Origin of the sequence: Chryseobacterium sp. C-71 (genome assembly GCF_020911865.1) — a bacterium.
Classification (GTDB): Bacteria; Bacteroidota; Bacteroidia; order Flavobacteriales; family Weeksellaceae; genus Chryseobacterium.
This window is the reverse complement of the sequence record NZ_CP087131.1, coordinates 3,460,286-3,575,628: the sequence shown is the minus strand read 5'-3', so window position 1 is coordinate 3,575,628 and position 115,343 is coordinate 3,460,286. Positions and strand designations below refer to the sequence as shown.

Sequence of the window (115,343 nt, the reverse complement as noted above, 5' to 3'; positions counted from 1 at the left end):
CTCTTCATTTGTTTGATAAATTTATCTTCAAACTCCTCCGATAATTTCTTTTCATTAAAATCATCATCCGTAAGTTTTAGGTCATTTATTACATCAAGAGCTTTGAAGTTCATCTCACCAGACTTTATTTCTGTCACTTTTATCCCATCTTTGTCTCTTATTAGACAATCTCCTAATTGTATGTTATTAGTAATGTCAGCAATAAGACAAAATGTATCTGGATCTGCATTAACCTCGTTGGTAAAATCAATTACATGTGAAAAGGCTTTGTCAGACAAATCTTTAGTACCCGTTTCTCCAGTATAGAATCTACGATATAGATAATGTTTACCATTTAACATCTGCCAAGCAATTGTATCAGCGAGATTTCTAAATATACTATCTTGGTATTCAATAGTTTTTGCCTCTAAAACAAGTTCATCAGATAAATTTTTATTACCTTCTCTGCGGGAGGTCTTTAATAAAACTAGATTCTCTCTTGCCCGGATTTGAAGTGCTTTCAGTTCCGTTAAAATTTTCTCTTGACCAGACTTAAAACCAGATAAAATCTTACGATGAATTTCCTTTTGTTGATCGCTTGTTATTTCTTGTTCATTCTCTTCAAATTCAATAGCATACCTAACATCATGATAAATATCCCTAACTTTTTTTTCAAAATCTTTATTTTCTCCGTCGAATTCCATATTTGCTTAATTTTTAATTGACATACAATTTACTGAATATTAAAAGATAAATATATTGGCAATTTAGAATCAGCTCGTAAATCATACTACCTGGATTTAAATCTGTATTAGCAATGTATTTAACTTTAGAACGATCAGGTCATGAAAATTTTTCAGTAAGTAAAAGAACTAATTATTATGACAATTTGCTTTAAATCAATGGTTTATTGTAAAAGATATTTATATTTAATTTTAGCTAAGTCAGCATCATATTTTTGCAATAAAGAGATATCAACAGATTTAATCATCGCTTCTGTACCTGCAAATCTTTTTAAAATAACAGGAGAATCCTTCACTTCAAGCAGCCATCTAGTATTAAATTGACTGTAATCAAATTGTTGAGGATTTAGGAGCCAAGTTTCAAATGAGTTTAAATTGGTGAAAACTTCAAATTCTTTCCTTCCAAAATCTATGTTCAGGTGATATATTAGTAGAATAAAATTGATGTATATAAGATCTGTTAATTGAAGATCTCCAAACTTATAAGCAATCTGCTTATTTTTAAGATCATTAATTACAGCTGTATACTTACAAAAATAATTGCGATCCTCAATATTCAAAATCTTGTAACGTAGTAAAAGACTATAAAAATTCTCTTCAAAATTCTCTGCGAGATAATCATTAAATGCATCTAGTAGGATTTTTGTACAGCTTTCATCAGCAATCAAAGCTAGATAGATTATTTTTCTGTAATCTGTATGTGAATTGTTTTCCGATTGACAATTAAATATAGCTCGTCGGATTAGCATCGTATTTGAAAATTTGTAATCTCGTTTCGAATTTCATCTCGATCATCTAAGCTATAAATATTGAAGTGATTATAAAGAAAAGTAGTATTTAATGACGCTAAAAAATAAGTTATACCGTTTTTTGATTGTTGTTTTGTTTCATCCCTGATATTTTTCAAAATATTATAAGATGTTTTATAATCATTCCTAGAAACTAAGAAATTCCCTAAAGCATAATTTAGATTATTGTAGTCATTATTTCCTTCAGCGACCTTAAGTTTCTTTATTAATTTCTCAAATTCAAAATTTCTGTAATTACATACAATACAATCACAGATTTCTGCCTCATTTCTCAAATCAATATTAGCTTTAGTAGCAATACTATCGTCAGTCCAAAAAACATGTTTGTGCGAAAATCCAATCGTATTGCTATTTTTTCTTTTATCTATTTCTAGTTGATAATCTTTTACCGCTTCGATTTCCGTAATCATAGAATTATTAAGAAATTTAAACGACCACATTAATTTTTCTTTGGCCTCAATAATATGATACTCTCTAATTTCTGCCTTCAATTTTTCAGATAAAAATATATCACTATCCTTAAATTCAATTTCTTGAAGAAGATAATATATTTCGGGATTTAAGGTAAAAAGTTTATAATTATGATAATGCCAAACATATTCATCCAGAATATTAAACGGTTTAATTGAAGCTAAATAATCAGGATTTATAAAACCCAGCTCTTCAAACCTTTTAAGCGAATCATAAATTTTATCTATTATGTGAACTGTTGAATTAGGCATCGCCAGAACTTTAAGAGAATGGTCAAAAAGTTTATCTGTATTTGATTTGTCTTTTAAATCAAATTTTATAAATCTGTCTTTATTTACGATAAACTTACCTATAGATACAATATCTCCAGGATGTGGTCTAATCTCAGCTGTAGCAGTATATTTATCAGTGGCGCAATATAAATATGAGACACCTACCCGATTTATTCTTCCATCACCAGCAAGATGAGGAGGAGGCGCTCCTATATCAGAACCAGAATATGGTTCATAAACGGTCTCAACTTCGACATTTAAACTTTGAAAATCTATTTTTTTATGTGCATACCCTACCCTTGCTCTGAAAAACTCACTTTTTTTCTTAATAATAATTTTACAATTCTCCGCATACTCTGAAAGCATGTTTGTTATATCATTTTCGTATTTAAAATAATTTTCTGTTTTTAATTTTTCCTGTATTTTTAAAATCGAACTATCAAGAATTGATTTCAAAGATTCAAGCAAAGGATTTTGTTGGCCATCCCATTTGATGAATAATATGTTCTTATCCTCTCCTGTTGATTTCTTTTTAACTTCGGAGAATAATTCTTTCCACTCAGGTCTATTGAAGTTTTTTGCAGAGTAATCCTCCCGATAAATTCCTTTGACTTCAATATTGTTGTATTTACAATACTTTAATAATCTATCCTCCTGTTCTGGCAGGGAGTAACCTTTTCTTTTTTGTTCGTCTGTACTTACACGAACATATAAGTAAGCTGAATTCATATAATTAATGTATTTATTTGATTTACAAATTAATAATTTAAAAAACATTAAATAAAAATCACCAAACTCTTTTGTTCAAATAAAGAATTTGGAAAAAAAATATTTTAGAAATTACTGTTATCATTTACATTAAACGTAAAATTTTTATCCATAAAAATATTTCTATCTCAAAAAATAATTATAATTTTAGATAATAACCATTGAAGAGTCATCATGTTAATTATTAGGAATTTAGAATGCGAAAGCTTATTGGATGCAGAAACAAATTGCGTTAATATTAGATCTACAATAAATCAGGGAATACCAAACGATTTGGTAATTGAGTGTTTCATGGAATATAGCTATATAACAAAATTTCCCTTAGGAAAAAAATTTATTACTAATGTCCCTTTTTCAACATTTTATCAATAAAATACAATAGTTAAATGTATTATCAAACTACAAACTATTGAAATCAGATTATTTACTAAGAAAGAGAAATATCCATTTCATTAAACACTACCCTATTAAATGTATATCAAGCACCTATCAATCAAAAGATTTCGTTCTATCAAGGAACTAAATATATCTTTCAACAAAGAAGTAAATGTCATTATTGGTCCTAACAACGCTGGAAAAACCGCAATTATTGATGCTTTGAGAATTTGTTTAGGATTAGGAAGTCAAATCAGAGAAATTGGGATAAAAAATGATGAGGATTTCTATTTAGATACATCTAACCCAGATTACATATTGGAGCCAATTGAATTTCAGTTAATCTTTGAAATTGAATGTGCAGAAGACCGTCAGTACTTTACTAGTTTGTTATGGCAAAATCCTGATATTCCAGAAGAAGTCGACTTAAGATTAAATTTAACCTATTGGCTAGAGCCTAACGCAAATGGAAAACGTTTAAAATGGTCACATTGGGGAGGTGAATCAAGTACTCTAGATTCAAATGAGCTACAGTTGTTGTATTATACTTATTTGGCCCCATTGAGAAATGCTGAATATGAGCTTCGTCCTTATTCAAAAGACAATAAAGTATCTTCTTTATTCAGAGAAATGTCGAAATATTCAAAGACCCAAATCGTAGAAGGTAATCCATCAACAATTGACCAAATCCTAGACGATGACCATAAAGTTGCTTTAGCTACAAAACTTGAAAATGTAGTGAATGATGATGAGTGGTCTGGTTTAATTAAATCAGGAGAAAATTTAGTAAACAAGCATTTGGAGAAATCTGATATAGCAAACAAGAATCCAAAAGTTAAAATTGGACTGACTAACTTCAGGTATAATAATATCGTCAAAGGGGTTGTAACTAGTAAACAGATTTACTCAGATTCCATTGTTGCTACAGACTTGACTAAACAAAGATATTTTGATATATCTCAAAATGGATTGGGAGAAAACAACATAATTTTTTCTGCAACAGTTTTTGGCGATATCGAAAATAGAAGGATAGAAAAGAAAGAGCATTATTATGCAATGCTTATTGAGGAACCTGAAGCACATCTTCATCCTCAAAGACAAAATACATTCTTTACTTATCTCAATGAATTAAAGGATTTTGGAGTCCAAATCTTTATGACATGTCATTCACCTACAATAACTGCCAAAACATCTATCCAAAATCTTCATGTTCTACAAAATCTAAATCATGAAGTAAAAGTGGTTAGTGTAAAAAATATAAATTTAGAACCTAAGAACACTAGTTATCTGGGAAAGTTTCTCGATGTCACTAAATCACAATTATTCTTTTCAAATGGAACCATATTAGTCGAAGGAATTTCTGAAGCACTCTTACTTCCTATTCTTTCAAAGAGAATGACACCGCCTGGAAAATATAGTATCGAAAAAAATGGCATTGAATTAGTCAATATTGACGGGGTTGCGTTCGAACCTTTTGCCAAACTATATAATCCAGATGATGAGGATAAGCGGCTTGCTACAAGATGTCTAATTATTACAGACGACGACAGAGGAATTATATCAGCAATTGATTTCCAATCTGTCGAAGAGGGAATAGATAAAATTACTTCTAAAGCAATTATTAAGCATCTTCAAACTCTCGATTTATTAGATTCAACTAATAGAATTATACTTGGTACTAACCTTTCTGAAATGGAGGTGCCAGGGCTGGAGACAAAAATGACTTTTATTAGAGCTCAAATAGAAGCTAAAATAAACAATCCGTCAGCAAGAGCAATCAAAGCCACCGGGTTTGAAAAAAACAATCTCAAAACAGTAACTGCTGAGATTACTTTTGAATACGAATTAATGATTTCTGGAAACAATATTAATCTCATATCGAATCTCTATGCCTCTATGCATACTGGTAAGACATTCTTGAATCCAACTCATTCGAAAGAAGAACGTGCAAGAGAGATTCTTATTCTCTTAAATAATTTTAAGGATAAATCTGAATTGGCTCAGCAAATTGCATACAATATTGAGTTTGAACCCGATTGGAATGGGTTTGTAGCTCCTCAATATATTATTGATGGAATAACCTGGTTGATAGATGGATAAGGAAGCTGAGATTTTATCTAACTTATCTGAGGAGCAAAAGCAAATTGCTCAATTTGATAAAGGACTTTGTGTTGTTCGAGCATGCCCGGGTAGTGGTAAAACATATTCTGTAGCGTCGAGAATTGCATTATTATTTGCTAAAAATCACTTTAGCAAAAAAGGAATCGCTGCATTATCATTTACGAACGTTGCTGTTGACGAAATCAGAGAAAAACTATCCGATAATTTCTCACTTAATGGAATTAGCCATCCTCATTTTATAGGAACCTTAGATAGCTTCATCAATCAATTCATATTCCTGCCTTTTGGACATTTAATTATGGCATGTCCCAATCGACCGGAACTGGTTGGTGAGCCACATTCTACATGGAGTATCAAAAAATATCCTCAAGATTATGCTCAATATTTTGATAAAACAACTTTCGATATAAATGATAAATTAATTCAACGTGCACCTGCCCAGTCCTTTCCTTTTCCGTGGAAATATTATAACATCTCAGGTGCTATCAATGGTAATATTCAAAACATTATTAACTCAAAATTGGAGTTTTTCAAAAAGGGCTATGCAACTCAAGCGGATGCTAATTACCTGTCCTTAAAAATATTAATGAAGTATCCGAAAATAGCAGAGTCAATAGCAAAGAAATTTGAATATTTTATAATTGACGAGGCTCAGGATACTGATGAAATTTTAATGGCAATAATCAATATTTTTAATTCAAAAGGAGCTGAAAACATTATGTTGATTGGTGATAGAGATCAAGCTATTTTTGAATGGAACAATGCTAAACCCCACCTTTTTGATGAAAAGTATGTTGCATGGAACAAAATTGAATTGATCGAGAACAGAAGAAGTTCTCAATTAATATGTGATTTTACTAAATATCTATCTTCGTTCAATTCTACAGTCGCAATTACACCCGGAATTCTTGATTTTAGATTTAAGCCTTTAGTTAATGGTTACTTAAAAGAGAAGAAAGCATCCCAAAAAGATCCTTCTGTAGTTACCATTGAAGAAAGCATAGCCTCTTTTAATAGTGTTTTAGAAACTTTCTTAAAACAATGCACGGAGAACGGCATTGAAATTTCGCAAAAAAATGTTGCAGTGTTATATCGTGGCAAAGCCAAAGTAAATTTTCTCGGATTAACTCCTGTTCATTACGAAAATAGTATGGATTGCTGGGAACCCAGAAATCTCTTTGTAAAAACAATTATTAGAGGTAAGTTCTTATATGATTCAGGTCTTTTTGTAAAAGGCTACAGACTCATGGAAAGGGGTTTGATAGAGTACAAAAGACAAAATGATACAAACAGTCTTATTGCAAGTAATGAGTATGTGCAAACGTTAATTAATGAAAAAGGATTCATGACATATCGGAAAGGAATTCATCAAGTTATGGATAAACTACCAACAACAAAAGACAAAACGATTTCAGCGTGGATAGAGGAAGCAAATCGTAATTTGAGAAAACCGCTTGTCATCAAGACTGGAACTGGGCAAGATTTAATTTCAGAGTATTTCGGTGGAACAGATACGAGTATTCAACCATTTGAATTTTATCATGGTACAATTCACTCGGTTAAAGGACGATCTTTTGATGCAGTTCTAGTTCTACTATCCAAAAAATCAGGCTTTAATTACGATACTATGCTCAAAAAAGATAAAACTGCTCTCAGCGAAAAGGAACAGGAAGAATTGAGAATTATCTATGTTGGGATGACAAGACCAAGAAAGATGCTACAATTAGCTGTCCCCGAAGATGATGTTAGCCTTTGGAACTCTAAATTCAATACTTCACAATCTGAAATTCAAATAACTACTCATGAGTGATAGAAATCTAGAAGGTAAAAGTATATTTTAATTTATCAAATTTAATTACAATAGATAATTATGAGAAGAAAATGATTATATATTCATTTAACCGAATATTACTTTGAAAATAGATTTTTTTTGTTTTATTTTCTTACATCAAAATATAGCCTAAATGGCAGTTAACACCTTTAAAATATTATCTATATCTTCTAATAAATGGTTTGAATAAAGTCCTGTCAAGTTCACAAGACAGGACTAAAATATATGATGCTTAAAGCTCCTTCAATCACCAATATTATCATCCGGCAGCTTAGTTCCAATAGGCAACACATCATAAATTTTCTACCTAAAATCCTCGCATAAGGTTATTATGTACGAGCAGAATATTTGTGATCTTCAGGTTTTATTTTTGCGTAAAGAAAATTCTAAGGCTTCTTGTTGAATTTCATCATTTGATTTATGACTGTTTTTTAACAACCACTCGTCAATTTTTTTACGTTCAAAAAAGAGAACTTTCCCATTAGGCTTAGAAAAAGGAATACTGTTGGAATGAACTAATTTGTAGATGTAGGATTTTTTAAATCCGGTGTAATCTGAAAGTTCTTCAACATTAAGAATAGCTTTGAGCCCGAAGATGTGTTTTTCAATTCGATTGAGTTTGTTTAGAATGATTTCGTTTTCCATTGCTTTCGTTTGATTATTTTAATCCTACAAAAGTCAGAATGAAAAACTACAAACACAACACAACCAAATACTTAAAGGCTAAACACAATCAAATAAGACTAAAAACGAATACTAAAAAGATTAAAAATTAATAATCTGGATTAAAATAGATTCGGCACTATGTAGTAACTAAATATTAATCTACCTAAAAAAGCATTTTTTTACAGTTCGATATTTAGTTCCGGAATAATCTCAGCAGCTTCTTTCATTTTGCTATCCACAATTTTTGCATAAATCTGCGTAGTTCTCAATTCTCGATGCCCTAATCTTTTGGAAACTGTGTAAATATCTGCGCCATTTTCCAAGAGTAAAACAGCATTCGTATGTCGAGCTGAATGAAAAGTTATATGTTTGGGAACCGCAGCACGATTGCACCAGCGGATAATTTCAGTATTGTAGGTCATTCCATATTTTAACCCTTTGAAAACTCTTTCTTGGGGATCTTGTCTTTCGCCCAACAATTCTCTGGCTTGTTTTGAAATATAAAGATATTCTACACCCTCTGTTTTTTCTTGTCGGAAATTGACTCTAGAAATATCACCTTCATCACGAACTTCTTTCCAAATCAAAGTATTAATATCTGACCAACGTAATCCTGATAAACACGAAAAAAGAAAAGCTTTTTTCAAAACCGGATATTTACAGTCCGCTTTTGCTAATCGTTGTAGTTCATCAAAAATCAGATATTCTCTTTGGCTTTCAGCCTGTTCAAATGATTTTATTTTCGAAGCATAATTTATCGTCAGATATCCATTATCGAAAGCATTTCGAAGTGCAGCTTTAAACTTGTTGAAATAAGAATACTTTGAGTTTTGAGAAAGTGGAATTTCACTTCTGGTGAGAGCGTCTTTTTCGAAATAACGGTGAACTTTTTTGACAAACTTTTCATCAATTTCATCGAAAGTCATATTCTTTGAAACGATCTTTTTTAGATGTTGTAAAGTAGAATACCAGTTGCCGTAATTATTAGAAGAATCTTGCAGTCGTTTTTCATCTGTTAGCTCCTCAAAATATTTCAAAAAAGTTCTTTTACTTTTCACCGTATCTTTTAGGTCGTAACGTCCTTGGACATATTCAGCTTTTTTGATTGCCAAAATACTTTCAGCAAGAGCCATAGTTTCTTTATTCTCTTTTTTTTCTTTCGGCGTTTTAGGATCGGGGTGCAAATACAGTTTCAAATACTCGAAATCTCGTAAATGAATTCTTTTTCCTTGTACATTGGTGGAAGAACCTTTGTAATACTCAATGAAAAGACTAATGCTTCCATCAGCTAAATTTTTCTGTTTTAAAGTGATATTCATACATTCTATTTGAGGTGTACATTTGTACACCTCGTGGCTGTTTTTAATAGCTCAAGGTGTACAACAGGTGTACAAATATATAAATAAACTCTAATAAGAGAAAATAAAATTTTTATAAATAACTGATAATCAAACAAAAGAAAGAAAAAGAAACCAAAGAAAAGCTAAATTATTTCCCGATACAAAACTTAGAAAAAATATTCCCCAACACCTCATCATTGGTCACCTCACCCGAAATTTCGCCAAGATGTTCTAAAGCATTTCTCAGTTCATAAGCCAAAAGCTCAGTAGAGATTTGAGTTGTGATCGCATCCTTTACTTTATCGACAGCTTCCAAAGATTTTCCTAAAGCCTCATAGTGACGTTGATTGGTAATCACAACATTGCCTTCTTCAGATTGCAACTGTTCTACGTAGGAAGATAATTCGTCTTTTAAATCCTGGATATTTTGATTCTCTACTGCCGAGATTGTGATAAAATCAAAGTCTTGTGAAATTTCAGCTCTGAAAGTATTTTCAGCCAACTCATATTGATGAGTTAAAACTTCATCAATTTTTGTGGCACAGATAATCAATTTCAAATCATCTCTTTGCAAAGATTTAATCATTTCAATATCTTCAGAAAAATTTTCTGTCGCTGCATCAGCCAGATAAACAAGAATATTTGCATTGGCTACTTTTTCCTTCGCTTTTTTCACGCCAATTGCTTCAATTTCGTCTACGGTTTCACGTAAACCTGCAGTATCAATCAATCGGAATGCATGACCTTTAATATGAAGAATTTCTTCAATCGTATCTCGCGTTGTACCCGCAATATTGCTTACAATCGCTCTTTCCTCTTTCAACAAAGCATTTAGTAAAGTAGATTTTCCGGCATTTGGCTTACCGATAATTGCAACCGCAGTTCCGTTTTTGATGGCATTTCCGTATTGGAAACTTTCAATAAGAGAGCTTAATTTAGTCTCAATTTTATCAAGCAATTGATTCAAGGCACTTCTATCCGCAAACTCCACATCTTCTTCCGCAAAATCTAATTCAAGCTCAATTAATGAAACAAAATTTAATAAATCTGTTCTCAAGAATGAAATTTCATTGGTAATCCCTCCTTTCAGTTGGTTCAAAGCTACTTTTCTCGAAGCTTCATTTTCAGAAGCAATCAAATCTGCAATAGATTCTGCCTGGCTCAGGTCAATTCTGCCATTCATGAAAGCACGCATCGTAAATTCCCCGGCTTTTGCCATTCTTGCTCCGTTTTTAATCAAAACTTCAAGAATTTTCTTTGCAATATGGGGTGATCCGTGAAAAGAAATTTCTACAGAATCTTCTGCTGTAAAAGTTTTCGGAGCTTTAAAAACAGAAACCATTACCTCATCTATTACCTCATCACCATCTTTGATAAAGCCGTAATGCACAGTGTGCGACTGAGCTTTTTCCAGATGTTTACCTTCAAAAATTTTTGCTGAAACAGAAATAGCATCATCCCCGGAAATTCTGATAATTCCGATAGCTCCAATTCCGTTGGCAGTGGCAAGTGCGCAGATAGTGTCGTGATTCATTTTGCAAAATTACGGTTTTTTAAGCATTTTTCAGAAGTTCAAAATTTCCTTATACTTCATTTATTTGCTTCTTTTCAGGAGTTTCAGAATCTACTTCAAAATGAGTTGAAGATATTCCGCAAGAGTAATTTTAAAACCTATCCTTTATTTAAAAATGAATTGAATAAGTCAAATTAAATTTAACAAAACCTCTGAAATCTTCAGAGGTCTGTAATTTTATAAATTATCAAGAAAATCAAGATACATCGGAACACTTCTTTCAATCCATTCCGGAGAGGTATTATGCTCCATTCCATAATAAACAAAAGGTTTTTGATAATCTGCTTTTATATACTCAAAGCTGAGCTCAAAGGGTCTTGTGAATTCAATCACGGTATATCTGTATTTTCCATCAGCCTTAAAATCTTCATCATCAACACCAGCAGATATGGCCAAAGCAACTTTTTTTCCGGCGACTTTATATCCGCTTTTGCTTCCATAAGCCCACCCGTGCAACAAAACTTCATCAAACCATTTTTTTAACAAAGACGGACTGCTAAACCAATAAAATGGAAACTGAAAAATAATTTTATCATAAGCTTCTATTAATTCCTGTTCTTTTTTAATATCTAATATTTCGTCCGGATAGGCTTTATACAGTTCGTGAACGACATACTTTTCCGGAAACTTATTCAACTCTTCTACCCATCTTTTGTTGATTAAAGATTCTTCCATTTTTGGATGAGTTACTATTACTAATGTTTTCATATTTCAAAAATTTCTTTTACAAAAATAGTAGGTGTAACTTACATTTCCGATATTAGCCACCAATTGTACGGTACTATAAAAAATGTAAGTAATGACTAAAATTAAAGAAACCTCAACCAATTTTGCCAATAAAAAAGCCCTTGTCGAAGAATGTCCGGAGCTTTATGCTTCGAAACTGATTGGCGGACAATGGTCACTGGCGATCTGCAGTTATCTGATTAACGGCAAACTGAGATTCGGAGAATTAAGAAAAAGTTTGGGAAATATTACAGAAAGAATGCTCACCCTTCAACTTCGAAGACTGGAAGAAGACAAAATTATCACAAGAACCGTCTTTGCTGAAGTTCCGCCAAGAGTGGAATATGAGTTGACAGAGATTGGTTATAAATTAAAACCTGTCATCGAGGAATTAGATAAATGGGGAACGATGCATAAGGCAAGTATTGAGGATTAATGATTTTAAAATGTTAGATTAGTGAGAATCTGTTTGGAGGGAAGCTTTCCCAAGTTGGGAAGGTAAGAATCCATTTCGGGGGAAACAAAACAAACGTGATGTTGGGCTCCCCTTGTTTCGTGGGAAACTTTCCCAAGTTGGGAAAGTTCAAACCAATATTGGTTAAGCAAAAACACACGTGGGACGGAGTGATTTTTTATCAAATAAACAAAAACCTCTGAAAATTTCAAAGGTTTATATTTTTTAGTGCATAGCTTCACTTAAATCAATCTTTTCTTTGCTTTTCCGTTCTCGAATGAACAAGATAAACGGAATACAAACCAGAAAGGCTATTCCCAAATATAGAAACACATCCATATAAGAAAGTACGGTGGCTTGTTTGGTGACGGTCATATCTAAGACTTTATATGCAGCATTCATCGCATTATCAGGCGTCATTCCTTTCGCAATGAAATTAGCTTTTAAACCTGCTAATCTTTGCTGAACATCTAAGCTGTCACCATCCAGATGGGAAATTAAATTCACCCTGTATTTCTGACTTGCGTTGGCAATAAATGTCGTAATCGCTGCAATCCCGAAAGAACCACCCAACTGTCGCATCATTCCTGTAAACGCTGCTCCCTGCCCGATCTCTTGTCCTTTTAAAGTACTTAATGACAGTGACGTAATTGGAATAAATAATAAGCCTAAGCCCATTCCTCTTACAATCAGCATCCAGAAAAATGCTTCTTTGCTCGTGTCAGGAGTCAGAATTTTATAACCCCAAAAACTGTAAACGAAGAAAATAAATAATCCTAACGAAACCAAAATCTGCTGTTTTGCACCTTTAGAAAGCAACCTTCCGATAATCGGCATCATAAACGCTGTCGTCAAAGCTGCCGGAATCATCAATGCTCCGGACTGAAGCGCCGTCCAGCCCAAAATACTCTGAGTATATAAAGGAACAATAAACGTCGATCCATATAAACCAAATCCTAATACAAATGACATGACAGTTCCTATTCTTAAATTTCCATTTTTTAAAACCCGAAGTTCTACGATTGGGTATTTAAATGTCAGTTCACGCCAAAGAAAACAGATAAAACCTAAAACAGCAGTTGTAGTAAAGGTAACAATCATTCCGCTTTCAAACCAGTCTTCTTCGTGACCTCTTTCTAGGATAAACTGTAAAGAACCTACTGTTAATGCCAACAACATAATCCCCAACCAGTCGACATCTGAAGCTTTACGTTTTTCAGAGAATTTCGGACTTTTTACAAACTGTAAAGTCATTAAAGTCGCCGCAATCCCGATTGGAATATTAATATAAAAAATATACGGCCAACTATAATTATCAACAATATAACCTCCCAATGGCGGGCCCAATGTCGGACCAATAATTACTCCCAAACCGTAGATCGCCTGAGCCATACTTCGTTTTTCAACAGGATATGATTCGGTAATAATCGTTTGTGAGGTTACCAGCAATGCACCACCCCCAATTCCTTGACAGAGTCTGAAAAACACCAGTTCCCAGATATTATCGGCATTTCCGCATAAGAATGAGAACACGGTAAATATAATAATAGAGGCCGCAAAGTAGTTTCTTCTCCCGAACTGCTGAGAAAGCCAACTCGTCATCGGCACTACAATTACGTTACCGATTGCATATGCTGTAATCACCCACCCCACTTCAGAAAGCGTAGCTCCCATGTTCCCCTTCATCTCGTTGAGGGCAACGTTTACAATCGTGGAATCCACAATTTCAAGCAAAGCACAAAGAATCGCTGTGATCGTAATGATCACTCTTCGGGCTCCATATTCTACTAATGAATCTTGCATTAATTTATTTGTGTATTTAAAGAAGGTTGAGGTAAAAGCTGAGGTTAAGTAAAAAAATTCTCTCAAACTCCAACATCAATATTCCTCATCTTTAAGAATTTTTTATAATAAAAGTGAATTGCCAATCATCAATCAACATCGTTGTCGATTATATCCCATTATTTTCAATCTAACATTAATCTCCAGCATTTCCAGTCTGTCATTAATCTCCTCCAAATTCCTCAGCAATCTTTCTGCATCTAATTCCTCAGCATTGAAAATCAACTTGCCTCTACAAAACTGACAATTCACTTATTTAAATATTATGTAAGAAAAAATAATTCATAAACAGTCTTAAAACTTTTTACCTTTTACTTTTTACTTGGCTCTTAAGTTTGGCTCTTATTTCAAAGAAACTTCTGCTTTCACATTCATTCCTGTTCTCAATCTTTTGGCAATATTCGGATCCAATTTCACAAAATCAATTTTGATCGGAAGTCTTTGCACGACTTTCACAAAGTTTCCACTTGCGTTATCAGGAGGTAAAATTGAGAATGTAGAACCTGTTGCAGGAGAGAATGAACTTACCACGCCTTCAAAATCGGTATCAGGAAAAGCATCAATCTCGATTTTCACTTTTTGTCCTTCAACCATTTTAGCAACCTGAGTTTCTTTAAAGTTGGCAATTACCCATTTCTGATCGTTTTTAACCAAGCTGAATAACTGAGAACCTGCCTGCAAAAACTGTCCTGCCTGAATAGGAACTTTCCCTACGAAACCATCTTCAGGAGCTGTGATTACGGTGTAAGAAAGATTTAATCTTGCACTTTCCACATCAACTTCTCTCTGTTTCGCTACCGAACCGGCAACTGAAATTTGCTGCGAACTTGCTTCAGTTTGTGAAGATGCAATTCCGGTTTGTTGTGCAATTTGATTTCTAGTATCTACCAAAACCTGCAACTGCTTGTCTGCAGATTGCTTTGCTGCTAAAGCCTGCTCATACTGCTGCTCTGTAATCGAGTGATCTTTTACTAAAACTGAATATCTTTTTAAATCCTGAGAAGTTTTCCAAACGTTCACTTTTGCTGCTTCAATTTGTGCGTTAGCTGTTGCTACAGCGGCTTGCGAACTGTTGATATTTTTTGAAGTAGCGTTGGTAGAAGACTGCGCAGATGATATATTACTTTTCGCTGTTGACAAAGCTGCCTGAGCTTGTTCCAAAGCCATTCTCTGATCTTTATTATCTAAAATCACCAAAGTATCACCTTTTTTCACAAACTGGTTATCTTTTACTTTCACTTCTGCCACATAGCCCGAAATTTTAGAAATTACAGGATTCATGTTAGAAGCAATTTGAGCATCATCCGTTTCTTCGTGAACTTGCCCGTAAGAATATGTTCTGTAACCGTAGATTCCACCTACGACGATGATGACCGCTAATATAATCGGGAAAACTAAACTTTTTTTCTTTTTAGGTTCAGTTATTTGAGTATTGTTATTTTCCATTTTGGATATCGTTCTGTTTTTATTTGATTGTTAAAGTTCCTGTAGTTTGTAATAGTTTTCTATACGCTAAAGCTGCATCTGCTTTTGCATTAATCACTCCGACGTTAGCTGCAATTTGTGCCGCATCAGCATCTAAAAGTTCGGTCATCGTTGCCAAACCGTTATCGTATTTATTTTTTGTAATTCTATAGTTTTCATTCGCCTGAACCGCAGCTTTTTCGAAAACAGCGATTCTCTTTTTAGAATAATCTGAATTCTGATATTCTCTGTTGACTTCTAATTTAATATTGTCATTCATCAATTCGTTCGTTGCAGACAATTGCATTTCTCTCGCTTTAGATTGTTTCAGAGCTGAGTTTTCTTTCCAGAGATTTGATAAATTGTAAGAAACCCCTACTCCAACATTCACTGCATTATAAATCGTTAAAAACTTTGGAATATCTGCTGCAACATAACCACTCGTAAAAGCTATTGAAGGAAGATTTTCTGCCTTTGCAGATTTCGTTCCCAGCGCAGCCGCTTTTCTCTGTTGGTCTAAAGCCTGAAGATCTTTACGGTTTTCTCTTGCTTCATTTAAATAAAAATCAACAGGTTTTACATCATCAGATTCATCGATATAATTTTGATCAACTTCGATTTCTGTGTTATCCGGAAGTCCAATCAACAAATCCATATTGATATTGGCGATGTTGTAGTTGTTTTTTGCTTCCAATAATTGCAATTCAATGTTTGAAGTCTGAAGGTTTGCCTTTAAACGGTCGTTTCTTGCGATAACTCCATTATTTTCAAGCTTAAGAAAAGTCTCGTCTCTTTTTTGAGAAGCAGAAAGATTTTCTTCTAATACTTTAATGGATTGATTGGCTTTAAATAAATTATTATAAGCCTGAGCCACGTTGTAAGCAATTGCAACCTTATCGTTTTCACTGCTTAATTTTGATGCCTCCACCAAATATTTTGCAGACTGAATTCCGTATTTTATTCTTCCACCGCTATAAATGGGAACGCTTAAATTTGCCGAACCGTACGCAACCTGATGAACTTCCGGACCTGCTGCAGAGGAAACCCCAGGAATTTTTAAGTCAATAGTAGGTTTGATCGGAAGGTAAAGATAACTTGCCGAAACACTCAGTTCCGGAAGCTGTCTGTTTTTTGCAGCCAAAAGATCAGCCGTTGCTTCTTCTATTTTGGCAGCATCTATTTTTAAACTTTTACTGTTCTGGATTCCCAACTGTACAGCTTCATCGAGGCTGAGCTGTTTTTTCTCCTGAGCATTAGTGTACATCATTCCTGCAAAAAGGGAGAGTACAAGAACTGAGTTATTTATTCTCTTCATAACCTAAAAGGTCTTTTAAAATATGTTTTATATGTTGTGTAAGCTCATTGAAATAAGTTTCTTCAAAAACTTTTTCGTCATCATCGTTTTTAAGAAAATCTTTGTACATCTGTTTGGCGTTGGAAGCGTAAAATAATGTTCCGCTCACGGTAGAATGCAGCAAATAAATCGGTGGATTTTTGGTGAAAATTCCTTTTTCCAAACCACTTTCCAGAATTTTTGAGTACATCGAGATAAAACTCAATTTGGTCTCCTTCAGAAATTCAAGAATTTGCGGATTGTCGCTGTACAACTGCTCTCTCTGCATGATTCTGAAGAACATTTTGTGATTGCGAACTCTTCCTGCAAACTGATCAACGATTCTCTCTACCTTTTCCCATTCGTTGATATCTGTACGTTCTAAAATTTCATTAGAAAAATACTGGCCTTCTTTCATTCTGTACTCAACTAATTTCTCGTATAATTTTTCTTTTGAACCGAAATAATAAGAAATCATAGAAATATTAACGTTCGCTGCTTTAGAAATCTCCCTCGTTGATGTTCCCGGAAAACCCTTTTCTGCAAAGAGTTTCTCGGCAGCAAACAATATATTTTCTTCTTTTGAAATCATAATGTGATGTTTTTTCGGGTGCAAATGTACATCGAATTTCAATAAAAATCAAACGTTTGATTGAATTTTAATTTAGATTTTGAGTATCAGATAAATAGATTTTGATTATCTAAATAATAAATTGATGTTTTTAAGCAAATTTAAGTGCTATGAAATCTGCTTAATCAGTAAAATCTGCGCGAATAGAATATCACAGAAACTCTAATAGATTAAAAAAGAAAAATTCAGACCTAAGCATGAATTTCTGTGCATATCTATGAATTTTTATGAATGTATCGTGAGAGTTTTATTCCTAAATCCGTCCAGACAATTTTAGGATTCCCATTTCGGGTTAAATGTAAATCAGCAGTGTTGATTTCATCCAAAATACTGATGATATTTGCACCACTGATAAATTTAGAAAAACCAGCCCAGTTAAATCCGTTGGCATCGATTTTTTTGTAAACCAACTCTTCAGACTGATAATTCTGTAATAAAGCCAATCTGAAAATTTCTGAAGCGTAATTGAGAAAGTTTTTTTGCTTTTCTCTGTTCCATCCGGCAATTTCTCTTGCCCAAATGATGATGTTTTTTAGAAATTCAGGTTTCTTTTTAACCATAAAAGCATCACGAACCCATTGTACGAAAAGTTTTTCGAACTCAGGATTTTTAATTTCTGAATTTAAAAGTTTTATGGCTTCATTTAAATTCCCCTGCGCTTCATGAGTAATAGCTTTAGCCTGATCTTCTGAAGCGTTCAGTTTATTTTTTAGATAATTATTTAAATCTTCATCTGCAATTCTGGGAACTTCCACAATCTGCGTTCTCGAAAGAATCGTGGGCAAAATATCGTCGCCGTTTTCGGCTGTCAATAGAATAATGGTTTTTGCAGGTGGTTCTTCGAGAAATTTCAAAAACTTGTTGGAAGCTGCAATATTCATTTTATCAGCACGCCAAACAATGAGGATTTTTGTACCACCTTCGAAGCTTTTTAAAGCAAACTTCTGGTTTTGGTCATCAATTTCGTCTGCGGAAATAAAAAGTTGTTTGTTTTCAGAATCTAAAAAAGCCGTCCAATCATCATAACTTGCGTATGGCGATTCGAGAATCATCTCTCTGAACTGATCAAATTTATTTTTACTTAAAGAATTTTTGTTGTCGGTAAATACAGGAAAACAGAAATGAAGATCTAAGTGATTGAGATGTTCCACTTTAGAAGCAGCATGTTCATTTTCACCTTTTAGGATTTCTCTTGCATAGGCCAAAACCAGCGGCATGGTGCCATACCCTTCTTTTCCGACGAAAAGCTGGGCGTGGCTCACTCTGTTTTCGCTGATGCTGTCCTGAAGAAGTTTTTTAAGATTTTCCTGTCCGGCGATGTTTTCCCAATTCATGTTTCAAAGATAAAAGATTTTTATGGAAAAGGAAATTGATGAAATGTGAATTTTGCTGCACTAATGAATTGTGAATTTATTACTAATGATAAAAAATTAATGGCAAAGCCAATTCACGATTGACAATTCACCATAAAAACTACTTAACAAACTTTAACCTCAGTAAATTTTTACAATTCATTAATATTTAAGATATTTGCGCATTATTTTAAAAATCTAGAATGAAAAAAATTTTTGTACTATCATTCATTTCGGTTGGGTATTTCCTTAACGCGCAGAGTTTGAGCAATTCACCCTATGCAACTTATGGAATTGGTGATGTAAAATATGATAATACGATTGAAACTACCTCAATGGGAGGTATTTCGACTGCTTTTATAAGTGACTTCAGCAGTAACTTCAACTTCGGAAACCCTGCTAATAACAGTAATTTCGATTTAACAAGCATTAAGCTTGAAGCTACCAACGAAAATAATTACTTCAAAACTGATTATAATAATACAAAGTCTACAAAACATTCTACGTATTTATCTAATATCTCATTGGCTTTTCCTATTTCTTCAAAAATAAAAATGGGACTTTTGTATCAGCCATACAGTTCAAAAAGTTATGACATCGTTCACACAGAAACAATGGAAGACGGAACGGTTTACGGAAATCGTTTCACAGGTAGCGGAACTTTGAACACTGCGCAACTGGCGCTTTCCTACAAAATAAATTCTGAATTTGCAGTGGGTGCCCGTGCCAACTTGTATTTTGGAAGTTTATATGACACCAATGAGTTCACAACTTCTACCGCTGAGCTAATCAACGGATACGAGACTAAAAACAAAATCAAAAACCTAAATTTCACTTTAGGAACAAGCTATCAAAAGCTAAATACAAGTACAGACCGTAAGTTGACTTTAGGTGCTACAGCTACTTTTGGTAATACCAGTGACATGGCTACAGAATATCTGAACAGCACATATTACTATACTGACGGAAATGTAAAAGCAGGTCAAACTACAATCGAATCTAAAAGTACAAGTTCTAAAAATCTTTTACCACTACAAGCATCCTTGGGTGCAGGTTATGGAAGCGAGAATCAATGGTTTGTATCTGCGCAGTTAGATTATAAAAAAGGAGAAACAGTAAGTTATTTCGGAAATACTTTTGATTTTAATGATTCTTACAGAGTTTCTGCGGGTGGTTGGTATCTTCCTAACTACAATAACTTCAGAAGTTATTTTTCAAGAATAGTTTACCGTTACGGTGCTTTCTATGAAAAAGGAAATCTTGAAATTGCCGGAAATAGCATCAATAAATTTGGGGTTTCTGCCGGAGTAATGCTTCCATTCAAAACCAGCAGCATCACAAGAATGAGCGGTCTTGAAATTGGGGTTGAACTTGGAAAAAGAGGAACTGTAAAAGACAATCTGATCAATCAGAATTTTATCAACCTAAGAGTAGGATTCAATTTTGCAGACAGATGGTTTAGAAAAAAACTTTACAACTAAAATGAAATTGAATTTCAATAAATATAAAAATATAGCATACCTTTTTAGTTGTGCTATATTTTTTATATTCACATCCTGCGAAGAGGACATGACAAAGCAAAATGAAAATCTGAGCAAGAATTTCCCTTCTCAGATCATTAATAATGCCAAAATCGTTCAGAGAGATTCAGGGTTTGTGACATTGAAAGCCACAGCTCCTATCATCGAGCAGTATCAATTAATTGATAGTCCTTACACCATTGCAAGACGGGGAATGAAAATAGAGTTCTTTGATAAGAAAAACCCTAAAAAACCAGGAAATATCACTGCAAAGTATGCTAAAATATACGAATACAAGCAGTTTTATGAAGCAAGAGGCGATGTAAAAATCCTTACTAGTGACGGACAGAGGTTTGCTACACAAAGCGTTTTTTGGGACAAAAAAAAGAACAGAATCTACACGAAAGATACTGTTTATACAACCACTGCAGACGGTTCTGTTTTGGTAGGTGCAAATGGGATGACCGCAAAAGATGATTTCTCAGAGTACACATTCTACAACAATTCCGGTGATCTTGATATCAGCAAGAGTAAAATTGCCGAGTCTAAAAAATAAATTTCTAAAATCATGATTTTTCAAGCAATTGGGTTGATGTCCGGAACAAGCTTAGACGGTTTGGATATCTGTCTGGCAAAGTTTAAAAAACAAAATTCTGTTTGGGAATTTGAAATCCTACAAGCCGAAACCCTTCCCTACTCTGAAGAATGGGAAAATAAGCTTAGAAACTCAATCCATTTATCTGCAGAAGAGCTTCTTGAACTTCATTCTGAATACGGATTCTTTTTAGGAAAAGCTGTAAAAAGTTTTATAGAAAAATATAATCTTGAAAACATTGATGTCATTGCATCACATGGTCATACCGTATTTCATCAGCCTAAGAAGAAATTCACTTTGCAGATTGGTGACGGACGGGCAATTAAAATTGAAACTGGTTTACCGGTAGTTTACGATTTTCGCTCTAAGGATGTTTTAATGGGTGGAAATGGAGCACCTTTAGTTCCGATTGGCGACGAGTTCCTATTTTCAGAATATGATGCGTGCTTGAATCTGGGAGGATTTTCTAACATTTCATTAAAATTAAATGACAAAAGAATCGCTTTCGATATCGCTCCCGTTAATATTGTTTTAAATAAATTAGCTCAAAACCTCAATCAGAATTTCGATGTAAACGGAGATTTAGCGAAGCAAGGAAAAATAGATGCCGAATTACTGAACAAACTTCATTCATTGGAATTTTACCACCAATCTCATCCCAAATCCCTAGGAATTGAATGGTGTTACGAAAATGTATTTCCATTATTTGAAGGTTTAGATTCAAAAGATATTTTAGCAACATTTACAGAACATGCGGCAGAACAAATCTCAATAGTTCTCAATCAATATCAATTAAAGAAAGTTCTATTTACTGGCGGCGGAACTTATAATACTTATTTAATTGAAAAAATTAGAGCAAAAACAAAGTCAAAAATCATTATTCCTGGAAAAGAAATTATCGATTTTAAAGAAGCTTTGATTTTTGCCTTTATGGGAGTTTTAAGAATCAATAATGAAATTAATATTCTCTCTTCTGCAACAGGAAGCAGCAATGATCATAGTTCAGGTGTTGTTGCATAAAAAAACCTTCATTTCTGAAGGTTTTGATCTTATTTATAAGCCTCAATCTTATCCGTTAAGGTATTGATAAAATTCTGAAGCGGTTTCTCAACCATCATTTTGATGAAAGGATTGAATTTTCCTTCAAAAAGCATCTGAACCTCTGTCTGATTTTCATTCAGCGCTTTTAAAGTTGCCAGCAATGTAAAATCTAAACTTGAACTTGCAGATTTCAAAACTGCCTTTTCTTCGGTCACTTCGTCAATCTTTAAAGCGATTTCGGGCATGCCCTGAAGTCCGAATTTGAACCCATCTTCTCTGCTTTCAAACTTCTGAAGACCGTCTGGCATAAAATCTTTGTAATTTTCCGGTGTTTTTAGCAACTCAGATAACTCTTTAGATGATTTATTGACAACAATTTTTCGTCCTTCTAAATTCATTTTTTTATTTTTGTATTTAAATTCCTACAAATGTATAAAGTTTTTGTGAACGAAAAAAAATTATTACTCTCTAAGCAGTCTGAAGCCTTAGAAAAAACTCTGAAATATGAAAGTTTCACAACTTTAGAGATTGCACTTGACCTTCTTCAAAATACTTCGGTGAAAGAACTGAATGTTTACGGAGAACAGATTGACGAAATTTGGAAAGAATTTAAAAAACTTTTCAGAATCATTGAAGCTGCGGGCGGCATTGTCAACAGACCAAATGGAGATATCCTTTTCATCAAAAGATTAGGAAAGTGGGATTTGCCAAAAGGTAAAATGGAAAAAGGTGAATCTCGTGAAGAATCGGCCGTGCGTGAAATTGAGGAAGAAACCAGTTTACAAAACGTGGAACTTTTAGATTTCATTAACACCACTTACCATATTTATATTGAAAGAAATGGTGACAGAGTTCTAAAATACACGCATTGGTTTGAAATGAACTTCGATGGTGAAGATACATCAAAACCACAATTGGAAGAAGGTATCACAGAAGTTGCCTGGAAAAACACCTCGCAGATTGAAGCGGAAGTCTTTCCAAGCACATTCAAAAATATTAAATTGATTATTAAAGAATTCTGGGAAACGAAAACTAAATAAAGTCAATCGCTTTTTCTAAAGAAATTCCTCGTGAAGCCTTTAACAAAACATTTTCTGACTGAATTTTGTTTGAACTGAGGTATTCTATCAACTCAGCAGTATTTTCAAAAGATTTTGATGAATCATTAACTGCTTTAAAATGTTTCCCCACGGTAATAATTTCGTTAAAACCTAAATCGTGGGCCGTTTTGAGAATATTGATATGCTCTACAACACTTTCTTCACCCAACTCAAGCATATCACCGATAACAATCGTTTTAGTCCCTTCAAAAGTGATGAAATTATAAAGAGAAGCTGTCATCGAACTCGGATTGGCATTGTAAGTATCTAAAACTAAAGTTTTATCATTCTTTTTCACCACCTGAGAACGCATATTGGTTGGCGTATAAGCTTGTATAGCATCTTTTATCTGATTGATTTCTATTCCGAAATGAAGTCCGAAACTTGCAGCAGCACAAAGATTGGTAAAATTATAATCGCCGGTAAGTTGTGACAAAGCCTTTGTATCCTGATAATCTAACCCAACGAAGTGATCATTTGAAAATATTTCAAAGAAATAATCTGAAGTTCGCTTCCCAAAAGTTATTTTAGATTGATAATCTGAAGTCTTTTCAACCTGAATCTGATCATTTTCGTTAACCAAAATAGTTTGCTGATTATTCTTAAGGTAATCATAAAGCTCAGATTTTCCTTTTATAACTCCTTCAAAACCTCCAAAACCTTCTAAATGAGCTTTCCCAAAATTGGTAATGTATCCGAAGTTTGGCTGTGCTAAGGTACAAAGCATCTCAATTTCTTTCTGATGATTGGCACCCATTTCAATAACTGCCATTTCATGCTCAGGCTTTATCGATAAAATGGTAAGTGGAACGCCAATGTGATTATTTAAATTTCCGAAAGTATATTGAACGTTGTATTTTTGAGAAAGCACCGCATGAATAAGCTCTTTCGTTGTCGTTTTACCATTACTTCCCGTAAGCCCAATAATAGGAATTTGTAATTGATTTCTGTGATGTACCGCCAAGTTTTGAAGAAATTCCAAAGTTGATGGTACAAAGAATATATTCTTTTCTGTATTTTCAAAATTTTCATCTTCAACAATTGCTGCTAAAGCTCCATCATTCATTGCTTTTTCGGCTAAGCTTGCAGCATTGAAATTTTCTCCGGAGAAAGCGAAGAAAATATCATTGGTACTGATTTTTCTGCTGTCAATTGTTACTTTTTCAGCTTTTAAATATAATGGATAAAACTGTTCTATGTTCATGTGTCAAAAATAAAAAAACCTCCCGAAAATTCGAGAGGTTTTTTATAAGTATTTTGAAATATTATCTTCTTGTTCTAGCTTTATCGCTAACTCTAGCATCTTGAGCTACACGGAAACCAATCCAACCATAACCAGAATTCTGGGTTTTGTATCTTCTCTGTCCCGGATCCAACCAATATGCTGAATCTTGCCAAGAACCACCTTTTACTACTCTAATATCATTAGTCATAGCAGATGTTCTTTCTTTAGTATCTTTTTGTAAAATTACTTTACCGTTTCCGTCAACTACAAATCTTGATGTAGGAGCATTGTACATGTTGAAAGAAGAAGCAGAATCACTGGCATTTCTATATTCTAATGAAGACATTCTGTCACCATCTCTATAGTTTCTGTAATCAGCGATTGTTTCTCTTTCAAATTGACCCGGTAGGTTTTTGTAAACCAGTCTACCGTCAGCTAAAGTATCATATTTAATTGTACCCTCGTCTACCATTTTGTAAGTTCCGTCTCCGTTTCTTACGATAGCCTGAGGCACGTTACCTCTGTAATAATTGAAGTCGCTTGCATCTTCATCAATGATTGGTCTGTAAACGTCAGCTGTCCATTCAGACACGTTTCCAACCATACCATAGATACCGATATTATTTGAAGGAAATTGTCTTACATCAGAAGTTTGAGCAGCACCATCATTTTTCCAGCCTGCAGGTCCAGAATAATCACCTCTACCTTGCTTGAAGTTAGCTAAAATCATCCCTCTATCTTTACCCTTAGTACCTCTAAGCATATCGATTTCTGGTTTCTTTTCTGTATAGCTATTGTATTCTCTGTTTTTCTCCATTCCAAGAGCAGCGTACTCCCATTCTACTTCTGTTGGAAGTCTGAACTTGGTAACCATTGCTGAGCTAGGAGATCTGTTAGCAGCCAATAATCTTTGGTTGGTAGTTTTCATACCAGATTTTTGCGCTAATCTTTGCTCGTTGATGTACCCTTGCATTTCAGGATCATTCGATTTGAATTTATCCATATTGAATGCAGTTCCACCTTGGTTATTAGATTCGTTGATGTACAAATCTTTTGCAATAATACCAGCTTGCATTAAAGCCTTTTCGTTTGCTCTATCTGTCAACCATTCACAGTATCTGTTTGCTTGTGTCCAAGAAACACCTACTACCGGATAGTAATCATAGTTCTGATCTCTGAAATACGTTTCATTAAGATCATTTCTAGATAATTTGTTATCCCATAATAAAGTATCAGGCAACGCACCGTTGTAGATTTCCTTAAAACTTGGATCACTAGGTGGGAATACATACTTCAACCATGTAAGGTATTCGCGGTATTCGTAGTTAGTAATTTCTGTTTCACCGATAAAGAAAGAACTTACCTGCATTCTGCGAGGCGAGTTATTCCAATCGTGCATTACATCATCTTTCACTAATCCCATGGTAAAAGTTCCACCTTCAACATATACCATTCCTGGCCAACCCTTCTGCTTTTGTTGCTTTCCTGCAAAAAACCAACCTTGTTTTTCGTTTGGTTTCCAACCTGTCTTGCTGACAAATTTTTTAGTACCGCCTCCTTTGCTAGTACCGGACCCTCCACAGCTGGTTAATGCAAGTGTAGAACTTAATGCTATTAATGAAAACAACTTTAGTTTTTTCATAGTCGATATAAATATTATTCAAAGTACAAAGAAAAAATAAATTATTCAATAAATCAAGTAAAGATTTGATTTTTTTTGAAAACGTTAACAAATTAATTTTATTGTATCACTGTTTAATTCTAAAATTTTCATTTATTTTGTAATTTAGAAATTTCAAAAACTAACATGAGACTAAAAACGACTCTATTCTTTCTATTCGCTTTTATATCAACGACTTGGGCTCAACGAATCTCCATAGAATGGGATGGAGCAAAAATCGAAGATTTCGGCGATGTAAAAAAGAATCTTCCAAATTTTAAAAATGAAGGTTTTTCTTTCAGCCAAAATAATATTTTTATCCAAAACAAGCAAAAAATTGGTGAAAATCAACTGAAAGTTTCTAATCTAGTTTGGGAAGCAGTTTCAAATAGAGATTTATTCGATATCAACAAAGATCTTCTACCTGATTACGACATTGCTGATATCAATTACACGTATATCGAGGGGGAAAGATATGCTAATATCAACGTCGGATTATTTAAAAATGTAAAAGGAAGAGTACAAAGACTTTCATCTTTTGAACTCTCACCTTCCGCAACGCCTGTCAACTTTAGTGCTTTAAAAGTAGGAACCACTGTAAACCCTTTATCAGCAGGCAGTTTTTATAAAATCAAAGTCGATAAATCAGGAATTTTTAAAATCACTGCTCAGTTTTTAAGAGATATAGGAATTAATCCTGCGAATGTAAATCCTAAGAACTTCAGAATCTACGGTAACGGAGGAATTATGCTTCCGGAATATAATCAGGATGTAAAATACAGCGCACTTCAGGAAAACTCAATTCAGGTTGTAGGTGAAGATGATGGTGTCTGGAATGATGGTGACTATGCTTTATTTTATGCACAAGGGCCAAACGGTTATAATTTATACAATACCGCAAATGGTAATGGTATCAAAAGAAATGACACAAGAAATGACCGTAGCGAAAATGTAAAAAATATTTATGAAGATTTTTCTTATTATTATATTAACCATGATAAAGGCGCAGGAAAAAGAGTTCAGAATGTTGACTTGAATTTACCAACGACACCGCTAATTACCAGATACGATGATTATCAGGTTATCAATACAGATCAGAGAAACTTATTAAAAGTAGGAAGAATTTGGGTAGAAGATCAACCTTTTTCTACTGAAAAAACAATTACTTTCAATTTAAACTCACCCATTCAGGGAGGTGATATTATTCGCTACAGAACGCAAGTTATTGGTTTCAAATCTCAGCAAAACAATGTGGGTTTCACTATCAATAATCAAAATCCTTCGACGATAAGTGTGCCACCCAACGGATCAAATTATGTTTATGATTTTTTCCCTCTGAGATATACCGGTACAATTTCTAATTTAAGTGGAAACCAAATCAGCTTTAAATACACTCCAAATATTGCAACTAATCCTAACGGAACCTTTTATTTAGACTATGTAGAAGTACAATATAAAGAAGATTTAAAATTTAACGGAACTCAAATGAGCTTCCGTGATTATTCTTTACTGAGTGGCTCTAATACAAACTATGGTTTCAGCATCTCTACAGCAAATAATGTAGAACAAGTTTGGGACGTTACAGATATCACCAATGCAAACAGAAGAGTAAACAAAGCTGCAGGAACGGGAGCTTTTAACTTTGCTTACAACAGTTCAAACACTTCTTTTAATAATGAATTTGTTGCTTTCCGAGCTGATGCTGCCTTTTCGCCACAATTTGTTGAAAGAATAAATAATCAGAATCTTTCTGCTTTACAAAATGTAGACTATTTGATTATCACAACCCCTGAGATGATGTCTCAAGCTCAGAGATTAGCAAATTATCATCAGACAAAAAACAACTATTCTGTACAAATTATAGATGCTGCTAAAATTTATAACGAATTTGGAAGCGGAAGCAGAGATCTTACCGCAATAAGAGATTTTGTAACCAAACTAAACACGCCACTCGGAAGTTTAAAATATGTTTTCATTTTAGGTGATGGATCTTATGATTACAAAAACAGAATTGCAAATAACTCTAATGTAGTTTCTAGTTATGAGAGTGAAGAATCAGCAGATTTTATCAGCTCTTTTGTTACTGACGATTATATTGTAATGACCAAGCCACAAACTTCGTCATTTCTCTCAAATAATCTACCAGATCTTCCCGTGGGGAGAATTCCTGCAGCAAATCCTTCGGAAGCAGCTAGTATGATGGATAAAACATTGGCGTATTATAATTCATTATCTGGCCAGTCAACTCCTTTTGGAGAATGGAGGATGAAACTAGACTTCGTTGTAGATGATGACAATGATGGTGGACCACCCTTCCATAACGTAATGAATAATACTTTGGCAAGTACATTTGAGTTACCATTAAGTAATTTGCTTAAGGAATACAACGTTAGAAAATTATATTTAGATGCATTCCAAGCACAGAGTTCTGCTGGTGGACAAAGATATCCGCAAGTAAACCAAGCGATTTCAAACGACTTAGGAAACAGCCTGTACCTTTTCTATTTCGGACATGGTGGTATCAATGGTTGGACTCAGGAAAGAGTTTTTACCTTAAATGAAATTCAAAATGCAAATAATTTCTCAAATGTGTACAGCAGATTTCCATTTGTCTCTACAATTACTTGTGAATTTACACTTTGGGATGAACCAGCAACAGCATCTGCAGGAGAACAATTATTAAAATTAAAGCAAGGAGGTGCTGCTGCAATGATTACTTCTAGCCGTGCAGTGGGTGTAGGATATGGAGTTGATTTCACCAATCTTTATACGAAAGACATCTTCAAATTAGTGAATGATGATTTCATACCACTTGGTGATGCCCATCTAAATGCTAAAAAACTAAGAGGTTCAGATCCCAACCACTTAAAAGTAAATCTATTGGGAGATCCTGCAATGAAATTAAGCAGACCTCAAAGATTATTAGTGATTGATAATATTGAAACGCCAGTTCCAGGGTTAATCAGAGGATTAGATTTTGTAAAAATTACAGGGCACATTAATAATTCCAATGGTTCTACAAACACGACATTCAACGGAAGAGTGGTGATCAATATCTTTGATAAAAGATTAAATAAAACAACATTAAATAATGATGGAGGTTTAACTCCTGTTTTACAATATACAGAAGAAGGAAGTGCTATTGTAAAAGCTTCCGGAACTGCTGTAAACGGAGTATTCACCGTAGAATTTTATGTTCCGAAAGATATCAATTATGCAGTTGGTGAAGGAAGATTATTAGGATATGCTGATAATAAATCTATTGACGTGTTCAACAATCAATCGGTTCAGGTAGGTGATATCAACCCTAATGGAATCAACGATAACGAACCGCCAAGAGTAAAGTTGTATATGAACAATACAAACTTTGCAAATGGAGGAATTACAGACCAAAACCCAATGCTTCTTGCATGTGTAACTGACGACACAGGAATAAATTCTACAGGTTCTGGTATTGGTCACGATATTACTGTATATTTGGACGGTCAAATTATAAATACCATCGTTTTAAATGATTTCTTTGCTTCAGGGGAAGGAAATGGATGTCTTAATCCGGGCTTAGCAGATTATCAAAAAGGGAATGTATCTTACCCTTTTAGAAATTTAGCGATAGGACAACATCAGTTGACATTTAAAGTTTGGGACATAAACAATAATTCGACAACTGAAACGTTAAACTTTGAAGTTAAAGATGAGGCAGATCAGCACTTGGTGATCAACAGACCATTAAACTGGCCAAATCCTTTTACAAACAAAACATACATTCACTTTGAGCATAATTGCGATGATATTTTAGATGTAAACGTTCAAATCTATACTATTACAGGAAAATTAGTAAGAACTTTGAGTCAGCCAGTAGTTGCAGAACCGTTCCTACAGGGCTTCAGAACACCTCGTCAGGCAATAGAATGGGACGGAAAAGATGATTTTGGTGATACCGTAGCAAAAGGTACGTATATTTTTAAGATATTTGCAAAAAGTCAAAATCAAGAAAAATGCAAAGGAAGTGCTACAGCTGTAGAAAAAATGGTACTTTTGAAGTAAAATAATAAACAATTAAGAATATCAATAAAAAACTGATAATATATAAAAGACAACATATGAATTTAACTACTAAATTGCTTTTGGGGATTGGTTTGAGTGCTGGGTTTATAGGCTATGCGCAAGATTTGAATCAGGTAAGACCTGTATTAACCGGAGCTCCATTCTTGAGAATTGCACCAGATGCAAGATCAGGAGGTATGGGAGACCAAGGGGTCGTTACTTCCCCGGATGCTTTTTCTCAATTCTGGAATGCAGCAAAATATCCTTTTAGCAGAACAAGTTCTTCTGTGGGTATCAACTATACACCATACATGGGAAAACTTACTAATGATGTATTTTTACTGTATGGAGCATTCCATAAATTCTTAGGTCAGGAAGAAAGATCTACGATATCAGCAAGTATTTATTATTTCAATATGGGTGAGGTAGACCTTACTTCATTGGTAGGTAATGACGTTACTTCTAACGGTACCTCTAAGCCAAACGAATTCTCAATTGATGTTGCATACGGTCTGAAGCTTTCTGATTCATACTCAATGGCAGTTACAGGTAGATTTATTCGGTCAGATTTGGCCGGTGGATTCAACACAGATACTACATTGAAACCAGCAAATAGCTTTGCCGTTGACGTTTCAGGATACTATACTTCTCCTAAATTTTCAAGTTTTGGAGGTTATGATGGTAAATTGAATGCAGGTTTTGCAGTAACCAACTTAGGTCCAAAATTAGACTATACAGGAAACGAAGAATCAAGGTCTTATCTTCCGACAATGGCTAGATTAGGTATTGGTTATGATATGTATCTGGATGATGTAAACAGAGTTGGATTGAGCGTTGAAGGTTCAAAAATATTGGTACCTGGATCTGAATTTATTGGAAACGACCCAAGAGGAATTCCTCAGTATGCAGTACCAAATGTTGGTGTAATGTCTGGAATCGGGAAATCTTTCAAAAATCCTGAATCAATCATGTACAGTGGTGCTTTAGAATATTCTTATGACAATGCATTTGCGGTAAGAGGAGGCTATTTCCACGAAAGTGAAGTGCAGGGAGCAAGACAGTTTGCTACTGCAGGTATCGGTTTAAAATACCGTTCTTTCGGATTAGATATTTCATACCTTATCAATATGTCTAAAATCAATACCGCTTTAGATAACACCCTGCGTTTCGGTCTTACCTGGAACATCGGTGAAGAAACTTCTAATGTAGATTATTAAGAAACATACAATCAATAGTAAATTCACTATCGGTAAAACTTAAAAAGTCTCATGCTTCATGAGACTTTTTTTATGCAAAAAATTTAAATCTAATCATCAATTTATTTTCTTCACGATTTTCATTAAATTTTAAATAAAAATTCAAATTCACTTACGAAGTAAAACCATCATTTCACATTTAACTCTTATTTTTGCACAATGAATTATTCTTCGGAGCTAAAAAAAATCGTTACCAGCCAATATGTTTATTCTTCCATAAGAATTACATTAGCAACGGTTATTCCGTGTTTGGTTCTCTCCTATTTTGGTTTGCTTAAAGAATATTTTCTTTTTCCTTTAGGTACAAGCTTCGTAGCACTCACCGATCAACCAGGTCCTTTTATAAGAAGACGAAATTCATTAACGTTTGCCATTTTCTGTTTCGTGATTGTTTCAGCGATTGCAAGTTTGGTAAAAGGCATTATTCCGTTGGTTATTTTAGAAATCATCGCTTTCGGAATGTTCTTTTCGTTAATTGGTGTCTACGGACAAAGACTTGCCGCCGTAGGATCGTTAGCTTTGGTTGTTCTTGCCATCTTTATCGACGGACATCTTACCGGAGTTAATATCCTGAAAAGTCTTTTAATTTTTGCTTCAGGATGTATTTGGTTTTTATTGATTTTCTTAATTGTAACAACCATTCAGCCATATAAACTCGCCAGTCAGATGATTGGTGAAAACTATCTTCAGCTCGCAGAATTCCTTAAAATAAAAGCAAATTATTATCAGAAAAATCCTGATTTTGACAGGCTAAGTTTACAGATTATTGCTAAACAAATTGAGATTAAAAATCTGCAGGAAGAAACGAGAGAAACAGTTTTCAAAACAAGAACTATCGTCAACGAATCTACAACCATCAGCAGATTACTGATGCTTACGTTTTTGAATTCAATGGACTTGCACGAGAAATTAATGACTTCGGAAAGCGATTACAAAAAGCTCCAGCAAAGTTTCGAAGACTCTACGATTTTGGTTAAAATTCATGATTATTTAAATATACTTTCTGAAGAAATCGCCAACATCGGAATTTCTTTACAAAGTAGCACCCGTGCAAAACCTGTCTTTAATCTGGAAGCTCGGTCACAAGATTTGAATGTTCATTATTTTGAATTAAGAAATAAAGAAATGAATCCTGATACGCTCGAAAATTTTATGATTTTGAGACAAATCATGATGCGTATCAATGAGATTACAAAGGAAATCAACGAAATATATAAAGTATTTGCTCAAAACGTAAAATTGGCAAAAAGTCTTTCTACAGGTTTAGATTTGAAAAAATTTATGCCGAACGAAGAAAAGATAAATTTTAAAGTTTTAAGAAGCAATATTTCTTTAACCTCATCACATTTTCGTCATGCGATCAGAATTACCATCGCCTTATTGCTGGGATATCTCGTTTCTCAACTTCCGTTTTTAGTAATCGGGCATACCTATTGGATTTTAATCACGATTGTTGCTATTTTAAAACCCGCCTACTCGATTACCAAACAAAGAAATCTTCTGCGTTTCTACGGTACAGTTGCAGGTGCAGTGATCGCTTATGTTATTTTATACTACATTCATATCAATGCGATTCTTTTTGCGATTCTGTTGGTGAGCATGATTTTATGTTTCAGCTTTCTGAAAGGACGATATTTTTGGGCAGTTCTTTTCATGACGATGTATGTTTTTATGAGTTTTAATTTTTTAAATCCGGGAAACGTCAATGTTATTTTTAAGGATAGAATTGTAGATACCATTATCGCAGGAATTATCGCTTTTTTAGTTTCCTATATTGTGCTTCCGGTTTGGGAGCATACGCAGAATTTAGATTTAATGAAAAAATCTGCGGAATCTAATCTTACCTATTTCCACAGTGTAATGTCTAAATTTTTGAATGAAAATTTTGATATTGAAGATTATAAAGTGAAACGTAAAAATGCCATTATCTCACTCGCCAATCTTTCGGACAATTTTCAGCGAATGATTTCTGATCCTAAAAATCAGCAGAAAAAACTGGAAGTGGTACATCAGTTCGTTGCAACTTCACATTTGATTACTGCTTATACCGCTTCGTTATCACAATATGCCAAAGGGAATCACGACTACCCTGAAATAGACTCTGAAAGCTGGAGCAAAAAAATAGAATCTGAAATGAATCAGGTGTCGGCCATTCTAAACGGAGACAAAATCACAGAAACTCTGAGAATGGACAGCCGTCTCGAACCTGAAGATTCTTCTATAGAAAATCTTATTCTTCAGAGAAAAACTGAACTTCTGGAAAAAGAGCATTACGACACTAGAGATCCTAATAAAATTTCCCATTTAACTGAGTTGAAAAACATTCATGATGTGTTGGAACTAATCTATGACGTCGCTAAAGAACAGAGAAAGGTGATTGAAAAATACAGAAAAGAAGAAATTACTCCTCCACAATCGTAAAGCAGTAATCGTCAAAGAATTTCACGCGGGCTTTCAACTCGTCAGAAAACTGATCATCATGCACTCTGCAACTGATATCAAAAAGATGTTTAAGCTCAAAAGGTTTCACCTCATAATGTTTTTTCAGTGACCAGTGTTTTGAATGGTGAATTTTGTACATACTTTCTTTCACACTCCAGATAATCGTATAAAAAGTCACTTCATTATCGAAAGGAATAAATCCTCTTTCATTTTCATAGGTGAATTTATCGATAACTCTTAAAATTTTAGGATTAAATTTTTCAATATCAATTCCGATTTTATTTTTTGAAATGGCAATTGCTGCAAACGGAAAAGAATGGGTAATCGAAATCTCAGCATCTTTTGGGGAAAGAAAAGGCTCTCTATCTTTATAAAGAATTTTAGAGTTGGGCTTCAGGCTTTTCAAAAGTTTTCTCACCATCAAAACTTCCAAAAGCTTTTTAGGATGATAATCTTTTACTTTTTCAACATTCTCCGGCTCCAGAAATTCATCAGGGTTTAGTTCTTCTCCTTCCTCATATTTCCAGATAAGAATAGTTGCAACGTCGTCGGAAAAATCTCTGTAAAGAGGCATGATTTTGATTTAAAAAGTAAAAGTAATAAAAATAGAGGAAGTTTTTACTGATAAGGTTGCGTAAAAATATCTGACAAAATAAAAACCATTACAACTGAAAATATTTTTTTGTTGTAATGGTTTTTTATAAATATTGTTTTATTCTCAACTGATGAATCAATTCATCAATCTGAGATCAATTTACACTAAAGGTTCCTGTTGGCTTAAACAGTGAAAGCTTCCCAATCCCCAAATAATATCCGTAGAATCTATCCCAACAACTTTTCTGTCAGGAAAACAGTTTTGAATAATATCTAAAGCGATCTGATCTTTCTCACATCTGTAAGTAGGAACAATTACCGATTTGTTGGCAATATAAAAATTGGCATACGACGCCGGCAAGCGCTGATCTTCCCAGATTACAGGATCCGGCATCGGAAGTTCTATAATATTTAAAGGAGTTCCGTCCGGCAAACGCATTTCTTTTAACTGTCTCAGATTGGTCTGAAGAATTTCGTAATTTTCATCTTCTACATTATCTTCTACAACGGTAAGAACCGTATTTTCATTCACAAATCTGATGGTATCATCTACGTGGCCATCGGTATCGTCACCAATAATCCCGTCTTCTACCCAAAGAATTTGTTCTACACAGTAGAAATCTTTCAGATACTGCTCCACTTCTTCTTGTGACAAATGCGGGTTTCTGTTTTTATTAAGTAAACAAGATTTTGAGGTTAAAATCGTTCCTTTTCCGTTAAATTCTACCGAACCACCTTCCATGATGATTCCCGGATAAATAACAGGAAGATCAAACTCCGCAGCTATTTTTGTAGGAATCACATCATCCAGTTCGAATGGAGGATATTTTCCGCCCCATGCGTTGAAACCCCAATCTAAAATGATTTTTTGTTCTTCTGCATCCTTATTGATTAAAAACGCAGGACCGTGATCTCTACACCATGCATCGTTGGTTTCGTGAAAATAAAATTCGATATTTTCTAATTTTGCTCCGGCCTGCATAATGCAATCCATCGCAAATTTTCTCATCTCTTCGTCTTTCACATTAATTCTCACAAATTCATCCTGAGAAATAATTTTGATAAATTCAGCATAGTTTGGGTATATTTCCTGCAATTTATCAGGCCAAGATTCTTCTTTGTGAGGCCAAGACAACCAGGTTGCTTCGTGCTCTTCCCATTCTGCAGGAAAACGGTAACCCATTTGTTTGGGTGTTTTATTTTGCTCTGTCATTAGTCTTCGTCAATAAAACGTTTGGTAATCGGCGAATAAGTTTCAATTCTTCTGTCACGAAGGAATGGCCAATGTTTTCTCATATAATCGGTTTGAGCCAAATCTACTTCCGTTACAGCCACTTCTTCCTGATCGTGAGAACCTAGGTACAACAACTTACCTTGTGCATTGGTTACAAAACTTCCGCCCCAGAATTTCATTGCGCCATCCTGTTCAAATCCCACTCTGTTTACAGAAACTACAGGAAGTCCGTTGGCAACCGAATGAGAACGCTGAATTGTCTGCCATGCATTGTATTGATCCTGATTGGTTTCTTCATCCTGCGTAGTATCCCAACCGATTGCAGTAGGATAAAACATAATATCGGCTCCCATTAAAGCAGTAATTCTTGAAGCTTCAGGATACCATTGATCCCAGCAGATTAGAACGCCCACTTTTCCAAATTTTGTAGGGAAAATTTTGTATCCTAAATCTCCGGGCGTAAAATAAAATTTTTCATAAAACGCAGGATCATCCGGAATGTGCATTTTACGGTATTTTCCTAAATAAGTTCCGTCTGCATCAATAACAGCCGTAGTATTATGGTATAAACCTTGAGCACGCTTTTCGAAAAGGGAAGCAATAATCACTACACCCAACTCTTTTGCAACCGGTGCAAGTGCTTCTGTAGAAGGCCCAGGAATAGCCTCAGCCAAATCAAAATTATCGTAATCTTCTACATCACAAAAATAAAGCGAAGTGAATAATTCTTGTAAACAGACAATCTGTGCACCTTTCGCTGCGGCTTCTCTTATTTTTTCGATGGCCTTATTCAGATTTTCCTGCTTATCTGCAACACAAGACATCTGAACAGTACCTATTTTTACTTTTGACATGTTTTGAATTTTTATGGTACAAAAATAATATTTTTAAAATAGATACCGAGCTACTTTATCAAATGAATAGTCGCCTTCTATTAGAGTTTAACAGAATCTCATTTTAATCATAAAAAAACCTCATAGCTTGGGAAGTCTATGAGGTTTCTATTAATTTAATTCTAATTAAAACTGGAATGGAAGAATAAATATGAATACATATTCGTTCATCCAAATTGTAGCTGAAAATTATTTCGGCTGGTGATTCTGGTCATTTCTGTGTTCCATGATTTCAAGATTTGCATCTACAAAATAAGCACTTCCGAAACCGTTTACGTAAGCACCTTTTACAGGAGTTAAAGCAATTAAAATAAAATCTTTCATTTCAGAAATTACTTCCACAACCTTACCGTGAGTTTCTTTTAATTGACTAATCACTGTACTCCACGTTTCAGAATCTCTTTCGATTTGAGAAGTTGAGGCTTCGATGGTTAATCTCTCACGAGCATAGATTTGTTTTGTAGCAGACTCATCTTCGATAAACATGATTGAAGTTTTTCGTCCTTCAGAAAGGTTTCTTGTGTGCTTCGCCATGAAAGACACTAATATATAAAAAGAGTTATCAACTTGTACAAACGGGGCATAGCTTGAGTTTGGAGTCCCTTCTGCATCTACAGTTGCCAAAATAACACTTTGGGCTCTTGCAATCAGTTCTTTCACTTTTGGAGCCAAAGGTTTAGCCTGTCTTTGAGCTTCTTCCTGAGTATGATTCATAATAAAGATTTATTTCCAGTAAAAATACATTATTTAGAATTAAAATAAATAAAATTAAGACTGTGAAATCTCATATTTGTAAAGTTAAAGCTTGTTTTTTTATCTAAATTATATGTTGTAATTTTGCACTGTAATAATTTGAATTTAAAATCATTCATTATATATGAGTACTACAACACAATACGTTCCTTATAAAGTTAAGGATATCACCCTTGCAGAATGGGGAAGAAAAGAAATTACTTTGGCAGAAGCTGAAATGCCTGGTTTGATGTCTATTCGTGAAGAATATGGTCCATCTCAACCGCTTAAAGGAGCAAGAATTGCAGGATGTCTTCACATGACGATTCAGACTGCTGTTTTGATCGAAACATTAGTTGCTCTTGGAGCTGAAGTTACTTGGTCTTCTTGTAATATTTTCTCTACTCAGGATCACGCTGCTGCTGCTATTGCTGCTGCAGGAATTCCGGTTTACGCTTGGAAAGGTCTTAACGAAGAAGAATTTGACTGGTGTATCGAGCAGACTTTATTCTTCGGTGAAGACAGAAAGCCATTAAACATGATTTTGGATGATGGTGGTGATTTGACAAACATGGTTTTTGACAGATACCCTGAATTTACAAAAGACATCAAAGGACTTTCTGAAGAAACAACTACAGGAGTTCACAGATTGTACGAAAGAATGAAAAACGGAACTTTGGTAATGCCTGCAATCAATGTAAATGATTCAGTGACAAAATCTAAGTTTGACAACAAATACGGATGTAAAGAATCTGCAGTAGATGCTGTAAGAAGAGCTACAGACATTATGTTGGCTGGTAAAAGAGTTGTAGTTTGCGGATACGGTGACGTTGGTAAAGGTACTGCCGCTTCTTTCAGAGGTGCTGGTTCTATCGTTACTGTAACTGAAATTGATCCAATTTGTGCTTTACAAGCTGCAATGGACGGTTTTGAAGTAAAAAGATTAGATACTGTAGTTGATAACGCAGATATTGTAATCACTACAACTGGTAACTTCAACATCGTAAGAAAAGAGCATTTCTTAAAATTAAAAGATAAAGCAATCGTTTGTAACATAGGTCACTTCGATAACGAAATCGATATGGCTTGGTTGAACGAAAACTATGGTCACACAAAATCTGAAGTGAAGCCACAAGTTGACATCTATACTTTGGAAGAAGGTAAAGAAGTGATCATCCTTGCAGAAGGTAGATTGGTAAACCTTGGTTGTGCTACTGGTCACCCAAGTTTTGTAATGTCTAACTCTTTCTCTAACCAAACTTTAGCTCAAATTGAACTTTGGACTAATTCTGAAGCTTACGGAAATGAAGTTTATATGTTGCCTAAGCATTTAGATGAAAAAGTAGCGGCTTTACACCTTAAAAAACTAAGCGTTGAGCTAGAAGTACTTTCTACTGAACAAGCTGAATATATTGGTGTAGATGTGAAAGGACCATACAAGCCTGAGTATTACAGATACTAAATAATTATTGTCATGTTGAGCTTGTTGAAGCATCTCATATAAAAGAAAATCCCATTATTCAAAATAGTGGGATTTTTTATTGTCAATTCTTTTCAATCTCAATAAGGAATTCTTATTTTTGAACAATTAAAATTTAAAAATGAGAAAGCTTTTTGTCCTTAGTTTAATGAGTTCAGTTTTATTCCTAAACAGCTGCGAAAGTGAAGATGAAATTGAATTTATTACTGATCCTGTGGAACAAAGGATATTGTTGAGCAAAGTCACTACAGTGTATTATGACAATCCTGCAAATCCTCAAACAACTGTTGCAAATTTCACTTACAATAATCAGGGAGATTTATCCAAAATGATATCTGAAGGAAGAACTTCAATTTTCGAGTACGATACAGCCGGAAAACCTTCAAAAATAAATTACTATAATTCTGCGGGAACTTTAGAGTATTATTTACTGTATACCTATGCTAATAACGAACTCCAGAATACTAAGGCAATTTACAGTAATCCAGACTTCAATAGAACCATCACTTATACTTATGATAATGGCAAGGTGGTTACTTCCACTCAATGTCAATCAGCAAACTGTTCCAATCCGAGTATCTCTTTATATACATACAACGGAGAAAACATCACCGTAGAAACATCTGAAACTGGAGGCACTTTTTCTTCGAGCAGGAAGCGCGAATATTTATATGATAATCAAATGAATCCATTTACTTTTACCAACAAATATTTCAGAATAATGATGGGTGGAGCATACCCTTTAAGTAAAAACAATTATTCTTCAGAAAGAATTAGTTATAAAGACAGTTCAGGCAATTGGGTACAGAATCAGCAAGTCATTTATGAAATTCAGTATAACAGCGCACAATTACCTATTCAAGTTGTTGGGAAAACTACAAGTGGCACTAATTATGTAAAATATAATTACGAGTACATTGTTCAATAATTATTGTTTAATATTTCTCCACCCCAGATAAGGGTAATTTCACATTGTTATTTAATTAATCAGTTAATTTCTTTACTAAATTTCTTCAGAAAGTAATTTTAACTCATCATTTTCCAGATAGAGTGACAAAGTTTATATTTAATCAACAGTCATTCACAAAAAAATAATATATTTGGATGAATTAAACATTAAAAACATAAACAATGAAAAAACAGGGAGTTTCAAATGCGTTTGTCGCAGCTTCGTGGGTCGCTTTGGGCGCAGGAATGATAGGGTATATTGTAGGTCTTGTAAGAGCAGAGATGCAGCTGAATGAGAAAGGATATTATTTTGTAATTCTCTTGTACGGATTATTTGCGGTAGTATCTTTACAAAAAGCTGTACGAGACAGAATGGAAAACATCAAAGTGACCGATATCTATTACGGAATCTGTTGGTTTGCTACTTTATCATCAATTGTTTTGTTAACTGTAGGTTTGTTTAATGCCACCATTTTGCCTAGTGAAAAAGGCTTTTATGCTTTTGCATTTTTATTGGCTCTTTTTGGCGCAATTGCTGTTCAGAAGAACACCAGAGACAATATGATGGAAGACTAATCATGTAAGATCAATGATACGATGCTCACTTAATTGGTGAGCATTTTTTGTTTCAAAATATCTATTTCACAAGACATTGACATGTCGAAAAATTTATTATATTTACAAAATAATATATTATGAAAATTTCAAAACTAATCTATTATTGTTAAGAATTTATAAACAAATATTCTTTTATAAGTAAGTACATATAATGAAAGTCTATTAATTATTTGTTCTGTATACAAACCCCCAAATATTATTTATGAGAAATTTATTACTGATTGCTATATGCGTTTTTTTCTTTCAAATTACAAAAGCTCAGAATGAGTTTATTACGATTTGGCAACCCGGCATCATCACTACTCCGGTTCTCAATGTCAATGCACCATTTCAGGCAAATTCAAATCAAATATGGTTTCCCGGCACCGGACAAAATTACACCATAAGTTGGGAAGAAATAGGCTTTCCGCAACATAATGGAACAATGACCAACGTGACTTCGAACGGACAGGTTTTGATTGATTTTGGAACCCCATCAAAAGAAGACGGATTAAATACAACATACCGTGTAAAAGTTTCTAATGGTAATGGTGTCTTTCAACAGATAAAGTTTGCCTCACATCAAACTTTTAATCCTATTATTGAAACACAAGTTCCCAACCTGCAAATGCTTGGAAGTGCAGATAAATTACTTATAATTGAACAATGGGGAAATATAGCATGGACTTCAATGAATGCAGCATTTGCAAATTGTCAAAGGATGGTGCTTACCGCTACAGATTCTCCTAATCTCACCAATGTTACGAACGCTTCATTAATGTTTTATTTTGCAAACAGTTTTCTGGGAGCTGATTCTATGCAGAATTGGGATACTTCTACAATAGAAAATTTCAGTTTTATGTTTGCACAGCATCACATCATACCGATTTACACTCCACCAACATTTTCTTTCAACCCAACTCAATTAAGTTCTTGGGATACATCTTCAGCAACCGACTTGAGCTATATGTTTACCGGAAGAAATAATTTTAATCAAAATTTAAATTCATGGGATGTTTCTAAAGTAAAAAACATGAGCTGGATGTTCGCTTTTTGTTCAGCTTATAACCAACCACTTGATAATTGGAACACTTCCAGTTTACAGAATATTCATAATATGTTCTTTTCCGCTTCTTTATTTAATCAGCCCCTAAATAATTGGAACACTTCCAATGTAACAAATATGAACAGAGTTTTTACATTCAGTACTCAATTTAATCAACCTTTAAACTCTTGGAACGTTAGCAATGTTATAAAAATGTCTAACTTATTTGATGGTGCTTCATCATTTAATCAGTCTTTAGCAAGCTGGAACTTAAGCTCACTTACAGAAGCGAATGTTTTATTAAGAGACACTGCCATTGATTGCAATAATTACAGTTTGACCCTCACAGGATGGGCAGATAATCCTAATACTCCGAATAATATAAATTTAAGCACGGTAGCACCAGCTCAATATGCCGCCAACATCACTTCTAAAAGAGATATTCTGATCAATAAAGGTTGGAATATTATCGGAGATACCGTAGGAAATTGTGTACTATCAACATCAGAAATTAAAACTTTAGAAAATCCTTCCATTTACCCGAATCCAACATCAGATTATATTTATGTTAAAAATTTAAAGAACATAAAAAATTACAAAATATTAGATTCAAGCGGAAGACTGATTATGAATGAAACTAGTAAATCTGAAAAAATTAATGTCAGAAACCTATTAGAAGGCAATTACATTTTACAAATAAATACAGATAAAAATACTTTAAACTTTAAATTTATTAAAAATTAAAGTTTAAAATCTATGTTTATCAAAACCGACCACATCTAAATATGACCATGAAAAAATTCACACTAATTTTTATCTTATTTCTTTTTTTTCAGTTCGGAAAGGCGCAAACTGAATTTATAACCGTTTGGAAACCGGACGGTATTAATCCAAATTTTGTCACTAGTGTTACCGGTCAGAATCCATCTACATCAAGTCAGATCTGGTTTCCGGGTATTGGAACTAATTATACAATTCAGTGGGAAGAAATAAACTATCCGCAACATCATGGAACACTGACCAATGTAACTTCGATAGGTCAAACTTTAATAAGTTTCGGGGCACATCTTAATCCCAATCCAAATCAGGCTACATACAGAGTAAAAGTCAGCAATGGAAACGGAGTTTTTAATCAGATAAAATTTGCAAATTTGACTGGCACACAAGCTTTACCATTATGGACATATGCGGGTAACGCAGACAAATTGCTTGCAATAGAACAGTGGGGTAATATACAGTGGCAATCTATGCAAAATGCGTTTTCATATTGCAGATATGTACAGATCACGGCAACAGATTCGCCAAACCTTTCTTCCGTAGAAGATGCATCGTATATGTTTTACAATGCCAACTCGCTAACAGGACACGCTTCTATGGCTAACTGGAACACCTCAAACATTAAAGATTTTCGAAATATGTTTTCTCACATTAGCTTATTTCAGATTCCCGATACTTTTAATGCTCCCATCAGTTCTTGGAATACATCCAACGCAACCAACTTCAGATATATGTTTGAAAACAGAATTGCATTTAACCAAAATTTAAATAGTTGGGATACATCGGAAGTTACAGATATGGGCTATATGTTTTCCGGGACTCAGGAATTTAATCAACCTTTAAACAACTGGGATACGTCAAACGTGACCGATATGATGTTGATGTTTCATTATAATCCAAATTTTAATCAGCCCTTAAACAATTGGAATATTTCTAAAGTCACAAACATCTCACATATGTTCCATGGATGTACAGCATTCAATCAACCTTTGAACAGTTGGAATACCAGTGCCGTAACAAATTTCAGTACCATATTTGTGTCTGCTTCGAGTTTTAATCAAAGTCTTGAAACATGGAATCTTCCTGCGCTTACTAATGGTTACGTTGCTTTTACAGGTTCGGGCTTAGATTGTGACAATTACAGTGACACACTTACAGGTTGGGCAGATAATCCTAATACAGCAAATAATATTAATCTTGGACCTGTTTTTCTGACATATTCAGTCGATATCATTCCAAAAAGAAATATTCTTCTTAGTAAAGGATGGATCATCAGCAATGATACGGTGGGAGAATGCAGAAAATTATCTACTCACGAAAGTCAGTTAAAAAATACAAGCTCCATCTATCCTAATCCTGCTGAAAATTTTATTTATTTAAAAAATATCAAAGATGCAAAAAGCTACATCATCACAGATATGAGCGGAAGAATGATCACCAAAGATGCTTTGACGAAAGATTTTATCAATATCCAACGCCTAAAGTCTGGAAATTACATTTTGCAGATTATTTCCAAAGAAAAAATAGAAACTTTCAAATTTATCAAAAAATAATATACATAGCTTTAAGTCATTCTCCATCAATATTTCGTTTATGAAAAAAATCACACTACCTTTTTATCTTATTTCTTTTTTTTCAGCTTGGAAAGACACAAAATGAATTTATAACCATCTGGAAACCTAGTAATCAATCAACTACAAAATCATTGATTTCAGTAGCAGAATCGTCCTAAGTAAAAATAATTTTACTGAAAATAGAATCGATGTTTCTTCATTACAAAGAGGCAATTATATTCTAGAAATAGCTTCTGAAAAATCAGTCAAAAATTTTAAATTCATCAAAAAATAAAACAAAAATGCCTCGCAAAATCACGAGGCATTTATTTTATTTTAAATGTGAATCTTTACAAATCATATAAATTCGGATGCTTTGCTTTGATATCATCCACTGTTCCCAGAACTTTATCTTTCAAAGTATCCTGATAAATCTGAAGTTTTTCTGCAACTTTTTCATCACCTGATCCTAATATTTTCGCTGCTAATATTCCGGCATTTAAAGCTCCGTTCAAAGCAACAGTTGCCACAGGAATTCCGCCAGGCATTTGAAGAATTGATAAAACAGAATCCCAGCCATCAATAGAATTGCTTGATAAAATAGGAACTCCGATTACGGGTAACGTCGTACAGCTAGCCACCATTCCCGGAAGATGGGCTGCTCCTCCTGCGCCTGCAATAATCACTTTCAACCCTCTTTTCTTAGCGTGTTTAGCATAATCAAACATTCTTTCGGGAGTTCTGTGTGCCGAAACTACAGTCAGCTCGTAAGGAATGTCTAAACTTTTCAAAAAATTTGCTGCCAGTTCCATGATTGGCAAGTCGCTCTGACTTCCCATGATAATTCCTACCATTTCTTCAATTTTATTAGATGCTTCAAAGATAAGGATTTTAAAAAAGGATGAAAAGTGAATTTTGCATCGCAAGTGAATAAGTGAAATTGTCCTATATTTCATTCTAAAATAAATATCTTTGCCGTTCGATTTCCCCTACTCCATTGAAAAATTACAAACTTACTTTCGCTGTTCTCACTGTTGCCATTGTGTGGGGAACCACTTTTTTATCCATTCGTGTGGCAGTAGAAACTATTCCGGCTTGGTTTGTTGCGGGAATTCGCCAGCTTTTGGCTGCTATTATTATGTTGATTATTCTGCTCTACCGAAAAGAATTTAAATGGATTGGCTGGAAAGATTTAAAATATCAATTAATTTTCTCTACATTAATGCTCATCATTGCCAACGGAATGACAACCGTTGCAGAAGAATCAGTGACGAGTAGTTTGGCGTCGTTGATGAGTGCCTGTTCGCCCATTGTGGTTTTTCTTGGAAGTGTTGCGATTGGCTTACAGAAATTCAGCTTTCGGGCTTTAATCGGGATTATCCTTTGTTTCAGCGGGATACTTTTTATTTTTTGGGACGGCTTGAACGATTTGTCAAATCCCGATTATCTGATGGGAATTATTTTCCTTTTTGTGGCAATTTTGGGATGGGCTTCGGGAACCATTTTTACTAAAAAATTAAATCTTCAAAGCAAAAACATCACCCTGAATCTTTTCTACCAATTTATGTTTGCAGGAATCATTCAGCTTATTTTCGCCTTTCTTTTCTCAGAAAATTACAATTTTGAAAATTGGAGTTTAGTGAGCGTTTCAGCCATGCTATACTTGGCTGTTTTTGGTTCTGTTGCTGCATTTTTCGCTTTCCATTATGCGTTGACTAAAATTTCTCCGGTGCAGGTTTCTATTTTAGCTTATGTCAATACTATTATTTCCATATTTTTAAGTTGGTTGATTTTAGATGAAAAAATTTCAGCCAAATTTATTATTGCTGCATTTTTAATTATTCTCGGAGTTTTTATCACCAATTATAATCCGGAACTATTTAAAAGAAAGAGAGTTGAAGAATAATTCTGCGATAAAAAGTTTACACAAAAAATAAAAATATTCTTACAAAAACCATTTTTAAATTTTTCTTTGTCACAATTTTTGCCTATATTTTTAGAATAATTCGTGCATTATGACAAAAAAATCTCTTTTTATATTCCTACTTCCAATTATAATTTTCGATGGCTGCTCTGACAAAGAAAAAAACCAAGAACTTATTGACCGAGAAAATTCACTTTTAGAAAAAGAAAAAATTTTCGCACAAAAAGAAGCAGATTATCAGTCGCTTATCAAAATGAGGGACAGTATTTTTAATAAAAAAGATACAATACAAATCTTCAAAAAATGGCCAGACGAGGTCTTTGGATCTTGGACGGGCAAAGTGATCTGCACAGAATCATCATGCAGTGATTACGTAATAGGTGACCAAAGGATTGATACGTGGGAGTTTGATAGTGATTCTACCCAAATGATTTCAAAAATTGTGAATAATAATAAACTGGTGAGAATATACTCTGGTTCGTACGAAAATCAGGAAGTTAAACTAAATTATAAAACCGACTCTACAGCAAGTAAAAATGTAGAAATGAGCGTTATTATCAATGAGATTTCGCCAACCAAAATGAAAGGTATCCGAAGCATAACGGTAGACAATAAGTGTACTGCTAAGTTTTCTGTAGAACTCACAAGACCTTCAAAATAAAACATTTATGATTTTAAGCTTACACAATCTCAGTCTTCCCTTTGAAGATCCTGTTCTGAAATTTTTGCTGGTTCTGATTATTATTTTGGCAGCACCACTTCTCTTGAATAAAATAAAAGTTCCGCATCTGTTAGGGTTGATTATCGCCGGAGCCATCATTGGTCCCAACGGATTTAATGTTTTGGCAAGAGACAGCAGCATCGTTGTTACCGGAACTACGGGACTACTTTACATCATGTTTCTCGCCGGACTCGAAATCGACATGGGAGATTTTAAAAAAAATAAGTGGAAAAGCTTAGGATATGGTGGTTACGCATTTATTTTTCCTTTTATTCTGGGATATATCGGTTCATACTATTTACTTGATTTTTCAGTGATGACTTCTGTACTTTTTGCAAGCTTATTTTCATCACAGACACTGATTACCTACCCTCTCATCAGCAAATTAGGTATTGCAAAAAACAGGGCGGTAAACATCACTGTGGGAGGTACAATGATTACCGATGTAGCAACATTACTGGTTTTGGCAGTTGTCGTTGGTATGGTACAGGGCGATGTAGGGACAGCATTTTGGGTAAAACTGACGGGATCATTTGTGGTTTTCGGTTTAATCGTTCTGGTGGTTTTCCCTTTGATTGGAAGATGGTTTTTTAAAAAAGTAGATGACAAAATTTCACAGTATATTTTTGTGCTGGTAATGATTTACCTTGCGGCTCTTTTGGCAGAATTAGCAGGAGTTGAAGCAATTATTGGGGCTTTCTTTGCGGGTTTGGCTTTAAACAGATTGATTCCGCATACATCTTCTCTAATGAACAGAGTAGAATTTGTAGGAAACGCAATTTTCATCCCGTTTTTCCTTATCAGTGTTGGAATGCTGATAGATTTCAAAGTGTTTTTCAATAGCTTTGAAACTTTAAAAGTTGCAGGTATCATGCTTGTTGCTTCCATTGGTGGTAAGTACATTTCTGCAATTATTAGTCAGAAAACATTTCGTTTTACAAAAGACGAAGGTATTTTAGTCTTCGGTTTAAGCTCTGCTTCGGCGGCTGCAACGTTGGCTACAGTGATGGTTGGGTATAATATTATTCTTTCGGAAAGTGAAACCGGAGAACCTGTGAGATTACTGAATGAGCACGTTCTGAATGGAAGTATTCTGCTTATTTTAATTTCTTGTACTGTATCATCATTCATTTCGATGTCAAGCGCTCAGAAAATAGCAGCGAAAGAAAACGAAGACACTGTCACCGGAAACAACCATGAAGAGGAAAACATACTGTTAGCCTTAAATTATGAGAGCACTGTTGAAAGAATGGTGAATTTGGGAATTTTAATTAAAGCCCATTCCAACACCGAAGATTTTTTTGCTTTAAATGTCATTAACGAAGATAAAAATGAATCTTCTGTAAAAAATGCTGAAAAACTTCTACATCAGGCAACTGATACTGCAGCTTCGGCTGACGTAAAATTGCAGGCCTTAAAAAGATATGACAATGACGTCATCAACGGCGTCAACAATGTGATCAAAGAACAAAAAATCACTGATCTGATTATCGGATTGGAAGATAAGAAAGGCTTTTCCACTTCTTTTGCGCATAATCTGTACAACGGTTATTTGCAAAATGATGATGTAAACGTTTTTGTATATCACGCTGCCCAACCACTTTCTACCATTAAAAAATACGCAGTGATGATCCCTGAAAATGCACACAAGGAAGCAGGATTTTTCCATGCACTCGTTCGTGTTTGGAATATCGCAAGAAATTCGGGTGCAACGATTGTATTTTATGCTCCTGAAAACATCCTCAATATTTTACAGAAAATTATTAAAAAAGCCAATATCGAAGCTGAATTTATCATAATGAACACTTGGAAAGATGGCGAGGAAACCGCAGCTCAAATTAAAGAAGATGAAGGTTTGATTATTTTTATGGCGAAAAGAGGAATGCAATCTTATCTTCCAAGAATGAGAATGATTCCTGAACTTTTAAACGGAAGACTTCACGATAATAATTATTTGTTGATTTTTCCATATTCAGAATTTAAACAGGAGAATATTGAAAGGCGCTCTGTAGGAAATCATGATGATTTTATGGAAATCGGGAATGTGATTAAGAAGATTTTTAAGTAGTTTTAAAGAAAATTTCTCACAAAACCTTTTAAACCAAATTATAAAAACAGCATGAAAAAAGTACTCATCATCTCCATCTCAATAATCATTCTCATTATTTTATCAATAACAATTTACTGGAATCTTCCGATTGAAATAACCAGAAAATCTGACATCAAATTTGGAACTGAATTGATTGAGAAAATTGACGATTACAAAAAAAACAATGGAAAACTTCCTGAAGTAAATGATTGGCAGACATTAGAAAAATTAGGTTTACAAAAGGATAATGTAGAAAAACCAGTTTATACGAAAGACCAAAACGGAAATTATGAGTTAGTTTATATCGATGGCTTCGACGGGCCTTATTTACTATGGAATTCACAGGAAAGAAAATGGACCATTGATTTTCCTAAAATAGCATCAAAATAAGAAAAGACTGCTTTTGGGCAGTCTTTCTCAATATATTTTAAAAATCTTAAGCAATCACTCTTACCATCGCTTTCACTTCTACCAATTTCTCCATCAGCTCTTCTCTGGAATCTGCCAGAACATTGATGTGCCCCATTTTTCTGCCGGGCTTAGTTTCCGTCTTTCCGTAAAGGTGAATGTATGTTTCAGGAAGCTTTAAAACCTCTTCCATTCCTTCATAAATTACTTTCCCGGAAAATCCTTCTGCACCGACCAAATTCAGCATTCCGCTATAAATAATGGCGTCAGTATCTGCTAAAGGTAAATTTTTCACCACTCGATACATTTGTTCAAACTGAGAATTGGCGTTCCCTTCCTGACTTTGGTGACCTGAATTATGAAGTCTCGGAGCCGTTTCATTCACCCAGACTTTTCCTTCTTTATCTAAAAATAATTCAATGGCAAACAATCCCGGAGAATTGACAGCCTTCAAAAATTTCTCTGTAATTGAATCAATCTGATTTTCAACCTCTTCACTTAAAAAAACCGGACAAATATTAAAATCAAGCAAGTTTAATTTCGGATCGGCAACCATTTCTGTTACAGGAAAAGTTTTGGTTTCTCCGTTTTCGTTGATGGCAACAATCACAGAAAGCTCTTTATCAATATCAACCAGATTTTCCAAAATGGAATCTTCCGTCCATAGATTTCTCAAATCTTCAGAAGAACGGATAATCTGCACACCTTTTCCGTCGTAACCGCCGGTATTGAGTTTCTGTACAAATGGGAAAGCGATCTTTATTTCGTCTGAACTTCCGTCCATAATTTCAAAATCCGGACTTGGAATATTGTGTTCTTTGTAAAATTTCTTCTGGAGAATTTTTTGCTGAATGGTCTTAATAATCTGAGCATTCGGAACCACTTTTACCCCTTGGTTTTCTAATTCTGCCAAAGCATCTGCGTTGACGTGTTCGATTTCAATCGTAACCACATCTTTATCTTTTCCGAAATCTAAAACCGTCTCGTAATCATTGAAACTTCCTTGTGTAAAATATGAAATATTGTGACAAGGCGCATCTGAAGCCGGATCTAAAGTGTAAAATTCATCATCATACTTCAGTGCTTCCTGAATGAGCATTCTTCCGAGCTGTCCGCCACCTAAAATTCCTATTTTCATTTTTTATTTTAATTTTTTATTAGATTTAAATTTATTGAATCTTGTCAATTTTCAAATACCCCAATCCCATTAGATTTTCCTGATTTTCTTCCTCAGATTTATTTAAAACAATCGAATACTTTTCTTTCATTTTTTCCGGAAGGATATCATTTACATTAAAAATATCATCAATGTCAACTCCATGCTTATCATCAATATGACTTACCGCTCCTTCAAAACCCATCATCTTATAAAACTCAGTTTTCTTGGCCTTTTTTACAATTTCAGCCATTGAAGTTCCGACCATTAAATGCTGCTCGTGAAATTCTTCAAAATAACCTTTTTTATATCCGCCTAAATTGATAAAATATAATTGATTTTCTGAAAACGCCTGCCCTTTTTCGACAATTTCCACCTCAAAACCATCGGCAAACTTAACTTCCTGATAGCAATCTATATGAATTTTCCCGTCGGCTTCTTTCCAGAAATCTTTCATATCGGGAACTAAATCTTTTAGATTTTCTGCGATGCCAAAAAAAACATCATGCTGCTCAATATTTCTGCCTTTGGGAGTTGCTCCCAGAATGACATAAAATAACTTCATCTTGAATTTTATTTTTGCAAAAATACGGCAAAAAATAATCTTGAGTTAATGTTTGCCTGAAAACCGCAATAGTTTTATATTTGTAGCATGTCGGAGATCATTATTCTTTTTCTTGGCGCTATCTCAGCAGGTCTTTTGGGTTCACTTACCGGTTTAGGAGGAGGAGTTATCATTATCCCTTTACTGACGCTGGGTTTTGGCGTTCCGATGCACTATGCAATCGGAGCTTCATTGATTTCGGTAATCGGAACTTCTTCCGGAGCTGCCGTAGCTTTTGTAAAAGAAGGCTTCACCAATATGAGAATCGGGATGTTTCTGGAGATTGCTACAACTTCAGGTGCCATTGTTGGCGCTTTGGTTTCCGGAATGCTGAATCCTAATACGATCGGAATTATCTTCGCAAGTATACTTTTGCTTACCGTTATTTTAAATCTTAAAGGAAAACCAGATCATCAGGAACCCCGGATTAAAGGGTCTTTAGAAGATAAATTAAAATTATACGGAACTTTCCCCGATAAAGGAATTCTAAAAAGTTATTCAGCAAGAAATACCGTTCCCGGATTTTTCATGATGATGTTTGCAGGCGCAATGTCCGGACTTTTAGGAATTGGTTCCGGCGCTTTGAAAGTTTTGGCAATGGATAACATGATGAGGTTGCCGTTTAAGGTTTCTACCACGACAAGCAACTTTATGATTGGCGTAACTGCGGTTGCAAGTTCACTGATTTATTTCCAGAGAGGTGAAATTATTCCTGTAATTGTGGCTCCTGTTTTGGTAGGCGTTGTTGTTGGAAGTTTCATCGGATCTAAAACTTTAATGGTTTCAAAAACGAAAAAACTCAAGACATTTTTTGCCATCGTGATTACGATTCTTTCAGTGTATATGATGTATAACGGAATTAGAAGCAACTTCTCATGAGAAAGCATTTCACTGACGTAGACTTGAACCGTTCTGTTGGAAATCTCCTTCGTTTGGGCGTTATTTTATCGGTTATCACTTCACTGGTAGGTTTTGTTAAACTTTTCACGGAAGGTTTTAAAATGCCCCGAAAATACAAGCTTCTCGACATGGGAACGTCTTCCGAAAAAGTCTGGAGTCATTTCTGGGAAACGCTTTGTAAAGGAGAAGGTATGGCCATCATTCAATTAGGAATTCTGATGTTGATTTTCACTCCTTTGATGAGAATTATATTCGCTTTAATCGGATATTTAAAAGAAAAAGATTACACTTACGTTATTATTTCTTCTATTGTTTTAGCAATTATGGCCGTAAGTTTCTTTACGGGTTATGCTCACTAATTATCACTGGTGATTGATAAAATATTTTCTTAAATTTAATTTTCATAAAATTCTAATGGAAGCTGATCTGGATCTTGGGTAAAGAAAAATTCTTTTCCGGTGAATTCATCAATTCGGATTTCTTCACAATTTAATCCTTTTTCAATCAATTCTTCTCTTTTTGCGTTTATGTTTTCAACAGAAAAAGCCAAATGTCTTAAACCGCAAGATTCAGGTCTAGAAGGTCGTTGTGGCGGATTGGGAAATGAAAATAATTCAATCACATAATGTTCTCCAATAGCTAAATCCAGCTTGTAAGACTGTCTCTGTTCACGATACACTTCACGGATAATATTTAAACCTAAAATCTCGGTATAAAACTTTTTTGAAACTTCGTAATCTGAACAGATAATGGCAATGTGATGAATCTTCATTTTTAAAATTATTTATTACAGTTTGTTCTTCGTGTATCGATTAAATATTGAATTTTCCAGACATCATTTTGTTTGACGAGCTGAAAACTATTGGCTCCACAGTGTGAAAATTTTCCTTTGAAATAAAATTCATAAGGTGTAAAAACACTCGCCAGATTTCCATCAATGTGAATGGCTTCAAATCTAATCTTCTCGTCTGCATCATTATTCGATAGCTTAGAAATTGAATTTACAAAATCTTGAACTTTATCCGTTTTTACAGTATTGTTTTTTGTAATAGTTTGCAGAATTGCATCATCTGCGAACACAGATTTTATCATCGTAGTATCAGCATTTTTCATGCCTTTAAAAAGTTTTTCTACACTTTCTTTTACTGCATCTTTTTCAGTTTTTTGGGCGAAACAAAACGAACTTAAAAATAATAGAACGATAAAAACTTTTCTCATGATTCAGTTTTAAATTTTAGAGCCTTTTTTAAAATTAAATGGTAAAAACTCGTACAGAATATTTCCATTAAAGAAAACAAATATAATAAATTGATTGTCAGTTTTTTGTCTTATTCTTTTAAATAACTTTTTGGCAATAAATCAATTAAGTTAAATGAAAAATTATTCTACAACATTAATAACAATCAATGGCAATTTATAAAAAAGTCTTTACAAATCGACCGCAGAAAACAAAAATTTGGAAACCATACAACAAATAAAACAGCAATTCAATTTATTTCAGTTTCATTCCTAATATTCTCACTTTATCCATCCACTTTCTGCGTTGTGTTTCATCTGAAGTTTTAATAATTCCGATAATGGTTACTTTTACAGGCTTCACTCCGCAAAATTCCAATATTGATTTCTTGAGCTGGTTAATACTCGGACGACCAAAAAACATTCGGTAATACCATACAGGTTGATCCATTGTCGTGATAATATGTGCCGTTTTCCCTGCAAGCAGTTTATCCCACCAGACAGAATTCTCACGGTATCTGAAAGCCAATCCGGGAAGAAAAAGTCTGTCAATAAATCCTTTCATTATAGCCGGAAAACCGCCCCACCAAACAGGATGCACCCATACAAGGTGGTCTGCCCAAAGAATTTTTTCCCATGCTTCAAGTAGGTCAGGTTCAAGATCTGTTCTTTTCTGATAACCATATTTTAAATTTGGATCAAACTGAAGATCTGCAATAACAATCTGTTGAACCTTTGCGCCCGCTTTTTCTGCACCTTCCCTGTAGGCATTCGTAATGCCGAAATTGAAAGATTCCCGGTTGGGATGGCCGTTGATGATGAGTATATTTTTCATATTTTTGTTTCAATAGTTATCCCTTCATATTCAGCCAATGACTGATAAAGTTTTTTCGGATCATGAAGCTGATGGGCAAAATATATTTTGTTTTTAAAATCGCCATGAAGTAGCATTTCAGCGTGCAAAACAGCAGCAAGTGCTGTGAGTTCTGCCTGTCCTTTTTTGCTTTGAAGACTTAGTTTTTTTTCTCTCTGATCATCTTTGATTACAATTTCAAATACAGACTGGTCACCGTTTCCACTCGAACCGAAAATGACCCGACGTGCCTTTAATGATAAAATACTGAAAATCCTTAATTTTTGAAATGTTCCCAAAAGCCAGGTGATGAATTTTGAATCATAGGTCATTTTAACATTGACTGTAGGTATTTTTTCAATCTGATTTAAAATGTAAAGATCCGGAACATCAAAGTTATAAGCCTGTCGCTTTCCGATTCCGAAAGAAAACTTAAAATCTTCAGAATTAAGAAAATGTCTTACAGATATCTGTCGGTTACTCTGATAGCTGATAAATGGTCTGGCCACATTCTCAGCCATAAAATGAGCGGAACTTTCTCCTGCAAGATCCTTTATAGAATAGTATACATACAATTTTACTTCTTGAATGTTTTCGGGATTATGAGATAGAATATTCATAAGTCCGCTGACGAGTCCTCCCATCCATCCTGAACTGAATACGATTCTGCTGTTGATATTTTGAGTCGTTTTTGCTATAGCCAGAGCTTTCACAAGATCAGGCGTCGGTTTTGTAATATCAATGTAGTCAATACTGTTATCAATAGCAAACCTGAGAATATGATCGTCTTGATCATTGACGGCAAGAATGATAAGATCGATATTTCTGTTTACAATAGCCTCGAAAGTTTCAGGCTTATTGACATCAATCATTATATCATATTCCGTGATCCCTTTTTTACGGCTGCCAATATAAATATTATATTCTTGATTTCTGGAACGCAGAATCCTGTGTATCGTTTTTCCAACTATTCCTTTTCCTCCGACAATTAAAATATTTGAACCCATACTGTTTTATTTTTTCACAAAACTACAGGAACGCACATTCCAGACACAGGACAAATGTCTAAAAAGAAATATCTTTTCTGAGACGGCTTAAATGACGTTGTGTAATTCCCAGATATGTAGCCAGATACTGAAGCGGAATCTGTTGAATGAAACTCGGCTGATTTTTCAGAAGCTTCTCATATCTTTGCGAAGCATTATTTCTCTGAAGCTGAAAATACCGTTCTTCAAGTTCCATATATTCCTGTTCTGCTATTATTTTCAGAAAAAGAATCCATCTTGGGTTTTCGCGGAAAAGAGCTTCCACTTTATCTTTATTGAGTACAAAAATATCTGCATCTGCAATTGCCTGTGTAGTTTCTTTGCTGGGTTTTCCTGAAATAAACGATGAATAGGAAGCCACAAACTCATTGGGAAATCTGAAACAGTAGGTGATATCTTTACCGTCCGCAGTTGTATAAAAAGTGCGGAATATTCCGTTCTGAACAAAGGCTATTTCTTTACAGCTGTCATTTTCCTGTACAAAATATTCATTTTTCAACAGTTTTCGGGTCTCAATCAGCTGGGCAAAATCTTCAATTTCTTTGTCTGAAAATATTTTAAAACTTTGAATGTAACTAAGAATCATTATGCACTGATTTTATAGAAATTATTAATCAAATATAATTCTTTATCTGCTCCTTTAAGTTGAAATGATTATGATATTACTCACCATTAATAGAATTTAATTCATATGAAAACTCGTGGCGCATTATAAAAAAAGTTGACTAAAATATCTCTAATTTTATAATGCACTAAGGGTAGTATATGATTCAACTCAGCTTTGTTAAGAAATTTTAAATTGAGACTGGCACGAAATTACCTGAAAATATCTTACTTTTATTGGTTTATTTTAAGAAATATGTGGGAAACTTACCTTGTTTTAAGTGCTTTATTACTGATTTTAACGGTATTACCAAAAATTCCAAATCCGCATTGGATTTTTCGCTTTCCCGATTTTGGTAAAATTCAGATCACTTATTTTACCATTGTTACTTTCGCTTTGGGATTTATAATCGAAAAAACCGAATATTTCTGGTACATTCAAGGTTTGTTACTGGCCATGATTATTTATCACGGCTTTACGTTGATTAAATACACTAAGTTTTATAAAGTAAAAAGGCATCAACAAACGGAAAACTCATCTAAAAAGCATCATTTTATTTCTGCAAATGTTTACCAATTTAATAAAGATTATCACAAATTTATTGACCTTATAAAAAAACATCAGCCTGATGTCTTTTTAACGATGGAAAGCAACGGAGATTGGGAGAATGCTTTACAGGTTTTGGAAAAAGACTATCCTTACCAGCATAAAGTAACGCTTGAAAATACCTACGGAATGCATTTTTATTCTAAGCTTAAAGTGGATGATGCAAAAACTCATTATTTTGTAGCTGATGACATTCCAAGCATCGAAGCACATTTGAAGACTGAAGACGGGTTTGAATTTGTCTTTTTTGGCGTACATCCGCCACCTCCAAGTCCGACCGAAGAAGAAACCTCAAAGGAAAGAGATGGTGATCTTTTGAGTGTTGCAAAACGTGTGAAAGACTTCACAAAGCCCGTGATAGTAGTTGGAGATTTTAATAATGTAGCGTGGTCAAAATCATCTATCCTTTTCAGAAAAACAAGTCACTTGATTGACCCAAGAGAGGGTCATGCTTTTGTATCAACTTTTCACGCAAAATCACGTTTATTGAGATTTCCAATTGATCTGATGTTCCACAGTGAAGATATTTTCATTAAAGAATTAAAGACCTTAGAAAATTTTGGTTCAGATCATCTTCCTGTATATTGTGAATTCTTCATCGACCATCATAATGACGACCAGGAAGAACGTGTAGAACAGGCAGATTCTGAAGAAATTGCTGAGGCTGAGGAAATTATTGAGGAAGGAAAAAAAGAGGACGGAGAACGTGATGCGGTGGTGACTGAGGATTGATTTATTTTACCCTTTTTAATCCCCTCCTTTGGAGGGGTGGCAAAATTAGATAGAATTTTTGACGGGGTGGTTTGATACGTTTGGCTAAAGCCATATTTTCAAAACATTAAAAAAAGCGGACTAAAGTCCGCTCCTATTGATATTCTTCTTATTAAAACTTCATCACATCCTTCACCACCCCATTTTTCTGAGTGTGTTGCAGCAATTCAGCTTCAATGAAAGTTTTTATTTTTTCTTCTGAGCCATCATTTGGAAATAACAGATGAACATTCGCCCCGGCATCCAAGGTAAAGAATAATGGCAATTCTGTTTCTCTCCTGAAATCCCAGATTTTATTGATAACTTCTAAAGTTCCTGTCTTCATTAAAATAAAAGCAGGATCGCTTATCATCATCATTGCGTGAAGCGTTAAAGCTTCGTGCTCAACCAATTTAATGAAAGCATTCATGTCACCATTTTTCAGAATTTCTTTCATCGGAACAAAATTTTCTCTTGCTTCCTGAAACCTTCTTTCTGCATAAGGATTGGTATTCATCAAACCATGACCAACCGTTGAGGAAACGCTCTTTACACCTTCATGAATCAATAAAACCCAATCATTAAAATCTTTGAATATTGGATGAATTTCATTGTCAGAATATTTTACGGCAAACAAATCTGAACTACCATCAACCACATCAGTTTCACCCCAAACAACCAATCCGTCGTAAAGGCTTCTGCATGCACTTCCACTTCCTAATCTGGCAAGAAATGATGCTTTTTGTAAAGATTCTTGTTCAGAATTATTTCCTGAAAACACTTCATCTAACTTCATTAAACATTTTGCAATTGCTCCAAAACCTGAAGCTGAACTCGCAATTCCTGAACTATGAGGAAATGTATTTTCTGTTTTGATGATGTATTTTCCTTTTAAAATCCATGGAAGATATTTCTCAATATTTCTAAAATATTTTTCGATTTTCTCAGCAAATTTCACTTCTTCATTTCCCGACAAAAAAGTCTGAACTGAAAATAATTCATCAGCCAGAAATTCTATTGTGGTATTTGTTTTACAATGATTTAAAGTATAGCTGATGCTGGGATTTGCAGGAATCTGATCTTTGTATTTCCCCCAATATTTAATTAAGGCAATGTTTGACGGGCAACTTTCTGAAACTGTTGTAGATTGTATACTGAAAGTTTCTTTCCCTAAGAAATCTTGTGTTGTCATAATTTAGTTTTAAAAAAGTAAACCTAATCTAACCTTAAAGCTTTGCTGAGATTCCTACGGAATGACAAACTTGCTGCTAATTTATTTGAGGTAATTGGTTTTAATTAATACATTTTTTCAATAATCTCAGCATATTTTTTCAGAACTACGGCTCTTTTTACTTTCAACGTCGGAGTGATTTCTCCGCTGCTGATTTCAAATTCTGATGGCATTAAAGTAAACTTTTTCACCTTTTCGTAATCTGAAAGTTCATGCTGCAATTCTTTTATTTTATCTTTATATAAATCGATTATTTCTTTCTTTTGCACCAATTCTTCACGATTACTGAACGAAAAATTATTTTTCTTCGCATAATCTTCTAAAAATTCAAAATTAGGAACAATCAATGCTGAAACAAACTGTCGTCCTTCGGCAATCAAAACAATCTGACTGATGTAATTATTATTCGTCAGAATATTTTCAATCTGCTGTGGCGCAATATATTTTCCGTTAGAAGTCTTCATTAAATCTTTGATTCGGTCTGTGATGAAGAGATTTCCGTTATCATCAAACTTTCCGGCATCACCGGTTTTGAACCAACCGTCTTGTGTGAAAACTTTTTCTGTCTCTTCAGGTTTTTGGTAATAGCCTTTCATTACGCCATTTCCTTTTGCCTGAATTTCGTCATTTTCACCAATTCTGATTTCAACGCCAGGTAAAGGTTTACCGCAACTTCCATGCTCGAAATGAGTAAATGGAAACGCTGTCAAAGTCGCAGTAGTTTCGGTAAGACCATAACCAACAGTGACATGAAGCCCCATTGCTTCAAATAATTGGGTTACATCAGGCGAAACAGAAGCACCGCCGCAAGGCATAAACCAAAGTCTTCCACCCATTTTTTGTTTCACTTTATTGAAAACTAAAGCATTCGCAACCGAATGTTTTAGCATCAATCCAAAAGAAACTGATTTCTCTCCTCTTTTTAATTCTGCGGTTTGTTTTCCAATTTCCAGAGCCCAATCAAAGATTTTTAATTTAAATGACGAACCTTCTTTCGCTTTTTCTAAAACTCCTGCATACACTTTCTGGAAAAATCTTGGTACAGCGCACATCATTGTAGGTTTTACCTCGGCCAATGCCTGGGCAATATCTTTCGGGTCTTCAAGAAAATATACTCTTGCGCCACCGTAAAGACACAATAAACTCCAACATCTTTCGAAAACGTGAGTCAAAGGTAAAAAGGCTAATGAAAGCTCTTCTTCAAAATTTTTAAATTTAAAAAACTCAAAATGTGCATCAAAAGATTTAATGAAATTTCCGTGGGTCAGCATGACACCTTTTGGCGTTCCGGTAGTTCCTGAGGTATAAATAATCGTTGCCAAATCATCAAACTCCTTTTTGATAATCTCTAGTTTTGGGGAAGATTTAGCAATAAAGTCTTCAAGATAAAAAGTGTTTTCTTTTTTTACCCAAACTGCTTTTTTAGAAACAATTATGGTCTGAAGGCTGTTTTCATTTTGAACAATTTCAAAAGACGCATCGTACTGCGCCTGATTTCCGACCAAAATAATTTTTGCCTGAGAATCTTTGATGATATATTCTGCCTGTTCGGCGTTATTGGTAGAATAAATGGGAACCGTAATCGCTCCGATTGACATTGCTGCCAGATCAAAAATCAACCATTCTGCAGAGTTGTCTGCGTAGATGGCGACCTTGTCGTTTTCTTCTACCCCGTTGCTTTTTAATGCGTTTGCGGTTTTATAAATAATTTCACTGAATTTTTTCCAGCTCAATTCTTTCCATCCTTCTTTCTTTTTAAAACCAACAGCTGATTTATACGGATGTTTTTCAGCATTTTTACTGATAATTGCCTCTGCAAGATTCATTATAATTTGTTCAGCTTTTTGTCATTAATATAATTATTGAGATGGAAATCTACACTTTCCTGTACCGGAATAAATTCAAAATTTAAAGCTTGTTTCACTTTTTGATTTGAAATAACGCTTGAAGAAGTTACCGAGTCAATGTTGGTTTTGGTTGCCATTTTCAGTTGCGGAATCAGCCATCCAAAAAAGGCATTGAGCCATCTTCCGGTGTTAAGAATTCCTTTTGAAAGAATGCTCGCATCTTTCAAACCTAATTTTCGTCTGATCTGGTTTCCGATTTCTGCATATTTTTTACTTTCGGAAATGATAATAAATCGTTCTCCGAATTGATCTTTCTCCATCAAATCAACTGCAATTTTTGCGACATCACGCACATCAACATATGCTGAGTTTCCTGAAAATGTAAAACTATTTTTTTTAAAAGTCGGGAAAATATCGCCACTGCTTTTACCCCAATTTCCGGTTCCGATAATCATTCCGGGATTGATGATGATGGTATTCAAACCTTCCGCAGAAGCCCTCCAAACTTCCATTTCTGAAAGATGTTTTGTAATTGCATAAGCAGAATGTTCAATTTTAGGATTAAAATCTGATTCTTCATCCAACTCTCCTTTTTCATTAAAACCATCTAAAACAGCAATCGAACTTACATGAAGAAATTTCTGAACACTTGAGTCTTCGCAGGCAAACAAAAGGTTTTCTGTACCTTTTATGTTGGTATGATACATTTCTTTCTCATCTTTCGGATGAAAACTCACTTTTGCAGCACAATGATAAACTTCTGTAACGCCGTTCAGAGCATTTTGTAATGAATGGATATCGTCAAAATCAACATTCACCCATTCAATTTTATTAAAAAAATCTTCCGAATTTTCAGAATAAAACTTGTAAGAATGTCTTACTTCGTCAATATCACTTGCAGGTCTTTTTGCAGCACGAACCGTTTTACCTCTTTTCAAAAGTTCCAAAACGATGACTCTGCCTAAAATTCCTGTCGCTCCTGTTACAAAAACCATGAATTTATTTCCTGCTTGATTAGTGAATTACAAATTCCTGCAAATTTGCAAATTTTAAGTGATTATTTGATAGAATTTGTATAATTGATTTTTTATTATAAACGCAAAGTTCGCAAAGAGTTTTTTTTAACTACTAACTGTTTTTAAGTTCGCAAAGGCGTTTGACTTCGTCGAATCCTTGATTTCACTTAGGAAAGAACACAAAGCTTTTAATTTTATTTAAATTTAATTTAATCCTAAAAAATTTCTCACCACTTCACTGAATTCCACCGGATTATCTGCCTGCACCCAATGTGCCGCATTTTTAACGGTTACAATCTGAGCTTTTGGAAATTGCTGTTTGATTGTGAATGCGTCCTGCGGTAAAATGTAGTTTGACTTTTCACCTGCAATAAATAATGTTTCGCCTTCAAAAACGCCGAATTTAATAGCATTTGAAACAAACTGATTGTATTTTTCTGAAAGCGTTTTCAGATTAAACCTCCAGTTAAGCTTTTTGGTATCTCCTATTTCTTCCCAATACAAGTTTTTAGCTAAAAACTGAATCGTAGACTTCTCAGGAATATACTGAGTGAGAACTGCTTCCACCTCATTCCTTGATTTCACCGTTTCGAAATCAACAGTTTCAAGAGCTTTTATAATCCCCTGATGATGTGGCGGATACGCTTTTGGTGCAATATCTACGACGATTAATTTTTCAACTTTTTCAGGATAATTCAATGCAAACTGCATCACAGCTTTTCCACCTAAAGAATGCCCTAGAACATGAGCTTTTTTAATTCCATAATGATTCATATAGTTGGCAATGTCGTTTGCCAGATCATCATGTGACATTTCTTCAGAATGGAAGCTTCTTCCGTGATTTCGCAAATCAATTAAATGAATCGGCAAAAATTCACCTAATTCTTTCCCGAAGCTTCCCCAATTATCAAGCATTCCAAATAAACCGTGAAATACTAAAAGCGGTGTTGACGAAAGATTTTCGCCGAATATTTTTGAGTGTAAAATTTCCATATATAAAATTTTAAAGGCTGGAAGTTGGATGATGGAAGCTGAAAGTGAAAAACTTTATAAAATTAAACTTCCTGCTTTTTACATTCCATCTTCCCGCTTATTACCATTTTGCTAATCTCTTTAGATACGCCTGAACCGTATTTTCCATTCCCATGTACAACGCTTCAGAAACTAAAGCATGACCAATGGAAACTTCCAATAAATTAGGGATATTGTCTGAGAAGTATTTTAAATTTTCTAAGCTTAAATCGTGCCCCGCATTGATTCCCAAACCAAATTCATTCGCAACAACTGCTGTATCGTAATAAGGTTTGATTGCCTGTTCTTTATTTTTAAAATAATCCTTAGCGTAAGCTTCGGTGTATAATTCAATTCTGTCTGCTCCGGTTTTTGCAGCATATTCTACCAGCTCAGGCGTTGGGTCAAGGAAAACAGAAGTTCTGATTCCTGCATTTTTAAATTCAGCAATGATTTCCTTTAAAAAATCGAAATGTTTTTTGGTATCCCAACCTGCATTTGAAGTGATAGCATCGTCAGCATCCGGAACCAACGTCACTTGTTCTGGTTTTACCTCCAAAACCATATCAATAAAATCTCTGTGCGGATTTCCTTCAATATTAAACTCCATTGTCATCAAAGGTTTCAGATCATAGACATCTTTTCTTGTAATATGTCTTTCGTCTGGTCGTGGATGAATGGTAATTCCGTGGGCACCAAATTCCTGAATTTTTATTGCAGCTTCTGTTACGCTTGGTGTTTCTCCGCCTCTTGCGTTTCTGATGGTTGCAATTTTATTAATGTTTACGCTTAGTTTAGTCATTTACTAATAAGTTTTTGAAATATAGTTTTGATGGATAAAACATTGAGTGGAAATTCTGCGAGGACGTGTATCATACTTAGAATAAACAAAACCATCAATCCTGTTTGATAATTATAAAGGTACAAAGCTATAGATAAAATCCAGATTCCTAAAACAAGAATCATTTTTTTAAGCTCTAAAGTTTTTGCCCATCCTATTACTGAAGTTTTAGAAAACCAGTTTAAATAATGATAAGTATAAGCAAAGGCTATGAAAATCTGAGCTTTAAAGATTATTACTGTGTTAACTTCTTTATTGTCACCAAATATGAGTGCCAGCCAATCATTTATTATTTTAAAACCTGTTGAATTATATATTTTTTGTGAACTAAAATTAGATTTAATCAAATTTTCTAAAGGAAAAAAATAAATAAGTAATGGGACTGAAATAAGCATTAAAATACCCATCAGTGCAAATCTGTTTGGAAATTTCAGATACCCTACAATCATGAAAAAGAAAGTAAAAACATAGACATGTATAATTGTCGGTAAAAACAAACCTAATATGATGATTAGAATTGGTTTTACAAAATATAAAATCCCCAAAAGCAGAATAAATCCCACTATAAATATCCTGGCTCGATTTGAATTTACCAATAAAATAAAACTGAAGCAAAGGGCAAAAAATGACGACAAAATCACGCCTACCAAAATTTCTGTTTTCTGAATAAAAAAGATATAATAATTTAAAAACAGAAGTACTGTAATCAGGGTAGAAAGAATGACAAACATCAAAGTTTTTGTTTTGGGAACGAAGAAATCTTTCTTATTAAGCCACTGCAATTCTGTAAGATAATGCAAAGGCCCAAGTACAGCATAAGAAAATAAAAAAGTCTCAAACGGCAAAAAGCAAGCTGCAATGATTGATAAAACAAGCATTATACAGTTTACTATTTCAACTTTATTCTGAGTGACCATATTTATTTAAAACAACTTCAAATGTCAATTTAGAATTTATTTCGGCAAGCCAATCTGCATAATCTGCAGATCAAACTCTTTGGAAGCAACCAAAAGATGGTCGAAAATATCTGCCTGAATCTGCTCAAATTTTTCCCATTTTGAATCGTTTGCAAAACAATAGACCTCCATCGGAAGACCTTGTGTTGTAATTTCAAGCTGACGAACCATGATTGGGCTTTCTTTATCAATTTCAGGATCGTTCTCAAGATATTTCTGAGCGTAATATCTAAAAACGCCGATATTCGTCAACTGTCTTCCGTTGATAATTTTATCCCGGTGCTCTATTTTTTCTTTTTCTAAATTAATTTCAGATGTTTTCTCACTTAAATAATCCTCAATCAGATTAATGTCTTTTAATTTTTCAATTTCTTCATTATTTAAAAACTTAAATGAATTGATATTAAAAAATATAGATTTTTTGATTCTTCTCGTGTTAGATTCCGACATTACCTGAAGGTTTTTGATTTCCGTAGTCAATAAATCGTAAGTAGGAATTGATGAGATCGTTTTATCAAAATTCGTGATTTTTGTTGTCAGCAAATTGATTTCCAAAATATTCCCTTCGATATTGTACTTTGGAATTCCGATCCAGTCGCCTACTTTCAGACTACGTGATGTTGCTACGTGAAGACCTGTGACAAAACCTAAAATTGTATCTCTGAAAACCAAAACCAAAACTGCGGTGATTGCTCCCAAACTTCCTAAAATAGTAGCACCTTTAATGCCAAATACAGTACAAATTCCTATAACCGTCAGAATAAAAATACCAAAAATCTTCACTGATTCGGAAATAGCGTTAAGAGCCATTATTTTATAAAAATCTTGTTTTATTACAAAATAATTCCTGAATGTATTTAATACTCTAAACAACATTCCTGCGATTACAAAGATAATTGCCAGATTGACAATAATTTCCAACAAATTAAAACTTTTAGGATGTCTGTAAAACACAGAAAAAAGAGCAGAACCCGCAAAACTCAAAGCGGTTAAATGAGCAATAGAGTTTGTAATTCTTGATTGATAAATTGATTTAAAAACCGGGTATTTCTCTTTATCAAAAAACTTTTTGAATATTAAATTAACAATAAGCTTGAAAATAAAATCCAGCATATAAATAAGCCCAGCCAAAAAGACAAACTTAAGTAAAATTTGAACTGTAAGAACAAGGTCTGAATACACATTATCTTTTACAAAATAATGTATTTGGTCACTTATGTTCTGCAAAAAATCTTTTGTATCTTTTAACTCGTCTTTCATTATCGCAAATTTAATAAAATTAGAATCAGCAAAACCTTTACCATAACAGATTTTAATAATTATTTTGAAAAATTATTGCAAATTCAATAAATTAAAATTAAAAATAAAACACATTTAACAATAAATTCATTAATTTAGTAGTCTAAACCATAAAACTATTTATTATGAGAAAACTTAGAGCCTGTTTAAAAATTAAATTAGAAAAAGTTATATGGCGTTTATCTTTATAAAATAAACGTATAAAAAATTGATTGTCAGTTGTTTATGTGTTTTATTTTTCGTAACTTGTTGGTAACTAATCAATTAAGCTACATTGAAACACTACTCTACAAACATTTCTGACAATCAGTGGCAATTTATAAAAAAGACTTTGAACCTCAATAATAGAAAACGAAAATATGATTTAAGAATCATTTGGAACGCCATTATGTATTTAGTGAAAACCGGATGTCAATGGCGGATGTTGCCTGGTGATTTTCCCAAATGGGAGTTGGTTTATTATTATTACAGCAAATGGGCAAATGCAGAGGATTTTGATCTGCTTCTTTCGAAATTACGAGAAACAGTCAGATTAAAACTAAATCAAAATAGAGAACCAAGTCTAGGCATAATGGATAGTCAAAGTGTAAGATGGGGAAACAATCGTTCATTAAATGGTTTTGATGGGAACAAAAAAGTAAAAGGCATTAAAAGACATGTGGTGGTTGACAAAAACGGATTTTTATTAGCAATAATGGTTACTGTAGCCAATATTCATGACAGTAAAGCTGTAGATTTTCTCATGAGAACTTTGGCGTATTTCTTAAGTCCGGTGAAGATTATTCTTGCGGACGGCGGTTATAGAGGAGAAATCACAGAACAGGTGAAAAATAAATTTGGTTATTTGATCAATGTGGTCATGAGAAGTGATGAAAAGAAATGGGAGTTTAAACCCATTTCTAAAAGATGGATTATTGAACGGACTTTTTCCTGGTTTGATAACGACCGAAGATTGTGCAGGAATTATGAACTGCTAATGGAAAATTCAGAAAATATGGTCAAATTATCTGCCATAAAAAATTTATTGTATAAAATTTAAACAGGCTCTTAACTTTTTTTTCATTTTTATCATTCTATTATCTCTGGGAGCATGCCGCTCCGAATCTGAAACTCCCGCTGAGATTACAGAAACTGTATTGAAAACCGGAAAACTATCCGGGAAGGTGATGTCTCAAAACGGAAGCAAACCTATTGGAGGTGCATCAGTTTTCACTTTTGACGATAAATACAAAATTTACTACACCACTTCTGACGCAGACGGAAATTTTACTTTAGAAGCTCCGGTGGGAGATCACACGATTCACATTCAAACTGGTGATGGTAGTAATTTCCGTACACAGATTTCTGCAACTGTGAAAAATAATGAAACCGTGAATCTGAACGCAAGCCAGACCAAACTGAATCAGGTTGCAAAAATTGCTTACGTAAAAGGTTCTTATGACAAAATAGAAGATATTATTCAGACGTTAGGATACACCGCTACAGAAATTACCAATACTGATCTTGCCAACATCAATAGCATTGCCCAGTAAGATATTATTTTCCTGAATTGCGGATCCAGAAATCACACCGTTAATCAATCACTTTTTCCGGCAATTGATGCCAACTTAGCTACATTTGTTGCGAACGGTGGCAGTATCTACGCATCAGATTGGGATGTTGCCTATTTAGTGGGAGGAACCAACAACACTACCAGTTGCGCACCAGCAGGAGGCTTTGTTCCGGATGCAAAATTGTGCTCTACAAACACAGGATCTTCAGGTATCGTTCCTGCAACAGTAAGCAATGCAGGATTAGCGACAGCTTTAGGATTCAATACCCTTAATATTGATTTTGATTTGGGGGCATGGCAGAGAATCATCAACTATGACCCTGCTTATTGGGAAGTTTTGGTGGAGACTCCGGCAAACGAGGCTTTAATGATCAGAACAAATCATTTTGCTGCAACAGGAATTCCAACTACACCTATCGGAAATGCTCCAAATACAGCATTCACAACCGTATGTATTACTCTCCCCGGAAACATCCAGATCAGTCTTTCGGTTCCTACTGTAGCAGTTCCTTATTTAGTAGCTTTAGGAGCAACAGTGGGACCTTGTTCTGGCTCTGCGAACAGTGGATATATTTACTACACAAGTTTTCATAATCATGCTACAGGAAATATCGGAAATGCAGGTGTAATTTTACAGTATGTCATTCTTAATCTCTAAAAAATCGGCTTGAAAATTGATACAAACAAAAAGTGACTTTAAGCAGTCACTTTTTTTATTAAAAACTAATTTTATGGATCATGCTTTAATCTCAATTATCAGTATTATTTTACTTGTTTTGGGAATACTCGGAACTTTTTTACCTGTTTTACCGGGACTTGTTCTAAGTCTTGCCGGATTATTAATTTATAAATACGGAACAGATTCTGACATGTCGATGATCTACATTTGGGCATTTGTGGTTCTCACGCTGGCTTCGGCAGTTTTAAATTATGTAATTCCTGCAAAAACAAATAGAAAATACGGCGGAACGCGCTGGGGAAGTGTAGGCTCGATCATCGGAACAATTGTCGGAATTTTCATCCCGATACCTTTAGGATTTTTAGTAGGAATGTTTGCGGGAGTTTTTATCGGAGAATTACTACATGACAGCAAAGACATGAACAAAGCTTTACAATCTACAAAAGGTGCTTTCATTGGTTTCATCTACGGAACCGGCTTTAGCATGGTGGTCGGTTTGGCAATGTTATTTGTTGTAGTTTTGGATATGACAACTGATTTAATTTAAAAAATTATGTTTTACAAAATTATACTATCAAGTTTTGCTTTCTTATTTTTAGCAAACTGCAATGCAAAAAAAGACACAAAAAATCCTGAAAAAGTGACGATGAAAGAATCTAAAAGCCAGAAGATTGAAGGAAAAGTCATTTATTTAAATGAAGGAGAAAATAAATTTCTGAGTGAATACCAAATGAATGTTACCTTTAAAAATATTTCTGAAGACAGCCGCTGTCCGGAAGGCGTGACTTGTGTCTGGCAGGGAGCAGCCGTCGCAAATATAGAATTTATGGGAACTTACACAAGACCTGTTACGATTCCTTTAGCAACTACAGAAAACGCGGGAAGAAACTATCATCAATCGACTGTTTTTAACAGATATAATATTTCATTGGTGGAAGTAAATCCTGCTCCGACAGCTGAAGCCGGAGCAAAAACTTTGGGTGGAAAATACAGAATCGGAATTATCATCAATAAAGAAGGCGGAAACTCTTCTACCAATCGATAGGTTTCTTACCTTTTGAAACTAAATATTCATTAATTTTTGAGAAAGGCTTGCTTCCAAAAAAACCCTTGTACACAGAAAAAGGTGACGGATGCGCCGATTTTAAAATAAAATGCTTAGCCGGATCAATGAGTTCGGCTTTTTTTTGTGCAAAAGCTCCCCACAAAACGAAAACCACATTTTCTTTCTTATCTGAAATTTCTTTGATGATATAATTGGTGAACGTTTCCCAACCTAAATCTTTGTGAGAATTTGGTGAATGCGCACGAACGGTTAACGTTGCATTCAACATGAGAACACCTTGTTTTCCCCAATCATCGAGCTCTTTTGAAGTTCTTTCTATTCCGAGGTCGCTTTTTAATTCGATAAAAATATTTTTAAGAGACGGCGGGGCAGTAACTTGTTCAGAAACCGAAAAACACAATCCATTTGCCTGAAAATCATTATGATAAGGATCTTGCCCGATAATAACCACCTCAATATCATCAAAAGGCGTAATTTCCAAAGCTCTGAAAATCTGATTTTTTGGCGGAAAAACTTTTGTGGTTGCATATTCCTGTTTTACTTTTTCCCAAAGATTGGTAAAGTAAGGTGTGCTTTTTATTGGGGCTAGAATTTCGGTCCAGGTCATGGATTAAATATTTATTAATTGCTTTTATATCGTCAACATAGTCATATCCTAAAATACCTTTAGCTAAAGTTAATTCAATAAGCTGATTATTTGAAATACTTTCATAAAATTCTTCATCAATACTTAATCTTTCATTCTTATCAAATTTAGTTTTGATAAATATTTCATAAGATTTACCGCCTTTTGAGCCATTATTAATGTACTTTTTATTTATTTCAATCCTATCTTTTTTATCAGCAGAAATTGGGAACCTATAATTAATGAAAACACTTAATGAAGGTATTAAAAGTATAAAAAAGATGCTAAGACTCAGAACATTATTTCTTTTTGTTTTTTTATTATTAAAATTATAATAAAATGATAGTACATATATTGTAGAACTGCTAAAAATAAGACTTGCAAAAGCAGATTTCCAAAATAACTCATACCCACCAATCGTATTTTCAAAATACCTGCCAAATATTAAAATAATAAAAAGAGGTATTAAAAATATCAACTCAAAATTTTTAACTGGCTTCTTCCCTATTTTCTTATTACTAAATAGCAGAATTAATTCGGACAAATTATATGACATTAAAACGAAAATCGGTAAAGAAATGAACATATACCCAAAATCTTGTACTGAGAAAAAAAGAATTAAAAGACATATTAAAACTATAGCAATATTTTTCAACATTTAAATCTGCTTGAAATTTTCAACAATTTATTTATTTTTCTTCAAACTAAAAACCAAATTATCCGGAAAACCTTCATCAGTTCTCCCCTCTTGCAAAACAAAATCATGTTTTACTAAAAGACCTTTTGAATTTTCATTAAACTTATTGGTAAAAGCTAAAATCTCGTGCAAATTTAATTCATTAAAACCATAATTTAAAACTGCTGACAAAGCTTCAGACATGATTCCTTTTCGGTGATGATCGGGCAATAATTCGTAACCCACTTCTGCTTCTGTTCGATCATCTGAAAACTTCCAGAGACAAATGGTTCCGATAAGATTTTGTTGATTTTTATAAGAGATTCCCCAATTCAAAGATTCGTTATTCTGATTTCTTTTTTTGATGGTTAAAATAAAATCCAGCGCATCATAATTTGTTTTCGGAGGAATTCTTTTCACAAACTGATTGACAACTTCATTGCTTCGAATCTTTAAAATATCTTCGACGTGACTTTCGTCAATGGGTTTTAAAATTAATCTTTCGGTTTCTATTATCATATTTCAAATTTAATAAAAACCAAACCATGAGAGAAAAAGTTTTTTATAAGCATATTAGAAAATAAAACTTATTTAATTTTTATTTATCTGGTTCAGATCAATTAAACATACAGTTTGTCATCCCGTAGGGATCTAAACTCGAATCTTTCCAATCTATTCTCTACTACTAAGCCGAGATCCCTACGGGATGACAAACTTCGTGGTGAAAATTTGACTTTAAAAACTTTTATATTAAATTTTTGAAATTTTTGTGGTTAAATTAAGATGTAAAGAAACTCATTTTCAAACACTACATCACCACATTCACATTTTCTCACTAAATTTGCACTGTGTATATAAATAAAGCAGATTTAAACGAATTAGAGTTTCCGCAATTGCTCGCGGAAATTGCACCTTTTGCCTATTCTCCGAAAACGAGAGAAAAAATCCTTGAGCTTCGTCCGATGAAAATTGACGAGGCCGAAATTTCATTGAAAAAAACTTCAGAATATCAATCGAGTTTCGAAAGCTCCAATGCAATTCCATTCGATGAATACGAAGATATTGAAAGCGAGCTAAAGCTGATGCTGATTGAAAATTACCGTCTTGAAAATGTCGCTTTCATCAAAATAAAAACTCTGACCGAACAAATAGGAAAACTACAAAAGTTTTTCCCGACGATGCCGGATACTTTTCCAAATTTAATGCAGGACGCATCAGCTTTGGAATTTAAAAAAGAAATCATCGATAAAGTTGACAAAGTTTTCAACCGTTTTGGAGAAGTAAAAAGTGAAGCTTCCCCAATTTTGAAAACATTGAGAGCTGAAATTCAGGTGGCTAAAAAAGCCATTCAGGAAAATTTCAACAGAGTTTTATTCAATTATAGTCAGAGTGATTTTCTGGATGACATCCGTGAAAGTATTATTGAAGATCAAAGAGTTTTAGCGGTAAAGTCGGCGTATAAAAAAAGAGTTCCGGGAAGAGTTTTAGGACTTTCAAAAACAGGTTCGATTACTTTTATTCAACCGGATAGCGTGGTGAAGCATTATTTCAAACTTCGTGAAGATCAGGAAGAGGAAAAGAAAGAAATTGATAAAATCCTGAGGCAGCTTACGGCAGAACTGGCGGTTTTCCAGCCGCAACTTTGGAGGTATCAGATGTATATTTTTGATTTAGATTTAACGAGAGCTAAAGCTAAATTTGGTGAAATGGTGAATGGTGTTTTACCTAAAATTAACCGTCATAAAACTTTAAAGTTGAGAGATGCTTTTCATCCCTTACTTTGGTTGAGAAATAAGGCTGAAAATAAGACCATTTTCCCACAAACATTAAGTTTAACGGAGCATAACCGAATCATCTGTATTTCCGGACCAAATGCCGGCGGAAAATCGATTACTTTGAAAACGGTCGGATTGCTTCAATTGATGATTCAAAGTGGAATCTTGGTTCCTGTACATCCAAAATCTGAAATGTTTTTCTTTGAAAAAATAATGACGGATATTGGGGACAATCAGTCTATCGAAAACCATCTTTCGACCTATTCTTCAAGATTAAAGAAAATGGGCGGAATCATCCGTGAATCGAACCCTGACACCCTTTTACTGATTGACGAATTCGGAACAGGTTCGGACCCTGAATTAGGAGGAGCCTTAGCCGAAAGTTTCCTTGAGTTTTTCTATGACAAAAAAAGTTTTGCGATTATCACAACGCACTACACCAACATCAAATTAGTCATTGAAGGACTTCCGAATGCTGAAAATGCGGCAATGCTTTTTGATGAAGAAACACTGGAACCTATGTATAAACTGGAGGTCGGACAAGCCGGAAGTTCATTTACCTTTGAAGTGGCAGAAAAGAATAAAATTCCAAGATTTATCATTCATTCTGCGAAGAAAAAAGTGGAACATGACATTGTTAATTTAGATAAAACCATTGTCAAGCTTCAGCAGGAAAAATTTGAGGTTGAAAAACTGAAAACCGACCTTGCCGAAAGAAAAGGTTCTGTAGAAGACAAACGTGATAACCTTCAGAAACTGAACGAACAGCTTCAGCAGAAGCTTTTCAACTTCCAGAAATTGTATGAAGACGAGCACAGAAAACTGCAGTTTGGAAATAAAATTGAAGGTTTTATCGACAGTTACATTAAGGGAAAATCCCGAAAAGATGTCGTGAAAGATTTCGTGAAAATTCTGGAGCAGGAAAAATTCAGAAAGATTGGTGCTGACAAAGACGAAACCAAACGTATGCAGGTTGTTAAAAGGAAAATCACGCAACAGCTGAAAAAAGAAGAGGTTATCGAAAAAATAAGCGAAACCAACGATAAGATAGAGGAAAAACGTAAAACCGACCGCGCAGTCTGGATGAAAATCGGGCAGCGTGTAAGAATTACCGGAAGTACAAGCGTTGGGACGATAGAAACCATTTCTAAAAATAAAGTGACAGTAAATTATGGAAGCTTTAAAACCGTGATCAGTGCTGAAGAGTTGGAAAGAATTTAGTCAAGATGATAACGATAAAAACTCTCATCACATTTAAGGATTTTTTGAATTTCAATCTTAAAAATTCATTGTCAAGAATTATTATTTTCTCTCTGATCATCTTCCTGTTTTTTGGTCTGAATTTTTATAATGCTGAAAATGATACAAAGGAAATTTTCAAATCGGCAGCGCTATGGTTTGCTGCTATCATTTTTTTTATTATTGTGCGTTCCTACTTCCGTTTGAAAAATGCTTTTTACTCTAACAAGAAAATTCAGGAAGAAATCATTTATACTTTCACTGATGAAAAAGTTCAGACGAAGGGAGAAACTTTCGAAGGAGACTTTACCTGGAATACTGTTTTTAAAGTGAAAGAAACCAAAAATTGGTTTTTAATATATCAAAGTAAGCTCACGATGAATATGGTTCCGAAAAAAGACTTTTCCGACAGACAGATTTCAGAGTTGAGAAACATGATTAAAAATGCGGGAGTGAAAGCAAAATTGCTCAAATAATTAACATCAAAACAATAGATAATTCCTGCTTATTTTGTTTTTTTAATCTCCAATTTAGAATGCTAAATGATGTTCTTCAAAGATATTTTTCAAATTAATCTAATATTAATTTTGACTTATCAAAAAAATTCATATATTTGCACCCACAAAAAACAAGGTAAAACTTGTAAAAGATGACCTTTAATCGGGGCGTAGCGTAGTCCGGTCATCGCGCCTGGTTTGGGACCAGGAGGTCGCAGGTTCGAATCCTGCCGCCCCGACTGTTTTAGTAATTTTTTCAAAATTGCAAATGGGTGTGTAGCTCAGCTGGATAGAGCATCCCGATTCATCGGGACGGTCAAAGGTTCGAAATCTACCGCTTAAAAGTTTTTAGTAGTTTTACAAAATTGCAAAATGGGTGCGTAGCTCAGCTGGATAGAGCATCTGCCTTCTAAGCAGACGGTCTCAGGTTCGAATCCTGACGCGCTCACTAAAAAGAGAAATCAATATTTGGTTTCTCTTTTTTATTTATATTTACTTATGTGTTTCTGTTATATCCTCTATTCAGCATCAACTGACAAATATTATATTGGAAATTCTTGTGAAGATTTGCAGGAAAGATTAAGAAAGCACCTTTCAAACCACAGCGGTTTTACTTCAAAAGCGAAAGATTGGATTATTGTATTCTCTGAAACCTTTGAAGACAAATCTAAAGCCTATAAAAGAGAAATTGAAATAAAAGCTTGGAAAAGTAAATCAAAAATTAAAAAATTAATAGAGATTCACTCTGGATAGAGCATCCCGATTTTTAATCGGGACGGTCTCAGGTTCGAATCCTGACGCGCTCACTAAAAAGAGAAATCAATATTTGGTTTCTCTTTTTTATTTATATTTACTTATGTGTTTCTGTTATATCCTCTATTCAGCATCAACTGACAAATATTATATTGGAAATTCTTGTGAAGATTTGCAGGAAAGATTAAGAAAGCACCTTTCAAACCACAGCGGTTTTACTTCAAAAGCGAAAGATTGGATTATTGTATTCTCTGAAACCTTTGAAGACAAATCTAAAGCCTATAAAAGAGAAATTGAAATAAAAGCTTGGAAAAGTAAATCAAAAATTAAAAAATTAATAGAGATTCACTCTGGATAGAGCATCCCGATTTTTAATCGGGACGGTCTCAGGTTCGAATCCTGACGCGCTCACTAAAAAAGAGAAATCAATATTTGGTTTCTCTTTTTTATTTATATTTACTTATGTGTTTCTGTTATATCCTCTATTCAGCATCAACTGACAAATATTATATTGGACATTCTTGTGAAGATTTGCAGGAAAGATTAAGAAAGCACCTTTCAAACCACAGCGGTTTTACTTCAAAAGCGAAAGATTGGATGATTGTATTCTCTGAAACCTTTGAAGACAAATCTAAAGCCTATAAAAGAGAAATTGAAATAAAAGCTTGGAAAAGTAAATCAAAAATTAAAAAATTAATGACACTGTCCCATTAAGTGTGTAAATTAAAAAGTTAGGGCTTAGATTTATAATCTGAGCCTATTTTCAAAAATAAGCATAAATTGGTTTAAAATCAATCCCCAATTTTGGATGGGCATGGTCCATTTTTTAGTTGCTTCTTTCAATGCTAAATAAACAGATTTTATAACTGCATCATCTGTAGGGAAAGACATTTTGTTTTTGGTGTATTTTCGGATTTTCCCGTTTAGATTTTCAATTAAATTGGTCGTGTAAATTATTTTTCTAATCTCGATTGGAAACTCAAAAAAGACGGTTAATTCGTCCCAATGAGTTCTCCAGGATTGTATTGCATAGAGATATTTACTTTCCCATTTGGTTGCAAAGTCGTCCAAAGCTGCTTTTGCCGCTTCTTTTGTGGGGGCAGTATAAATGTGTTTCATATCTGCAGAAAATTCTTTCCTATCTTTCCAGACAACATATTTACATGCATTTCTAATTTGGTGAACTACGCAGATTTGGGTTTGAGATTGCGGAAAAACCGAGCGAATGGTCTGGGTAAATCCATTCAGATTATCGGTAGCAGTGATGAGAATATCTTCTACGCCACGAGCTTTTAAATCGGTCAGAACATTCATCCAAAAGCTGGAGCTTTCGTTCTTTCCGAGCCACATCCCGAGAACTTCTTTTTTACCTTCACGATTGAGTCCTACGGCTAAATAAATGGTTTTGTTGATGACCTTGGAGTTTTCACGAACCTTGAAAACAATCCCGTCCATCCAGACAATCAGATATACTTCATCCAATGGTCGGTTCTGCCAGGCAACCACTTCGCTGGCAACAGCATTGGTGATTCGTGAGATGGTGGAAGTCGAAACGTCAAAATCATACATTTCTTTGATTTGCTCTTCAATATCACTTACACTCATCCCTTTAGCATAAAATGAGATGATAATGTTCTCCAAACCATCGATGATATTGTGTCTCTTTGGAACTAATGCTGGTTCAAAACTGCCTTCCCTATCTCTGGGAACTTTTATTTCTGATTCGCCGAATGAGGACTTTATCCTCTTGGTTGCGTGTCCGTTCCGATAGTTTCCATTAATGGTTTTTTCGTGTTTTGAATTATCCAGATGGCTGTCAAGTTCAGCATCCAACATATGTTCTACTGCTTTTTTGTGCAGCTCTTTAAAGAATGAGGTTAAATCTTCCCCGTTCTTAAAGGATTTGTAGAAATCCTTATTGTTTAGTAAATCTTCTTTGTCGATCATAACTATGTAATGGTTAAAAATAATAAAAAGTTATTTCCGTAAAATTTTTTGAGCTATAAGGGCTCAAAATTTTACAGAATAACTTTTTAACTTACACAGTTAGTGAGATACTACCAAATTAATAGAGATTCACTCTGGATAGAGCATCCCGATTTTTAATCGGAACGGTCTCAGGTTCGAATCCTGACGCGCTCACTAAAAAAGAGAAATCAATATTTGGTTTCTCTTTTTTATTTATTATGTACTTCTCTTATACACTTACTCAAATTTATTTATACAGTTTAAAATCCTGTAGTCCACAGTTGGTTATTTAAAGTAAATCTACCTATTATAAAATCGTCTTGATGCTCTTTAAATCCTTGCTTATTTTTGAGATCATCTACAATTTCTTTAGCATTATTTTCATTTAAAAACACCCCAATTATTCTTTCATCATCTAAAAAGGTATGAATTGTGTAGGTGTGACTTATTTGAAAAACACATTCTAAATTCAATTCTTTTATTGATCTGCTCTCTTCAGTAATAACATCTAATTCGCTTAAATAATCTCTTCCAATTTCTCCTATAACATTACTAAATCCGTTTTGCCAATGAATTTTATTCAAGTGATATTTCCTAATAATCAATCCTTTAGGGTAGGTTTTAAATCCAGGAAGATTCAAAGCATTTTTTTTTGCTTCTTTCAGCTTTACCATATCATCAAAATAACCTAAAAATTTACACGCAGTGTGAGTTTTATCTGTATAAACATGTTCAAGAGCATAAACAAAGTAATTTATCATATTCAATTTAGGTAAATAAAAACCACCGTAAATATACAGTGGTTTTCAATTTATTTATAAAAATATTACTTCAACTTACACAATCTTTAACCCAACATCTTTTTGAGATATACATTAACTTTAAAATTTTGCTTGTTAATTCTTCATTGCGTACATATTTACCCACTCCAACTCTATATACAATGCCGTATGAGTATGTGAAAATCATATCAGTCTTTTTTTCCACTCAAAAATATTTCTAAATATCCGTAATTATGACTTATCACTATTTCTTCCCCCTTGGAGAAATTATTGATTGTTTCACAAATAAATATTCGATCATTATCCTTTACTTCCAAATAATCTACTCCTCCATTTTCTGCATACCATCTATTTTCTATATGAATATTGGATTTTTCACAATCTACTTTAGTTTTTTCACATCCATTTAGAAAAATTAGAGGTATTGTAAAAAATAAAGAAAAGACTTTAGGTTTCATATTTAATTTATTTCAACTTATAAGAATTTCCATCCCAAAGATAGGTTTTAGAAAGACGTTTGGTTTTCTCTTTATCATTTTCATCCTTTTCCATTTCTTCCATTTTAAAGATGAAAGCATTTGGAATTCCGCCTTTGTCGTTTGGGAAGATAAATTCTTCGCTGTGATGATATACATCTGCATCTCCCACGTTCATTAATTGTGGAAGAGCAATCAGTTTTTTATTTTTAAACAAAACATATTGGTCATAGCTTGCAATTCCGCAGGCTTCCCCGGAAACCATTGCTTTTAGGGTGAAATCTACATTTTTAAGCTTATGATTGCTTTCGATTGTAAAAGTTCCGTAACTCAAACTTTCACCAGAACCTGTTTCAAAGAAAACCTCATCAATCAACGCATTCCCTTGTATCGCTTTAATGCTGGCAATATTTTGTTTATAATTTTGATTAAATTCCTTATCCTTTTTGTCAATCGTTTTTGAAATTCCGAAAAGAAAATCATAGCCGTCTTTGTTTCGGTAACCGATAGAGAGATTTGCTCCCCAAACATAACCTTCTAGGGTCTGAGCCGCTTTCTGATAAGAAACTTTATACCAGTTTGAACTTCTTTCGCCTAACTGTAAAATCTTTTCATCTTTTTTAATGATTAAAATCGGCTGATTGGTTTGCAGAGAATCCAGAATTTGAGAATTTACGTTGGGTTCTTGTCTTACTCTCGTCCAGTCGGTAAAGATTTTCTGTGTTTTGTTTTCTTCAAAACTGAAAACTCCGTTTGCATAAACTTCTTCCTGTGCAGAAAAAATCTGCATAACCAAAACTGAGAAAAGGATCAATAAAGATTTCATTGTCTTTTAATTTTTTTCCAGCAATAAGCTTACCCATTCTTCACGTTGCAATTTCTTTTTCAGTTCCAAATCATTTTCTTTACAAACTTCCAAAATATCATCTACATCGAAGAAACATAATCCTGAAAGCAACAATTTCCCACCATCATTCAAAACAGAAACGTACGTTGGAATATCTGAAATCAAAATATTTCTATTGATATTGGCTAAAATAATATCGTAATTTTCTTTTCCTAAATTTTCGGCAGTTCCCAATTCGATATCCAATTCTACACTGTTTCTTACTGCGTTTTCCTTTGAGTTTTCAACAGACCATTCGTCGATGTCGATTGCTTTTGTATCTCCGGCTCCGATTTGTTTAGCATAAATCGCCAAAACTGACGTTCCGCAACCCATATCTAAAACTTTTTTGTCTTTGAAATCAATATCCATCATTTGCTGAATCATCAAATGCGTTGTCGGATGATGACCCGTTCCGAAAGACATTTTCGGTTGAATAATGATTTCGTGCATTCCTTCCACAGACTCATGAAATTCTGCCCTGATTAATACTTTATCATCAATATTGATCGGTTCAAAATTCTTTTCCCATTCTTCATTCCAGTTGATATTGGGCATTTCTGTGAAAGTGTATTCAATTTCCACTTCTTCGTTTTGAAAAAGCGGCAAAGCTTTCAAATTTTCTTCTTTGAAAAGATCTTTCTGAATATACCCTAAAATACCATGAATTTCTTCCGTGAAACTGTCGAAACCTATTTCAATAAGTTCGGCCATTAATATATCACTCCAAGGTTGAAGAGGTTGTATTTTAAAATCGAATTCTAAATAATTTTGCATGAGAGTAATTTGTTGCAAAAGTAAATATTTAAAAAATTATAAATTGAAAGATTAGAAAAATTAACCGTTAAGATTGATTGGAAACGTTACGAAAAATAAGCTTAGGCTAAAGCCGATGTAGTCAGGCAAATAAAAAGCGGACTAAAGTCCGCTCCTATTGATATTTGAAAATTTTTATTTTGACGTAATAATTTTTTAGTGTTGCTTTTATTTAACTACCCCGTCTTTTTGTTTCACAAAAATCCACCCCTTCAAGGAAGGGGAATTTTAGTAATTCTAATACTAACTTCTAATATTTAATTTCTAGCTTCTAAATTAAGGGTTTGTAGAGAAAATAGAACCATTTGCAATCAATGCACGTCTGTTCATTTTCAAAATATCTCTTACCCATTCTGCAAAGTCTTCCGGTTGAAGAACTTTATCAGGATTTCCGTCTGTTAATCCGCCTTCAATTGACATATCTGAAGCAATCGTACTAGGAGTTAAAGTTACAACTCTGATGTTCTGTTTTCTCCATTCCGCCATCATTGATTGAGATAAAGAAACCACGGCTGCTTTTGAAGCTGCATAAGCTGACATATTAGGTCCGCCCTTCAAGCCTGCTGTTGACGCAACATTAATGATATCGCCTTCCCCTCTCTCTTTAAGGAAAGGATAAACCGCTTTGGCTGCGTAATACACTCCGAAAAGATTGGTTTTGATGACTTGCTCCCAAACTTCAGATGACATTTCTTCAATGCTACCGAAGTCACCGATTCCGGCATTGTTGATCAGAATATCCACTCCTCCCAATTGCTCTACAATTGATTCTATTCCTGCTTTTACGTGAATTTCATTATCTATGCTGAAAACTGCGTACGCTGCTTTTACACCCAATTTCTGGATTTCGTCAACAGTCATTTTAAGATTTTCTTCGTTTCTTCCGGTGATTCCTACATTCACTCCTTCGCTGGCAAGGATTAAAGCGACAGCCTTTCCTAGACCTCTACCACCACCGGTCACGATGGCGTTTTTTCCGTTTAGATTCATTATTTAAATTTTAATGGTGCAAATTTACGAAACCATTTTTTTAAACAAGCGTTTATGTTTTTGATTTAATAAAAATCGATTATCAGGAAATTCTATATCAAACAAAACCAGCTCACGAATAAGCTGGTTTCTGAAAGTAATATCTAAAAAGTAAAATTAATTTTAAGGAATGAGAATAGAGTTTTGAACATCAAATTCTTCTGAAGCCGAAAACTCATTTCCGTACATATCATGAGCTTTTACTTCAACTTTATGTTTTCCGAGTGTTAATTTATTTCCAAATCCGCCTGTCCAGATGTGTTTTGACTGTTCTGGGTTTGAAGGCCTTCTTCCTGGGAACAGATTGTCTGTAGAATCCCATTTGAAAACAGCTTGTGCAAAATTCGGGTCGATGGTTTCACTGTATTCCATTTCTTCCCATTTTCCGCCATCAATTCTGTATTGTACTTTGTCTTTTTTGCTTCCCATAAAGAAATTAGCCAAAACTTTAGCTGAAGTTTTTGATGGATAAGGAATTACTTTCGGTACATACAACTGAATTTGATAATCTTCAGGCTTTCCTGCCGTTTTATACTTCACTTTATATTCGTTATCATTAAAACTGATAAAAGAATATCCTTTTGCAGTACCGTCTCTCATGGTAGAAGTCGGTAAACCGATTTCGTCTGAAGTTCCTGACCACCAATCTCCGCAAGTTGTTCCCACATTGTATTCGTGTAGCTCTTTTGAACCATTCCAGCCTTGAGGTTTTCCGTAAAAAATCTGTTGCTGAATGTGCGTGTGAGCAGACAACATCAAAGCATTTTTGAATGGCGACAGAGCATCAAACAATTTCTGACGGTCTGCATTTCTGAAATTATCCTCATTAGTATGCTCTAATGGAATATGGAAAGACACAACGATTAACTTGTTTTTGTCAACCAGTTTTAAATCATTTTGAATGAACTGCATCTGGTCTTCTCTGAAACCGCCCCAATATCCTTTTCCGTCTCTAGGATCTGGATACAGAATATCATCAAGCACAATAAAATGAACGTTTCCGTAGTTGAAAGAATAGTTTGCAGGACCAAAAGTTGCTTCAAAAGTTTCATCTGAAAGCTGATCTTCTTTCGCATCATAATTCATGTCGTGATTTCCCATCACATTGTACCAAGGCAGTCCGATTTCCTTCATCACATCAGCATAAGGTTTCTGCAAGCTCAAATCATCACCAACCAAATCTCCCAAACTGATTCCAAAGACAGCATTTTTCTTGTTTGATTTTACCTCATTGACGATTGCTCTTTTGAAATAATCCAATTGCTTTTCTGTGTAAGGCTGAGGATCTCCGAAAACCAAAATGTCGAAATTTTTGCTTTCGTTTTGTTTATTTAAGCCAAAATTTAATTCTTTCGGAAGTGTTCCCGTAGGTGCAGTTCCTTTATATTTAAAATCTGCAGGCGAGCCTTTTGGCTTATATTGATAATAATATTGCGGTAAATTATTTTGATTTAAACCCATCATGTATCCTGAAGGTTTAATTACAAAAATCGTTTGTCCTTCTGCAATCGGCAAGCTGTATTTTCCGTTTTTATCGGTTAAAACTACCTGAGCTCCGTTGGAAACTGAAACACCTTCAATTCCTTTTTCACGGCTTTCTTTTTTCTGATTTTTATTAAGGTCTTCAAAGACATATCCGGAAACCGAAGTTTGGGAAAATGCCATTGCTGAAACCAATAGGCATGGTATTAAAAATTTATTATTCATTTTTTTAGCTTAAATTAATTACTGATTCCACCAGTTGATAACGTTGATATTATCTCCACCGATCGACTGTACTGCCGCCTGATAATTGGTTGTGTTAAGAATCTTGGTTTGAACGGGATACATGAGTCTCTGAGGTAATTTCCCATCATTCAGCAAACCTCCGTTGTTAGGAAGAACAGGAAAACCAGTTCTTCTTTTTTCATACCATTGCTGTTGATCTACAAAGAAAAGAGCCACATATTTCTGAAGCATAATTCTTTGTAAAGTACCGTTGTAAGCAACATTTGGATTGGTAAAATAATTTGCCGGAACCACGCCGCCCCATTGTTCTACCGCTGCTTTCACTCCGTTTTCATAAAAAGTCTGAGCGTTTCCTGAGATAATTCCTTTTTGAGCAAATTCCGCAAGGGTCAATTGAAGTTCTGCGTACGGATAGATAAGAATCTTAAGGGGTGCTTTTGCCAAATTCTGATTCATATTAGACGGCTGATAAGTAAATGCAGTTCCCGGAGCATATCCTGCAGGAGCACCTTTATAACCAAGATTAGCCTGAGTCGCAATATCTTTAGCCTGAGAAAAGAAAGTAGCCAATCTCGGATCGCTATTACTTTTCAGTGTTTCTACAAAGAATTCTGCCGCGGCTCTACCTGTTGTGAAATCCTGAGGTCTTGCTATCGGAGGTAAAAGCGGAGCAACACCTGTAATATCCAGACCTGCAGTATCTGCATTACTCGTCATTAAAGGATAAGTTGTAGGATTGTTAACAATTTCCTGAATCTTCCCATGCACGTCTATTTCACCGTTTTTCTTTAAAATTCTCCCCAATAATCTTAATGATAAAGAATTACAGAATTTCTTCCATTTAACGATACCTGCAGCAGAAGTATTTGCACCAAAGAACAGATCTGGATCTGAAAGTGTTCCTGTAGTTACAAATAATGAATTTGCAGTTTTTAAATCTTCAAGAAGTTTTATATAAATATCTTTCTGCTTATCAAATTTTGGCTGAGTAATTCCATCTTCAACTCTTGAAGCCTCACTGAACGGAATATCACCAAAAGTATCGGTAAGATTTGCAAACATCCACGCATTCATCACCAATGCAATCGCCTGATAATTTTTATCATTTTGTTTTGCTGCAGCTTCATACATTTCTTTATTTTGCTTCAGCCATTTGTAAGAAGTATTCCAATAAGAATTTCCTGTAGATTCTGTAATATAATATCTGCTGAGCGAGTTTCCTTCATTTGGAAAGTCGATAGAAACCTGCATAATATCAAATGTGAAACCATTGGCTCTGTTGTAAGCATTTGCTGCCATGTTATATTGTATTGGCATCAAGAGACTTCCCGCTGTGGGCGTATTTATTTTACTGGTATCTGTATTTATTTCTTCGAAAGATCTGTCGCAAGATGTAAGCATTACGGCCGCCAAAAACGCTGTACAGAATTTTGAAACTTTATTTTTCATAATTTTTCTTTTTTTTAAAATTTAGCATTCAGTTGTATACCCACCGTTCTTGCTGTTGGCAATTGACCAACCTCAACTCCCGGTGTAATAGAAGAATCGTTAAGAGTAGCTGCTTCCGGATCGAAAAGTGGAAAGTTCTTGGTCCACATCAAAAGATTTCTACCGTATATAGAGAGGCTCAGATTAGACATTTTAAGATTTCTCACAATATCCTTTGGGAAATCGTAAGTTATCGTTGCTTCTCTCAGTTTGATAAAGCTTGCGTCGAAACTGTTGGTTTCTATATTGGCTCTTCTGTAATAATCTCCGTAATACGTGTGAAGCGCCACTGCTTTGGTATTGGCAGAAAAACTTCCATCTGCATTTTGTACTACACCCGCACCAACGAAAGTTCCATTCGGATTGTCTCTTCCTGGCAAAGTATTCTCCAATTTACCTTGTTCAGACATTTTGTGGTGAGACTGAGAATATACCATTCCACCGTACTGACCATCAAGACTGAAAGAGAAAGAAATGTTTTTATATTTAAATGTATTTTGCAAGCCGCCTCTCCATTTAGCATAAGCGTTTCCTACGTATTCTATCTTCGTAGATTTCGCTGTCAGTCCATCCGAACCGTAAATCACCTGCCCATCCGGTGATCTTTGCAGTTTTGCGCCATACATATCTCCTAAAGATCCGCCTACGACAGCATTAAAGAAAACAACTCCTCCTACCGAAGACATCGTATATGGTTCTCCATTAAATTCCCCTGGCAACGAAAGGATTTTATTTCTGTTCATCGACCAGTTGGCATTTACATTCCATGAGAAATTTTGGGTTTTTACAGGATAGGCACCCAATGTCATTTCGATCCCTCTGTTTCTGATTTCGCCGGCATTGATAATTCTGGTAGAATATCCGCTTTCAATCAACGTAGGAACAGTTATAATCTGATTTTTTGTATTATTTTGGTAGAGGGTAACACCGTATGTCAATCTATTTTTAATGAAACTAAAATCCATACCTGCCTCAATATTGGTATTCATTTCAGGTTTTAGATTGGGATTGAAATAAATTGAGGCAACTTCTGCAGAGTTATTGAAATCGCTTGTATTATAAGTCTGCAACAAGTTGTAAGGATCGGTATCACTTCCTACCATCGACCATGAAGCTCTCAATTTCCAGAAATTAAAATTATTTGATTTTAAATTAAAAATATCTGAAAGAATAAATGATGTGGCAGCTGAAGGATAAAAATAGGATCTATCAGCTTTTGGCAATGCACTACTCCAATCATTTCTTGCCGTAAGATCTAAAAACCAAACATTATCGTAGTTTAAAGATGCTAAACCATACAAACTGTTCATTTCCTTATCTCTTGGCTGAGGAACTCTCGTAAGGAGAGAAATACCGTTGGTAAGCTCATACAGACCAGGAATTTTCAATCCTGTAGCACGGTAGTCATTCAGGGTGTATTCATTGTATCTAAGGTTTCCACCCGCAGAAGCATTAAAGCCAAATTTTCCGAAGTTGTTTTTGTAGCTGAATAAGATATCCGTATTGAATTCGGAATTATTAATATGTTGTTCTCTGTAATATCCCTGAAGATAATTCGCAGAGCTGTAAGGTCTTTTTGTCGTTCTTTCTTCATCTGTAATCTCAAGCCCTGAACGTAACATCACATCAAAATTTTTGGCAAACTTATAAGTCGCCGTTACGTTTCCTGTTATAAATTTCTTATTGACCCCATTAAGCATTTCATAGGCAATTAAATATGGATTGTCAATAAAAGAGCTGAAAGGATGGATCTGATCAATCTGGTTTTGCCCATTCTTCCAGATTGGTTTGTACCAATTAAGATCTACATTGGGATTTTGGAAAATCATGAAGTAAGAAATCGACTGATTGTTGTAGCCTGTTGCCGGAAGATTATCACTTTCTGTGCTGTTGTAAGCAAACTTAGTTACTATGTGAAGTTTATCGCTGGCATGATGATCAATTGACAAAGCCCCATTAAATCTGTCGAAACCAGTATTTGGCATCATCCAGTTATTTTTTGTATAATTTAGAGATGCTCTGAAAGCTGTTTTTTCTGTCGAACTTTCGATTGATAAATTATTTGCAAAGGTCGTTCCTACCTCCCAAAAGTCTTTTATATTATTTTTGTAAGGCTTCCACTCTTGTCTTTGAAGACTTTGTCCTTCTACCGTAGGATCATACTGAAAATAAGACTGTCCGTTAAATTTTGGCCCGAAAGCACTACTTGTAGAACCTGTATTTACACCATCCGGAGAAGCTCCGTAAGAATAATAGTATTGGCCGGCTGTGTTTTTTTGTAAAGTCCCCTGTCCGTATTCGTACTGATAATCTGGCCAATGTAGAACAGAATCAAAACTTGTATTAGAATTAAAAGTAACCGATACTTTACCATTTTTAGATTTTCCGGATTTCGTAGTAATCATAATGGCACCGTGCATTCCTCTGGAACCATACAAAGCTCCTGCAGTAGCACCTTTCAGTACAGTAACAGATTCTATATCGTCAGGATTGATACTGTTGAAATTATTTCCAAAATCTACAGGAAGATCACCACCAGTTCCTGCACCGTAAGCAGCATTTCCTGTTCCTGTGTTTGTACCTCCCAAAGGAACACCATCTACAACAATTAAGGCTTGGTTGTTGTCCATATTCATGGATGCGCTTCCTCGCAAAGTAATTTTTGCAGATCCTAGAGGCCCTGCTCCTGCAGTCTGAATTTTCAGACCTGCCACTTTACCTTCTAAAGCCTGCGCCCAGTTATTGTTTTGAGTTTTTGTAAATTCTTCTCCATTTACCTTTTCAGCCACATAACCTAATGATTTATCTTGTCTTTTGATACCCAGAGCTGTCACTACAACTTCATCGATATTCTTGATCGTATCTTTCTTTACCTGTTGCTGAGCTGCCATATTGACGCTCACCAATCCTAAAACGGATAACAGTAGTAATTTTTGAGTCTCTTTACGCATACACTTTTTTGTTTGCGCAAAATTAGAAAGCTATGACGAGCATAAGTTTAATAAGGTTTTAACATATTTTAAAGAATTCTTAAACGCCATATTAATTTATGATTAACACAAATGCATAAACTTTTAACTGACAGCGGTTTAAAAGAATGAATTATTTTTAATATAAAAATTGAATTATTTCCGCATACCTTTATTGTCTTTTTTCGAGAAAATAATTTTTCACCCTTTACATCTTTAAATCAGAGTATTGTACAATAAAAAACCTGCCTCACAAAAGAGACAGGTTGAATAATATCTATAAATCTAAGTAAAAATGACCGCTTATTTATTCTTCAGCTGATCAGGAATATTGGTTGTAACAAAACCGATTCCCTGCTTTTTTAAGTCGTCGTACACGGCAACATCATTTACCGTCCAAGCATTTGTAATCAATCCTAAAGCTTTAGCATCAGCAATCCATGTCGGGTTTTTCTGGAAAATGCTGTAATGATAATCAATTCCGTCTAAACCTTCGTCTTTGATTTGCTGTGGAGACAATTCACCTTTCAAATACTGAACTTTGAATGTTGGCTCTAATTTTTTAATCTCTTTACAGATATTTAAGCTGAAAGAAATAAATTCGCTTTGAGATTCAAGTTTTAACTCTTTTACCAATTTGATGGTTTTTGCCGTCAACTCATCTTCTTTTTCTTTGGTTTTATCCGGTTTGATCTCTACAATCAGCTTTAAAGATTTATCTTTTTTTCCTGCTTTCAAATAATCTTTTAATAGAGGGAAATTTTCACCGTTCGATAGTTTCAGTTTTTTCAATTCTTTGAAATCTGTTTCTGAAATTTCCATTTTACCGTGATGCTCATCGTGGTTTACGACCAAAACGCCGTCTTTGGTCATTCTCACGTCAAATTCGGCTCCGTAAATCTTTAGATTCTGTGCATTTTCTAACGCTTTAATTGAATTTTCTGTCGTGGGAGGATTAGTCTGCCAATATCCTCTGTGTGCGATAATCTGGGTTTGTGCGCTCATCATTGCTGTACTTAAAACTGCTAACCCTAAGATAAAATTTTTCATAATTAAATAATCTTCCTCATTAAAAAAAATTCAGTAAATACATTTTACTGACTGAATCAATCTGAAACAGGATGCAAATTTAGAAAGAGATTTTGAAACCTAGTTTAAAATGCTATCAACATTTGTTGAATTTAATCTTAATTTTAATCACTCAAATATGCCCAAGACTTATTATTTTTGTCGAAAAGAAACTAACGCAATGTCCGAAAATATCCAGCAAAAGATAGAACAGCTCCGTAAAGAACTCAATCAGCATAATGAAAACTATTATCTGATGGATGAGCCCAGCATCTCTGATCTTGAATTTGATTTATTATTAAAAGAGCTTCAGGATTTGGAAGCCAAATATCCGGAATTTCACGATGACAATTCTCCAACCGTACGTGTTGGTGGCGGTGTAACGAAGATTTTCCCGACTATTCAGCACCAATTCAGAATGTATTCTCTGGATAATTCTTACGATTTTGACGACCTGGCAGATTGGGAAAAACGCATCATTAAAACGATTGATGAACCTGTAGAATTTGTTGCGGAATTAAAATATGACGGTGCTTCGATTTCAATTTTATATGAAAACGGAAAACTAACACAGGCAGTAACGCGTGGCGACGGTTTTCAGGGTGATGAAATTACTTCCAACGTAAAAACCATTTCAGACATTCCGGTAAAACTGACCGGAGATTTTCCTGAACGTTTTTTTATGCGTGGAGAAATTTATCTGACAAGAAAAAATTTCGATAAAATCAACAAACAGCGTGAGGAAGAAGGTCTTGACCTCTTTATGAATCCAAGAAATACGGCAAGCGGAAGTTTGAAGATGCAGGACAGCGGTGAAGTGAGAAAACGCAGACTGTCTTCGGTTTTATACCAGTTTGTATCGCAGGAAGTTCCGGCAGAAAGCCATTGGGAATTGCTTCACAAAGCGCAGGATTGGGGTTTTACCATCTCAGCTCAGACAAAACTTTGCAAGAATTTAGAAGAAATTAAAGAATTCATCAACTTCTGGGATACGGAAAGAAACAACTTACCTTTTGAAATCGACGGAATTGTATTGAAAGTCAATTCATTAAAACAACAGAGACAGCTTGGTTACACGGCAAAGTCTCCCCGTTGGGCGATGGCATATAAATTTAAAGCCGAAAAAGTAGAAACCGAATTGCAAAGTGTTTCTTATCAGGTTGGAAGAACTGGCGCAATAACTCCCGTTGCCAATCTGAAACCAATTTTATTAGCCGGAACAACCGTAAAACGTGCTTCTCTTCACAACGAGGATATTATTAAAAAACTCGGTTTGCACGAGCATGATTTTGTTTATGTAGAAAAAGGCGGTGAAATTATCCCAAAAATTGTCGGCATTAACGAAGAAAAACGGACATCAGAAAGCAAGGAAATTGAATACATCAAAAACTGCCCGGAATGCGGAACTGAATTGATAAAACTAGAAGACCAGGCGATTCATTTTTGCCCTAACGATTTGCATTGTCCGCCTCAGGTTGTCGGGAGAATGATTCATTATGTTTCGAGAAAAGCTTTGAATATTGATAATCTAGGGAGCGAAACCATCGAACAGCTTTACAAAGAAAAACTGATTGAAAACCCTGCAGATTTTTATACTTTGACGAAAGAACAGATTCTTCCTTTGGAACGAATGGCAGAAAAATCGGCTCAAAATATTATTGACGGAATCGAAAAATCTAAAGAAATCCCGTTTGAAAAAGTCTTGTTCGGAATCGGCATCAAACACGTTGGGGAAACGGTTGCCAAGAAATTGGTAAAGAACTTCAACACGATTGATGATTTGAAAAAAGCGACGGCTGAAGAATTGTGTCAGGTAGAAGATATCGGGATGAAAATCGCGGTGAGCATCGTTGATTTCTTTAATAATCCTGAAAATATTCTGATGCTAGAAAGGCTGAAATCTTATGGCGTTCAGTTGGAGAAAGGTGAAAATACCAATGAAGTTCTATCCAATGCTTTAGATGGGAAAACCTTTTTGTTTACAGGGAAACTATCACTTTTCACCAGAGAATCTGCTGAAGAAATGGTAGAAAAACACGGCGGAAAAAATATTTCTGCGGTTTCTAAAAATCTGAATTATCTGGTCGTGGGCGAAAAAGCAGGAAGCAAGTTGAAGAAAGCTCAGGATATTGGAACGATTACGATTTTGGATGAGCAAGAGTTTTTGGATTTGATTAAAGAATAAATATCTTTCTTAATAATTTAACATATTGTACCATTGAGATTCAGTCTTAATGGTATATTTTTGTTTTTCACTCTAAAAAGAATTTAAACCTAATAATTTATATGAAAAAAATCTATTTCCTATTTTTATTATTTGCACTTTCTCTGCTTCAGGCACAAATAATAAATATTCCCGATGCGAATTTTAAGGCAAAACTACTTTCTGCCAATACATCGAATGGTGTTGCAAAAAATAGCGCTGGTCAAAATATAGTATTAGATGCCAATTCTAATAGTGAAATAGAAGTTTCTGAAGCACTAAATGTTTACCGTTTAGAATTTTATTCTTCAACCATTTCGAATATTACTGGAATTACGAGTTTCAGCAATCTTACAAATCTGAAAATGGGATCTATTGCTGCAACAACAATAAATCTGAACGGTCTCAACAATCTTCAAGTTCTTGACATGTCCAGTTTTAACGCTTTATCTACACTTAATATCTCTAATTTCAGCAATCTGCAGAATTTTAAAATCGGATACTGCTCTAATCTAACAACACTCACGCTGCAAAATCTACCTGCATTGTCACAGCTCACCATCAATACAAACAATAGTCTGAATAATCTTACAATTTCAAATTTCCCTGTTTTAGCAGCTATTAACTGTACAAGTAATTATGCCCTTACAAATCTCACTATACAGAACTGCTCAGCAACAACGGGTATTGATCTTGGAAATAACAGTCTTAGTATGCTCCAGCTAAGCACGCTTCCTCTATTACAAAATCTGGTTCTCAATAATAATGAGCTAACAGTTTTGGATCTTAGTAATTTCAGTAATCTGCAAAGTCTAAGTGCAGTAGGTAATTTCCTGGCAACTGCGGATCTTAATGCAAACCCACTCCTTCACACGGTGTACCTGTCAGATAATCTGTTACAAAGCATCAAGATTAAAAATGGTGGACAAAATTTCCCTTCCACTTTCCAGATTTTCGACAATGTGCCATTTCAATATCTTTGCTGCGACGCTGAAGATATTCCTATTGCTACTTCAAATATAAATCAACAAGGATACACTTCTGCAACAGTGGATTCATCTTGCCCTGTAACTCTGTTATCTATTGCAGAAACATCAGATAAATCTGAACAAATATCTTTCTATCCAAATCCCGTCAAAGACATTTTGTATTTTAAGTCTAAAGAGAAAATAGTAAAAGTTGAAATTTATGATGTTGCGGGACGAATTTTAAAATCTCAAAATATAAATGGTTCTTCAATTAATGTTTCCGAACTTTCAAAAGGAAAATACATCATTAAAATTTACAAAAAAAATCGATTTATAACTGAGAAATTTATCAAGAATTAATCTAATAAAATAAGACCGTCAAAAATGGCAGTCTTATTTTGTATTTCATAAAATTCGGGAGAAAATTTTATAATTAATTCTGATTTTTTTTCAGCCATTCCAGACGACGCTGATCCGGAAGATGCTTTACCGAAAAGTTTTCAAAAGTTGCTTTAAAACCATTTCCATCAGGACTTGCCGCCATGAAACCCACTTTAACGGGAGTATTATCTTGCAGATAAGAATTTCTCATCATCACGTAATCTTTGTTATCAAATGAATAAAAAATCTCAACTGCATCCAATCTACGAACTGCTTTTATCCAGACAAATGGTGGTGTTTTTTCGAGAACGATGACACTCCAATCACTTGTTTTATGGGTAACGACAGTGCTTAGATTGAATTTTCCGTCTACGAATTCCACTCCGGCTTTGATGTAATTTTGTTCGTCGATTCTCAACATTAATCCCATCTGGTCGAAACGGGCTTTGTAATCTCCGGTGATTTTTACTTTGGTTTCGAATTCTCCGCCGTAAGTTGAGTAATAAAATGGGGCATCATCTACTGTAAAACCGTAATGCGAAATTCGCCAGTAATCACTTTGTGGTGTGACATTCATGATGAGTTTTTTTTCTTTGATTTCCCATTGCTGAGGTTCGTTGAACCAAGTCATTTTTTCTAAAGACTGCGCTTTTAAACCTTGAAATAAATTTAATGCTATGATTAATGATAGTATTATTTTTTTCATTTCTAAATGATGTTGTTCTCGCAGATTAAGCTGATGGCGCAGATTTTTTATCTGCTAAATCTGGACAATCTGCGAGAATTTTAAAAATTAAAATATTCTAAATTTCTCTGATTACCTTACATGGATTTCCCACAGCCAAAACATTGGAAGGAATATCTTTTGTGACTACACTTCCTGCTCCGATAACAGTATTATCACCAATCGTAACTCCGGGAAGGATGCTGCAACCTGCACCAATCCAGACATTATTTCCGACAGTAATTGGGTAAGCATATTCCAAAGCCTTATTGCGTTGCTCGACATCAAAAGGATGACCAGCTGTGTAAAATCCGCAGTTGGGAGCGATAAAAACGTTGTCTCCGAAAGTCACTTTTGCACAATCTAGAATGACAACATTCACGTTGGTGTAAAAATTTTCGCCAATCTCAATATTATAACCGTAGTCACAATAAAAAGGTTGTTCGATATGGAAATTTTCTGTCGTTTTTCCGAAGAGTTTTTTAATTAAAGATTTTCTATCCTCAATTTTTGAAGGCTGAAGGTGATTGTACTCAAAACAGAGATCTTTGCAAAGATTTCTTTCTTGTATCAAAAGGTCATCGGTGGCATCGTAAATTTCTCCACTCAGCATTTTTTTTTTTTCGTTCAAATTATTCATTGTATTTTTACGTTGATAATGGGCAAATTTACAAGCATAAAGCTCAGAAATCAATACTGATTTATAACCATTCTTAATGAAACCAATCCAATCCGACCTCAACGAAAAACTTCTGCAACAAGAATTCGCTTCCACTTTCGAAAGCGAAAACCTACAGCTTAATAAATCTAAGGAAATTGCCCAAAATTTTGTGGATTTAGAAAACGGAATTGCAGTTTTGAGCGACCTTCAAAAAAATAAAAGTTATGTTTACTCAGGAAAATTGGCAGATGAATTGAATATTTTTCAAGAGCAAAATACTCAGGAAATTGAAAGTATCTGGGAAGAAGAACTTTTCGCAAAATTAAATTCTGAAGATGTTTTACAAAAGCATTTGCTTGAACTTCAGTTTTTTCAGTTCATTAAAACCATTCCTTTTGAACAGCACAAAGATTATTGTGTGGTGAGCAGATTGAGACTTGCCGATAATCCAACTCAGAAAGCACTTTTGCACAAAATGTTCTACTTCACAAATGCCAATGATAAAAATGTAGAACTGGCGCTTTGCCTCTATCATTTTGATTTTCTGAATTCTTCTCTTCATCACGGGATGATCATCAATACGGCAAACAGTTCAGTCATTCATCAGACGGAGGCAGGAAATTCATCATTTTTATCAGTTCGTGAAAAGGAAATTTTGAAAATGATTCAGGATGGAAAAAGAAGCAAAGAAATTGCTGAATTACTTTTCATCAGCATCAATACCGTCAACCGTCACCGACAGAATATTCTGGAGAAACTGCGTGTCGGAAATATGGCTGAAGCTTGTATGATGGCGGCAAAGTTGAGATGGATTTAATCTTTACATTCAATTCAAACGAATATTGTTTCTAACAAAGATTATTATTTTAAATTTATCTAATCAATAATTATCGTAATTTTATTTTAAACAAAATCAAAAAATGGATTTTCTAAAAGATCATTCGATACAAAACGAGCTGGTATTGATTTTTATTTCGGTGATTCTTGGGCTTTTTATCGGGGCCGAAAGAGAATACCGCAATAAATCTGCAGGTCTGCGAACCTTCATTCTCGTGTGTTTCGGGTCTTGTCTTTTCACCATTCTTTCTATAAAAATCGGGGTGAATGATCCTGATCGTCTCGCTGCAAATATTATTACAGGAATTGGTTTTTTGGGTGCGGGAGTTATTTTTAAAGGAGATAATAAAATCGACGGAATCACTACGGCAACCACCATTTGGGCAACGGCATCCATCGGAATGGCAGTTGGCTCAGGATATGTTTATCTGTCCTTAACCGGAACAGTTCTGGTGCTTTTGATTTTAAGTTCGCTCAGTTACTTGCAGAATTTCATTGATAACAATCACAAAATTCGTGAGTATAAAATTGTCGTAAGAAATTTTGAAGATGTTGCTTATTTTGAAAATATATTTAAAAATTATCACTTGAAATTTTTCGTTGTCAGACAAAAATTCAATCAGGAAAACATTACGACAACATGGATGTTGACAGGAAAACATACCAATCATGATCTATTTATTCAGCAACTTCGACATGACGAAAAAGTAAATGCGTATGAATTTTGAGAAATTAAAGAAGTTTTTTTCACAATTTTACGGGAATCATCATCTAATTCAAAGATTTTAGATTTAAAAACACCGAAAAAAGGCTGGAAATCAGACATAATTCACTAATTTCGCATCCATATTTTATGGAAAATTTATTGCATTTTTACGTTACCCGATTAGGAATTTCTTTGGAAGAGGCGAAGCGTCAGACGGTCAAATTTGAGAAAATCGAAATTCCTAAAAAAACAATCATATTAAACTCAGGAGAAACAGAAAATTACCTTTATTTTATTGTTGAAGGGATTGTGCGTTTTTTCATGCACAAAACCCATCCTACAGAGCCACCGAAAGAGATTACTTTTTCGTTTATTGCTAAAAATATGTTTTACAGTGCATATGATTCTTTCATTACCAGAAATCCTTGCGAATACAATGTTCAGGCATTACAAGATACTACTGTGTACAGAATTCATTATCTGGATGTGCATGATTTATACGAAAACACCAAGGTGGGCAATTATATAGGCAGAATTTCCGCAGAACAGCTTTATTTAAAAAAAGCACAGCGGGAGATTTCATTGGTATCGCATAATGCAGAAGAAAGATATTTGAATTTGCTAAAGTCTTATCCGGAATACATCCTTCAGATTCCTTTGAAATATATTGCCTCATATCTGGGAATTACCCCGCAGGCGCTAAGTCGTATCAGAAGGCACATTTCTTAACATAGGTTCATTTCATTAGACTTATTAAACACTTAGTTTTGCTGCTACTTAAGAGACACAAATGATGAAACTTTATTTGTCCAATTAAGATAGATTTTTCAATCTAGAAGATATAAATTCCCAAACCCTTCAGAATAAAAATTCGGAAGGGTTTTCTTTTTTCTAAGAAAATTAAATCCGTATTTTAGACAAAATTTTTTTGTAATGATAAAACGTACTATTTTGATTGCTTCGGCGTTCTTCAGTTTTTCTTGGGGAATGGCTCAGCAATACGGCGGAATGTGGATTCCCACTGAGTTGAATGAAAAGGAGATGAAAGATTTGGGAATGAAAATCTCTGCCAAAGATATCTTCAACACTCAAAAACCAAGTATAAAAGACGCCGTGGTACAATTTAACGGAGGTTGTACGGCTGAAATTATTTCGCCAAAAGGCCTACTTCTTACCAATCACCATTGCGGGTACGGACAAATTCAGGCACACTCAACGGTTGACAATGACCTTTTATCAAACGGATTTTGGGCTAAAAATATGGGAACTGAATTACCTAATCCCGGAGTAACCGTTGATTTTATTCTTGACATTAAAGAAGTTACTACTCAGATTTTAGAAAATACAGACAATCTTCAAGAGCCTGAACTATCAAAAAAAATAGCTGCTAATATTGAGATTTATAAAAATTCTCAAAAAACAGAGCCCTACCAGTCGATTTCTGTAAAATCGATGTATTACGGAAATAAATTTTACGCTTATGTGATTGAAACCTACAAAGACGTTCGTTTGGTAGGAGCTCCGCCACAAAGCATTGGTAAATTCGGAAGCGATACCGATAACTGGGTTTGGCCAAGACATACGGGAGATTTCTCTATGTTCAGAATTTATGCTGACAAAAATAATAAACCTGCTGAGTATTCTAAAGATAACGTTCCTTACGTTCCGAAACATTACCTTCCAGTTTCTATAAAAGATAAGGGTGAAAACGATTTCACCTTTGTATTTGGTTTTCCGGGCAGAACAACGGAATATCTTCCGGCAATTGCTGTTGAGAAAATCATGACAGAAATTGACCCTGCAAGAATTGCAGTGCGTGACGTTGCGTTAAAAACTTTAGATGAAAAAATGCGTGCTGATGATGCGACACGTATCAAATATGCTTCAAAATTTGCTTCCGTTGCCAACTATTGGAAAAAGTGGATTGGTGAAGTAGAAGGTTTGAAAAAATCGAATGCCGTTCAGAAAAAAGTAATGTATGAAGGTTCTCTGGTTTCTAAAAACCCGCAAATAAAAACTACTTTAGACGAGCTTAATAATTCATACAAAGATCAGGCGCCTTACGCTTTAAACAATGCATATTACACTGAAGTTATAAGAAACGCTGAAACTCTATCGCTTGCCAACCTTTTCTCTACTTACATCACTTCAGTTGAAGCCGGAAGAATGGATGAAAAAGGAACGACAGCTTTCAAAAATAAATTGACTTCTTTTTACAAAGATTACAGCGCAGAACTTGATGCTAAAGTTACCGCTAAACTTCTGGCTTTGTATGCTAATAAAACAGCACAACAATTTTTGCCTACAGGTTTTGACAAGTATAAAAATGAAGCTCAAAATATCACCAATTTTGAAGAAATTTCTAAAAATTCAGTGATCACAGGAAGATCTGCGGTGAACGGAGCTGCTCTGAATGTTGACATTGACAAAGCATTTTCTAATCAGGACAAATTGATTAAAACAATTAAAAAAGATCCTGTTTATCAGCTTTTCATGACGGTGAAAGATACTTATATGAAAACTGCTGACCCACAATTCACTTCTTTGCAGGCAAAAATTGATGGATTGCAGAAGAAATATATGGCACAACAAATGTCTACAGATAAAGATAGAAAATTCTTCCCGGATGCTAATTCTACGCTTCGTGTAACATACGGAAAAGTAAAAGGATCGACTCCGAAAGATGCGGTAACTTACGATTATCAGACCCATTTGGCAGGTGTCATGGAAAAATATGTTCCCGGAGATTATGAATTTGATGTTCCTAAAAAACTGATTGATCTATATGATAAAAAAGATTTTGGAAACTACAAAGACAAAACCGGTGATGTTCCTGTAGGATTTACGGCAACCAACCATACAACAGGTGGGAACTCTGGAAGTCCGGCATTAGATGCGCAAGGAAATCTTGTAGGGCTGAACTTCGACAGACAATGGGAAGGTACAATGAGTGATATCAACTACGACCCACGTTTCAGCAGAAACATCATGGTTGATACAAAATATATTCTTTTCATCGTTGATAAATTTGCCGATTCTAAATGGCTGATTGATGAGATGAAAATTGTGAAGTAATTATTTTCTATTGAATAAATAAAAAGTCCTGAAATTTGCTTTCAGGACTTTTTTATTTCTCATTAATTTTTGCTTTAAGCATTTCAATTTCTGCTTCTAATTTTTCTATGTATTTCTTTTGAGTCTCCCAAACAGAAAGAGGAATATTGTAGTTATTGCTTACAATATTACCATTTCCTGTTGCATTATCATTAAAAATAAAAACCAAACTTTCATCACTTTCATAAATATCATCTAAGGGAACGTCTAATAATTCCGAAATCTTCTGCCATTCATGCATTGAGATTTTTGAAGTTCCTTTTTCTCTCCTATTATAATTTGAAACATCCATACAAAGAATGTCTGCAATTTTTTCCTGAGTAATATTTTTTCTTTTACGAACTTCAATAAGTTTTGTTTTCTCCATTTTGCAAAGTTTAGTGTAAAGATATAGTTTTTGCAAAAAATCGCAATAAAATCGCAAAATGATTTTTACATTTGAGTATATTTAATTTTTACTTTTGAAATATTAAACAATTAAAATAAAAACAAATGAAAAAAATCTTATTTTTAGCTTCATTCTGTGTAGCTGTCTTAGTTGGTGCAAAAGACAACAAAAAAATTGAATTGACAACTTTTATCAAGGATAAAGTTGAAATTAGTTTTACAAAACCTCTTTATTGTCAAGAATATTCTATTGAACCATGGTGTACTGCTGGCAGTCTTATTAACGATACGGTATGCTATGATCCAAATAATTCAGCAGATAGAGATCATGCTTTTGCTTGCATGGACGAAAACGCAAGACTAACAAACATATTTTTTTGTGGTAGAGAAACGCCTAGAATTACACAGGATGTAAGTTTTAATTAAATACTATGTTTAAAAAAATATTCATTAAATCAATAATATCAATCCTATTTTTTCAAGCTATCAATGTTTTTTCACAGCAAATTGATAGTTCAAATATTGAAGTTAAATATAAGACTACCTTTTTAATTGACACTGCAAATATTTACACGAAAAAAGAAGAAATTACATCTTTGCAGATAGGAAAGTTTTCTTCATTATTCAAAAGTAATATTAAACAATTAGCAGATTCCTTATCAAGAGAGTACATTAAGAAAAGTGTAGATAATCCCGTTAATGGTAAAGTAGTAATAAAGACAGGAAATCTTACATACGTAGAGTTTATTCCTGAAGTTTTTTTTACAAATAGTAAATTTATTATTTGGGATAAAATTTTGAGAAATACATATAGTTTTGAAACTAATGAAAAAATACAATGGAATCTCATTAATGAAACTAAAGTCATTAGCGGATATAAATGCCAAAAAGCTACAGGGAAATATAGAAATAAAGAAATTACAGCTTGGTATACCAAAGATATCCCAATTCCTGAAGGCCCTTATACATTCAAAGGATTGCCTGGTTTGGTCTTAGAAGCTTATGACAGTAAAGATTATTTCCATTTTACTTTAGCAGGTTTAAAAAATGTCAGGAAACCTATTTTACCGATTGAAGGAGGAATAAAGACCACCTATGAAAAATTTTTCAAAAAAAGAAAAGAAATTATGGACGATCCATTAGGTTCTTTTTTCAATAGTTTTGGTAGATCTGCTCCCAAAGATTCAGAAGAATTAATCATAAAAAACATTAGGAGTATAAACAATTTTTTAGATTAAAATAAAGTGGGCGAAATCTTTGATTTCGCCCGCCTTATTTTGATGAATATTTATAATTAATACCCAAAAATCTCTTCTAAATCAACTTCTTTAAAACTTCCCATTTGCTCCACAGCTTCCAAATTTAGGTTTTCTTTTTTCCCGATGATGGCTGTATTGAACTGTACAGGCTTGATTGCGGTCTGATAAAACTGCTTAATTTCGTCAAAAGTCAAACTTTCAATCTGGGTATAAATATCTTTTCTGAAATCGTGAGTGATGCCCAGTTTCTGTAGTTTTAATGTATTGAAAAAAATATTGGTTCTTGTAATTCTTGTTGAGGCAATCTGCTTCAATGCTGCATTCTTCGCATTTTCAAACTGAGTAGTCACTTCCGGAAGTTCATCCATCAGTTCAGTCATTGTATCGACGGCAATCTGCAATTTATCTGGCTGTGTTCCCACATACGTTGTAATGTAATCGGGATGACCAATTTCTGCATTCGGAGAATAGGAAACATACGCTGAATACGCCAAACTCTTACTCTCACGAATCTCCTGAAAAACGATTGATGACAAACCACGCCCAAAATATTCATTAAAAACATTGATTTTACCAAAATTCTCTGTGTTCACATGATGTCCCTTCCCTATTTTGCTCATTTCCATCTGCACCATATCGTAATTGGTGAAGTAGACATTTCCAACCGTTTCCGGCTCGGGATATTTCTTCGGATCAGGAATGGTTCGGCTTTGGGTCTCAATAAAACCTTCTATTTCCTGCTTAAATTTCTCAAAATCTTTCCCGTAGAAAAATATCTGATATTGGAATTTAAATAAACTTTTAATACGCTCTGTAAAATCTTCTACTTTTGTATTTTCAAGCTCTTCTTTCGAAAGAAAATCTAAAAATCTTGAACCTTTACCCAGCTTTGTATAATTCGTTAAAGCCGTCATGATGCGGTTTTTGTCTTTCTTTCCCGCTTCACGGTTTTCCAGAATCGTTTCTACAAACTGATTATAAATTTCCTGATCAGGCTGTACATTTTTCATCCAGTGTTGAAGCAATTCAATTCCTTCCTTCATATTTTCCTCTAATCCGCTGAGCGAAATATGAAGCTGGTCTGAAGTGGTTTTAAAATCGTTGGTGATTCCTATTTTAAAGAATTCCTTTTTCAAATCTTCGGGCGAGAATTTTTCTGTTCCGAGATATTGTAAAATTTGGGTAGAAATTCCCAATTCACGGTCATTATCGCTTCCAAACGGGAAAATAAAATGTACCTGAGCAATTTCGTTGTATTTATTTTTAACGAAACTTATTTTTTTATCTTTTACAACGTCTGTCGTTATTTCTTTCTGATAATCAATAAATTCAGGCTGAATATCTTCAGTCTTTTCATTGACGATTTCCTTTAAAAATTCAGACTGTGCGTCACGGTTGATTTTGATGGCTGTAATTCCGGGATTGTCAACTCTCAACAGTTTTTCGTTCACTCCTTTCTCTTTGTTGACGACCACATAATTATCTTTAAAGAAATCGTTCGCAAATGCAATCACTTCTTGTCTGGTAATTTCAGCATATTCATCCATCTCATTCAACTCCTGTTCCCAAGTCCTACCTTTGATGTAAGTATCATAAAGATTATTCGCTAAACCTCCTGCGGTTTCCAAAGCTTTCATTCTCTGAAGTTTGAAATCGTTAATGATGGCAGGAAGCATCCAATCCGGAAAATCTCCTTTTTTCACCAGTTCGATTTGCTCCAAAACCATTTCTCTTGCTTCCAATAAAGTCTGATTTTCTTTAGGAACGGCAACTATTGAAAAGAAACCGTAATTTTTTAATCCTAAAGAATATGCCTGTGCCCAAAGCATTTTTTGAGTCTGATTGATATGTAAATCGAGCAAACCCGCTTCTCCTCTATTGCTTAAAATATTAGCAACCACATCGGCAAGCATCGCTTCTTTAGATCCATAACTGTCTGTTCTCCAAGCCAATTGAATTCTCGGTGTTGTAGGACTGTAGACTGTTCTTTCAACGATTTCAGTCATTGGTTGTTCGACAATCGCCTCTTTTTTTGGCAATTCTTTATACGGAATTGAGCCAAAATATTGGTCGACAAGCTTGACGGTTTCTTCAAAATCTAAATCTCCCACCAAAACAATTGCGTAATTATTGGGAACATAATATTCGTCAAAATATTTATGAATTGCCTTCATCGAAGGATTTTTCAGATGTTCAGGTTTTCCTAAAGTCGTTTGCTGACCGTTCGGATGGGTTGGGAAAAGGGCTTCCATCAAAGAATCATTCACCAAACGAGAATCGTTGTCCTGCGCACGGTTGAATTCTTCATAAACGGATTCTAACTCTGTGTGAAAAAGTCTTAGAACCATTTCGGAAAATCGTTCTTTCTCAACTTTTAGCCATTTTTCAAGTTCGTTGTTGGGGATATTATTTTTATAAACCGTTTCGTCAAACCAAGTGTGGGCATTAGTTCCGCTCGCTCCCAGAGATGAAATGATTTTATCATACTCATTGGCGATTGCATATTGGCTTGCTTCCTGAGAAATTTCATCTATTTTTTTATAGATCTCTTTCTTCTTTTCAGGATTTTGCTCGGCTTTATGTTGTTCGTATAAATCTGAAATCTGATCAAGCAATACTTTTTCTTTTTCCCAATTTTGTGTTCCGATTTTTGATGTTCCTTTGAACATCATATGTTCCAGATAATGTGCCAAACCTGTATTATCAGAAGGATCATTATTACTCCCCGTTCTCACAGGAATGTAGGTTTGAATTCTTGGGGCATCAAAATTTTGAGCCAAAAAAACTTTCAGTCCGTTTTTTAGGGTGTAAATTCTGACTTTATTTTCGTCGTGGGTGACGGTAATGTATTCGTAATTATTGCTGTCGGTATGAATCGTTTCCTTGTATCTTCTGTCAATCATATCTAAATTCATTTTCACTCCTTTTTAAAATCAGAATGCCTTACAAATGTAAGGATTCAAAAAATAAGAGTGATTACAATTGTTTATATTAAATCTATGGTGATGATTTAATTTAAGTGTTGTTTTTTAAGTTCGACGCTTTTTTTGATTTAATAAATTTTAAATCATTTTAAAGGGATTTTATTATCTTAGTTGTTTATTAATTCAAATAAATGAAACTTACCTATTTCCTGCTATTTTTAATGATTGGTTTTACCAACGCACAAACTCACCGTTTCTTTTACGAACTGAAATTCAAACAAGACTCCACACAAACCGAGCCGCTTAAAAGCTTTATGGTTTTGGACATAAATCCTGATGGCAGCAAATATTATGACAATGTTTTTCTAGAAAAAGATTCCATCAACAAAGCAAACAACGATAAAAATACAAACTGGACAAAACATACTCCCGTAACGAGAAAGAAAAACTCTAATGAAAATCTCAATTTCAGTGCAATTGATTTTCAAATCTACAGCTATCCTACCGAAGATTTAATTAAATGGAATTTATCTAACGAAACTAAACAACTTGCAGGATTTACCGTACAAAAAGCAACCACCAATTTTGGCGGCAGAAAATGGACAGCATGGTTCACCAAGGAAATTCCTTTTTCAGAAGGTCCTTATAAATTTAAAGGACTTCCAGGTTTAATTGTTTCAATCGAAGACAGTCAGAAACAATACAGCTTCAATTTGATTAAAAGCAAAAAATTAGCTGAAACTTACGATACATCAAATTTTTTGGAAGTAAGATACGGACGAAAACCAATTCTTATAACAGAAAAAATATTTCTAAAAAAAGCAATGGAGTTCTACAATGATCCTATGCATGAGGACAGAGAGAATTTGCGAAACGGCTCTTCAGAAAGTATCGATATTGATGGTAAAAGATATACAAAAGCCAGCGAACTTGTACCGTTGATCAAAGATGAGCAAAATTATATCAGAAAATATAACAATCCGATTGAGAGAAATAAGGCGATAAAATACCCTGTTAAGTAATATTTTAATGGAAATCTGGACATACATTCTTATTCTTTTTGTTTTAGCCAACCTATTTTATTTTCTATTTTCTGATGAAAAGGAAACTAAGAGAAAATTTTGGCTGACTGTTTCTGTATTTTCAATTATCCTTTTGATAATTGCAGTTTTTCTAAGTCTTATATCTTCAGATTCGCTTATTGACAATACAGTAGATTTTTTTACATTTATTATATCAGCGATTATTATAACGATTATGATGTTATCATATCATTTGAAAATACATCAAATTTTAAATGACTCTCCCATGTTTTCAAAAAATTATATCAGATATATATTTAGCTTTTCATTTTTTTCATTTTTTATAAATATTGTATTTTTCATTATTCTTTTTATCATTTTGTCTCTTATCTTCGACGTTGAATAATATAGATAATATTGTATGAATATTACATTCTTCCCCACCCAGCAAGACTTCTGCAAATGGCTTGAAGAAAATCACAAAACAAAAACAGAGCTATTGGTGGGCTTTTATAAAGTCGGAACGAAAAAGCCTTCTATGACATGGTCAGAATCTGTGGATCAGGCTTTATGCTTTGGCTGGATCGACGGGGTGAGAAAATCAATAGATGAAGAAAGCTATAGCATTCGGTTTACTCCAAGAAAACCAACGAGCATCTGGAGTACCATCAACATTAAAAAAATGGAAGAATTGACCAAAGCAGGTCTTATGAAGCCTGCAGGCCTTGATGCATTTAAGCTTAGAAAAGAAAATAAATCCGGGATCTATTCTCATGAAACTGAAAATGTAAAATTTTCTCAAGAATATGAAGAACAATTTAAAGCCAATCAAAAAGCCTGGGAATTTTTCGAAAAGCAAGCACCGTCTTATAAAAAGGTCATGACCCATTGGATTATGAGCGCTAAACAACAAAAAACACAAATTTCACGTTTAGAAAAAACAATTTTGGAGAGTGAAAAAGAGAAGCGAATTTCGTAAGCCAACAGCAGCTACAATTCATCTTATCAAATTTTATTATTTTTATAATATGAAAGAATTTTTTGCGATATTAATCCTTACTCTTTGCTTTTCTTGCATTTCGCCTGAGTCAAAGAATCAGCCGCAGGAAAAAACTGTGACGAAGACAGTTCCGCAGATTGAAGCAAAAAAAGATTCAATAAAGATAGATACGATTGAGTTTGTTTCTTACAATGATAACTTTGATTATACTCAACTTAATGGTAAAAAAGAAAATGAAGAAATCGATTTTGTTAATGATAACAATAACGACCGCAGTTTTCTTCGAGGTGACCTCATCGCAATAAAATGGAAAAATGACACGATTTACATCGCAGGAGACGGAGAGACTCCGCAAATTGCACAGTGGATTGTTTCTGCTAAAAAAATCAAAGACGGAAATGTTTCAAAACTCAGAAAACAATATGGCAAACCTATCAAATATCATTATTCAAAAGAAGATGAAATTTCAGATTCTTACCTAGAACATTTACATGATCTCGCAGAATACTATATCGCCAATTCCAAGAATGATTTGGTTAAATTATCCCTAAAAGACAAAATTGATCTCGCCTACTCCGTAGAAAAACAGACCAGAGACAATAAGGAATATTACGTTTTGGGAATTTATACAGAATCTGAAAATAAAATCAGTACCATCCAATGGCTCTACATTGCACCTGAAACCGATAAAATCTACGAATATGATTTACCCGAGGACAAACTGATATATTTTCCTTAAATTTTAAAAACTAAAAAACACCATCATGGCATCAAAAAAGCAATTATCAGAAAGAGAAACCATTGAACTGCTGGATATTCTGCAACAGCGTTTTGAGAAAAACATCAACCGTCATCCAAAAATGGATTGGTCAAAAATTGAAACAAAACTAAAAGCAAATCCGCAAAAACTTTGGTCGCTCAACGAAATGGAAATTTCCGGCGGCGAACCTGATGTGGTAGATTATGATAAAAAATCTGATGAATATGTACTCTTCGATTGCTCTCCGGAAAGTCCGAAAGGCAGGAGAAGTTTTTGCTATGACCGTGAAGCATTGGATTCCAGAAAAGAAAACAAACCACAAAATGATGCATTGACTGTCGCTTCAGAAATGGGTGTAGAAATTTTGGATGAAACCCAATATCGATTTTTACAAACCTTAGGGGAATTTGACCTGAAAACCTCAAGTTGGATTAAAACTCCAAAAGATATCCGAGCTTTGGGCGGCGCACTATTTTGTGACCGACGGTACAACACAGTTTTTCTGTATCACAATGGTGCCAATTCTTATTATGCTGCAAGAGCTTTTCGTGGATTTTTGAAGGTTTAACGATTAAAAACAATATATGGAAACTGCAAAAATGATAATTTCTGTGATTGGATTGATTGGTATCGGAGGCCTTCTAAAAAGTGCTTTTGATTATCTTTTTATTGAAAAAAGAAAACGAAAAGATCAGTCAAGACATGAACTCAAAGATTTAAGATACAAAGAAATGATTATTCTTTGTTATTCCTTGCTAAATTATGATCTTAATAAAGAAAAATTACTTTTAAAAAGAGCCGACATCAAATCTCGTGAAGAGCTCATCTCTGAAATTAAATTGGAATGGATAAATATGACACTTTATGCTTCTGATACTGTAATAATGGCTACCAAAAAATTTATTCAATTTAATAATCAAGATAATTTATCTGATATGGTTTTCGCAATGAGAGAAAGTCTTTATGACATAAATACATCTTTAACTTCTCAAAATTTGAGATTGGAATAAAATTGCTTTTAGTAAAATAAGAATACATATATATTTGAAATAAAAAACTATTAACCTTACCTTTGACGCTTCAAAAAATTAGACATGAATACACAGACTTTAGATTTTTGGGTAGGGAATTTTAATTCGGAGGAAGATTTTCTGCAGTTTGTAGAAGAAGATGACAACTACTATCTGAATGAAGAAGATGACGACAATTACATCTCAAAATTTTCTGAATCTCAAGATACAATTTGGTTTGACGGTGATTTGGCAGAATATGGGTTCGAAAATTTAAGCAAAAATATTTATGAAAACTTTTCAGAATACTCATTTGCCGAGCAATGGCTTCCGGAATTGGTTCACAAAATCAACCTATCAGAATTGAAATTTGACGTCAACTCACTAATATTTGTTAGTCAAGGTCAAATTCCAAAACCTGTTTCTGTCGAAAATGATGATTTTTCTTTGGTGTATATGGGTAGTGTTGAGATTGAGTATTAAAATTTGATAGTATCAATCTATACTATTAAATCCTCTAAGAGTAATTCATCAAAGCATTTCAAGAATTAATAAACTTTATTAGAACATTTCTTATTTCTTCGTTAACATCGTAGATTTTCAAAATCGCATTCAATCCCAAAGTAACATTAATCTGATTATCCAAAATTTGTATTATCATTTTTTTATCCATAGGAGATAAAAATTCATCTGTGATAGTGATAAGATTTGAACTCATATCAACAACGTAATTCATCACGTTACTTTTAAATATTCCGAATTTCGTAGTTTGAATTGTAATTGTTATTTCAGCGCCATTAATGAATAAATCAGCTCTATTAAAAACATTATCCTTTTCAGTTTTGTTTTTAACAATTCTGTAGGATTTTACCTTCAAATTTTTCTGTTTAATTTTCATCAAAATTTCTAATGCGCTTCCAGCCAATTCTTCCCTACTCCAACCTCAACCAATAAAGGAACTTGTGTTTCAATTGCATTTTCCATTTCGGTTTTAATAATATTTGTAGCTACTTCTACCTCATCAATTGGAGATTCGAAAACCAATTCGTCATGTACCTGAAGAAGCATTTTCGTGTGAAGTTTTTCTTTCTCTAATTCTTTTTGAATTTTAATCATCGCCATTTTCACAACATCAGCTGCACTTCCCTGAATGGGAGCATTTACGGCATTTCTTTCGGCATGAGCTCGCACCACAAAATTTCCGGAGTTGATATCTTTTAAGTGACGTTTTCTTCCTAAAATCGTTTCTACATAACCGATATCACGAGCTCTTTTCACTTGCTCCGCCATGTATTCTTTCAACTTCGGGTAGGTTTCGTAATACGCCTCTATCATCTGCTTGGCCTCAGATCTCGATAATCCGGTTTGTTCTGCCAAAGCAAAAGCTCCCTGACCGTATAAAATTCCAAAATTGACGGTTTTTGCTTGTCCACGCTGGGTTTTTGAAACTTCTTCCAACGGAATATTAAATAATTTCGCCGCCGTAGAAGCGTGAATATCTTCACCATCCTGAAACGCTTTGATCATATTGTCTTCACCTGAAATTTCGGCAATCAGACGCAATTCGATCTGAGAATAATCGGCAGAGATGATTTTCTTCCCTTCAGCGGAAACAAACGCTCCACGGATTTGCTGACCTCTCAATGTACGGATCGGAATATTCTGTAAATTTGGGTTTACACTCGCCAAACGACCTGTTGCAGCAGTTGTTTGAGAGAAATTGGTATGGACACGATTGTCATCTTTATCAATTTGGGACGGTAATGCATCAACATAAGTTGATTTGAGTTTCTGATACGTCCTGTACTCTAAAATATGCTGAATAATCTCGTGTTTTGAAGCTAATTTCTGAAGCACATCTTCGGAAGTTGCATACTGTCCGGTTTTCGTTTTTTTGGCTTTCGGGTCAAGCTGCATTTTATCAAACAGAACGTCTCCCAACTGTCTCGGGGAATTCATATTAAATTCTTCACCGGAAATTTCAAATATTTTGGATTCTAATTGTCTTAAATCATTCTCAAGGTCGATGCTTTCCTGAGCAAGCCATTTTTTGTCTAGAGAAATACCTTCTAATTCCATTTTGGCAAGAACTTCCATCAATGGCATTTCTATATTGTAGAAAAGATCTTCAAGGTTTTCTTTTTTCAATTGAGGTGCAAACAATTCGTACAACTGGAAAGTTACATCAGCATCTTCAGCTGCATAATCAGTCTGCGTTCTTAAGTCTGCATCTCTGAAATTGCCCTGATTTTTTCCTTTTTTACCGATAATGGTTTCGATGGAAACAGGTTTATAATTTAGATAAACTTCTGAAAGATAATCCATCCCATGTCGTCCGTCCGGATTTAAAAGGTAATGGGCAATCATGGTATCAAACATTGCACCTTTTACGGTCATATCGTATTGCTTCAGAACTTTGTAATCGTACTTTAAGTTGTGAGCAATTTTCAGTAAATCTTCTTTTTCAAAAAACGGCCTGAAAATCTCGAGTGTCTGTAAAACTTCACCCTGATCTTCCGAAAGCGGAATATAGTATGCCAAACCTTTTTTATATGAAAAGCTCATCCCGACTAATTCCGCTTCCAGCTCGTTCAGAGAAGTGGTTTCAGTATCAAAACAAACAGCTTTCTGTTTTAAAAGATTCTGAACTAATATTTTCTGCGCTTTAGGATTATCTACAAACTGATAAAGATGATCGTTTTCTGCGATGGTTTCTTTGGTAGAAGTTGCCTGATCGAGTTCCTCAAAACTGGCAAAAAGATCAAGCTGTCCTACATTTCTTGCAACTTTCTGTTGAGGTGTTTCAGTTGCTGAGACTTCTGTCTCACTAACAATAACCCCATCTTTCTCGACAGTTGTGGTTTTCACAGTAACTGTTTCAGCTGGCGCGAATGCTCTGTAAAGATTTTCATACAGTCTTCTGAATTCTATCTCGTCGAAAATTTCTTTTACTTTTTCAAAATCGGGAGTTTCAAGATCATATTGTTCTTGATGAAATTCTACTGGAGCATCACAGATGATGGTCGCTAATTTTTTAGATAAAATTCCACGTTCGGCAGAAGCTTCTATTTTTTCTTTTAACTTTCCTTTGAGTTGATGAGTATTGGCTAAAAGGTTTTCGATGGTACCGTACTCTTTAAGAAATTTCATAGCAGTTTTCTCTCCTACACCATCTAAGCCCGGAATATTATCAGACGAATCACCCATCATCGCCAAGAAATCAATCACCTGTTTCGGATCTTCAATTCCATATCTTGCTTTCACTTCTTCTATGCCTAAAATCGAAATCTCACCACCTCTGAAACCCGGTTTATACAACTTAATTTTATCCGTAACCAATTGAGCAAAATCTTTGTCTCCGCTTACAATAAAACTCGTATAATTTTCCTTTTCTGCTTTACAGGCAATTGTACCAATCACGTCATCAGCTTCGTAGCCTTCAACACCCAAACTCGGCACATGCATAGCTTCTAAAATACGGTGAATGTAAGGAATGGCAAATTTGATTGCTTCAGGTGTTTCACTTCGATTGGCTTTATAATCTGCATAATCGTTTGTACGAATACTTGCCTGACCGACATCAAAAATTACTGCTAGATGGGTCGGTCTTTCTTTTCTAATCAATTCAATAAGAGAATTCATAAAACCAAAAATAGCTGTTGTTTCCATTCCGGAACTAGTATACCTTTGGTTTTTTGACATTGCGTGATATCCTCTGAAAATCATTGCATAAGCATCGATCAAAAAAAGCCTTTTGTCCTGTGTTGCGTCCATATTTTGAATAAAGAACAAATATAAGAAAATGGGATTGTTTGGGATGAATTTATATCAGGAGATTCTTTTATCAATTGTATTATATGAACTTTTTATAATGAGGAAGGGTTTTCAATGCTTCTAATATTTTAACAGTTAAATCTTGTTTAAAACAAAAGAACGCATCAAATTGATGCGTTCTTTGTGTACGTTATTTAGAAGCTTATTCTTCGATAGGAATAGACATATCTTCCATATTATTCTTTAATATGGTACTTATATAATTTCCCTTTTTTCTAGGAATGCATGCAGTAGCAAAAGTTCTCGGGGCTTTATAAATTTCACCTTTATAATAGGGACTCGTTAAAACCGGCATGTGATAATACGCATTATCTTTATCTTCCAGATCTATGAACCATTTTCCACCAAGATGTTTTCTAAAAGTTTCACCAATATAGATTGTCAATAAATCTAAAATTTTCTGATCTTCTTTAAGAGCATTAATATTAGGGTAATTGGTTATGATCCAATTTTCTAAATCATCTAACGATTTTAAACTATAATCTAATAGTAAGTTGTTTTCTGAAGCAAATTCCTGAGAAAAAAAATCCATTTTTTCTCCTATTAAAAAAATCCATTCTTGAAAATTTTCTTTGGTATATGACATTATATATTATTTAATATGTGTAACGTTTATTCCTGCGTCTCTCAGTTCATCTAATAATGGCTGACTGGCACCTCCTTCTATTTTCCATTCGATATCCCAACCCTGTCTTACAAGTTCTCTATCTCTTTCAATTTCTGACATGATATCTTCCGTTCTTGAAAAATAATTTCCAGATTTAACCTCAACTCCCATCTTAGCATCAACATCTGCTATATCTAATCTTCTGTTAACAGTTTGTCCGTTTATTTCAACTTTAACAGTCTGTTCTCTTGCTCCCCATCCCAATTCATTGTGATAATTATCAGCAGCAGCATTCCCTCTATTGGCATTCTGCATATTTGCTTCATAAGTATTGCTCCAGCGGTTATAATCCCACTCACCCCCTCTTGCCTGATAATCATCCCACGCCTGAGCTTTATGTTCCGGAGAACCTGCAGCATACCCATTATGTACCAAAATGCCATCTTCAGTTACATAATAATTCTCATTGTCTTCAATATCAAAATTATAAACTTTTCCGTAATGAGGCAAGGTTTCTATGCTGATAACTGTGGTATAATCACCACCTTTTAAATGTAATAAATCTCCAGCTTTAAGATTTCCGGCTTCTATCCATTCATCATTGCAGAAAAATCTGTGCTCAGGAGTGACACGTACGAATTCTCCGGTTGGCAGTTCCAAAGAAAGCATTTGCTGGGTAAATCTTTCGTGTTTTGTAAGTATGGGTTTATATTCCTGCTGTTTCGTTTCTTCATTAAAGGTGAGTACTAAATCTCCTTCGTATAAATCTTCAATATTTGCCAAACCATTTTGGGTATGAACTTTGGTTCCTTCAGGAAAACAAACCAATGTTGCCCCTTTTGCAGCAAAAATACCTAGTATAAGACTCACACCGCTTTCCTGCAATTTTTCCAGGGCACTTTTGTCACTGCTCCAGATATTGTACTGTTCGTAATAAGCTCCGCCAATTCCCAGTCCACGCATGGTTTTACAGAAGAGTGATGCATTTTTGAATCCTTTAAAAGTAAACTGTTCGACTAATTCTTTTCGTGCTGTATTAGCAAACTGACGACCAAATTCACGACCGAATGTAACTGCGGTCTGCCGTGCTCCGGTAACTCCTGCGGCTGTAGTAGCACCTGTTGCACCTCCTACCATTCCTACCGCACCACGGCCGGCAAGAAAACCAAAAGCAAAATTGGCAACGTGACCAAGATTAGTGAGTGCTGCACTTCCCCAGGCCTCCCATGCGGTTTCTTTTGGGGTGATGGTACCTCCTTCCGCAGGACACATCATAACGGAGGACAGTGTAAGGGCTTTTTTGTCTTCTATTGAAAATCTTTGTGCAGTATTCGTCCATTTTCTAGTATCCGCGGCGGCTTTACATTTCAAAGCACCTATAGCAACAGCAGCTAAAATGGCAGCTGCAATAATGGCGGCAACAAGCCAACCCGGTCCGGGAATCATTGCACAAATTCCCACAGCAATTCCCGCTACAGCTCCTGCGATGAATGCAGTTTTGCCAAGACAGATAAAGTTATTCCCTTTTAAAGTATCAAGCTCTGTGGCAGCTTTATCCCCGCTAAAGGTTACAAAATTCTGGCTTGTAACTTTCATCTTTTTGGGTGCCATCCCTTTATCGCAAACAACGTAGTGTTTTTCGGTAAGATATTGTTCGTCTGCCATAATACTGTTAGAATTCTAAGTGAGTATCCATATAACAATGATAATAGAAGAACTCGCCAAGCTGCTCTGTGATTGTAAAATCAGACTTTAGCAAGATTCTGTCATCATATAAGTACTTTCCTTTTACTTTGTAATCGGGATGCATATAATTGTCTTTTGCAAATTCCCGTAACCTTCGAATCATTTTATCATCTCTGATCATCATTCCATTAACATTCCATTCGCTTAAATCCTGCTCGGTCAGTTTTTCTGTAACCGAAATATTGACCGGAATCACAACGCCAGCTCCAAACCGATCCATATCTTCTCTCTTCTGATAACTTTTACTGCCTTCAGCAAGCGGTTCTTTTCCGAAAATATAGAAGAACTGATACAGAAAATGAATATATCTGATGCTTTTGATTTCCATTTCTTCATTGGTGAGCTCATATTCTTTTGCCCGGATAATTTCGTACGCCTCGATGGGATGTGCATTGGTAAGCCAATCTTTAACCCCCTTCCATCGATCACGAATCATTTCACGATTATAAATCTTAGCTATTTCTCCTTTTTTATTGACGCCGACTTCCAGAGTGCTGTAAATACTGCATACTTTGTTGGTCATTTCGGTAATCTGTACGATTAAAGGATCTTCATACATTTCTAAATTATATTCTGTTTCGGTAATTTCAAAAATGTGAAAATCTTCGTCCGGATCTTTTCCTTTGTAAGTGACTGATGTTTTAATGTTAATTTTATAATTACTGTCTAAACTATGAACTTTAGTTTTCCCAATAATATTGGTATTGTATAAATATTCTTTACCTATTTCCATCAGGGTTACTTATTTATTAATATTTACTTTTTTACCATTAATCTGAACTTCTGCGCTTCCCGTTACATTTACATTTTTACCTCCTAGTTTTGTATCGTTTGTTGCTGAAAAATTAATCGATTTTGTGGCATCAACGATGATTTCTTTACCATTGATTGTAATTTTACCTTCCTTATCAATGACAATGGTGCTTGCGCCTACTACAATTTTAAATTCAGTCGTCGCAGTGAGTGACACTTTACCCGATTTATCCATCTGAAGGATTGAGGCTTCACCCACATTAATCATGCTTGTATTTCCGGCTTTTACCGTATTATCATTGGCAACATTTACCGAATTATTATTTCCTACTGTTACGGTTTTATCATTATTTGTGTTCGTTGTAGCATTTCCGGCACCGTCAAATTTCATATTTGCACCGCCTTGATCGGTAAGAAATACAGAACCAGCACCATCATCTAGTTCCAGTTTATTGCCACTTCTACTGCTTAAACTTTTAATATTATTTCCGGTTCCGCCACCGCCTCCTACTTGCCCGTGAAACATTCCGCCCATCACAAATGGTCTGTCTGGATGTTGGTGAGCAAAATTAACAACAACCTGATCTCCCACTTCGGGAATTGCCATAAAGCCTCGATTTTTGCTCACTTTATCGCTTCCTCCGGCATCAGGTGTCATTACTCTGATAAATTCTGAAGTATCCTGACCACTCTGCCAGTCAAACTGTATCTGAACTCTTCCTTGGTTCAAAGGATCTGTATTAGAAACAACTTTTGCAAACTGTGCATCTGCTCTCGGACTTTCAAACTCAGGTCGTGGAATATATCCGCAGTCTGCTGCTATAGCTTCAAAGTTTCCGGTGTAATATCCTCTAGCATCTACTTCATGCGAGACTTCTATCATCAGAAGTTTCGTAAAATATGAGGTTTGATTAGTCTCAGATTGCCGCATCTCAATATCTGCAGCACAACCCGGATACAAAAACGGAACTGTAGTTGTTCCTGAAGTCACAAAAACCTCGGAAGCTATACTTCCTGCCGTTCCTTTTTGGGAAGCATCCACGTCCATGAAAGAAGATGCTTTAATCGGAGCAACTCTTAATGATGGTGTAGTAAATGTTTTTTCAGAAATTTCATAAGCTCTTTTAGCAATATCTGAAGAATGATTTATTTTTGAACTTCCCGTTGTCAGCTTTTCATTTTTACTGCTGTTATAGCCGTAAAATGTAGGATTTACATGCCGAGCTTTCATTTTTATTTTAACATCACTGACGCTGCTTCCGTAAGTAAGCTTTACAGGTTGTTCCGAAGGTGGAAGTTTACCAAAATGCAATACTTCTCCATCATAAAAGAACTGCTCGCCATAGGCTTCTGCAATTCTAGCTAAATAATTATAATGCGTCTCTTCGTATTGTGAGCTGTAGGAGACATTTCCATGTTGAGCGTCTACCCTAAAATCAAATTTGCTTCCGCCAAGACCTTCTTTTATTACACGGTCAGCAATACTATTCAGACTTATTTCCTGTGCACCGCCAAAACTTTGAATGTGCGGAGCAGCATCTAAAAGAACCGTCGGACTGAAACCTGTGAGAACAATATTTCCCAGACTCCCTTTATCTTGACTAAAACCAACTTCTGTAATGACGCCGACAAAATTTCTTTCGGGACCATCGATAACATCTTTATATTTAAAAATAACCGTCAGTCTTTTTCCTAAAAAATTCTGAGCTTCCTCTAAATTGTGGTTTTCTGAACTTCCCAAGGTATCATGAGCTAAAGTCAGACTAAAACTATGATGCTTTACAGCACTTTGATTCAGTTTAAAATGTTTAAAATGCTGAATTTGTTTTCCTTCAATAATCACATCAAGCTTTACAACTCTGTTGATGCCTAAAATCTGGCTGGTAGGGATTGCTGTTGCATTATGAATCTTTGAAGTTGGCTGCTTTGCCCAAACTTTTCCTTCGGTCGTGAGAGGATTATTTGACTGCATATTCTGATTCATAAACATTGCTGAAGAATTCTTTACAGTTCCGGCGAGCGATTGTGCCTGAGAGACCTTTTCACCTGCAACATCCATTTTACCTGCCGATTTTTTAGCTTTATCACTGGCTTTATTTACAGCTTTTGAGGTTGCTGAATCTTTGGAGGCTTCCGGTTTTGCTGAGTTATTATTCTGAAACATAGCCATATTTTTTCGATTTGTGAATAGTGATTTTTCAATTATTTGACCACAGATATTGCACCAAATATCTTTTTTCAGAAAAAAATGCAAATTTCAATAAGTCAGAGGTGATTTTTATTACATTAAGTATTTAAATTAAAAATGATAAAAATCCCTTTAAAAACAACAAAACAGAATAGCTTGCTTTTTGACGGGCACGCTATTCTGTAAGAATTTTGATTTTAAATAATTAGGTTTTTAGTTACCTGGCCAAATACCTTCATAAGCTGCATTACCATAATTGATTTTTTCTGCGCTTACGATGAAGCTGATCAACATAGAATTTTGGTCTACAGCGTCAAAATCAACTTCATGCTGAATAACGTAACCGTTTTCCCAGTTTAAAGTGATTAATGTACCCTCTTCGTGAGATTTGTTGAATGTGATTTCACCAGAAGTTGGTTTGTATTTCCCATTAAGCAAACTTTCAAGAATTTCAGATTTCTCTGTAGCTTCTATCGTAAGCTTGATAATTGCATTGGAAGGATCTGAAGCTACACGTCCGGAAACGTCTGTAGATCTTGATACGCTGTAATTAAGCTTTAATAATTTTTGTCCTTCACTTCCGTTGAATTTTAAGATTCCTCTTGAATTGTCTGCCATGATTTGTAAATTTTAAACTGTTAATATTTTGTGATTTGATGTTTTATCTATAGCGAAGATAGAGCCAAAGATTGGTTACAAAAACATTTTTAGGTGTTATTTGACATTTTGTAGTAGAACTACGATTTTGTGTAGTAGAACTACGACTTTCATTAAGTAAAAACAAAAAACCCTTTACCAGAAAGGGTTTACAAGTAATCATTTTGTGAAAAATCACTTAAAAATGATAAAATTAAGATTTAATTAATAAAATTTTAGACTATTTAACAAATTTAGATTTTGCCTATTTGAAAATGCCTTTGTTAATTATTTTATAAGATAGGATTCTTTAAGTCTAAAGCAGATTATTGCTTTTCAGTTACATTTCCGGTTTCGCCATCAATTATATAGTAAACGGGAATAAAAGCTGGCGGCTCACCAATTCCCAACTCCGGATTTGTATTGGCTTTGCCTTTTTCTACTGTGACCGTGTATTGATTTTTATTTTTATCAAAAGTAATGGTAAAAGCGGAATTTCCGTTTTCGTCAAATCTTCCTTCTCCTGTAGATAAATTAATAATTTTCTTCTTATCTAAAATCTTCAGAACATCTGCAGGTTTTATTTTCCCGAACTTTTCATCTTCATTTTTGGTATCAAGTTTTCCTTTCTCGTCATAGTATTCTGAAATCCCAACTTTGGTGTACTGACCTAAAAGTGTTTCTTTCTTTTTGAGAAAACCGTCAGGATAAAACTCTTTGTAAATGGTATAGAATGAAGGAGAAGGAAGTCTTTCATATTGTATACCTGCAGAATTTTCTTTTGGGTTTTCCATCATATAAATTTCATTTCCATTGGGAAGTTTGTATGAAAAATCTGAATCTTTTTCAAATTTCAAAGCTAATTCTTTATTTATTTTTTCTCTCATACCTGATTTTGATTGATTTCCTGCTTTTTTTCCCTGGCTGTGACCATCACAGGAAATAAGCACCGAAAATAGTAGTATTA

The 115,343-nt window shown here is 34.4% G+C and carries 106 protein-coding genes and 5 tRNA genes (2 of these 111 running past the window's edge); 52 read left to right on the top strand and 59 right to left on the bottom strand.

Annotation, left to right across the window (positions count from 1 at the left end; all coding sequences use genetic code 11):
• From LNP04_RS16540 to LNP04_RS16530, 3 genes are all read right to left on the bottom strand, one after another.
• Window positions 1-683 carry the 5' portion of a hypothetical protein gene (locus LNP04_RS16540; RefSeq protein WP_229983999.1) on the bottom strand. The gene continues 673 nt to the left of window position 1, outside the view, so 683 of the gene's 1,356 nt are visible here — the first part of the coding sequence; it begins with the start codon at window positions 681-683; the stop codon falls past the left edge of the window.
• Window positions 684-886: 203 nt separating this feature from the next.
• Complete coding sequence (locus LNP04_RS16535; RefSeq protein WP_229983998.1) at window positions 887-1,390, bottom strand: hypothetical protein; 504 nt, start codon at window positions 1,388-1,390, stop codon at window positions 887-889.
• 74 nt (window positions 1,391-1,464) lie between these two features.
• Window positions 1,465-3,003: an RES family NAD+ phosphorylase gene (locus LNP04_RS16530; RefSeq protein WP_229983997.1), complete on the bottom strand. Its 1,539-nt coding sequence runs from the start codon at window positions 3,001-3,003 to the stop codon at window positions 1,465-1,467.
• A 510-nt stretch (window positions 3,004-3,513) separates the two neighbouring features.
• Here LNP04_RS16530 and LNP04_RS16525 point away from each other — a divergent pair.
• Window positions 3,514-5,517: an ATP-dependent endonuclease gene (locus LNP04_RS16525; RefSeq protein WP_229983996.1), complete on the top strand. Its 2,004-nt coding sequence runs from the start codon at window positions 3,514-3,516 to the stop codon at window positions 5,515-5,517.
• A complete protein-coding gene (locus LNP04_RS16520; protein ID WP_229983995.1) occupies window positions 5,510-7,348 on the top strand; it encodes an ATP-dependent helicase in 1,839 nt (612 codons plus the stop codon). Before LNP04_RS16525 ends, LNP04_RS16520 begins: the two co-directional genes overlap by 8 nt.
• Before the next feature lie 378 nt (window positions 7,349-7,726).
• On the opposite strand, the gene LNP04_RS16515 is transcribed toward LNP04_RS16520, so the two are convergent.
• From LNP04_RS16515 to LNP04_RS16500, 4 genes are all read right to left on the bottom strand, one after another.
• Complete coding sequence (locus LNP04_RS16515; RefSeq protein ID WP_229983994.1) at window positions 7,727-8,014, bottom strand: helix-turn-helix domain-containing protein; 288 nt, start codon at window positions 8,012-8,014, stop codon at window positions 7,727-7,729.
• 200 nt (window positions 8,015-8,214) lie between these two features.
• Window positions 8,215-9,354, bottom strand: a complete 1,140-nt coding sequence (locus tag LNP04_RS16510) for a site-specific integrase (RefSeq protein WP_229983993.1) — start codon at window positions 9,352-9,354, stop codon at window positions 8,215-8,217.
• Window positions 9,355-9,523: 169 nt separating this feature from the next.
• Window positions 9,524-10,909, bottom strand: coding sequence for a tRNA uridine-5-carboxymethylaminomethyl(34) synthesis GTPase MnmE (mnmE, locus tag LNP04_RS16505; RefSeq protein WP_229983992.1), 1,386 nt, complete (start codon window positions 10,907-10,909; stop codon window positions 9,524-9,526).
• Between the two features lie 216 nt (window positions 10,910-11,125).
• Window positions 11,126-11,656, bottom strand: a complete 531-nt coding sequence (locus LNP04_RS16500; protein WP_229983991.1) for an NAD(P)H-dependent oxidoreductase — start codon at window positions 11,654-11,656, stop codon at window positions 11,126-11,128.
• A 91-nt stretch (window positions 11,657-11,747) separates the two neighbouring features.
• Between LNP04_RS16500 and LNP04_RS16495 the strand changes: the two genes are divergently transcribed.
• The gene (locus tag LNP04_RS16495; protein ID WP_229983990.1) at window positions 11,748-12,110 is read left to right on the top strand and encodes a helix-turn-helix domain-containing protein; all 363 of its coding nucleotides are present in this window, start codon (window positions 11,748-11,750) and stop codon (window positions 12,108-12,110) included.
• Between the two features lie 243 nt (window positions 12,111-12,353).
• Here the strand turns inward: LNP04_RS16495 and LNP04_RS16490 are convergent, their stop codons facing one another.
• The 5 genes from LNP04_RS16490 to LNP04_RS16470 all read right to left on the bottom strand — a co-directional run bounded on the left by LNP04_RS16490 (window position 12,354) and on the right by LNP04_RS16470 (window position 18,732).
• The gene (locus tag LNP04_RS16490) at window positions 12,354-13,931 is read right to left on the bottom strand and encodes a DHA2 family efflux MFS transporter permease subunit (protein ID WP_229983989.1); all 1,578 of its coding nucleotides are present in this window, start codon (window positions 13,929-13,931) and stop codon (window positions 12,354-12,356) included.
• Window positions 13,932-14,312: 381 nt separating this feature from the next.
• The gene (locus tag LNP04_RS16485) at window positions 14,313-15,416 is read right to left on the bottom strand and encodes an HlyD family secretion protein (protein ID WP_229983988.1); all 1,104 of its coding nucleotides are present in this window, start codon (window positions 15,414-15,416) and stop codon (window positions 14,313-14,315) included.
• Window positions 15,417-15,435: 19 nt separating this feature from the next.
• A complete protein-coding gene (locus LNP04_RS16480; RefSeq protein ID WP_229983987.1) occupies window positions 15,436-16,749 on the bottom strand; it encodes a TolC family protein in 1,314 nt (437 codons plus the stop codon).
• Complete coding sequence (locus LNP04_RS16475) at window positions 16,733-17,359, bottom strand: TetR/AcrR family transcriptional regulator (protein ID WP_229983986.1); 627 nt, start codon at window positions 17,357-17,359, stop codon at window positions 16,733-16,735. Before LNP04_RS16475 ends, LNP04_RS16480 begins: the two co-directional genes overlap by 17 nt.
• Window positions 17,360-17,613: 254 nt before the next feature.
• The gene (locus LNP04_RS16470; RefSeq protein WP_229983985.1) at window positions 17,614-18,732 is read right to left on the bottom strand and encodes a DNA polymerase III subunit delta'; all 1,119 of its coding nucleotides are present in this window, start codon (window positions 18,730-18,732) and stop codon (window positions 17,614-17,616) included.
• Window positions 18,733-18,953: 221 nt separating this feature from the next.
• Between LNP04_RS16470 and LNP04_RS16465 the strand changes: the two genes are divergently transcribed.
• Genes LNP04_RS16465 through LNP04_RS16455 form a run of 3 tightly spaced genes read left to right on the top strand, consistent with a single transcriptional unit; the run spans window position 18,954 to window position 21,885 of the window.
• Complete coding sequence (locus tag LNP04_RS16465; protein ID WP_229983984.1) at window positions 18,954-20,231, top strand: hypothetical protein; 1,278 nt, start codon at window positions 18,954-18,956, stop codon at window positions 20,229-20,231.
• A gap of 1 nt (window position 20,232) precedes the next feature.
• Window positions 20,233-20,826, top strand: a complete 594-nt coding sequence (gene lptC / locus LNP04_RS16460) for an LPS export ABC transporter periplasmic protein LptC (protein WP_229983983.1) — start codon at window positions 20,233-20,235, stop codon at window positions 20,824-20,826.
• A 12-nt stretch (window positions 20,827-20,838) separates the two neighbouring features.
• Window positions 20,839-21,885, top strand: coding sequence for an anhydro-N-acetylmuramic acid kinase (locus LNP04_RS16455; RefSeq protein ID WP_229983982.1), 1,047 nt, complete (start codon window positions 20,839-20,841; stop codon window positions 21,883-21,885).
• A 29-nt stretch (window positions 21,886-21,914) separates the two neighbouring features.
• Here the strand turns inward: LNP04_RS16455 and LNP04_RS16450 are convergent, their stop codons facing one another.
• Window positions 21,915-22,304: an SRPBCC family protein gene (locus tag LNP04_RS16450; RefSeq protein WP_129536387.1), complete on the bottom strand. Its 390-nt coding sequence runs from the start codon at window positions 22,302-22,304 to the stop codon at window positions 21,915-21,917.
• A 30-nt stretch (window positions 22,305-22,334) separates the two neighbouring features.
• Here LNP04_RS16450 and LNP04_RS16445 point away from each other — a divergent pair, with 30 nt between their 5' ends.
• Window positions 22,335-22,946: an NUDIX hydrolase gene (locus LNP04_RS16445; RefSeq protein ID WP_272492163.1), complete on the top strand. Its 612-nt coding sequence runs from the start codon at window positions 22,335-22,337 to the stop codon at window positions 22,944-22,946.
• Here the strand turns inward: LNP04_RS16445 and murF are convergent.
• Both murF and gldJ read right to left on the bottom strand, forming a co-directional pair.
• Window positions 22,939-24,210 (bottom strand): UDP-N-acetylmuramoyl-tripeptide--D-alanyl-D-alanine ligase, encoded by a 1,272-nt coding sequence (gene murF / locus LNP04_RS16440; protein ID WP_229983981.1) that lies wholly within the window; start codon window positions 24,208-24,210, stop codon window positions 22,939-22,941. The two genes, LNP04_RS16445 and murF, sit on opposite strands and share 8 nt — an antisense overlap.
• 61 nt (window positions 24,211-24,271) lie before the next feature.
• Window positions 24,272-25,873, bottom strand: a complete 1,602-nt coding sequence (gene gldJ / locus LNP04_RS16435; RefSeq protein WP_229983980.1) for a gliding motility lipoprotein GldJ — start codon at window positions 25,871-25,873, stop codon at window positions 24,272-24,274.
• 165 nt (window positions 25,874-26,038) lie between these two features.
• Here gldJ and porU point away from each other — a divergent pair, with 165 nt between their 5' ends.
• The 3 genes from porU to LNP04_RS16420 all read left to right on the top strand — a co-directional run bounded on the left by porU (window position 26,039) and on the right by LNP04_RS16420 (window position 33,612).
• The gene (gene porU, locus LNP04_RS16430; protein ID WP_229983979.1) at window positions 26,039-29,935 is read left to right on the top strand and encodes a type IX secretion system sortase PorU; all 3,897 of its coding nucleotides are present in this window, start codon (window positions 26,039-26,041) and stop codon (window positions 29,933-29,935) included.
• A 56-nt stretch (window positions 29,936-29,991) separates the two neighbouring features.
• Window positions 29,992-31,152 (top strand): type IX secretion system outer membrane channel protein PorV, encoded by a 1,161-nt coding sequence (gene porV, locus LNP04_RS16425; protein WP_229983978.1) that lies wholly within the window; start codon window positions 29,992-29,994, stop codon window positions 31,150-31,152.
• 198 nt (window positions 31,153-31,350) lie between these two features.
• Window positions 31,351-33,612 (top strand): FUSC family membrane protein, encoded by a 2,262-nt coding sequence (locus LNP04_RS16420; protein ID WP_229983977.1) that lies wholly within the window; start codon window positions 31,351-31,353, stop codon window positions 33,610-33,612.
• On the opposite strand, the gene LNP04_RS16415 is transcribed toward LNP04_RS16420, so the two are convergent.
• The 4 genes from LNP04_RS16415 to LNP04_RS16400 all read right to left on the bottom strand — a co-directional run bounded on the left by LNP04_RS16415 (window position 33,593) and on the right by LNP04_RS16400 (window position 37,068).
• Complete coding sequence (locus LNP04_RS16415; protein ID WP_229983976.1) at window positions 33,593-34,207, bottom strand: 4'-phosphopantetheinyl transferase superfamily protein; 615 nt, start codon at window positions 34,205-34,207, stop codon at window positions 33,593-33,595. The genes LNP04_RS16420 and LNP04_RS16415 overlap by 20 nt on opposite strands.
• A 180-nt stretch (window positions 34,208-34,387) precedes the next feature.
• The gene (locus tag LNP04_RS16410; protein ID WP_229983975.1) at window positions 34,388-35,440 is read right to left on the bottom strand and encodes an agmatine/peptidylarginine deiminase; all 1,053 of its coding nucleotides are present in this window, start codon (window positions 35,438-35,440) and stop codon (window positions 34,388-34,390) included.
• Complete coding sequence (locus LNP04_RS16405) at window positions 35,440-36,315, bottom strand: carbon-nitrogen hydrolase (protein ID WP_229983974.1); 876 nt, start codon at window positions 36,313-36,315, stop codon at window positions 35,440-35,442. The genes LNP04_RS16410 and LNP04_RS16405 overlap by 1 nt, the downstream gene beginning before the upstream one ends.
• A 228-nt stretch (window positions 36,316-36,543) precedes the next feature.
• Window positions 36,544-37,068 (bottom strand): HugZ family protein, encoded by a 525-nt coding sequence (locus LNP04_RS16400; RefSeq protein ID WP_229983973.1) that lies wholly within the window; start codon window positions 37,066-37,068, stop codon window positions 36,544-36,546.
• 163 nt (window positions 37,069-37,231) lie between these two features.
• Here LNP04_RS16400 and ahcY point away from each other — a divergent pair, with 163 nt between their 5' ends.
• The 6 genes from ahcY to LNP04_RS19610 all read left to right on the top strand — a co-directional run bounded on the left by ahcY (window position 37,232) and on the right by LNP04_RS19610 (window position 43,781).
• Complete coding sequence (ahcY, locus tag LNP04_RS16395) at window positions 37,232-38,548, top strand: adenosylhomocysteinase (RefSeq protein WP_229983972.1); 1,317 nt, start codon at window positions 37,232-37,234, stop codon at window positions 38,546-38,548.
• Between the two features lie 139 nt (window positions 38,549-38,687).
• Window positions 38,688-39,494: a hypothetical protein gene (locus LNP04_RS16390; protein ID WP_229983971.1), complete on the top strand. Its 807-nt coding sequence runs from the start codon at window positions 38,688-38,690 to the stop codon at window positions 39,492-39,494.
• A gap of 203 nt (window positions 39,495-39,697) precedes the next feature.
• Entirely contained in the window at window positions 39,698-40,090 is a 393-nt protein-coding gene (yiaA, locus tag LNP04_RS16385; RefSeq protein WP_129536377.1) for an inner membrane protein YiaA, read from the top strand.
• Window positions 40,091-40,334: 244 nt separating this feature from the next.
• A complete protein-coding gene (locus tag LNP04_RS16380) occupies window positions 40,335-41,900 on the top strand; it encodes a BspA family leucine-rich repeat surface protein (protein WP_229983970.1) in 1,566 nt (521 codons plus the stop codon).
• A 47-nt stretch (window positions 41,901-41,947) separates the two neighbouring features.
• Window positions 41,948-43,486, top strand: coding sequence for a BspA family leucine-rich repeat surface protein (locus LNP04_RS16375; protein WP_229983969.1), 1,539 nt, complete (start codon window positions 41,948-41,950; stop codon window positions 43,484-43,486).
• Window positions 43,487-43,622: 136 nt separating this feature from the next.
• Complete coding sequence (locus tag LNP04_RS19610) at window positions 43,623-43,781, top strand: T9SS type A sorting domain-containing protein (RefSeq protein WP_407928663.1); 159 nt, start codon at window positions 43,623-43,625, stop codon at window positions 43,779-43,781.
• A 55-nt stretch (window positions 43,782-43,836) separates the two neighbouring features.
• Here LNP04_RS19610 and purE read toward each other — a convergent pair whose 3' ends face one another.
• On the bottom strand, window positions 43,837-44,340 hold the full coding sequence (gene purE, locus LNP04_RS16370) for a 5-(carboxyamino)imidazole ribonucleotide mutase (protein ID WP_229983968.1): 504 nt from the start codon (window positions 44,338-44,340) through the stop codon (window positions 43,837-43,839).
• Between the two features lie 143 nt (window positions 44,341-44,483).
• On the opposite strand from purE, the gene LNP04_RS16365 reads away from it, so the two are divergent.
• The 4 genes from LNP04_RS16365 (at window position 44,484) to LNP04_RS16350 (ending at window position 48,610) form a co-directional block, all read left to right on the top strand.
• Complete coding sequence (locus LNP04_RS16365; protein WP_229983967.1) at window positions 44,484-45,392, top strand: DMT family transporter; 909 nt, start codon at window positions 44,484-44,486, stop codon at window positions 45,390-45,392.
• A gap of 109 nt (window positions 45,393-45,501) precedes the next feature.
• Entirely contained in the window at window positions 45,502-46,071 is a 570-nt protein-coding gene (locus LNP04_RS16360) for a hypothetical protein (RefSeq protein WP_229983966.1), read from the top strand.
• Between the two features lie 7 nt (window positions 46,072-46,078).
• Window positions 46,079-48,199: a cation:proton antiporter gene (locus tag LNP04_RS16355; RefSeq protein ID WP_229983965.1), complete on the top strand. Its 2,121-nt coding sequence runs from the start codon at window positions 46,079-46,081 to the stop codon at window positions 48,197-48,199.
• 51 nt (window positions 48,200-48,250) lie between these two features.
• Complete coding sequence (locus tag LNP04_RS16350) at window positions 48,251-48,610, top strand: hypothetical protein (RefSeq protein ID WP_229983964.1); 360 nt, start codon at window positions 48,251-48,253, stop codon at window positions 48,608-48,610.
• Between the two features lie 46 nt (window positions 48,611-48,656).
• Here the strand turns inward: LNP04_RS16350 and LNP04_RS16345 are convergent, their stop codons facing one another.
• Together LNP04_RS16345 and LNP04_RS16340 are read right to left on the bottom strand one after the other, a co-directional pair.
• Window positions 48,657-49,766, bottom strand: coding sequence for a 5-(carboxyamino)imidazole ribonucleotide synthase (locus tag LNP04_RS16345; protein ID WP_229983963.1), 1,110 nt, complete (start codon window positions 49,764-49,766; stop codon window positions 48,657-48,659).
• Window positions 49,767-49,797: 31 nt separating this feature from the next.
• Window positions 49,798-50,349 (bottom strand): DUF1543 domain-containing protein, encoded by a 552-nt coding sequence (locus LNP04_RS16340; RefSeq protein WP_229983962.1) that lies wholly within the window; start codon window positions 50,347-50,349, stop codon window positions 49,798-49,800.
• 87 nt (window positions 50,350-50,436) lie between these two features.
• Between LNP04_RS16340 and LNP04_RS16335 the strand changes: the two genes are divergently transcribed.
• The gene (locus LNP04_RS16335; RefSeq protein WP_229983961.1) at window positions 50,437-51,267 is read left to right on the top strand and encodes a sulfite exporter TauE/SafE family protein; all 831 of its coding nucleotides are present in this window, start codon (window positions 50,437-50,439) and stop codon (window positions 51,265-51,267) included.
• Window positions 51,264-51,647, top strand: a complete 384-nt coding sequence (locus tag LNP04_RS16330; RefSeq protein WP_229983960.1) for a DUF1634 domain-containing protein — start codon at window positions 51,264-51,266, stop codon at window positions 51,645-51,647. The genes LNP04_RS16335 and LNP04_RS16330 overlap by 4 nt, the downstream gene beginning before the upstream one ends.
• Window positions 51,648-51,682: 35 nt before the next feature.
• Here LNP04_RS16330 and LNP04_RS16325 read toward each other — a convergent pair whose 3' ends face one another.
• From LNP04_RS16325 to LNP04_RS16305, 5 genes are all read right to left on the bottom strand, one after another.
• Window positions 51,683-52,060 carry a VOC family protein gene (locus tag LNP04_RS16325; RefSeq protein WP_229983959.1) on the bottom strand — a complete coding sequence of 126 codons (378 nt, stop codon included), beginning with the start codon at window positions 52,058-52,060 and terminating at the stop codon, window positions 51,683-51,685.
• Window positions 52,061-52,068: 8 nt separating this feature from the next.
• A complete protein-coding gene (locus LNP04_RS16320) occupies window positions 52,069-52,506 on the bottom strand; it encodes a nuclear transport factor 2 family protein (protein ID WP_229983958.1) in 438 nt (145 codons plus the stop codon).
• A gap of 274 nt (window positions 52,507-52,780) precedes the next feature.
• The gene (locus LNP04_RS16315) at window positions 52,781-53,359 is read right to left on the bottom strand and encodes an NAD(P)H-dependent oxidoreductase (protein WP_229983957.1); all 579 of its coding nucleotides are present in this window, start codon (window positions 53,357-53,359) and stop codon (window positions 52,781-52,783) included.
• A complete protein-coding gene (locus tag LNP04_RS16310) occupies window positions 53,356-54,384 on the bottom strand; it encodes a saccharopine dehydrogenase (protein ID WP_229983956.1) in 1,029 nt (342 codons plus the stop codon). Before LNP04_RS16310 ends, LNP04_RS16315 begins: the two co-directional genes overlap by 4 nt.
• A 58-nt stretch (window positions 54,385-54,442) precedes the next feature.
• Window positions 54,443-55,009 carry a Crp/Fnr family transcriptional regulator gene (locus LNP04_RS16305; protein ID WP_229983955.1) on the bottom strand — a complete coding sequence of 189 codons (567 nt, stop codon included), beginning with the start codon at window positions 55,007-55,009 and terminating at the stop codon, window positions 54,443-54,445.
• 273 nt (window positions 55,010-55,282) lie between these two features.
• Between LNP04_RS16305 and LNP04_RS16300 the strand changes: the two genes are divergently transcribed.
• On the top strand, window positions 55,283-56,365 hold the full coding sequence (locus LNP04_RS16300) for an endonuclease/exonuclease/phosphatase family protein (protein ID WP_229983954.1): 1,083 nt from the start codon (window positions 55,283-55,285) through the stop codon (window positions 56,363-56,365).
• A 151-nt stretch (window positions 56,366-56,516) separates the two neighbouring features.
• Here the strand turns inward: LNP04_RS16300 and LNP04_RS16295 are convergent, their stop codons facing one another.
• The 7 genes from LNP04_RS16295 to LNP04_RS16265 all read right to left on the bottom strand — a co-directional run bounded on the left by LNP04_RS16295 (window position 56,517) and on the right by LNP04_RS16265 (window position 64,545).
• Complete coding sequence (locus LNP04_RS16295) at window positions 56,517-57,575, bottom strand: diphosphomevalonate/mevalonate 3,5-bisphosphate decarboxylase family protein (RefSeq protein WP_229983953.1); 1,059 nt, start codon at window positions 57,573-57,575, stop codon at window positions 56,517-56,519.
• Window positions 57,576-57,679: 104 nt separating this feature from the next.
• Window positions 57,680-59,440, bottom strand: coding sequence for a long-chain fatty acid--CoA ligase (locus LNP04_RS16290; protein WP_229983952.1), 1,761 nt, complete (start codon window positions 59,438-59,440; stop codon window positions 57,680-57,682).
• Complete coding sequence (locus LNP04_RS16285; protein ID WP_229983951.1) at window positions 59,440-60,456, bottom strand: NAD-dependent epimerase/dehydratase family protein; 1,017 nt, start codon at window positions 60,454-60,456, stop codon at window positions 59,440-59,442. The genes LNP04_RS16290 and LNP04_RS16285 overlap by 1 nt, the downstream gene beginning before the upstream one ends.
• A 225-nt stretch (window positions 60,457-60,681) precedes the next feature.
• Window positions 60,682-61,470, bottom strand: a complete 789-nt coding sequence (locus tag LNP04_RS16280; RefSeq protein ID WP_229983950.1) for an alpha/beta fold hydrolase — start codon at window positions 61,468-61,470, stop codon at window positions 60,682-60,684.
• Window positions 61,471-61,570: 100 nt separating this feature from the next.
• Window positions 61,571-62,290 carry a pyridoxine 5'-phosphate synthase gene (locus LNP04_RS16275; RefSeq protein ID WP_229983949.1) on the bottom strand — a complete coding sequence of 240 codons (720 nt, stop codon included), beginning with the start codon at window positions 62,288-62,290 and terminating at the stop codon, window positions 61,571-61,573.
• Window positions 62,287-63,207, bottom strand: coding sequence for a hypothetical protein (locus LNP04_RS16270; RefSeq protein ID WP_229983948.1), 921 nt, complete (start codon window positions 63,205-63,207; stop codon window positions 62,287-62,289). Before LNP04_RS16270 ends, LNP04_RS16275 begins: the two co-directional genes overlap by 4 nt.
• A 75-nt stretch (window positions 63,208-63,282) precedes the next feature.
• Window positions 63,283-64,545 carry a mechanosensitive ion channel family protein gene (locus LNP04_RS16265; RefSeq protein WP_229983947.1) on the bottom strand — a complete coding sequence of 421 codons (1,263 nt, stop codon included), beginning with the start codon at window positions 64,543-64,545 and terminating at the stop codon, window positions 63,283-63,285.
• Window positions 64,546-64,858: 313 nt separating this feature from the next.
• Between LNP04_RS16265 and LNP04_RS16260 the strand changes: the two genes are divergently transcribed.
• The 5 genes from LNP04_RS16260 to LNP04_RS16240 all read left to right on the top strand — a co-directional run bounded on the left by LNP04_RS16260 (window position 64,859) and on the right by LNP04_RS16240 (window position 67,860).
• Window positions 64,859-65,623: an IS5 family transposase gene (locus LNP04_RS16260; protein WP_229983946.1), complete on the top strand. Its 765-nt coding sequence runs from the start codon at window positions 64,859-64,861 to the stop codon at window positions 65,621-65,623.
• A gap of 97 nt (window positions 65,624-65,720) precedes the next feature.
• On the top strand, window positions 65,721-66,116 hold the full coding sequence (locus tag LNP04_RS16255) for a carboxypeptidase-like regulatory domain-containing protein (RefSeq protein ID WP_229983945.1): 396 nt from the start codon (window positions 65,721-65,723) through the stop codon (window positions 66,114-66,116).
• Between the two features lie 138 nt (window positions 66,117-66,254).
• Window positions 66,255-66,794 carry a hypothetical protein gene (locus LNP04_RS16250; RefSeq protein ID WP_229983944.1) on the top strand — a complete coding sequence of 180 codons (540 nt, stop codon included), beginning with the start codon at window positions 66,255-66,257 and terminating at the stop codon, window positions 66,792-66,794.
• Window positions 66,795-66,867: 73 nt separating this feature from the next.
• On the top strand, window positions 66,868-67,362 hold the full coding sequence (locus LNP04_RS16245; RefSeq protein WP_229983943.1) for a DUF456 domain-containing protein: 495 nt from the start codon (window positions 66,868-66,870) through the stop codon (window positions 67,360-67,362).
• A 6-nt stretch (window positions 67,363-67,368) separates the two neighbouring features.
• Complete coding sequence (locus LNP04_RS16240) at window positions 67,369-67,860, top strand: hypothetical protein (protein ID WP_229983942.1); 492 nt, start codon at window positions 67,369-67,371, stop codon at window positions 67,858-67,860.
• On the opposite strand, the gene LNP04_RS16235 is transcribed toward LNP04_RS16240, so the two are convergent.
• Genes LNP04_RS16235 through LNP04_RS16225 form a run of 3 tightly spaced genes read right to left on the bottom strand, consistent with a single transcriptional unit; the run spans window position 67,847 to window position 69,701 of the window.
• Window positions 67,847-68,461, bottom strand: coding sequence for a uracil-DNA glycosylase (locus LNP04_RS16235; protein ID WP_229986315.1), 615 nt, complete (start codon window positions 68,459-68,461; stop codon window positions 67,847-67,849). The genes LNP04_RS16240 and LNP04_RS16235 overlap by 14 nt on opposite strands.
• On the bottom strand, window positions 68,343-69,164 hold the full coding sequence (locus LNP04_RS16230) for a hypothetical protein (protein WP_229986338.1): 822 nt from the start codon (window positions 69,162-69,164) through the stop codon (window positions 68,343-68,345). Before LNP04_RS16230 ends, LNP04_RS16235 begins: the two co-directional genes overlap by 119 nt.
• Window positions 69,165-69,191: 27 nt before the next feature.
• Window positions 69,192-69,701: a GNAT family N-acetyltransferase gene (locus tag LNP04_RS16225; protein ID WP_229983941.1), complete on the bottom strand. Its 510-nt coding sequence runs from the start codon at window positions 69,699-69,701 to the stop codon at window positions 69,192-69,194.
• Window positions 69,702-70,030: 329 nt separating this feature from the next.
• On the opposite strand from LNP04_RS16225, the gene LNP04_RS16220 reads away from it, so the two are divergent.
• The 9 genes from LNP04_RS16220 to LNP04_RS16180 all read left to right on the top strand — a co-directional run bounded on the left by LNP04_RS16220 (window position 70,031) and on the right by LNP04_RS16180 (window position 74,160).
• Window positions 70,031-72,178, top strand: coding sequence for an endonuclease MutS2 (locus LNP04_RS16220; RefSeq protein ID WP_229983940.1), 2,148 nt, complete (start codon window positions 70,031-70,033; stop codon window positions 72,176-72,178).
• Between the two features lie 68 nt (window positions 72,179-72,246).
• Window positions 72,247-72,672 carry a YcxB family protein gene (locus LNP04_RS16215; RefSeq protein WP_229983939.1) on the top strand — a complete coding sequence of 142 codons (426 nt, stop codon included), beginning with the start codon at window positions 72,247-72,249 and terminating at the stop codon, window positions 72,670-72,672.
• Between the two features lie 185 nt (window positions 72,673-72,857).
• A tRNA-Pro gene (locus tag LNP04_RS16210) sits at window positions 72,858-72,932 on the top strand.
• A gap of 135 nt (window positions 72,933-73,067) precedes the next feature.
• Window positions 73,068-73,141 (top strand) — tRNA-Arg (locus LNP04_RS16205).
• 50 nt (window positions 73,142-73,191) lie between these two features.
• Complete coding sequence (locus LNP04_RS16200; RefSeq protein ID WP_229983938.1) at window positions 73,192-73,446, top strand: GIY-YIG nuclease family protein; 255 nt, start codon at window positions 73,192-73,194, stop codon at window positions 73,444-73,446.
• A tRNA-Lys gene (locus tag LNP04_RS16195) sits at window positions 73,429-73,499 on the top strand. The genes LNP04_RS16200 and LNP04_RS16195 overlap by 18 nt, the downstream gene beginning before the upstream one ends.
• A 50-nt stretch (window positions 73,500-73,549) precedes the next feature.
• Window positions 73,550-73,804: a GIY-YIG nuclease family protein gene (locus LNP04_RS16190; RefSeq protein WP_229983938.1), complete on the top strand. Its 255-nt coding sequence runs from the start codon at window positions 73,550-73,552 to the stop codon at window positions 73,802-73,804.
• Window positions 73,787-73,857 (top strand) — tRNA-Lys (locus LNP04_RS16185). Before LNP04_RS16190 ends, LNP04_RS16185 begins: the two co-directional genes overlap by 18 nt.
• Window positions 73,858-73,908: 51 nt before the next feature.
• Complete coding sequence (locus LNP04_RS16180; protein WP_229983937.1) at window positions 73,909-74,160, top strand: GIY-YIG nuclease family protein; 252 nt, start codon at window positions 73,909-73,911, stop codon at window positions 74,158-74,160.
• A gap of 30 nt (window positions 74,161-74,190) precedes the next feature.
• Here LNP04_RS16180 and LNP04_RS16175 read toward each other — a convergent pair whose 3' ends face one another.
• Entirely contained in the window at window positions 74,191-75,393 is a 1,203-nt protein-coding gene (locus LNP04_RS16175; RefSeq protein ID WP_229982814.1) for an IS256 family transposase, read from the bottom strand.
• Between the two features lie 124 nt (window positions 75,394-75,517).
• Between LNP04_RS16175 and LNP04_RS16170 the strand changes: the two genes are divergently transcribed.
• Window positions 75,518-75,588 (top strand) — tRNA-Lys (locus LNP04_RS16170).
• Between the two features lie 86 nt (window positions 75,589-75,674).
• On the opposite strand, the gene LNP04_RS16165 is transcribed toward LNP04_RS16170, so the two are convergent.
• The 9 genes from LNP04_RS16165 to LNP04_RS16125 all read right to left on the bottom strand — a co-directional run bounded on the left by LNP04_RS16165 (window position 75,675) and on the right by LNP04_RS16125 (window position 86,638).
• Entirely contained in the window at window positions 75,675-76,175 is a 501-nt protein-coding gene (locus LNP04_RS16165) for a hypothetical protein (protein ID WP_229983936.1), read from the bottom strand.
• A gap of 209 nt (window positions 76,176-76,384) precedes the next feature.
• Window positions 76,385-76,654 carry a hypothetical protein gene (locus tag LNP04_RS16160; RefSeq protein ID WP_229983935.1) on the bottom strand — a complete coding sequence of 90 codons (270 nt, stop codon included), beginning with the start codon at window positions 76,652-76,654 and terminating at the stop codon, window positions 76,385-76,387.
• A gap of 7 nt (window positions 76,655-76,661) precedes the next feature.
• Complete coding sequence (locus LNP04_RS16155; RefSeq protein WP_229983934.1) at window positions 76,662-77,498, bottom strand: SH3 domain-containing protein; 837 nt, start codon at window positions 77,496-77,498, stop codon at window positions 76,662-76,664.
• Between the two features lie 6 nt (window positions 77,499-77,504).
• A complete protein-coding gene (gene prmA / locus LNP04_RS16150) occupies window positions 77,505-78,335 on the bottom strand; it encodes a 50S ribosomal protein L11 methyltransferase (protein WP_229983933.1) in 831 nt (276 codons plus the stop codon).
• Between the two features lie 315 nt (window positions 78,336-78,650).
• A complete protein-coding gene (locus LNP04_RS16145; protein WP_229983932.1) occupies window positions 78,651-79,364 on the bottom strand; it encodes a 3-ketoacyl-ACP reductase in 714 nt (237 codons plus the stop codon).
• A 162-nt stretch (window positions 79,365-79,526) separates the two neighbouring features.
• Complete coding sequence (locus LNP04_RS16140; RefSeq protein ID WP_229983931.1) at window positions 79,527-81,110, bottom strand: calcineurin-like phosphoesterase family protein; 1,584 nt, start codon at window positions 81,108-81,110, stop codon at window positions 79,527-79,529.
• An 18-nt stretch (window positions 81,111-81,128) separates the two neighbouring features.
• Complete coding sequence (locus LNP04_RS16135; RefSeq protein ID WP_229983930.1) at window positions 81,129-82,580, bottom strand: SusD/RagB family nutrient-binding outer membrane lipoprotein; 1,452 nt, start codon at window positions 82,578-82,580, stop codon at window positions 81,129-81,131.
• 14 nt (window positions 82,581-82,594) lie between these two features.
• On the bottom strand, window positions 82,595-85,570 hold the full coding sequence (locus LNP04_RS16130; protein WP_229983929.1) for a SusC/RagA family TonB-linked outer membrane protein: 2,976 nt from the start codon (window positions 85,568-85,570) through the stop codon (window positions 82,595-82,597).
• Window positions 85,571-85,891: 321 nt separating this feature from the next.
• Window positions 85,892-86,638 (bottom strand): glycerophosphodiester phosphodiesterase family protein, encoded by a 747-nt coding sequence (locus LNP04_RS16125; RefSeq protein WP_229983928.1) that lies wholly within the window; start codon window positions 86,636-86,638, stop codon window positions 85,892-85,894.
• 199 nt (window positions 86,639-86,837) lie between these two features.
• Here LNP04_RS16125 and ligA point away from each other — a divergent pair, with 199 nt between their 5' ends.
• Together ligA and LNP04_RS16115 are read left to right on the top strand one after the other, a co-directional pair.
• Window positions 86,838-88,841: an NAD-dependent DNA ligase LigA gene (ligA, locus tag LNP04_RS16120; RefSeq protein WP_229983927.1), complete on the top strand. Its 2,004-nt coding sequence runs from the start codon at window positions 86,838-86,840 to the stop codon at window positions 88,839-88,841.
• 101 nt (window positions 88,842-88,942) lie between these two features.
• Window positions 88,943-90,187 (top strand): T9SS type A sorting domain-containing protein, encoded by a 1,245-nt coding sequence (locus LNP04_RS16115; RefSeq protein ID WP_229983926.1) that lies wholly within the window; start codon window positions 88,943-88,945, stop codon window positions 90,185-90,187.
• A 73-nt stretch (window positions 90,188-90,260) separates the two neighbouring features.
• On the opposite strand, the gene LNP04_RS16110 is transcribed toward LNP04_RS16115, so the two are convergent.
• Window positions 90,261-90,914: a DUF1349 domain-containing protein gene (locus tag LNP04_RS16110; RefSeq protein ID WP_229983925.1), complete on the bottom strand. Its 654-nt coding sequence runs from the start codon at window positions 90,912-90,914 to the stop codon at window positions 90,261-90,263.
• A 97-nt stretch (window positions 90,915-91,011) separates the two neighbouring features.
• Window positions 91,012-91,563, bottom strand: coding sequence for a sugar O-acetyltransferase (locus LNP04_RS16105; RefSeq protein WP_407928608.1), 552 nt, complete (start codon window positions 91,561-91,563; stop codon window positions 91,012-91,014).
• Window positions 91,564-91,648: 85 nt separating this feature from the next.
• Between LNP04_RS16105 and LNP04_RS16100 the strand changes: the two genes are divergently transcribed.
• The 4 genes from LNP04_RS16100 (at window position 91,649) to LNP04_RS16085 (ending at window position 96,211) form a co-directional block, all read left to right on the top strand.
• Complete coding sequence (locus tag LNP04_RS16100) at window positions 91,649-92,410, top strand: response regulator transcription factor (protein WP_229983923.1); 762 nt, start codon at window positions 91,649-91,651, stop codon at window positions 92,408-92,410.
• Window positions 92,411-92,513: 103 nt separating this feature from the next.
• Window positions 92,514-93,158 carry an MgtC/SapB family protein gene (locus LNP04_RS16095; protein WP_229983922.1) on the top strand — a complete coding sequence of 215 codons (645 nt, stop codon included), beginning with the start codon at window positions 92,514-92,516 and terminating at the stop codon, window positions 93,156-93,158.
• 125 nt (window positions 93,159-93,283) lie between these two features.
• Window positions 93,284-93,865 (top strand): Crp/Fnr family transcriptional regulator, encoded by a 582-nt coding sequence (locus LNP04_RS16090; protein WP_229983921.1) that lies wholly within the window; start codon window positions 93,284-93,286, stop codon window positions 93,863-93,865.
• Between the two features lie 204 nt (window positions 93,866-94,069).
• On the top strand, window positions 94,070-96,211 hold the full coding sequence (locus tag LNP04_RS16085) for a S46 family peptidase (RefSeq protein ID WP_229983920.1): 2,142 nt from the start codon (window positions 94,070-94,072) through the stop codon (window positions 96,209-96,211).
• Window positions 96,212-96,263: 52 nt separating this feature from the next.
• Here the strand turns inward: LNP04_RS16085 and LNP04_RS16080 are convergent, their stop codons facing one another.
• A complete protein-coding gene (locus LNP04_RS16080) occupies window positions 96,264-96,617 on the bottom strand; it encodes a helix-turn-helix transcriptional regulator (protein ID WP_229983919.1) in 354 nt (117 codons plus the stop codon).
• Between the two features lie 125 nt (window positions 96,618-96,742).
• On the opposite strand from LNP04_RS16080, the gene LNP04_RS16075 reads away from it, so the two are divergent.
• On the top strand, window positions 96,743-97,063 hold the full coding sequence (locus tag LNP04_RS16075) for a hypothetical protein (RefSeq protein ID WP_229983918.1): 321 nt from the start codon (window positions 96,743-96,745) through the stop codon (window positions 97,061-97,063).
• 5 nt (window positions 97,064-97,068) lie between these two features.
• Window positions 97,069-97,875, top strand: coding sequence for a GLPGLI family protein (locus tag LNP04_RS16070; RefSeq protein ID WP_229983917.1), 807 nt, complete (start codon window positions 97,069-97,071; stop codon window positions 97,873-97,875).
• Window positions 97,876-97,931: 56 nt separating this feature from the next.
• Here the strand turns inward: LNP04_RS16070 and LNP04_RS16065 are convergent, their stop codons facing one another.
• Entirely contained in the window at window positions 97,932-100,811 is a 2,880-nt protein-coding gene (locus tag LNP04_RS16065) for a M16 family metallopeptidase (protein ID WP_407928607.1), read from the bottom strand.
• Between the two features lie 200 nt (window positions 100,812-101,011).
• Here LNP04_RS16065 and LNP04_RS16060 point away from each other — a divergent pair, with 200 nt between their 5' ends.
• From LNP04_RS16060 to LNP04_RS16035, 6 genes are all read left to right on the top strand, one after another.
• Window positions 101,012-101,842 carry a GLPGLI family protein gene (locus LNP04_RS16060; protein WP_229983916.1) on the top strand — a complete coding sequence of 277 codons (831 nt, stop codon included), beginning with the start codon at window positions 101,012-101,014 and terminating at the stop codon, window positions 101,840-101,842.
• A 421-nt stretch (window positions 101,843-102,263) separates the two neighbouring features.
• Complete coding sequence (locus tag LNP04_RS16055; RefSeq protein ID WP_229983915.1) at window positions 102,264-102,821, top strand: YdeI family protein; 558 nt, start codon at window positions 102,264-102,266, stop codon at window positions 102,819-102,821.
• Window positions 102,822-102,870: 49 nt separating this feature from the next.
• Complete coding sequence (locus LNP04_RS16050; RefSeq protein ID WP_229983914.1) at window positions 102,871-103,581, top strand: hypothetical protein; 711 nt, start codon at window positions 102,871-102,873, stop codon at window positions 103,579-103,581.
• A gap of 25 nt (window positions 103,582-103,606) precedes the next feature.
• Window positions 103,607-104,170, top strand: coding sequence for a DUF4256 domain-containing protein (locus LNP04_RS16045; protein ID WP_229983913.1), 564 nt, complete (start codon window positions 103,607-103,609; stop codon window positions 104,168-104,170).
• 16 nt (window positions 104,171-104,186) lie between these two features.
• Window positions 104,187-104,612, top strand: a complete 426-nt coding sequence (locus LNP04_RS16040; protein WP_229983912.1) for a hypothetical protein — start codon at window positions 104,187-104,189, stop codon at window positions 104,610-104,612.
• 84 nt (window positions 104,613-104,696) lie between these two features.
• Window positions 104,697-105,095, top strand: a complete 399-nt coding sequence (locus LNP04_RS16035; protein WP_229983911.1) for an immunity 22 family protein — start codon at window positions 104,697-104,699, stop codon at window positions 105,093-105,095.
• A 58-nt stretch (window positions 105,096-105,153) separates the two neighbouring features.
• Here LNP04_RS16035 and LNP04_RS16030 read toward each other — a convergent pair whose 3' ends face one another.
• The 8 genes from LNP04_RS16030 to LNP04_RS15995 form a co-directional block, all read right to left on the bottom strand.
• Window positions 105,154-105,510, bottom strand: a complete 357-nt coding sequence (locus LNP04_RS16030) for a hypothetical protein (RefSeq protein ID WP_229983910.1) — start codon at window positions 105,508-105,510, stop codon at window positions 105,154-105,156.
• Between the two features lie 8 nt (window positions 105,511-105,518).
• Entirely contained in the window at window positions 105,519-108,386 is a 2,868-nt protein-coding gene (gene polA, locus LNP04_RS16025) for a DNA polymerase I (protein ID WP_229983909.1), read from the bottom strand.
• A gap of 202 nt (window positions 108,387-108,588) precedes the next feature.
• Complete coding sequence (locus tag LNP04_RS16020) at window positions 108,589-108,978, bottom strand: hypothetical protein (RefSeq protein WP_229983908.1); 390 nt, start codon at window positions 108,976-108,978, stop codon at window positions 108,589-108,591.
• A gap of 60 nt (window positions 108,979-109,038) precedes the next feature.
• A complete protein-coding gene (locus LNP04_RS16015; protein ID WP_229983907.1) occupies window positions 109,039-110,718 on the bottom strand; it encodes a polymorphic toxin-type HINT domain-containing protein in 1,680 nt (559 codons plus the stop codon).
• 7 nt (window positions 110,719-110,725) lie between these two features.
• Window positions 110,726-111,532 (bottom strand): hypothetical protein, encoded by an 807-nt coding sequence (locus LNP04_RS16010; RefSeq protein ID WP_229983906.1) that lies wholly within the window; start codon window positions 111,530-111,532, stop codon window positions 110,726-110,728.
• 9 nt (window positions 111,533-111,541) lie between these two features.
• The gene (locus LNP04_RS16005; protein WP_229983905.1) at window positions 111,542-113,716 is read right to left on the bottom strand and encodes a type VI secretion system Vgr family protein; all 2,175 of its coding nucleotides are present in this window, start codon (window positions 113,714-113,716) and stop codon (window positions 111,542-111,544) included.
• Between the two features lie 237 nt (window positions 113,717-113,953).
• Window positions 113,954-114,358 carry a type VI secretion system tube protein TssD gene (tssD, locus tag LNP04_RS16000; protein WP_229983904.1) on the bottom strand — a complete coding sequence of 135 codons (405 nt, stop codon included), beginning with the start codon at window positions 114,356-114,358 and terminating at the stop codon, window positions 113,954-113,956.
• A 344-nt stretch (window positions 114,359-114,702) separates the two neighbouring features.
• Window positions 114,703-115,343 carry the 3' portion of a hypothetical protein gene (locus LNP04_RS15995; protein ID WP_229983903.1) on the bottom strand. Its footprint extends 13 nt past the window's final position, so the window shows 641 of its 654 coding nt (coding positions 14-654); the start codon falls outside the window, past its right edge — the gene reads right to left on this strand; its stop codon occupies window positions 114,703-114,705.

What these genes read in the sequence shown, in the direction of transcription:
- LNP04_RS16530 (WP_229983997.1), bottom strand. Translation starts at nt 3,003, where the DNA reads ATGAATTCAGCTTACTTATATGTTCGTGTAAGTACAGACGAACAAAAA.
- LNP04_RS16525 (WP_229983996.1), top strand. Translation starts at nt 3,514, where the DNA reads ATGTATATCAAGCACCTATCAATCAAAAGATTTCGTTCTATCAAGGAA.
- LNP04_RS16520 (WP_229983995.1), top strand. Translation starts at nt 5,510, where the DNA reads ATGGATAAGGAAGCTGAGATTTTATCTAACTTATCTGAGGAGCAAAAG.
- LNP04_RS16515 (WP_229983994.1), bottom strand. Translation starts at nt 8,014, where the DNA reads ATGGAAAACGAAATCATTCTAAACAAACTCAATCGAATTGAAAAACAC.
- LNP04_RS16510 (WP_229983993.1), bottom strand. Translation starts at nt 9,354, where the DNA reads ATGAATATCACTTTAAAACAGAAAAATTTAGCTGATGGAAGCATTAGT.
- mnmE (WP_229983992.1), bottom strand. Translation starts at nt 10,909, where the DNA reads ATGAATCACGACACTATCTGCGCACTTGCCACTGCCAACGGAATTGGA.
- LNP04_RS16500 (WP_229983991.1), bottom strand. Translation starts at nt 11,656, where the DNA reads ATGAAAACATTAGTAATAGTAACTCATCCAAAAATGGAAGAATCTTTA.
- LNP04_RS16495 (WP_229983990.1), top strand. Translation starts at nt 11,748, where the DNA reads ATGACTAAAATTAAAGAAACCTCAACCAATTTTGCCAATAAAAAAGCC.
- LNP04_RS16490 (WP_229983989.1), bottom strand. Translation starts at nt 13,931, where the DNA reads ATGCAAGATTCATTAGTAGAATATGGAGCCCGAAGAGTGATCATTACG.
- LNP04_RS16485 (WP_229983988.1), bottom strand. Translation starts at nt 15,416, where the DNA reads ATGGAAAATAACAATACTCAAATAACTGAACCTAAAAAGAAAAAAAGT.
- LNP04_RS16480 (WP_229983987.1), bottom strand. Translation starts at nt 16,749, where the DNA reads ATGAAGAGAATAAATAACTCAGTTCTTGTACTCTCCCTTTTTGCAGGA.
- LNP04_RS16475 (WP_229983986.1), bottom strand. Translation starts at nt 17,359, where the DNA reads ATGATTTCAAAAGAAGAAAATATATTGTTTGCTGCCGAGAAACTCTTT.
- LNP04_RS16470 (WP_229983985.1), bottom strand. Translation starts at nt 18,732, where the DNA reads ATGAATTGGGAAAACATCGCCGGACAGGAAAATCTTAAAAAACTTCTT.
- LNP04_RS16465 (WP_229983984.1), top strand. Translation starts at nt 18,954, where the DNA reads ATGAAAAAAATTTTTGTACTATCATTCATTTCGGTTGGGTATTTCCTT.
- lptC (WP_229983983.1), top strand. Translation starts at nt 20,233, where the DNA reads ATGAAATTGAATTTCAATAAATATAAAAATATAGCATACCTTTTTAGT.
- LNP04_RS16455 (WP_229983982.1), top strand. Translation starts at nt 20,839, where the DNA reads ATGATTTTTCAAGCAATTGGGTTGATGTCCGGAACAAGCTTAGACGGT.
- LNP04_RS16450 (WP_129536387.1), bottom strand. Translation starts at nt 22,304, where the DNA reads ATGAATTTAGAAGGACGAAAAATTGTTGTCAATAAATCATCTAAAGAG.
- LNP04_RS16445 (WP_272492163.1), top strand. Translation starts at nt 22,335, where the DNA reads ATGTATAAAGTTTTTGTGAACGAAAAAAAATTATTACTCTCTAAGCAG.
- murF (WP_229983981.1), bottom strand. Translation starts at nt 24,210, where the DNA reads ATGAACATAGAACAGTTTTATCCATTATATTTAAAAGCTGAAAAAGTA.
- gldJ (WP_229983980.1), bottom strand. Translation starts at nt 25,873, where the DNA reads ATGAAAAAACTAAAGTTGTTTTCATTAATAGCATTAAGTTCTACACTT.
- porU (WP_229983979.1), top strand. Translation starts at nt 26,039, where the DNA reads ATGAGACTAAAAACGACTCTATTCTTTCTATTCGCTTTTATATCAACG.
- porV (WP_229983978.1), top strand. Translation starts at nt 29,992, where the DNA reads ATGAATTTAACTACTAAATTGCTTTTGGGGATTGGTTTGAGTGCTGGG.
- LNP04_RS16420 (WP_229983977.1), top strand. Translation starts at nt 31,351, where the DNA reads ATGAATTATTCTTCGGAGCTAAAAAAAATCGTTACCAGCCAATATGTT.
- LNP04_RS16415 (WP_229983976.1), bottom strand. Translation starts at nt 34,207, where the DNA reads ATGCCTCTTTACAGAGATTTTTCCGACGACGTTGCAACTATTCTTATC.
- LNP04_RS16410 (WP_229983975.1), bottom strand. Translation starts at nt 35,440, where the DNA reads ATGACAGAGCAAAATAAAACACCCAAACAAATGGGTTACCGTTTTCCT.
- LNP04_RS16405 (WP_229983974.1), bottom strand. Translation starts at nt 36,315, where the DNA reads ATGTCAAAAGTAAAAATAGGTACTGTTCAGATGTCTTGTGTTGCAGAT.
- LNP04_RS16400 (WP_229983973.1), bottom strand. Translation starts at nt 37,068, where the DNA reads ATGAATCATACTCAGGAAGAAGCTCAAAGACAGGCTAAACCTTTGGCT.
- ahcY (WP_229983972.1), top strand. Translation starts at nt 37,232, where the DNA reads ATGAGTACTACAACACAATACGTTCCTTATAAAGTTAAGGATATCACC.
- LNP04_RS16390 (WP_229983971.1), top strand. Translation starts at nt 38,688, where the DNA reads ATGAGAAAGCTTTTTGTCCTTAGTTTAATGAGTTCAGTTTTATTCCTA.
- yiaA (WP_129536377.1), top strand. Translation starts at nt 39,698, where the DNA reads ATGAAAAAACAGGGAGTTTCAAATGCGTTTGTCGCAGCTTCGTGGGTC.
- LNP04_RS16380 (WP_229983970.1), top strand. Translation starts at nt 40,335, where the DNA reads ATGAGAAATTTATTACTGATTGCTATATGCGTTTTTTTCTTTCAAATT.
- LNP04_RS16375 (WP_229983969.1), top strand. Translation starts at nt 41,948, where the DNA reads ATGAAAAAATTCACACTAATTTTTATCTTATTTCTTTTTTTTCAGTTC.
- purE (WP_229983968.1), bottom strand. Translation starts at nt 44,340, where the DNA reads ATGGTAGGAATTATCATGGGAAGTCAGAGCGACTTGCCAATCATGGAA.
- LNP04_RS16360 (WP_229983966.1), top strand. Translation starts at nt 45,502, where the DNA reads ATGACAAAAAAATCTCTTTTTATATTCCTACTTCCAATTATAATTTTC.
- LNP04_RS16355 (WP_229983965.1), top strand. Translation starts at nt 46,079, where the DNA reads ATGATTTTAAGCTTACACAATCTCAGTCTTCCCTTTGAAGATCCTGTT.
- LNP04_RS16350 (WP_229983964.1), top strand. Translation starts at nt 48,251, where the DNA reads ATGAAAAAAGTACTCATCATCTCCATCTCAATAATCATTCTCATTATT.
- LNP04_RS16345 (WP_229983963.1), bottom strand. Translation starts at nt 49,766, where the DNA reads ATGAAAATAGGAATTTTAGGTGGCGGACAGCTCGGAAGAATGCTCATT.
- LNP04_RS16340 (WP_229983962.1), bottom strand. Translation starts at nt 50,349, where the DNA reads ATGAAGTTATTTTATGTCATTCTGGGAGCAACTCCCAAAGGCAGAAAT.
- LNP04_RS16335 (WP_229983961.1), top strand. Translation starts at nt 50,437, where the DNA reads ATGTCGGAGATCATTATTCTTTTTCTTGGCGCTATCTCAGCAGGTCTT.
- LNP04_RS16330 (WP_229983960.1), top strand. Translation starts at nt 51,264, where the DNA reads ATGAGAAAGCATTTCACTGACGTAGACTTGAACCGTTCTGTTGGAAAT.
- LNP04_RS16325 (WP_229983959.1), bottom strand. Translation starts at nt 52,060, where the DNA reads ATGAAGATTCATCACATTGCCATTATCTGTTCAGATTACGAAGTTTCA.
- LNP04_RS16320 (WP_229983958.1), bottom strand. Translation starts at nt 52,506, where the DNA reads ATGAGAAAAGTTTTTATCGTTCTATTATTTTTAAGTTCGTTTTGTTTC.
- LNP04_RS16315 (WP_229983957.1), bottom strand. Translation starts at nt 53,359, where the DNA reads ATGAAAAATATACTCATCATCAACGGCCATCCCAACCGGGAATCTTTC.
- LNP04_RS16310 (WP_229983956.1), bottom strand. Translation starts at nt 54,384, where the DNA reads ATGGGTTCAAATATTTTAATTGTCGGAGGAAAAGGAATAGTTGGAAAA.
- LNP04_RS16305 (WP_229983955.1), bottom strand. Translation starts at nt 55,009, where the DNA reads ATGATTCTTAGTTACATTCAAAGTTTTAAAATATTTTCAGACAAAGAA.
- LNP04_RS16300 (WP_229983954.1), top strand. Translation starts at nt 55,283, where the DNA reads ATGTGGGAAACTTACCTTGTTTTAAGTGCTTTATTACTGATTTTAACG.
- LNP04_RS16295 (WP_229983953.1), bottom strand. Translation starts at nt 57,575, where the DNA reads ATGACAACACAAGATTTCTTAGGGAAAGAAACTTTCAGTATACAATCT.
- LNP04_RS16290 (WP_229983952.1), bottom strand. Translation starts at nt 59,440, where the DNA reads ATGAATCTTGCAGAGGCAATTATCAGTAAAAATGCTGAAAAACATCCG.
- LNP04_RS16285 (WP_229983951.1), bottom strand. Translation starts at nt 60,456, where the DNA reads ATGGTTTTTGTAACAGGAGCGACAGGAATTTTAGGCAGAGTCATCGTT.
- LNP04_RS16280 (WP_229983950.1), bottom strand. Translation starts at nt 61,470, where the DNA reads ATGGAAATTTTACACTCAAAAATATTCGGCGAAAATCTTTCGTCAACA.
- LNP04_RS16275 (WP_229983949.1), bottom strand. Translation starts at nt 62,290, where the DNA reads ATGACTAAACTAAGCGTAAACATTAATAAAATTGCAACCATCAGAAAC.
- LNP04_RS16270 (WP_229983948.1), bottom strand. Translation starts at nt 63,207, where the DNA reads ATGCTTGTTTTATCAATCATTGCAGCTTGCTTTTTGCCGTTTGAGACT.
- LNP04_RS16265 (WP_229983947.1), bottom strand. Translation starts at nt 64,545, where the DNA reads ATGAAAGACGAGTTAAAAGATACAAAAGATTTTTTGCAGAACATAAGT.
- LNP04_RS16245 (WP_229983943.1), top strand. Translation starts at nt 66,868, where the DNA reads ATGGATCATGCTTTAATCTCAATTATCAGTATTATTTTACTTGTTTTG.
- LNP04_RS16240 (WP_229983942.1), top strand. Translation starts at nt 67,369, where the DNA reads ATGTTTTACAAAATTATACTATCAAGTTTTGCTTTCTTATTTTTAGCA.
- LNP04_RS16230 (WP_229986338.1), bottom strand. Translation starts at nt 69,164, where the DNA reads ATGTTGAAAAATATTGCTATAGTTTTAATATGTCTTTTAATTCTTTTT.
- LNP04_RS16225 (WP_229983941.1), bottom strand. Translation starts at nt 69,701, where the DNA reads ATGATAATAGAAACCGAAAGATTAATTTTAAAACCCATTGACGAAAGT.
- LNP04_RS16200 (WP_229983938.1), top strand. Translation starts at nt 73,192, where the DNA reads ATGTGTTTCTGTTATATCCTCTATTCAGCATCAACTGACAAATATTAT.
- LNP04_RS16190 (WP_229983938.1), top strand. Translation starts at nt 73,550, where the DNA reads ATGTGTTTCTGTTATATCCTCTATTCAGCATCAACTGACAAATATTAT.
- LNP04_RS16180 (WP_229983937.1), top strand. Translation starts at nt 73,909, where the DNA reads ATGTGTTTCTGTTATATCCTCTATTCAGCATCAACTGACAAATATTAT.
- LNP04_RS16175 (WP_229982814.1), bottom strand. Translation starts at nt 75,393, where the DNA reads ATGATCGACAAAGAAGATTTACTAAACAATAAGGATTTCTACAAATCC.
- LNP04_RS16165 (WP_229983936.1), bottom strand. Translation starts at nt 76,175, where the DNA reads ATGATAAATTACTTTGTTTATGCTCTTGAACATGTTTATACAGATAAA.
- LNP04_RS16160 (WP_229983935.1), bottom strand. Translation starts at nt 76,654, where the DNA reads ATGAAACCTAAAGTCTTTTCTTTATTTTTTACAATACCTCTAATTTTT.
- LNP04_RS16155 (WP_229983934.1), bottom strand. Translation starts at nt 77,498, where the DNA reads ATGAAATCTTTATTGATCCTTTTCTCAGTTTTGGTTATGCAGATTTTT.
- prmA (WP_229983933.1), bottom strand. Translation starts at nt 78,335, where the DNA reads ATGCAAAATTATTTAGAATTCGATTTTAAAATACAACCTCTTCAACCT.
- LNP04_RS16145 (WP_229983932.1), bottom strand. Translation starts at nt 79,364, where the DNA reads ATGAATCTAAACGGAAAAAACGCCATCGTGACCGGTGGTGGTAGAGGT.
- LNP04_RS16140 (WP_229983931.1), bottom strand. Translation starts at nt 81,110, where the DNA reads ATGAATAATAAATTTTTAATACCATGCCTATTGGTTTCAGCAATGGCA.
- LNP04_RS16135 (WP_229983930.1), bottom strand. Translation starts at nt 82,580, where the DNA reads ATGAAAAATAAAGTTTCAAAATTCTGTACAGCGTTTTTGGCGGCCGTA.
- LNP04_RS16130 (WP_229983929.1), bottom strand. Translation starts at nt 85,570, where the DNA reads ATGCGTAAAGAGACTCAAAAATTACTACTGTTATCCGTTTTAGGATTG.
- LNP04_RS16125 (WP_229983928.1), bottom strand. Translation starts at nt 86,638, where the DNA reads ATGAAAAATTTTATCTTAGGGTTAGCAGTTTTAAGTACAGCAATGATG.
- ligA (WP_229983927.1), top strand. Translation starts at nt 86,838, where the DNA reads ATGTCCGAAAATATCCAGCAAAAGATAGAACAGCTCCGTAAAGAACTC.
- LNP04_RS16115 (WP_229983926.1), top strand. Translation starts at nt 88,943, where the DNA reads ATGAAAAAAATCTATTTCCTATTTTTATTATTTGCACTTTCTCTGCTT.
- LNP04_RS16110 (WP_229983925.1), bottom strand. Translation starts at nt 90,914, where the DNA reads ATGAAAAAAATAATACTATCATTAATCATAGCATTAAATTTATTTCAA.
- LNP04_RS16100 (WP_229983923.1), top strand. Translation starts at nt 91,649, where the DNA reads ATGAAACCAATCCAATCCGACCTCAACGAAAAACTTCTGCAACAAGAA.
- LNP04_RS16095 (WP_229983922.1), top strand. Translation starts at nt 92,514, where the DNA reads ATGGATTTTCTAAAAGATCATTCGATACAAAACGAGCTGGTATTGATT.
- LNP04_RS16090 (WP_229983921.1), top strand. Translation starts at nt 93,284, where the DNA reads ATGGAAAATTTATTGCATTTTTACGTTACCCGATTAGGAATTTCTTTG.
- LNP04_RS16085 (WP_229983920.1), top strand. Translation starts at nt 94,070, where the DNA reads ATGATAAAACGTACTATTTTGATTGCTTCGGCGTTCTTCAGTTTTTCT.
- LNP04_RS16080 (WP_229983919.1), bottom strand. Translation starts at nt 96,617, where the DNA reads ATGGAGAAAACAAAACTTATTGAAGTTCGTAAAAGAAAAAATATTACT.
- LNP04_RS16075 (WP_229983918.1), top strand. Translation starts at nt 96,743, where the DNA reads ATGAAAAAAATCTTATTTTTAGCTTCATTCTGTGTAGCTGTCTTAGTT.
- LNP04_RS16070 (WP_229983917.1), top strand. Translation starts at nt 97,069, where the DNA reads ATGTTTAAAAAAATATTCATTAAATCAATAATATCAATCCTATTTTTT.
- LNP04_RS16065 (WP_407928607.1), bottom strand. Translation starts at nt 100,811, where the DNA reads ATGAATTTAGATATGATTGACAGAAGATACAAGGAAACGATTCATACC.
- LNP04_RS16060 (WP_229983916.1), top strand. Translation starts at nt 101,012, where the DNA reads ATGAAACTTACCTATTTCCTGCTATTTTTAATGATTGGTTTTACCAAC.
- LNP04_RS16055 (WP_229983915.1), top strand. Translation starts at nt 102,264, where the DNA reads ATGAATATTACATTCTTCCCCACCCAGCAAGACTTCTGCAAATGGCTT.
- LNP04_RS16050 (WP_229983914.1), top strand. Translation starts at nt 102,871, where the DNA reads ATGAAAGAATTTTTTGCGATATTAATCCTTACTCTTTGCTTTTCTTGC.
- LNP04_RS16045 (WP_229983913.1), top strand. Translation starts at nt 103,607, where the DNA reads ATGGCATCAAAAAAGCAATTATCAGAAAGAGAAACCATTGAACTGCTG.
- LNP04_RS16040 (WP_229983912.1), top strand. Translation starts at nt 104,187, where the DNA reads ATGGAAACTGCAAAAATGATAATTTCTGTGATTGGATTGATTGGTATC.
- LNP04_RS16035 (WP_229983911.1), top strand. Translation starts at nt 104,697, where the DNA reads ATGAATACACAGACTTTAGATTTTTGGGTAGGGAATTTTAATTCGGAG.
- LNP04_RS16030 (WP_229983910.1), bottom strand. Translation starts at nt 105,510, where the DNA reads ATGAAAATTAAACAGAAAAATTTGAAGGTAAAATCCTACAGAATTGTT.
- polA (WP_229983909.1), bottom strand. Translation starts at nt 108,386, where the DNA reads ATGGACGCAACACAGGACAAAAGGCTTTTTTTGATCGATGCTTATGCA.
- LNP04_RS16020 (WP_229983908.1), bottom strand. Translation starts at nt 108,978, where the DNA reads ATGGATTTTTTTTCTCAGGAATTTGCTTCAGAAAACAACTTACTATTA.
- LNP04_RS16015 (WP_229983907.1), bottom strand. Translation starts at nt 110,718, where the DNA reads ATGGCAGACGAACAATATCTTACCGAAAAACACTACGTTGTTTGCGAT.
- LNP04_RS16010 (WP_229983906.1), bottom strand. Translation starts at nt 111,532, where the DNA reads ATGGAAATAGGTAAAGAATATTTATACAATACCAATATTATTGGGAAA.
- LNP04_RS16005 (WP_229983905.1), bottom strand. Translation starts at nt 113,716, where the DNA reads ATGTTTCAGAATAATAACTCAGCAAAACCGGAAGCCTCCAAAGATTCA.
- tssD (WP_229983904.1), bottom strand. Translation starts at nt 114,358, where the DNA reads ATGGCAGACAATTCAAGAGGAATCTTAAAATTCAACGGAAGTGAAGGA.